Below are 115,343 nucleotides of genomic sequence, written 5' to 3' on the forward strand. Positions count from 1 at the left end.
ATACCAGCAAACGTTACCAAGCGTTGTTATGGGCTAATCGAATCATGTCATCAATGAGTGGCCGTGGCGCTTGTTTGGATAATGCAGTAGTTGAAAGGTTCTTCGGTAGCTTGAAAAATGAATGGCTGTTAAATGTTTATCACTTAACAAGAGAAAGTATGAAAATCGATGTTGAAAAATACGTCAAATACTATAACTCAATTCGATTACATACGACCTTAAATGATATGTCGCCAATTGAGTTTGAAAGTGTAAGTAAAAAGTGTGCGGCCTAGCTTGACCAGATCAAAGATGACAAGCGCTTCGCTATTCAATACAGCTATGGCTTTTAAGGGAGACACTTAAATGAAATCAATTATTCAAATATTACTGGTTGTCAGCCTATCTCTTTTGTCTGCTTTTAGCTCTCATGCAGAAGAGAAAATTTCCGGTGCGGAAGTGATCAACAACAATTGTGCAAGATGCCATAACGCTCGCGCTGTTCATGAATTTTCTATTCCCGAATGGAAAGTCATTATGCCGCATATGCGAGAAAAGGCGCATTTAACAGGTAAAGAAACGCAAGCTGTTCTTGAATTTTTGGAACTCACTAGCCAAAGCGTACCTTTGGCAAAAAAAGTAGCGCCAGAAAAGATGATTGCGCCTGATGGAAAGCAATTGTTTACCCAATTTGGTTGCCAAGGCTGCCATTCATTAAAAGGTGATGGTGGCACTGTTGGCCCAGCGTTAGATGAAACGATTAAAAACAAAGGGGTCGGCTTCTTTATTAAGAAGCTCCAAAATCCTCAGTTTAATAACTCATCTTCTCCTATGCCTAAAATGCCGCTAAACGAGCAACAGATAAAAGCAATAGCTGAGTACATTAAATCATAAGGAAGCGCTTGACCTGTGTCTTAGGCACAGGTCTAAGCTGTAGGTGAGAGTACAAACTTAGGTGAAAAACTAAGGAGTAAATATGAAAGTAACAGAGCTGGCAAAAAGCCTTGGAACGACTGCTGATACGGTGCGCTATTACACGCGATTGGGACTGTTAAAACCTGCTAAGTCAGTGAACGGCTACAAGTCATACTCGAATAAAGAGGTATCGAGACTTAAATTCATTTTAAGTGCCAGAAACCTTGGTTTTGCCGTTGCTGATATCAAGCAAATTCTTAATGAATCTGAAGATGGTAAAAGTGCGTGCCCATTAGTCAGAAGCCTGATCAAAGAGCGGCTTGAAGAAACAGAAAAACAGTTTCAAGCAATGTTGGCACTTCGAGGAAAAATGTCTTCAGCTCTTTCTCAATGGGAAGAAATGGAAGACAAAGCACCGACTGCAAACATGGTTTGTCATCTCATCGAAAACTTTGAACAAATTAAAAAGGCATAGGAGGAAAAATGGTGACTACTAATACAAATATAGAAACCGAATCAGGCTGTTGCTGTCAGGCAAAAGCTCAATCCTCTTCGTGTAAAAGTAAGGAGAATACGTTGGAGAAAGTATCACATAACCAACAGCTCATCATTGAAGGGGCTGGGTGTGCTAGCTGTGTAGGCAAAATTGAAGGGGCGTTAAAGGCAACTCTTGGTGTAGTCAGTGCGGAAATGAATTTTGCTGATAGGACTGTAACAGTTTCTGGGACAGCTAAGACAGAAGATTTGATCAAAGCTGTTGAGTCTGTGGGGTATAACGCGAAGCCAATTGATGATAGCTCGGCAACAGATGCGCTTGACGAGAAAGAGGCGGCGGATTGGGCATATTACAAAAAGCTAATGCGCGATACGTTTATTGCCCTTTCACTCGGCGTTCCTTTGATGATCTACAGCATTGTGGTTGGAGAAATGACGGTTGAAACAAACCTTGAACGCATGTCTTGGCTGGTTGTCGGCATTTTAACTTTTGGTGTTATGTATTTTTCAGGTAAGCATTTTTATGTTGGCGCTTGGAAAAGCTTTAAAAACCACTCCGCTAATATGGACACTCTAATAGCTTTAGGAACAGGTACAGCTTGGGTGTATTCGATGGTTGTCGTGTTTGCACCTGACGCCGTTCCATTGATGGCACGGCATGTTTATTTTGAAGCTACAGCCATGATCATTGGCTTAATTGATTTAGGTCTAGCATTAGAAATAAAAGCCAGAGGTAAAACCTCTGAGGCCATTAAACGTCTTATCGGCTTGCAAGCCAAAACAGCAACCGTGGTTCGTGACAACAAAGAGGTTCAGATAGGTATCGAACAGGTTTTGCTTCATGATGTTGTGAAGGTAAAGCCGGGTGAAAAAATTCCCGTCGATGGTGTAGTATTGGAAGGGCACACCTCTATTGATGAGTCCATGTTGACAGGCGAACCGATGCCTGTTGAAAAAGCCGAAGAAGATGAGGTTGTCGCTGGTACTTTGAACAAATCAGGCATGATTTTATTTAGAGCCACACGCGTTGGTAAAGACACGGCGCTTGCGCAAATCATCAATATGGTGAAACGAGCACAAAATTCAAAACCGCCGATTGGCCGCTTGGCCGATGTTATTTCAGCTTTTTTCGTGCCTGTAGTGATGATCATCTCTGTGTTAAGTGCGCTAGCATGGCTTAACTTTGGACCTGAGCCAGCAATTGCTTTTGCCATCGTATCAGCAACTACCGTACTCATTATTGCCTGCCCATGTGCTTTGGGCTTGGCAACGCCCATGTCTGTCATGGTCGGAGTAGGAAAAGCAGCAGAAGCCGGAGTGCTTATTCGAAACGGTGAAGCACTGCAAACCGCCTCTAAAATCACTGCCATGATTTTAGATAAAACGGGCACTATTACTGAAGGAGCACCTAAGGTAACCGATATTGTCTTAGCAAAAGCCACTGACGAAAAAGACGTGCTACAGCTTGCAGCAAGTTTAGAAAGTGGCTCAGAGCACCCCTTAGCGCAAGCGATTGTTGAAAGTGCATTAGATAAGGATATTGAGTTACTAAAAATTGAAGCGTTTAACGCCATTACGGGTTTTGGTGTAGAAGCAAACTGCAACAATAAAGCCCTGCTTTTCGGAAACGATAAACTAATGAAGTTAAAAGGCATAGACCTCACTGGCTTTGTTGAACAAGCGCAGTCTTTAGCCAAAGAAGCCAAAACACCTATGTACTTTGCTGTAGATGGTGAACTTGCAGCAATCATTGCAGTTGCAGATCCTATTAAATCAGACTCAATCTCTGCTATCAAACGACTTCAGGCTAATGGTATACGCGTCATCATGTTAACGGGTGATAACAAGGAAACCGCTGCCGCTGTTGCCAAAAAAGCGGGTATTAGTGAGTTTCTTGCTGAAGTGCTGCCAGAAGATAAAGCCAACAAGGTGAAAGAGCTACAAGAAGGCGGCGAAATTGTTGGTATGACAGGAGATGGCATCAACGATGCTCCTGCGCTAGCGTTAGCCGATGTTGGCTTCGCCATAGGCACAGGGACTGATGTAGCTATCGAAAGTGCTGACATTACCCTAATGCGTGGTTCACTTCATGGCCTTGCTGATGCCATAGCGGTAAGCAAAGCTACTTTACGAAATATAAAACAAAACTTGTTTGGCGCGTTTGTCTATAACGTAGCCGGGATTCCTTTTGCTGCGGGGATTCTATATCCCTTCTTTGGCATTCTGCTTAGCCCTGTAATTGCAGGAGCTGCAATGGCGTTTTCGTCATTGACTGTAGTGTCAAATGCAAATCGACTTCGCTTTTTTAAAGCCCAAAACTCATAGAAAGTAAGCATTAGGAGAATCACAATGATGATAATTAACTTATTAGGCTTAGTGTTAATCGCGCTGATTACTTGGTGGTTTTGGCTATACAAACCCAATAAAACAATTGTTCAAGATAATGAAGTACTCATTGAAGTGAGGGATGGCGTGTATTCACCATCCTCAATTCAAGTGTCTGCTAGTCAGCCTGTCACTCTGAAGTTTATGCGCAAAGATCAATCACCCTGCGCTGAAACAATGCTTATTCCATCATTAGAGATAAGCGAGCAGCTTAAATTAAATGAAATTACTCAAATTACCTTATTGAACTTATCAGCGGGAGAGCATGAGTTTCATTGTCAGATGCAAATGTATCGCGGTGTTTTAAAGGTTGTTTAGGAGGGGTTATGAACATGAAAAAAGTGACAGCCATTTTTGATGAAATGGTGTTAACACGAGTAGAAGAGGCACTACTTTCACATGGCTATAAAGGCTTTACCATTCATAAAGCAACAGGCAGAGGTGCATATGCTGATACTTACAACAGAAATCACTTATCAGCACATATAGTAATGACCATTTATGTTGCTTTTGATGATGCTGAACATGTTGCTGAAGTTTTGCTCGATGCTGCGCATACCAACATTGAAGGCGAAGGATTAGTTAGCATCTCTCCTGTGGATAATCTCTACTGGATAAATTCTAAGTCTGAAGCTTCAAAGGAAGATTTAAGGTCAATAGGAGGCCAATATGAAAAATGAGCACCCTAAATTTTGGTCAACACCCACGGGTTGGGCTGCATTGGTGCTTATTGCCGCAGCCACCTATTTTTTAATCTTTGAACATGGACAGCATGTACTGCAATTTCTTCCTTATTTGATTTTATTGCTATGCCCGTTGATGCACGTATTTATGCATGGCAGTCATGGCAAACATGGCCACGATCATTCACATGCGCCTGATGAGAAAAAGGAAGAGAGCTTTCAAGAACTAACGGATAAAAATGCTGCCTATCGTGACGGCTACATACAAGGGTTAGAGGAAGGACGTAAGGAATCACATAAAAAGGAGAACAGTGATGAATGAGACATATGATTATGGCTTATGGTCAATGGTGATACTGAACTCAGCAATTTTTATCTTTTTTGCCTTTAGTTTTGTAAAACCAAAAACTTCTACTGATTGGAGAAGCCTTGGAGCGTTCTCCGCCTTTGTAGTCGCCCTATTTACTGAAATGTATGGGTTCCCTTTAACTATCTACTTTTTGTCTGGTTGGTTAACTGAAAACTATCCAGAAGTTAACTTCTTTGCGCATGAAAATGGACATTTATTACATACCTTCTTTGGTTTTGAAGGTGATGCCCATTGGGACCCATTTCATATAGCGAGTATGGTGTTTATTGTTGCAGGTTTCTTTATGTTGTCTTCAGCATGGAATGTATTGCATCACGCGCAAAAACATCATCAATTGGCTACAACTGGATGGTATGCAAGGTGTCGCCACCCACAGTATCTAGCTTTCATTCTAATCATGTTCGGCTTCTTATTGCAGTGGCCGACCATCCCAACACTTGCGATGTTTCCAATCTTAGTCGTTGTTTACGTCAAGCTAGCGAAACGCGAAGAAGCACAAGCGATTACTGAATTTGGCTCTGAGTACCACAAGTATATGGAGTCGACACCAAGTTGGATTCCAAATTTTAATAAGAACATAGAAGGTAAAAATCATGAAAACGTTAGGTAAATCAATTCTATTTGTCAGCTCACTATTGGCGGCCACAAGTTTATTTGCTCAAAACAATGAGCATAAACATGAAGGTGCGAACAATTCTGATATGCATCAAGGCATGGCAATGTCGCATGAAAATATGGAAAAAATGCATAAAAAGATGATGGAAATGAAAAAAGAAGTTTTAGCAATTAAATCTGAACAAGATCCTGAAAAGCAAAAAAGAATGATGCATAAACATAGACGTTCAATGATGAAAATTATGCAGATCATGCATCGAGGTATGGAAGACAAACCTATACATAAACAAATTGCAATGGCTGAACATCATCTGGAAATGATGGAAAACATGATGCCTCAAATGAAAGAAAAGATGACAGAAATGAAAGGCAAAAAACAAAACCACTCGCACTCTCATTAGGAGGTAAATTATGAGCGATTTAGAGCATAGAGTTGGCGTTAGAGAGCAGAATTTAGTTGTTCGCAATTTGAGGCTAAGTAATGTCACAGAAGAAAATTGTGACGAGCTAGTAAAAGAAATTGATCAGCTTTTTGGTATTGATGAAGTTAGCTACAACATCAAAGAAGGTGAAATACATCTCGCATATGATGCGGTGAACATAAACCTTGATGGGGTTGAGGAAGTAATTCGCAAACATGGTGCTGATGTTCATGATGATTGGTGGACACATACTAAAGAAAGCTACTACAAATTTGTTGATCAGAATGTTAAAGACAACGCTGCTCATAAACCGTGGAGTTGTCACAAAGTTCCTCCGGGTGCAAGCCGGAAAAATAAGTAAGCTTACGAAAAGCTTGCTCAGTTAATAAGTAAGATGAGGAGAAAATGATGAAAACATCCAATATGAAAATTCTACTTTTATTTGTATTTGGTATCTTTCTAGCGGGTTGTTCCAATACTGCGTTTTATCACAAAAATATGATGAGGGGTCAAGTGGTTGAGCAGTCTACTGATCGAACTCTGATTTGTATTGGTGCCAAACATGGCGCGGAGGTTGGACAAAAATACAGTGTTATTAGATTCCATGAGGAAATAGCGCCGGGTGAAGGTGATGATCCGTATACCATAGAAAAAGTGGGAACTGTTCAAATTACTAAAATTGTGAATGATCACTTCGCTACGGTAAAACTACTATCAGGTGATATTGCAGCGAAAGATATGGTGGAGCTTGAATAGTAATTAAGTGGTGGCGCAAGCCACCACTGGAGAATAACGATGAAACTTAATGAGAAAGCTTTTGCGTTGGCTTGTGCAGCCGCCTTTGGCATTGTTTGGTTGGTTTGTTCAATGGTGGTAATGATGCTGCCTGATATGATGTCTAGTATGACGGGCAACATGTTGCATACTGACTGGAAAATTCTGGGCTGGCAGATGTCCTTTATAGGAGTATTTATTGGTGGATTTTTTTGGGTGTTATTTGCAGGTGTAACAGGGGGAATTGTAGCAAAGATTTACAATAACCTGAATTCGAAATAGTAGTCACATTTAGATTGGTGGAAATAATTAAATTAACAACAGCGAATCCATTTAATCAATCATTAATTGAATGACGCTAAGCAAGAATGAAAAACTTTTTTCAGTTTGAATTTGAAGTCTAAGGTGTGACTTAAACATACCTTAGTTATTGAATTATAAGGTAAAGTGTATTTTATCTGGCACTCAATTTGCAGTCTTAGTGAGAGACAATTAATTGACGAAGAGTATGTTTATGCTTCATATCGAAAACACTTTAATTAGCCAGCTCCAAAACTCATCTGTTTATAAATCGAGCTTAGAGGAACAAAAAACTAATAATAATGAGTTCTCTAAACTACTTATTAAAGCGATTGACAATGTAAATGAATTGCATCAAAAAGCAGGTAAAGCGACAAAAGAATTCGAGTTAGGGACAACAGACATTAGTTTAGCAGAGGTTATGATTGCAAGATCAAAAGCAGGAGTTGCTACTGAAGCCACTATACAAGTTAGAAATAAAGCAATAGAAGGGTACAAAGAAATTATGAATATGGCTCTATAAACTTTTAGTATGTTAGAGTAAACAACTAGAATTTATGATAGAAAGTCATCGTTTTATTTCGTTCATGTACGAAATTATTAAATGGACTTTCGTTCATGTAATTGTTATGGTGTACGAAAGGTATAGGTTTCGTACATATGAAAGTTGGTTTTGCACGAGTTTCGACTCAAGAACAAGATTTACAAGTTCAACTGTCCAAGTTGGGCGCTCATGGCTGTGAGAAAATATTTCAAGGGAAGCAAAGTGGTGCTTCGATTAAAAATGATGAGAAGTTAAAAGATCTCATAAATTTTATACGAGAAGGCGATGAAGTAATTGTTACTCGCCTTGACCGGCTTGGCCGATCATTAAAGACTATTCTCGAAGCAATTGAAAGTATTCATAAAAAGGGAGCGTGTTTAAATATCATCGACGGCTCTCTCAATACTAAAAATGATAATCCATTCTCGACGGCGATGATCAACCTTTGCGGAGTCTTCGCTCAGCTTGAGCGGGATTTAATAAAAGCCAGAACAGCTGAAGGTCGTGAAGAGGCTAAGGCTAAAGGCAAACATATGGGGAGAATGCCTGCTTTGTCTGATAAACAAGCGAAGGAATTATATAAAGATAAATTAAATGGTGAATCGATTTCTGCATTAGCAAAAAAATATTCTGTTAGCCGCCCTACGGTTCACAGAACTATTAAAAGAATGGAAAAGCAAAATAATAAATAAAGGGAGATGTTATGTGGTCTGACAAAGAATCAAAAATTGATTTCTTAAATTTTAATGAAGCGGCTGAGTCGATTAAAGACCTTATAACAGAAAAGGAATTAATGCCTATTAGCGTCGGTGTCTTTGGTGATTGGGGCGCAGGAAAATCTACTATTCTTGAACTTACCAAAGCATCTTTGGAAACTGATGAACAAGAATATATCCAAGTACATTTTGATGCATGGACTTTCCAAGGGTACGATGATGCTAAAGCTGCGCTATTAGAAACAATCGCATCTACTTTAGTTAAAAAAGCAGCAGACGATAAAAACCTAAGTGCAAAAGCAAAAGAGTTTGCTGGACGAATAGATAAGATCAGACTGATGGGACTACTTATGGATGGTGGTGCAGCATTAGCTGGTATACCAACTATAGGTGGTATACAGAAGATCATGGGACTATTCAGTGGTGGTGACGATGGTGAACTGGATGTTGATGATGTAAAAGGTGCTGTCGATGGCGCTAAGGATGTCGCGAAGAAAAACAAAGGTTTGATCAAAGATAAGAAATCATTCTCACCTCCTAAAGAAATTAAAGAATTCCGAAAAGCATATTCAGATCTGCTAAAGGAGTTTGATAAACCACTTATTGTCTATGTCGATAATTTAGATCGCTGCTCTCCATTTAATGCCATTTCAACACTTGAGGCGATCAGATTATTTCTATTTCTACCAAATACCGCATTTGTTATTGCCGCCGATGAAGACATGATCCGCTTGGCTGTGCCGGAATATCACAAAGGTGCATCTCAACGACATCAAACTGATTATTTAGACAAGCTTATTCAAATTCCTGTGCATGTACCAAGACCCGGCGTTCTGGAGATAAGGGCATATTTAATGATGCTTACTGCTCAAGACCACGGCGTTACCGATGCTCAATTAGAAACGATAAGATGTGCCCTTGAAGAATCATTAAGGCTGTCGTGGAAACAACCACAAATAACCATTGATGAGCTACTTCAAGATCACGCTATCGAAAAGCATTCAGAACTCAGAAGTAAATTTGTAGTTGCTGAGCAGTTAGCTCCACTATTAGCTGAATCTACAAACATTAACGGCAACCCTCGCATAGTTAAGCGATTACTGAACCAAGTGAAGATGAGAAAGAAAACGGCTCACCGTCGAGGTATGCAGCTTGATGAAAAAACCATCACTAAGCTGGTAATTTTTGAGAGGTGCTTAGGCACTCAGGCTACCAATAAGCTTTATGAATTAATTGACAAGGAAAAGGGATTCCCAAAAGTATTGGCGGAACTCGAAAATTCAGAAGTTGAATTTGACGAAATTAAGTTACCTGAAGAGTGGAAGCTAGACCTAGCTTTTATTGATAAATGGTCAAAATTACCTCCAATGTTTACTGAGATGGATTTGACTCCAGCGGCGTATCTGAGTCGAGAAAGCATTCCAATGGGCGCTGTTAATGCGGTAATGTCAGGAGCCGCTCAAAAACTTGTAGAAGACTTAATGAAGCAAAAGGTAAGGGTCAGTGGCGTTAACTCTACTGCGATTACCACAACTCCTAAGGAAGAATACATGTCAGTCATGGATGGTTTGATTGAAAACTTTAAGTTGATTGGTGATTGGACTGAAAGACCTACAGGCATTTATGGAGCAGTGCTACTTGCCAAGCAGGATGATAAATGTTGTTTAAGTCTTCTTACATTCTTAAAAAGCTTGCCCCGACAAAGGTGGCTTAATCCAATTTTAAAAGAACTAGAGGGAACTAAGTAATATGGGTACGTCCGCATCGTCAACAGGACCGAATAACAAGAGTCCGCTAATTCCATCGTGGGCAGAGCAAGGAGACCCCGTCACGATAGAACCTGCATCAGGTACTGATGGGGATGATCAAACAGGCTTTGACAGTGGTCAAGCAGATGATCAGAATGACAATAGTAACGATATTGACAATGACAAGGTTCAACAAGAAATCGGCGGTTCACCAACAGCAACACCGCCTCCAAATAGGTTTGCTAGTGCAAGAAGAGCATTTGGTAAGTACGCTCAAACAGGTGGATCAACTTCGGATCTAAGGCGTTCATTAAAAAGTTACTCTAGAAAAGGCTCTGGTGGAGGTAAGAGTACTAGCCGGAGACTAGCAAGTGGAATAACTGCTGGTTCTGGATTGCTTGGTGTCATGCGTGGAGACACCGTAACGATCAATAATCAAAGCTTGTCATTAGGTGATTTAACTGGTTTATCGACTGACCAAGCGATTGACAAAATTGCTAGTCATTTGGCACCTGATAATGCCGATTCGGATGCTGTAAGAGTAGCGTTAGACTACGCATTAGAAGAAGCACTACCCGATACAGAAGAGTTTGACCCAAACAGTTTTACTGACGAAGTTATTCAAGAAGCAATAGGCTGTTATTTAACAGATCTTATATTTCAAGATGTTGTAGAAGGTATGGGCAGAGCTTGGTTTCATGTTGAGCCTGCAAGCAAGCATCATCAAATGGAAGTTGAATTAAGGGAATTAATAAAAGTGATCACACAAGAGCAGTTAGACAAAGTAACTGGAGGCAACCCCAGCACTATTAGCAAGGAAAATATTATTAAAATTCAAGCCGATGCAATTGCAATGACAGTGGATGAATGGGTGAGCTTTGATGACTAATTTTTATTTTAACCATGACCCAGCTAACTTGCCTGACTTTTCTGATGATTGTCATCCTGTCCAGATGTTTCATACGCATCAAAATGACATCACTAAGCACAGCTTAGTATCAAAGCAATTGCTTCAAACAGTACGTGATCTAGGGTTAAATGTAGACGCTGATGCAATAGATCTGATAACAATTGCAACCGCCGTTACCGCCGCTGATACATTTGAATTGAGGGATAATGCAGAAAATGCATGGGCTAGAAAAATGCATTTACATGTTCCTGTTACCGATGAGGATATGTGGAATTTTGTAGAGCCTGAACTAAGTTCTTTGCTCAACTTTCTAACGGGTGATCAATGGCAGTTTACTTTTGAAAAAACAACTATGCCGATGCCGACTCCTAAAACAAGCGAGCAAGCGAAAGTAAAGGCAAAATCATTAATTGGACTTAACTCTGTTTGCCTTTTTTCTGGTGGTCTTGATAGCGCAGTTGGTGCAATTGATATTTTAAACGAAGAATCGGATTTAAAGCCTCTTCTGGTTAGTCACGCGTATCGTGGAGATGGTGCAAAACAGGAGGAGATAAAGCAGTTATTATCCCCGCCATTCGGCGAATTGTCCTATTCAATGTCTCCTCATATTATTAAGCATTTAGAAGGTAAAACCGACATTAGCATGAGGGGAAGAAGCTTCAACTTCCTAGCTATGGCGGTACTTGGTATATCAGCCTTAAGAAATGCTAATTGCGATAGCAGCATTGAAACTATTGTCGTACCTGAAAATGGCTATATTTCTATAAATCCACCGCTTACAAGACGACGGATAGGTAGCCATAGCACTAGAACTACTCACCCAAACTTTCTGAACAGGCTTGAATCTTTGCTTAGAGATACTGGGTTCCATGTAAAATTTGTAAACCCTTATCAATTTAAAACCAAAGGTGAAATGTTAGCTGAATGCGTTGATCAAGATGCAATTAAAAAAGCAGTTCCCTTGAGCGTATCATGCAGTCATTGGCACAGAGAACATAAACAGTGTGGGCATTGTGTGCCTTGTCTAATTCGAAGAGCGTCAGTTTTTCATGCAGGATTTAAGGAAGATGCGCCATACAAGACAAAGCGGTTGAGAGGGCTTATCAAAGAAAAAGATACGCGAGATGATCTACAAGCGGTTCAAACAGCCATTATTAGGTTGAAACAGACTGATAATTATCGTTCTTGGCTACGAATGTCGGGGCCGATACCTCAAGAATTGGACAAGCGTGAAAAGCTGGAGTCAACGATTAAACGTGGTCTAGCTGAAGTTGAAGCGTTTATTAAAGATGAATTTAAATCATGATGGATCTTCATTGTCATGTTGATTTATATCCCGATCACGAGCTGGTTTTAAATGACATACAGCAAAGTGGATACTACGTATTATCCGTAACAACAGTGCCTTCTGCTTTTGAAGGCACTGTGAATCTAACCAAAGGTATAAACAAATGCAAAACTGCGCTAGGTCTACACCCACAATTAGCGCATTTAAGAAAAAATGAACTTACGTTGTTTGACCAGTTAGTAGGAAGAACTAGATACATAGGTGAAATTGGTCTCGACGGTTCGAAGGGCTTTAAAGATCATTTTGATGATCAATTAGAGGTTTTTACACATATTCTAAAAAAGTGTGAAATGTTCGAGGACAAGATACTTACTATTCATAGTCTAAACGCTACAGGGGAAGTACTCAAACAACTAGGGTTGCACCCAAAAGCTGGTACTTCAATCCTCCACTGGTTCTTAGGTACAAAGAAGCAAGTTCTTGAAGCCGTTGAGCTAGGGTGTTACTTCTCCATTGGTCCTAGTATGATTAACTCTTCCAGAGCTAAAAAAGTAATTTCATGGCTACCGCAGGATAAGGTCCTATTGGAAACTGACGGTCCATTTGCAAGATTCAATGGCAATGTATTATTTCCATCAAATGTAAACTTAGTGATTGATTACTTAGCTATTGAGTGGGAAGTTAATGAAGCGCTGGTGATAGAAACTTTATCTAATAATTTAAAATGCCTAGTTACAAAAAAACAGTGTGACCACATTGAAAATATGGATATTCGCCCCATTTATAATGAATAAAGGAATAAGAATTAAAATAAATGGCTGCAACAATTCAATTTAAAACGGAAAAAAAATCTGGTTGGGTTTCTGGTTACGATCTTGAGAAGCTCCTAGTCGAAGTTAAAGACAAGATTTTCACCAATAAAAAAGCTCTAACTATAGTTATTCAAGCCAGAGCAAATGCACCAATAAACACCTTAATACGCTTGATTAATGTAGCCAACCAGCTTGATCATAAAGGCGTGAAAGTAACATTAGATTTTTCTGGAAAAACTAATAAATTACTTGGCTACTGTGAGACGATGGGTTTTTTTGAATGCCTTTCTGATGGCGTAAAACTTAAATCTCCAAATGGAATCAATAAAGTCAGTAGGATCAAAAAATCTGGCAACTCATATATTTCTATTAATAAAATATCTGGTTCTGTACACGATAAATCGTTACCTAAAAAGTTGGCAGCAAAAATTACTGATAAGATCCCCAATATTACTGAAGAACAGCGTAGCGAACTCTATATTCAGTTTTTTCTCTATTTAGTGAACTAACTAGAAACGTTTGCGAACATAGCCAGACGGAATTAAATGGATTGGCAGCATTACAAATATATAAAAATAGAGCTGAAATTGTGGTTTGTGACAGTGGGATCGGATTACTTGAGTCACTTAAGCCTAGCTTAGCAAGCCATAATGCTGCCTATACAGGGTACTCTGATGTTGAACTTATATTGGAAATGTTGACTAAAGGTATTTCAAGTAAAGAAGGCGATCAAGGTGGTAATGGCCTTTGTACTTGTTTTCATCATGCAAAATTAACGAATTCTGATATGCACATTAGACTATCTGAAACCTACTACCACTTTTTCAAAGTCGCAGACAAACCTAATTTAATCGATTCCCTAATGATTAGTGAGCAGTTACTAGAACTCACAGGCACATTCATTTCTTTTGCTGTACCATTTAACAAATAGTTTGACAAAATGTAGAGTTATCTGCTTCAATATAAAATATGAAACAGAATGAAAATGTTATAAGTCTCGTAAGAATTTTTGAAAAGAATTCTTTGACAGGGATCGGGGACGATGAAGGCAAGCAAGTTTTTAACGAGCTTGTTTTTTTTATCGACAAAAAACCAGAATATAGAATTTTCTATATCTCTATTAAAGATGTTGTATTTGACGCATCTTTTGCTAGAGAAGGTCTTGTTCGTTTGGCAAAGCATTACAGAAAAGAAAAAGGAATTTGTCTTATAGATGCAGAAAAAGAAATGTTAAGACTTAACATTCTTGCTCCCGTCTTGAGTTTAAATCAGCCGATGCCTTTTTATAATGGCGATCATTATGATCATATCAAAATGGACAAAGTCGGCAGTCCTTCAAAAACTAATAAACCTATATTTGATTTCGTTTATAAGAATGGTATTTCAAGTGCAAGTGATGTTGCTGAATACCTTGGTTTTAAAGTGAATAACGCTAGTACAAAACTAAAATCGCTATATGAAGATGGCTTCTTACTTCGTGTAGAAGATAAGTCAGAAACTGGCGGTGTTGAATTCAAATATTACGCAATTAAATAGACCATCAAAAAAAACTTTGATCCTTTTGTTCGAATATGTATAATTAGACCATCAAAATTTATTTTGATGGTCTAGCTTTGTTGTACATTAGATTGAATCATTAGGTTTATGAAAGTCAAAAAAGCTTATCAAGGAAAGGACTGCCTGATCGAGTTACCAGCAAGATCAGGCAAAGATGAACCATACTTGAGAGGCACATCTAAGGAATTTTTTACGTTCCAAGCGCGGCTAAATTTAGTCTATTTCGTAATTAATTTCAACCTTTAGCCTCTCTTTAAAACTTTAAGGAGTTGGCGATGGCCGATAAGAAAAAGAAGATCCGTGTTCCTAAGGGCATGAAGTTGATTTTTCGCAGATATCGTAAGGATCCCAAGTCAAAACAACTATTAGATGCTCGAAAATATGGTTGTAAGGCTTGGCCTCTTTTGGTTCCTGCTGAATAACAGCTAGCTAAAACTAGGGCATTTTGCTTGATGTTTGATGCCCAAATTCTTATTAATTTTTTACGGAGTAGTTTAAATGACTAATTCTAAGCAATCCTCAAAGGCGTTAGCGTCAAAAGCAGCGTCCACATTAAACGACCCATCTGCATCGCAAGTGCAAAAGTCGCTTGCAGCATCTGTATTAAGCCAGTCAAGTTCAAGCAACCAGACTAGTAGTGAGATGGAAACAAAAGCTTCTGAGGTATTAAAAAGTAGCAAATATAGTGATGAGACTAAGTCTTTCGCTGCGTCAGTACTATCTCAATCAAATAAAGCAAGATAGTAAATAATTGCAACTATTACCTGCGCTTTCGAGCGCAGAAGGGGGACGTATGTCTTTTAATAATTCCGCAGCTAAAGCCTTGGGTACATCAAATTGGGAACACAAGTTTAAAGACTGGTCAACAGGTCCGGGAAAAACAGAGCGAGTGCGCTGCGAAAATGCCATTAGTATGATTAAAAGTGCAATAGAATCATCCGAAAAACTTACGAGCAAGTCGATTAATGTTTTTTTGCAGGGATCTTATCGAAATAAAGTAAATGTACAGGCCGATTCGGACGTTGATGTCGGGATTGTTTGCTCGGATGTCTTTTTTGGACATTACCCTAAAGGGTATAACAGAGATTCGTTTGGCTATGTTGCTGCATCTTATAGCTTTGATGACTTCAAAGATGACATAGAAAAGGCATTAGTTGACAAGTTTGGTAGGGCGGCGGTAACACGGGGAAGCAAAGCCTTTGATATCAAAGCTAACACTTATAGAGTTGAAGCAGATGTTGCGCCATTTATGGAACACAGGCGATTTAAAACTAATGGAAGCTATATTACAGGCGTCCAACAATTTTCTGACGATGGTAAAAAAATCATCAATTGGCCTGAACAACATTACGAAAACGGTGTTAGTAAAAATACACTTACTTCAAAAAAGTATAAGCGAACTGTCCGTGTCTTTAAAAAATTAACGAATGAAATGGCCGCAAATGGAATTGAGGATGCTAGAAGCATTCCGGGATTTTTATGTGAGTGTTTGATCTGGAACGTGCCAAATGAATATTTCAATTACACTACTTTTTATGACGTTTTACGCAACGCGATAGTATATCTGTACGCAGAATTGGGAAAAGAGTCATCTGATGAATGGGGTGAAGTTAGTGAGTTAAAATATTTATTTGGTTCCAATCAAAAATGGACAAAACAGCAGGCTCGAAGGCTACTAGTGGCGGCATGGAATTATGTTGGGTACGAATAATGAAAAATATAGTACTCAAAAGCACCATTTACGTTTTAATTGGAGTATCAGCGCTTATCTGGTTTGGTTTTGCTTGGATTAGTGGCCTGAACCTGTCTTTAGCTAAAGATTTTTTTAGCCTTGTACCTAAAGTTGTTAGTGCTGATTTATTGCTTATAGCTATTTTTGTCAAATGGGGGTGGAAGTTTAAAATATTTAGGGGGTGGCTAGTACCATTTCCCGATCTAAACGGTACGTGGGTTGGTTATGTATACTCTAACTGGGTAGACGAAGCTACAGGTAATAAAATAACTCCTATACCTGCAATGCTCACCGTTAAACAGACATTTTTCTCAACATCATATGTTGTTCGAACTTCTGAAATGCAGAGTGACTCTTATGTAGAAGGTTTTTTAATTGACGAACAGCGTCAGCAAAAAGAGCTTACATACAGCTATACGAGTAGACCACGAGCTAGTTTGTCGCATAGGAGTAACCCCCATGATGGCGCATGTGTCTTGTCCATTATTGAAAACCCTAAGCGTAGGCTAAAAGGGCGCTATTGGACTGAGCGACAAACTACTGGTGAGATGATCTTCGATTTTTACAGTGATGATTTACTTGAAGAGTTGCCTGATGATCACCGTGAACATCCGAAAACAGAGCCTGAAAACCAGAGGTAACATGAAAGGACTTTTAAATCATGCGTCAGTGATCATTAGCCTGATTTTAGCGGCATTATATGCGCTTGGGTTGATGTATCATTTAAGTTTTCTCAAAACGTTTGGCATAGAAGAAACGCAATTTCCATTGTCAATTGACAGGATCTTTTATCAGGGCTTTTTTGCCTTTGCTAATTTAACCGCTCCTAATATTAGCTTTGTTTTATTATGCGCTTCTGGCGTACTGATTACGGCATATTTAGCTATTTTGGTTATCGAAATAGCGAAACGCTCCAATTTTGTCGAACCAGCATTTTCAAAGCTAAGAAATGCATTCAATAAAGAACCCAATAAAATTGAACTACATCCTGCATTAGAAGACTTTGCAGAATTTTCAGCAAAAGTGTTTTGGTATGTTTGTGCTGGAGTGTTTTTTTATCTTTCTGTAATACTGGTGCTTATTGCGGCTGAACATGTAGGCAAAGAAAATGCCGAGCAATATATGGAAAAGATCAAGAATAATCAGGTTGCGGTTGATGAACTATTAGTCGAAGTTAATAAAGGAGTGGTTGAAAAATATACTGGCTATTCAATAGCGTGTAACAGCCACCAATGTGCATATTTTGACGGAGTAACATCATCTGTATTTAATCACAATGCTGTTAAATCTCTTCAATCTAAACCTGTTCAGTAATAGAACATTTGTTTACACCAGTAAGGAATACATATAATCGTTATGTCAGTGCCTTTAATTAACACCCAAGATCAACGAGCCATGAAAGCTGCTTTTTCTATGTTGAGCTTTCCTCATAAATATTTTGCTAATCCTGCAAACATTACTAGATTGAAAACAATGTTTGAAGGACATGATCCAGCGGAGCGCCTTATTGAATTGCTTAATGAGTCACAATTAAAGCTGGCAAACCATATGGATTTTTCTTCCAAAGATGCAGAAGGCTATAAAAGGATTAAGAGTGTTATTACTGATCAAACGACGAATTACGTAAATGTCCAATCTGAGCTTCGTGATGACACGTCCACAACGTTAACCTCCGCAGGTATTGACAATCTTATAAGCAATGTAAATATGAATGTTGCCGAACTTATTAATAATCAACAGATTAAATTAAACAATGGTGAGTTAGATTCTGGCGTTGTATCGGAAATTTTAGATACAGCTTGGGTTGTTCAACATTTTGCTTTATTGGCAGCGGGTACATTGAGATTGGAAGCTCAACCAGATGGCTCCCTTATATTTAAACAAATGGAGTCAGGTATACTTACCCCAACGTGGTTTGGCGATTCATTGGAATATCTGTCGTTAAAAGCGGCAACCAATGCTATAGCAAGTTTCGCTGTTGCTACACATCAAAATGAAGAGCTAATGGGTGAGTCAATTCAAGGTCTACATGCCAGAGTACTCTCAATTATTCCTCAGCACTGGCGACTAGGCTTAGGCAGTAGAACGTTGGAACTATTTCATGAAATCGCAGATCTGGTAATTTTCTTGGTAAATGTTGTTCAAAGAAAAGAGATCGATAAATCTGAAAAACCTTTAAGTAAGGGCGAGGTTAAACGAATGATCCGTCAATACCCAGAGAGAAAAGGACTATTGAAAACTTATGAGCTGATCAGGGAATTTCAGAAAAAGAACAAACCAGAAGATAGGCTCTTTGATATTAGAAATGGAGGACTAGTTTTGGGGCCACTGAAATTGGTACGTGGCCTAATCCAACAGATGGAATATTTTGCTTTGAAAAAGCAAGGACCTGATTGGCACTCATTACTTGAAAAAGAGCAAACCCGTTTTTTACTCGATGATTTGATAAAATGTAATCACCTTGATGTTCTCGAATTTGAACTAAAGCCTGATAAATTTGATTCGTCTGACTACCCAGATTTAAGACTAGATGTTGATTTTTTCATTCGAGATAAATCAATCAATATCGTATACGCGGTTCAGCTTAAACATGTTACTACAGATACGGAAGCTGGTTTGAAATCGTGGTTCAAGCTTATCGGGCAGGAAGACAAAAAGCTTAATACGGGAATACTTCAACTTGAAAGGTTAGATGAAGTCGTCAATAACTCCAGCTCAGCAAGGGAGTACCTAATTGAAAATGGCTTAACTAAAGATGAAATTTTAAATCTAAAACCAATTGTCGTTCATAATATTGGTTCCCTTGACTGCATTACACTCCACAACGGAATCTGCCTTTACGATTTATATACTTTTAAGAAGGTACTATCTGGGTGTTGGGGGTCAATTGAGTTTTACCAAAATGGTTATTATGAAAGTTCTTTTTCTAAGAAAAATGTTAACAACAGCGTTGACTTATCTAACCCTCGCAATGTTATTGACGCATATATAGGAGAAGCAAGGTTTACCGAAATAAAGCATTTTGACGGAGCAAAGAATATTACAAGGAGTGTAATGATAAACGGAATAAAAATCAGCGCTGAAGGAATCGGGGTCTAATTAAATATCAAATCCCAGAAAGAACAAAGGAGAGCAAAAAGCTCTCCTAAAGTTACTAATACGACAACAAAGAGTTGAAGGGTTAGCCGCTGCCTAACCTGCCAAATACTCGTTCTTTACGAACCGACCTTCAGCAAGGTGCCTACGCGGGTCTCGTCTGGATTTTAAGAGCGGGGAGACTCAAGCACACTCTGTATCGATCATTATGATGTTAATTGACGAATTCGTCAAGTTCATTTCGTCGATGAACTTATAAGACTAGCGCCATGTATTACAGCATGTGGATACAATGATTCTACTAAGTTATAAGCAGTTTTTAATGTAGTCCCTGTCGCCAGTAGATCATCGACTAGTAGAATACGCTTAGGTTCCAAATTTTCAATTCCTGTATTATTCAGGCATAGTGGAGGGAACTCGCTCCGAAAAGGAACTGGAATACCTTTTAACGAAAAATCCCCCTGAAACCCTTTTTCATTCATTTGCTTTCTTAGCCTATGAGATAACGTTTTATGCTCTTCAACACTTATGTCAGCTCTATCTAGTAAGTTAAATGCTTCTTCAATTGTTAACTTACGTAAAAAATCATAAGAGTGTTGAGCCGTGAATGTTCTTGCCAACCGCTTGCCAATAATGCTGCTAATGTTATAAGCAGATGGCATTGAGATAACCAAATCATAACCATCAGGCTCACTAGCCTGAAAAACACTTACAATAGTCGCGTAGCTAAGCCTAAGTTTTTTAATGCTAGTTATATCTGTTGTAAGGTTATCTTTACCTTTCAAAGCATAAATAATAGGGCAGTTATCACCGGGAATTTTATCTCGATATTTTCTTCGTGATTTACGTGAAGCTAACAGTCTTTTAAATAAGGAATATACAAGTAATCCTTCAATATTTTCTTTGGTGGGATTCCCATGAGGGGTTGTTTTTAACCAATCCTTATTTGAATGCTCAACTTTGACTACGCTTCCTTGTACTACTAGACCCAACTGTTGCCTCTGGAATTGATATTGAAAAGATACAGTCTATATATTTTTTTGGAAATAATAAATCAGTACAAAATAAATATTAATTATCTATTCTGAGCCGCTCGCGGCTAATTATTTCTATTGTATGCTTCTTTATATTGAAAGTTGGAGTTTCACGATAAAACTGTATTGAGATAAAATTTCAATAGAACATTATCTATGGTGAAATAAAGTTACTCATAAGTAACCATTATCGGTTATTTAAACTTGGACTAACTGATCTATCTCTTCAATTTGCTTGCGAACATGCTCTAAAAATATTCTTTTATGCTGAATTTTTGTATATAGTTGCGTAAGTATATTGGCTGGAATACTGTGCTGATCTTCGTTTATCGCTAGTAATAGCGGCCTAATATCAACAATTAGAAGACCTGCTGCTCTAGCACTACGAATAAATCGAAGGCGTTTCAATGCACACAAATCGTAAAGGCCATAACCTGCCTTAGTCTGTTCACTGCAATGCAGTAAATCCTCAATTAAATAATTCCTGACTGTGTGAACTGTAGTTTGAGCAGCTTTTGCTAACTGGGAAATACTCAAAGGGAAATTCAAAAGGTCATCATTGGCATGAATAAACCCATCAAAATCGGGTATTTCATTTAAAAAAGAATCGTGTTCAATGGGAATATTTTCAATTTTCGGCTTGGTCATTATAAATTCCTTTATCGAATTTTGAAGTAGAACACTTAACGCTTTTGATCGTTTATTTAAGCGAATAAGTGTTCTATTAAGCTATGCTACAGCAAAGATTAACCTGCACAACAAGATAGCTCTTTAACATCCTTGCTGAAGGTCTGTGCACAGAGTTTTAATCCTTCAACCATAGTCAAATATGGAAATAGTTGACCCGCCAGATCATCTACCGTCATATTATTATGAATAGCGAGAGCTGCACTTTGGATCAACTCACCACCCTCATGCGCGAGTATCTGTGCGCCAAGAAGTTTACCTGTTGGTTTATCAGCAACTAGCTTGATAAAACCATCGGTTTCAAAATTAGCTAATGCACGTGGTACATTTTCCATGTCTAGCACACGGCTAATCACGTCAAATCCCCCCGTTATTGCTTGCTCTTCTGTTAATCCTACCGTTGCAACCTGTGGATCGGTGAAGATAACCGCTGGCATGGTTGATAAATCAAGTTTAGCGTCACCACCTGTCATATTAATACCAGCGCGACTACCTGCTGCGGCCGCTACATAAACAAATTGTGGCATATTTGAGCAATCACCGGCGGCATAAATGTTCGCTGTTGATGTTTCCATTCTTTCATTAACAATAATGGCTCCATCTTTTTGTGTTTCAATCCCCACTTTTTCCAATCCAAGCTGCTCAGTATTAGCATGACGGCCTGTAGATATAAGCAATTTATCAGCCGTTAATATTCCCTCATTAGTGTCTAATGAGAATGTTTTTCCATCATAGTTGACGTTGCTTGCTTGCGTATTGTTTAACACGCGGATGCCTTCTTTTTCGAAACACTCAGTAAGCTTTTCACCTAATAGAGGATCTTCTGCATACAGTAAGGTATGACGTGCTAACACAGTGACTTGACTACCCAAACGTGCGTATGCCTGAGCAATTTCTAGGGCAATAACCGAAGAGCCTATAACGATTAAACTTGTCGGTAATTCTTCAGCAAATAAGGCTTCAGTTGATGTCCAATACGGAGTGTCGGTTAAGCCATTGATAGGTGGAATAGAAGGTGTAGAGCCAGTCGCAATTAAGATGCGATCAGCAATCAATTCATCTTCGCTACCATCTGTTTTTTTCACCAACAAAGTATTTTCATTTTTAAAACGCGCATAACCTTTTAGCAAGGTTAATGCAGGGTTGTTATCTAAAATGCTTTGATACTTTGCACCTCGTAATTCATCAACACGCGCTGTTTGTTGATGTGCAAGCAAAGAACGACTTATTTGAGGGTGATGATTTTCAAGACCTTCAAAGGGATTATTTCGTTGCTGATGCGCTAATTGTGCAGCACGAATAAGTATTTTTGAAGGTACACAACCGACATTAACACAACAGCCTCCAATAACGTCTGCACCTTCGATAATAGTCACTCTAGCACCACCTTCTGCCGCCTTAATAGCACTGGCAAAAGCACCAGAGCCACTACCTATAATAGCCACATGCAATTGCTTCTGTTGCTCTGTGGAGTTAGACGAACAACAACTTTCTTCGTTAATATCTGACATTTATACTTCCTTAATTATCTATTCTCAATTTAAGCAGGACACGTTTCGTCATCACAACGTTTACTAGCAGGAGAAACCATGTCTAATATGGAAACAGCAACCATTAAACCTAACCCTGTATAGGTTACGTATGTACTCCAATCGTACTCAAACCAAGGATACAACGATAACAACACTAAAATGGGGCCTATTGAGCCAAGTAGACTACGGTGCCACTGGTGGTGGCTAAACCAACCCAATACATTCATAACTAACGCTAATGAAGCAAATAACGGAAACAAAGTATTAATGAATAATCCTTCCCATTGCCCTAAAAACCCCATGCCCAATGCGGCAGCAACATTTGCAATAGCAGGAAAGCACATAGCACAACCCATTGCGGAAATAACAGCGCCCAAAGAGCCAGCTTTATCGCCAATGCGGGTAAGTAATTTCAAAGGGTTAAGCATAATACACCTCTATTTTTTCAATTTGGACGGATAACCCGCATCGGTTGTTGCTTTGATTAAAGCATCAACGTTGGTTTTGGCATCATCATAAGAAACCACTGCTAGTTTGGTTCCATAAGTGACTTCCGCTTTTTCAACTCCATCGACATTTTTTAATGATTTTTTAACTGTGATTGGACAGGTAGCACAATTCATCGTTGGTACGTCAAGCGTAACGGTTTGAATTTCTGCAAATACATTCATGCTTGATAAAGTAAGCAAAGCGGTTAGTAGTAATTTTTTCATTGGTGATTCCTCAGTTTAATGTTTGTAATAGTAAATAGTTTGATAAAAATTAAGCGAATATGAGTATCCAGTAATTGCTCGTGACTAAAGTAATGGCAGTTATCGCGCTAAGCCAAAAGATAACTTTACGTCGCTGTTGTTTGGCTGGAACTGCGCAAGCTGTTCCCGGTTCACACTCTTCGACCGGGCGATAAATTTTCCAGCCTGAATAACTGAACAGTACAACGACAAATAGAATAAATACTGGTCTATAAGGTTCAAATGCGGTTAAATTTCCAATCCATGAGCCGCTAACGCCCAGTAGCAATAACACTAGCGGGCCAACACAGCACACACCCGCGCCTATTGCGGCGATAATGCCTCCTATCACTGGAAGGTTGGATTCTTTCTGATTCATATGATTACCTCGTTAAGTTATGGAATAAGTGTATTTTATGTACCTAGGTACGGAGTCAATGATTATTTGTTAGGCAAATGTAATTAAGTGTTACTTTTGGAAATGTTCATGAGTCCCATGCTCTGTCATTGCACCAGATATTCTGTTGATTCCATGCAAATAGGCGGCAGTTCTAAGTGATGTATTATTTTTTTGAGCTAGGTTAAAAATGTTCACAGCTTCCTTGTCCATGACATTCTGTAGACGATGGTTGATTTCCGATTCTTCCCAGTAGAAACCTGCACGATTTTGTACCCACTCAAAGTAACTTACGGTTACGCCTCCGGCATTGACAAGTACATCGGGTAATACACTAACGCCTCGTTGATTAAGTAACTCATCAGCGGCAGCGTTTATCGGTCCATTGGCTATTTCGAGTATATGCTTTGCTTTTATGTTAGCGGCATTATGCTCAGTAATTTGGTTTTCTAATGCCGCGAGAACTAAAATATCGACATTTAATTCAAGTAGTTGTTCATTAGATATAGTTTCAAATTCAGCTTCTTCGCACACAGTTCCTTCACAATAAAGCATGGCTTTTAATGTTTTTTCTGTTTGTTTGTGATTCATAATCAATTGGGGATCTAAGCTATCATTTGAGATGATTCCGCCTTTAGAGTCGGACAATGCGATAATTTTAAACCCTGCTTGCGTTGCTAGTTTTGCAAAGTGAAAGCCTGCGTTACCAAAACCCTGCACCGCAATAGTTGTCTGTTCAGGTATTAAATTTTTAAACTTAGCCCATTGGAGAAGTACAAATAAGGCACCTCGACCTGTTGCTGCCTCTCTACCTAATGAACCATTCAAATGTATGGGCTTACCTGTGATAACCGCAGGTAATTGCTCTCGCATGATTTGGTTATATTCATCTGCCATCCAGCCCATTATGGTCGCATTGGTATATACATCAGGGGCTGGGATGTCTCGCTTAGGTCCAATAATATCGGCTATCGCTCTGATATATCCGCGTGATAGCCTCTCAAGTTCTAATAGCGACAGCTCCTTAGGATCAACTTCAATACCCCCTTTAGCTCCGCCAAAAGGTAAGCCAACTACCGCGCATTTTATGGTCATCCAAAAGCTGAGCGAAGTGACTTCATCTAAATTTACAGATGGGTGATAGCGAATGCCTCCTTTGGTTGGACCTCGTGTGTCATCGAATTGAACACGATACCCCTTAAATACCCGTAACCTGCCGTCATCCATGCGCACAGGGATACTGACGATCAGTGTTCGCTTAGGAAATTTCATTCTACTGATCACGTCATCAGATAGTGTTATATATTTCATAACCTCAGTAAGACGTGATTGTGCATCTTCAAATAAAGTTGTCATTGGTATCCTCCGCCGTTATTTATTACTAAAGCAACAAACTAAACTGTGATATGCATAGAATGACCTTTGATTTTGCTTTGGTCTTTCGCTTGAAAAATCTTGCCAACACAGCTAGGTAAATAGAGAATAAACTCTGTGGTTAGGTACGGGGTCAATTATTAATTTGGGTATAAATAAATTGATAGAAATATGAGGTACAAAGGGGGCAGGTTAAAACGTTGTTATAGTTTAGGCTGTAATGAATCAATAATTGGGCAGTGAGTATTATCCTTGTTGTTCTTGCACTGACTCAAATGCTCTAAAAGAGCTTTTTCTAATAGCAATAAGTCGTTTTGCTTTTTTTGAACAGCAATTAATTTTTTTTGGGCTAACTCTTGGACTTTATTGCAGGGACTATCATTAAGAGAAAGCAATCCTTCAATTTCATTTAGCGTGAAGCCTAATTCTTGAGAACGCCTTATGAAGCGAATTCTATTGATTGTTTCATCAGGATAATGTCTGTACCCCTGTATAGGTTTTATGGGCTGTTCTATTAAGCCTTTACGTTCATAAAAACGTATTGTTTCAATGTTAATGCCAATTTCTTTCGCTACTTTACTAATTGTTCTAGACATCAATAATCTCACTGTAAATTTAATAAATAACAACCATTATTTTCAAAAATGAATTCGTGTACTTAACAAGAGACTAAGATCATTATTATTGTTTAAATTTTTAACCAAGCCTCCTTCCAAAACCCACTTTGGATTCACCAATTGAAGACCTATAGTAACTTGGTGAGTGATTTCATTTCCTTTCCTTTCCTTCTTCCCATCTTCCATTAAGCTCTGTAACCGCAATTAATTCAGATTCAATACCCCAATCAGGGTAAACTGGAGGAGATAAACGATATTGTCAAGATATATCATATCGACCGCTATCAGGACGGTTATTAATACCAGCTTGATAAAGTGCATCAATATCGAATTCATATCTACCTTTGAAGAATGTATAAACAAATCCTCCTTGGACTGCTGGATCTCGATCATTATCACTAGGAACAACAGCACCAGCTAGTAATGCCAGTCTTGAAGTGCCTAAGAAAAAATCATTTTGTATTACAGTGCGGCGATATAAAGCTGATAGATCACCAACTCGTTCTTCCTCCCTTGGTTTTACTTTGTAGGGTAGGGCAATAAGTAGTGCTTGGTCATTACTGAGGCCATAGGCAACGCTTGTAATAAAATTATCTTTGTCACCACCTGTTAAGTGCTCATATGAAAACCTAATAACATAACCATGTTTATCAATAGGTAACGCGACAAATGATTTCAATCCCATACCATGAGCGGTTTGTACATTGAGTATTGAAATCAGTGTAATAATGGCGATTGATTTAATTCTATTTTTTAGCTTTTTCATTAGAGAGCACCGTTACTTTTATCGGGGTAAACCCAGCATCCAATACTGCTTGTTTAATCATCTCAATAGTTGGTAATTCTGCTTCTGTTTCTATCCTAACTTTCTTCGTCTTCAAACTAACTTGAACTTTTAATACTCCTTCCATTTTATTGAATTTTCTATTCAAATTGTCAACACAGAAGGCACAAGTCATACCGTGTACCTCAACTTCGATTGTCTTGGCCTTGGCTGACAATGAAGTAAATAAAGCTATAATCAACGTGAATAATAAAAATTTTTTCATTTTTTTGCTCCGCTATAGACCAAGTAAGTTACGAATGGGTAATAAAAGGTAACTAGTGAAAAAGCCAATTAACCAGATCAACAAACTTAGCCAAAAGATTCTTTTATTCCATTGTCTCGATTTAATACAAAGCGCAGATAAAGCAGGATCTGATGGGCAATGCTGATTTGGCCGCCAAATAACCCAAGCTAAAACCATCAAAATAAGAGCTGCTATTGTTAATGTCCAGCTCTTGTGTTCTGCAAGAAATAGCAGTGCTGGAATGTTGTAATTTAAGCTAGCAACGACAGCACCAAATCCTAATGTCACAAGCAAAATAGGCAAGGCACAGCAAAGCAAAGTTCCACTAGCAATGAAGAGGGTGATCCATTTCAGGTAACGCTTTTCTAATAACTTACTTATAGACATTTTAATCTCCACAGCTTGAACACGATCCATCCTCCTGAACTGGAGGACATGGAACCGAGCCATAGGAACAAAATACACAACAATCGCCCTTGATAGGCTTTAGTAGCGCTTTACAAAAAGTGCATTCAGAGAACCATTGACAAGAGTTTGTTGGCATTTCAATTAACTCTGTATGCCCGCATTCAGGGCATTTTAGTTGTGACTTTGTAATAATCTCAGCCATATAGATCCTTAGTTTGTTTATGCTAGTATAGAACCTGTAGTAACTATAGGTTCAAGGAGTTTTACATGAATAGTCAAAAATACTCTATTGGGCAACTTGCCAAAGCATCAGGATGTAAGGTCGAAACAGTTCATTATTATGAAAAAATCGGGCTAATGCCTGAGCCTTCAAGAACCGTAGGTGGGCATAGAGTGTACGCCTTGTCACACATTAAGCGGCTAAATTTTATCAGACGAAGCCGTGATCTTGGTTTTAAGATAGAGCAGATCAAAGACTTGCTTAAATTCATCGATGAACCTGATCATTATTGCGGCGAGGTAAAGGCAATGGCAATGCAGCAAGCAAGAGTTGTACAAGAAAAAATAGATGATTTGCAACGTCTTCAGTTAGCATTAAATGAAATGGTGAATCAGTGTAAAGGCAGCAACTATTCAATAGATGACTGTCCTATAGTGGATGCTCTTTTCACAAACAAGTCGTAGCATTCAAAACAAAACTGGTACTCAATAAGATAGCTAATTTCTCTTCATTATATGAGTGCTCATTATCATCATAAATAGGTATTTTGTTACCACTAAATAACTTTAAGCAGACTGAGCTATTTTTGTTTTGGTACTTGAATTAACAGCTTCCAATATTGATAAAGCCTAAATTGAAAAATCGTTCGATTTGACCGTTTGGGTTGATATTGCTAGTGTGTAATATTATAAACGAGGGTCTCTAAGATGCTTACACTAGATGCAAACGAAGCAAAAACTAATTTCGGGCAGATCCTTTTGAAAGTTCAATCGGAACCTATTGAAATTAAGAAGAACGGCAACCCTGTTGCAGTGATTTTGTCTAGTGAAGAATACAGCCGTATTGAAGAATTGAAAATGGAGCTTGTTCGATCACGTTTTGAAAATATTGATGAAATTGATCTTATGGACGGGAATGATTTTATAGATGGGTTAGATTCTGGAAAGTACGATTAATGATTACTCTATTCTTACTTAGAGGTCATGCAAGAAAAGATTTAGAGTCGATTCGCAAGCTTAAGTTTTTGACAACCTAGGTGTGGATCTTAGGAAAACAGAAGAAGAGAAAATGGCGCCTTGGCTAGCCGCCATCACTGACTCACTAGAAGTGTTGCATAAGCAAGACGAGAATATGACAGGCAGCCTTAATTATATTATGGACAAAGCCAACATTCAGTTTAAATCGGTCAACTTTATGCGAGGACGCAGCATACAAAATGCGTTGGTGTTGCTCGATGAGTGTCAAAATCTGACCGCATCACAACTAAAAACCATTATTACTCGTTGTGGTGAAGGCACCAAATTGGTGTGCTCAGGCAACTTAGCGCAAATTGATAGCAATTATTTAACAGCGGTAACTTCTGGGTTAACCTATATAGTTGAGCGCTTTAAAGACTTCCCTGGCAGTAGCACCATTAACTTAAATGGTGTGGTGCGTAGTCGTTTAGCGTCATTTGCTGAAGAGAACTTATAGGCCTTAGTTTTTGGCTATTCACACTCGTCACTTTGCTTTAAAATGCAAGCCTAACATGATGTTTTTATTCTCTTGGTATAAGTAAGGTGACTTAGTGTCGACAAAACAGGCTAAAGAGCAATTATTTCAACGCTACAATAAATCTGTCATGGTGGTCTTTGCCGGCATTATGCTGTTGACCTTTATGATCACGCTTTACAATTATTATTTGGCAAAAGACCAGCACCGCCGTGAACAATTGCAAAAAATGCAAAGCTATACTGCGCAGCTAAACAAGCAGTTGCAACATACTGAGCAAACGTTGACGGCGATACGTGATTTGGCACAATATTATTTACGTTACCCAGCAGAATTAGCAAGCCAACCTTTAGCTTTTCGACAAGAAGGCAAGTATTTCTATCTCGATAAGTCACGACAAAATATCGCCGCTGGCGATCGCATCATCAGTGGTAATATTACCGGTATTGGCCGCATTGATAGCTTTGATCAAGCCCTGAACCATGAACTTATTATGGCTAATGCTCTAACGCCTGCATTTGTCGCGGCGCAGCAGTCAATAAAAGAAGCGAACTGGCTCTATTATAATTCATTGCGGCGTTTTATTAACTTATATCCTTGGTTACCAAGAAGTATTTGGCAATACAGCGAACAAAGTTTAGACAGCAACCTGTTAGAAAAAATTAAGGCGAGTAAGCAGTTAGATGACAAGTTTTGGTCGCCGCCCTACCTAGACTCAGCAGGTAAAGGTTTAAGTACAACCTTAGGCATGGGCGTGTATGTCGACAGAGTACTTAAAGGGGTAATGCAAGTCGATATCAGTACTGAAGGATTAGCCAGCTATTTACCGCAAGTGAGCACGCCAGAGCGAGGCTATATTTTAATTGATCAACAAAGCCAAGTGATATTGCATAAAACCAACGCATCGCCCAGCTTAAGCGCACAAGCATTATTTGCTGATGTGGTGCCGACGCAATTACAGCACCTTCATTATCAACAGCTAGAACAGCAAGAGGCCAGCACTGAAGTAGCTGCTTGGCATTTGCAGCAAACAAGCTTGCCGATTAATGGCTGGTTATTAGTGGAGTATCAAAAAAAATCCAACTTTTATCGCGCCATTAATACACGTTTTTTTACCATTTTTGTCAGTATGTTTTTTGGCTTATTAAGCTTGTTAGTGGTGGTGTACTACGTCACACACCGTACTTTTATTACCCCGTCTAAAAAGTTTATTAGTCATATTGAAAACTGCTCTGCAGGCGACCCAGGCAAAATTAAGCCCTCAGTTGAATGGCAGCACTGGTTTAAAATAGTCGAAGACTTATTTGGCGAAAATCGCAGCTTGATGCAACGCCTGAAAGACCAAAATAATGAGCTAGATTGTCGAGTAAAAGAAAAAACTCAAGCCTTGCTGGATAAAAGTGAGCAACATCAACGAGACTATGCCTTATTGCGTTCAGTGATGGATGCTATACCCGATTATACTTTATTTAACGATCAACAAGGACAACTAATTGGCTGTAATCAGTCTATTGAACAGTTATTACAGCAAAATGAAACGGATATCTTAGGGGCTAAAGTACGCGATATTATTGCACCTGTGTTAGGTAAAGCCATTGCCTATAGTATTGATAATGGCGGGGCTATGACAGAGACTCGACATCAAACTATTAGCAATGACGAGCATAGCCATGAAGTTTATCAAGCGCCATTTTATGGTGAGCATGGCAGTTTGCTCGGCAGTATTGTTTTAATTCGGGACGTAACGCGACAAGTTGAGATCAACCGCGCAATGGAGCGTGCAAAAAACCAAGCTGAGGCCGCGAACCAAATTAAAAGCCAGTTTTTAGCCAATATGAGCCATGAAATACGCACTCCGATTAATGCGATTCAAGGTATGTTTTTACTATTGCAGCAAAGCCCACTCAATAAAGTACAGCAACAATATTTATCTAATGCGGAGGCCGCTGCCGTTACCTTATTATATCTGGTTAATGAATTACTGGATTCTGCGAAAGTAGAGTCGGGCAATATGACCATACATAAAGAGCAGGTGGCACTCGATAGCCTAATCGCACAAGCACTAAACCTGAATATTGCCGCATTAACTGGCAAGGCGCTGGACTTAACAGTAGCTATCGATAGTCAAGTGCCTTTGCACTTGCACACGGATACTATGCGTGTGGTGCAAGTGTTGAGTAATTTACTTAATAATGCCATTAAGTTTACTGAACAGGGCAGTGTAACTTTGCGCGTAACGCTAGCGCCAGCACAGCAAGGCGAGCAAACTGGCAGGGCGATTTTATTTAGGGTAAAAGATACGGGTATTGGTATTGAGCAGTCAAAGCAGTCGGTATTGTTTGAAGCATTTAAACAAGCCGATGAGTCAATGACCCGAGTGTATGGTGGCACAGGGCTAGGTCTATCCATTTGTCAGCATATTGCCGAACTTCTCGGTGGAGAAATTACTGTTACAAGTACGCTTGGCCAAGGCGCAGAGTTTACCTTAGTGCTGCCACTTGCAGAAGGTAACGAACAAGTCAGTGGTGATGATTTAACAAAATATCAAGCACCAATGGCTCATTGCTGTTTCTTTAACTTAGCGGTTGCACTACCGGATAAATTACGCGAAAACTTTGCTGATATTGGCCAACAAGTGACGGCTATAGCTGAAGTTGCGCAACTGTCAGCGCAAGATAACGACAAAGCGGCTATTTTATTTATTGACGGTAGCAGTTATGAACAAGGATTTACGGATAAAGCGTTACAACTTATAGCTCAGAACGTCACCCTGTTAGCTTTATGCCAGCCAGTTGCAGCTCGTGTTTCTGTTGAGCTCTTAGCGCAACTTAATCAACATCAAATAAATTACTTGTTGCTTGAAATGCCGCTTTATCGGCAAGTGATCCCAACCTTTGTCGAAGAGCTAGCGAGCATATCATTAACAGATAAGGTAGCGGTCAATGATGAGCAAGTCGTTAGCTCTAATAATGATGAGAGTTTAAATGGTTTAAGCATTCTATTAGTGGAAGATAACCTAGTTAATCAGTTAGTGGCGGTAAAGTTGTTAGAGTCGATGCAGGCGCAAGTGCTTGTAGCCGAAAACGGCCAAGTGGCGTTAGATATGTTGCCAACTGTTGAAGTCGATGTCATTTTAATGGATATTCAAATGCCAGTTATGGATGGTCTAACTGCAACGCAACGTATCAAAGCACTGCCAGAATATGCCGGTATACCCATAATTGCCATGACAGCACATGCTCGAGAAGAAGACAAGCAACAATGCTTAGCTGCTGGCATGGATTACCATATTGCTAAACCTATCAGCCCCGTGGTGTTAAAAGCCAGCATCTTGCAATTGTCAGCCACTAAAGACTCCTAGTATTAATAAACGCCTCGCTATAGTAGCGGTTATTGCGTATGGCAAACTCTGCCTCTGGTGATACTTCTCCAATGCGCATGGCTGCTGGGCCTGTAGGCTCAGCTAAAACATATACTTGACCTGCAATAGTTACCGTTCGTTCTTGCCCTTGGCTTGGTATGTTAAATGCCATAAGGGCGTGATTATTAATAAATAGCAATTGCATTTTTAGCTGTGGTAAAAGCGCCGCTAAAATAGCGGCCGTTAAGGTAACTTTACTGTCACAATCGCCTTGGTTTTGCCATAGCAGTTGTAAAGGCGGATTAAAGCCTGCCCCGCTAGCGGTCACTCGTGACGCTAATGTGGCGTAGGGGATTGCTTGGACAAAACTTAATACATAGTTGATAACAGTGCGAGCATCTTGATTTGCTAGCTGCGATAAAACTGCGATTTTTACGTTATTAAAGTGACTGATAGAGTCTTGGGCAAAGCGCAAATGATCCGGCTTTATGGCGGTGCTATGATCATAGTTAACAAACTGGTGATAGAAGTTGTCTGCCAAGTATTGCTGCATAAGCTGATGCTGCATGCGCTGGATTTTTTCTTTTGCTTGGCGAATGTTTAGCGCTGATTCGGCTTTGATGGTGATAGTAAATTCAGTGCTAGCAGGGAGAAATTTGAGTTGCACACCATCAAGGGGTTGTTGGCTTAGGGTCTTAGCAAGTTGCAGATTAACGTAGCGTTGTGCACGCTGACTTTTAAAAGCTTTAAAATTACGAAAATCATTAAACACCGCCGTTTTTTGAATTGCAAAACTTAGCGCGTGTTGCTGTTGATCTTGATCTAACCACAAATAATGAAATTGCACCTGATTGTCATTGATGACCTTATTAAATTTAAGCTGTTTTGCCATCAGCAAAGAGGAAAAACAAGACAATAAAATCATCAGTTGAAATAGTTTCATCTGCCTTCCTTACGGTGAACATTCAGTAGCAAGCTTAACCCGCCTAGCATTTATATAGCAATTTATCAGCATAGCGCTTTTCGAATCTGTTCGACACATTTTCGTTCATGCCTTTACTTTTACTGAATTTACGATATATTCAAACAGTTGTTTTAATTAATTGTTTAAATTGTTTGTTTGGAGAGTGTAATGGCTGACTATCAAGTGCCTTTAAAAGATATGAATTTTTTACTTTATGACGTATTTAATGCTGAAAAATTATGGCAGTCATTACCAACATTAGCTGAGCGGGTTGATCGAGAAACCGCCGATGCTATTTTGCAAGAGTGTGCGAAAATTGCAGAACAAGAAATTGCGCCACTATCACGCAACGGTGACGAGGTTGGGGTGAGCTTTAAAGAGGGTAAAGTGAGCACTGCGCCAGGCTATAAAGCAGCCTTTGATACTTATGCTCAAGGGGGCTGGACGTCACTCGGCGGCGAGCCTGCCTACGGCGGCATGGGCATGCCAAAAATGCTGACAGCCTTTCATGAAGAAATGTTATGTTCAGCAGATATTTCATTTTCACTTTACCCTGGGTTAACGGCTGGCGCAGGCTTATCGTTAGCTAAACATGGTAGTGAAGCATTAAAACAACGCTATTTAACGCGTATGTACGCGGGTGATTGGAGCGCCAGTATGTGCTTAACAGAATCACATGCTGGTACCGACTTAGGGATGATCAGAACCAAAGCGCAGCCACAAGCAGATGGTAGCTACTTGGTTACAGGTACAAAAATATTTATCACGGCTGGTGAACACGACCTGACGGAAAATATTATCCACTTAGTGCTTGCAAAGTTACCTGATGCTCCGGCAGGGCCGCGCGGCATTTCGTTATTTTTGGTGCCTAAATTTCATGTCAATGATGACGGCTCGCTTGGCGAACAAAACCAGGTTAGTTGTGGCGCGATAGAGCATAAGATGGGCATTCATGCCTCTGCTACTTGTGTCATGAACTTTGATGGTGCGACGGGTTACTTAGTTGGTGAGCTTAATAAAGGTTTAGCCTGTATGTTCACCATGATGAATTTTGAGCGTATTGGCGTAGGCATTCAAGGCATAGGCGCGGCGGTTCGCTCTTATCAAAATGCCTTAGAATATGCCAAAGAGAGAATTCAAGGGCGAGCATTATCCGGTGCCAAGTCGCCCAATGCCGAAGCCGACTCACTGCTCGTGCATGGCGATGTAAGACGTATGCTATTAAATATGAAGGCCATGAATGAAGGGTCACGCGCTTTATCGACCTATATTGCTATGCAATTAGATATTACCACCTATGGCGAAGGTCAAGCGCAGCAAAAAGCAGAGCAATTGGTGGCCTTGATGACGCCGATTGCGAAAGCATTTTTTACTGATTTAGGCTTTGAAAGCACAGTTGCGGGGCAGCAAGTTTTTGGTGGTCATGGTTATGTGCGTGAGTGGGGGCAAGAGAAATTGGTGCGGGATACGCGAATTTCGCAAATTTATGAAGGAACCAATGGCGTGCAAGCTATGGATTTACTGGCACGAAAAGTCGCGGGTAGTCAAGGCCAGTTAGTGACCGTATTTATTGATGAAGTTCGTGCTTATATTGCGAGTGAACAAACGACTGCGATGCAGGAGTTTATACAGCCCTTAGCACAAGCCGTTACTGCACTTGATGACTTAACACAGGACTTGTTGTCTGCGGCAACAGAATCAAAAGAAGTGCTCGGTTGTGCCGCCAATGATTATCTGCATGTGTTTGGTTATACTGCGATGGCTTATGTTTGGGCAAAAATGGCGTCAGTGTCGTTACTTGCACCCGCCGATAGTGAGTTTCATGCCAGCAAAATACATACAGCACGTTATTTTTATGCACGCTTATTGCCGCGTTGCCAGTCTTTAATTAGCGCCGCAAAAGCGGGACCAGCCACTTTGTTTGATATTGACGATGCGCTTTTTTAGCCGCTGACTAAATTACGTTATTTTACCAGCCAATTCTGAGTAAGAATTGGCTTTTTTCGTGCCAATATTGCGGCTATTAATCACAGACGCTAGCTGGCTGTAACTCAGTTACATACTGTTACGAGCTCAGCAACATAATCGAACTTTTTAGCACTTTATTAGCGATATACTGCGCCGCCCCTGACCCAGTAGCTGTGTTGTGTAATCAATGATAGTAAATGTAACTACGATTAAAAAAGTGATCTCAGTATGAAAACGATACTGTTAGTCGAAGATGACCGCATGGTCTCTCACCTGATCAAGTCATTTTTAGAAAAATCTGAATTTTCCGTCCAACAAGTGTTTCATGGCGAGTTAGTGAAACAAGCCATTACAGAGCATCAACCTGAATTGGTTATTCTTGATCTTGGTTTACCCCAAGTAGATGGCTTACACCTTTGCCAAGAGTTACGCAAAATATACCACCAGCCGATTATTGTATTAACCGCTCGAGAAGCTGATGAAGATCAAATCTTAGCTTTTGAGTTTGGTGCGGATGATTTTATCAGTAAACCAGTCGCACCTAAGGTGTTAAAAGTCCGAATAGAGGCGATGATACGACGCCTGCCTGCACATAAACCCGCTGCGATAACACAATATAATGTTGGTAATTTAGTACTTTACCCCCAAGCGCACAAATGCGAAGTCAATCAACAGGTGATTCGCTTGAGCTCTTTTGAGTTTCGCTTATTGGTGTTGTTGGCCGAGAACTTAGGGCAGGTAATGACACGGGAAGTGATCTACAGTACTTTATTAAACCGACCATACAATGGCTCTGAGCGAACGATTGACGTGCGTATTTCTAAACTACGCGATAAGTTATTAACGCAAGGCTTGTTGGGCGTGAGTATTGATACTATCTGGGGCAAAGGCTATAGCTTAATTCAACTTGAAAAAACAGCTGCAGATAACGCTCAGCAGCCAGTAACTACTGGCACAATTGGCGTTGGGCTTAGTTAGTTAGTCAAGCTTTGCCTGCGCTGAGTTATTTTTAAAATGCATAAGTGGTGGCAATAAGCGCCATATTGCGGCGATTGGCGTTTTCACTTTCGCTACTGCTAAAGCTTAGCTGGCTTACGGTTAAGGCACTGATAACACTCCAGCGTTTGGTAACATCATAGCTACCTACCACAGCTAAATTGGCTGATGTCATTAGCCGATTAGAGTTTGCACTTGCTATGGCTGGCAGAGGCGCGCGCGGTGTATAGGCAAGCGCAATGTTTTGTTGACCTTCAACGCTGGCGGTAAAAGATAGATCAAATCGGCCTGCTCGCAATAAATTGTAGCTACTGCGAATATAGGCTGTACTGCTACTGACATCGCCTAATTGGCCTTTGCTATAGCCAGTTTCCGTGCTTAGACGGCCATATTGATAGAAATCGTTGCTGAGCTCTTGCTTAGGTATTAAACCTAGGGCCAAAAACGGGCGATGATTAGCCGATAAAATATAGCTGTTTTTTAGGCTATACAAGCCAGTGCTAAAGTGTTGGTTAATTTGTTGTTGTAGTGATTTTATATCGGTTACCACAAAAAGCGCGTCAATGCTCGCTAACGTGCTGCTTTGGTTGTTGTTATTGTCGCTACTTGCTTGGTGTGCATTCTGCCGACGGTTGAGTTGATAATTGACTGCTGCCAAGCCCCAGTCGTGGGTTAGGTTTAATGAACCTTTGCCAGTGCTTGGCAAAGCTGTGGTATTTTTTGCCAGATATTGAGCAAGCGTTTCTGCACAAACCAGCCCCTGAAATTGCCCTAAACTTAGCGCAATAAAAATAAATACCTGCTTGAATATATTGCGCGTTATTTGCATGATGCTCGCCTTTTTGTTTGCGCTAACTTAGCCTAAGTAGCTTGGTGCGCAGATGCTAGTTTTGAAATTTCCAATGAACAAGTACAACCTAATGATAAAACTATAGCTAAAGAATAGCCGCAGAGCTGAAAAATTAACAAAAATTTTATCAGTCGCAAAATTTAGATACATTTTGCTGGCAAAACGCTACTATAGCTAAGGTGTTGTTAGCATGAAGAAGCTTGTTTATCGTGCCAAGCGTCAGCTATGCCGCGTACAGAGTGTTGCGGCGTCAGGGCAAATAATAAGTTGCCTGAAATAGGTCTATAAGGGTGTTTTTAGTGCGCATTTTTTCGGTATTACTTTTTATTTTGTTAACGGGCTGTAGCGCTAAGCCTATTGCGAGTTCAGCACAAAAACCCGTGTGTGATTTGCCTTACTCTCCATACCAAGCAACAGTGACCGGCTACTGTCAAGAGCCGATGGCAAACTTGCCCCATAAGCTCAAGGTAATCAATAAACGCATCACCATTAAGCCACTAAATGAAATACCCGCGGTGTTTTGGTTTAATGAACAAATGCAATATTCGCTTATCAAGCAAGCCCAGCCAGCACCGGTTATTTTTATTATTGCCGGTACCGGCGCCAGTTTTGAAAGTGCAAAAATGCAAAGTTTGCAAAAAAGCTTTTATCAACAAGGCATGCATGTTATTTCATTGTCGTCGCCTACCTATGCTAACTATATTGTTAACTCCAGTAATGACAGCTTAATGCCGGGCGACCTTGCGAGCGATGCCATCGACCTTTATCAGGTAATGCAATTAGTGTGGGCGCAGGTGCAAGCGCAAAATAAGGTGCAAGCCTCGTCGTTTGCCATTACCGGTTATAGTTTAGGTGGCGCGCATGCCGCTTTTGTTGCTCATGTTGATGAAAGCTTGCAAGTGTTTAACTTTAACAAGGTGTTACTGATCAACCCACCGGTGAGTTTGTATAATTCGGTGAGCATTTTAGATCAGTACTTTGATTTAAAAAATAACCGACCGGCTGCGGTTGCCATGTTTGAAGAGGTTTTTACCCGCCTAGCGCAAGTTTATGCACGGCAAAAGTCATCTAACTTTAGCCAAGGCTCGATATTTAACCTTTTTAAAGATACCAACTTGTCTGTTGATGAGTTGCGGCTACTAATTGGCGCTACGTTTAGAATGTCGTTATCCGACATGATATTTGCCCTTGATGTGAGCTATAACGCTGGCACTATTACCTATAAAAACCACCAAATAGGTAAATTTGAAAGCTTAACTCACTCAATGCATCGTACGAGTGTCATTACTTTTATCGACTATTTTGAGCACGCCATGTTACCCAGAGCTCAGCGACAAGATGCCAGCGTTAGTAAAGCAGAGCTAATTCAGCGTTACAGCCTACATGCCATTGAAGACTACCTGAAAAGCGCCAATAAAATTAATGTTGTGACCAATGCCGATGATATTATTCTTCAAGCTGGCGAGTTAACCTACCTGCAGCAGGTTTTTGCCGAGCGCGCGAAAATATTTCCCCGTGGTGGTCATTGTGGCAATTTTGATCGGCAAAGCTTTGTCGATTACTTGGCCACTCAATTTGCAAGGCCAAGTAACAAATGATCAAGCTAGCTATCAAGTTCAGCATGGCGCTGGTGATTATGCTTTGGCTTAGTGGTTGCAGCTCGGCGCCAAACTTAGCAGCCAATGCCGTACCGCCGCTAGTCGACGTACCGGCGCCAGATGAACAGTTAGCCATCATCAGTGGCTATGCTGACCCTTGGCAAGGAATGAATCGTCGTATTTACTATTTCAATGCCAAAGCCGACCAATACTTAATTTTGCCTCTTGTTCGCGGTTATCGGCAAGTAACGCCAGATATAGTTGAACAAGGGATCAGCAATTTTTTTAACAACTTAGCGGAAGTGAAGACCTTTTTAAATGCCTTATTGCAATTGAAGCCAGCTATAGCGGCCCAAACCTTAGGTCGCTTTGTGGTGAACTCTACCATAGGCGTAGCAGGCTTAGTGGATGTCGCCACACCCATAGGCATTGTTGAGCAAAATGAAGACTTTGGTCAAACTTTAGGGTTTTGGGGACTAGATTCGGGGCCGTATTTAGTTTTGCCCTTGTTAGGGCCATCATCTTTGCGTGATGCCACAGGGTTTGCATTCGATACTGTTGCATATCAGCAAGCGATCACTGAATTAGGCATCCGCGGCGATGACGCGCGTTACCTGAATGTCTTAGGCGCTGTTGATAGTCGTGCTACTTTGCCATTTCGTTATTATGCGTCTGGCTCCGCTTTTGAATATGAGCGGCTGAGGTTATTGTATTCAAAATATCGTGAAATCCAACTGGCCCGTTAGTCGCTAATGCTAGCGAGTGGTGAGTAAAGCGCGCGATATAAATTCTAGGTTTAGTTCTGTAAACAAATAAGGGTATAATCAGCGCTGATAATTTTTTTTAGGAATGCCTTTGTTAGCTGTAATTCGTATTATATTGATGACGTTAATCATCATCGTCGTCTCTATCTGCTCTTGTCTATTTTGTTTGCTGCGCCCGTTTCATCGCGATAATGTTCATCATACCGCTAAATATATGGGCAAGGTTGCAAAAGTATTAGGCTTAGATGTTGAAGTCAGAATACCAGAAGTATCAAAAGATATTGGTCCTGTGGTTTATATATGCAACCACCAAAATAGCTATGACATATTTACGGTGAGTAATGCGGTACAACCGGGCACCGTCAGTGTTGGCAAAAAAAGTTTAAAATGGATCCCATTTTTTGGCCAAATGTATTGGTTAACTGGCAATATATTAATTGATAGGAAAAACAAGAATAAAGCCATGAATACTATTGCTTTGACGGCAAAAAAAATTCGTGAAAAGAAATTGTCGGTGTGGCTTTTTCCAGAAGGTACACGAAGTTATGGTCGAGGATTATTACCTTTTAAAACCGGCGCTTTTCGCACTGCTGCACAAGCTGAAGTGCCAATTGTCCCTATTTGCGCAAGTTCCACGCATAAAACTATTGATTTGAATCGTTGGAATAACGGCAAAATGATCATCGAGTTTCTAGCACCTGTTGCTTTATCAAGCGCTGATAAAGACAAAATTCGCCAGATAACCAATCAAACCCATGCTGAGATGCAAGCCAAAATAGCCCAACTAAACCAAGAAGTTGGGCACAAGTTACCCAGTGAAGACGATAACAAGTCATCAAAAAAGCAAGCGAGTGAGATAAAATAATGATTGATGAAGAATTGCAGCAATGGCACGAGCATACAGAGCAGTTAATTGCCGCCTTAGTTGAAGATGGTACCAATGAAGAAGTTCATCACACCATAGAACATCATTTTTCCAGTGTTGACTTTGATATCTTAGAAAAGGCTGCCATTAGCGCTTTTAAAATGGGCTATGAAGTAGAAGAGCCCGAAGAAGCTGAGTTAGAAAATGGTGAAAAAATCTTTGCTTTTGACATTATTACCGAGCAAGCACTCGACTTTGACATTATTTTTGATGAAACAAAAAAAATGTTTGAATTAGCAAAACAGTGCAAAGTTGATTATGATGGATGGGGAACTTATTTCGAAGAATAAACCGATGTTGCATAAGAGAGTTGTTATTTATCCTATCAACATCCTAAATCCTAACAATTAAAAGTAGGTTATCCGATGGATTGGTTAAAAACACTATTACAACCTGAAACACTTTCACTATTAATTCCAATAGTAGCTATTATAGGTGCCTTTGCTGTTGCGGCGTTAAAAGCGCATCACCGACACCAAGAACGGATTGAAAAAATTAAAAACGGTTTTAATCCCGACCTATAAACGAAACGCAAAGTGTTAGCACTTTGCGTTTTTTTATCTTTGCTATTATCCATACAACGAGTTAACACTGTGCTTATGCTGACACAGGTGGGCGGCAGCCTCTCGCCTAAAATCACCTTCATCCGCTTTTAAATCTAATTCAGCGCGGCAACGCCGTGGCCAAATAAGTGCAAAATTTGCATAAAAATTTGACAAATTTTGTTCACGAATGGCGCATTTTGCAATATCTATGTCTAAAAAGGCAACATTTACTTGATCTGACTGAGTCATTATAAATGCAGTCAGGAATAAACAAGCGTGAAAATAGAAACTTTAATTTGTTGTAGTCGAAGAATAATAATATTTATCGAGGGGAAGCGGATATGAAAGTGAAAACAAAAAAACAGAATCTCAACTTGCTTGCAAAGAGCATTATTTTAGCCTGTATTGGGGTTCCTGCATTGGCAGTATCCGCAGAAGAAGATGAAATTGAAAAAATCGTTGTAACCTCGACTAAACGAGCAACTTCGATTATGCAAGTGCCTTACAATGTTTCGGCAACTTCAGCAGAAGCGCTAGAAAAAAAAGGTATCGTCGATTTTTCTAAATTAGCCCAGTCGGTACCAGGACTGGCCTATACAGACACAGGTGGCCGTGATTCAGGCATTAATAGCGGTTTAATTATTCGCGGTTTAAACACCAGTAGTTCAGGCTTTACTGATTTAGCAACCGTTGCCGCGCCAACGGTATCTGTGTATGTTGACGAAACACCGTTATTTTATAATGTAATCCTTAAAGATATTGAACGCGTTGAAGTGTTACGAGGCCCGCAAGGTACCTTGTATGGTTCGGGTTCACTGGGTGGAACGCTGCGTTATATCAGTAAAAAACCGAATGTTGATGAAACAGAATTTGAGTTTCATAGTCGTGGCTCACAAACTGACGGCGCAGGTGGTATCAACAGCGATACTCATTTAGTGCTAAACCTACCCTTAAATGATGATATGGCAGTGCGCGCCGTGGGCGGGTACATTAAACGGGCTGGCTTTATTGACGCTAATCGATTATTTGCTTACGACGACAATAACCAACCCATAGCGGCTGATCCCAGCGACCCTAATAGCCCTAACAAAGAATATGCCGTTAAAGACAGTAATGACGAAACCATTAAGCACTTAAAATTAAGTTGGCGTTGGTTTATTAATGACGATGTGAATATTACCGCAAGCCATCAAATACAACGTGATGAATTTGGCGACCGCCAAGTAGCTAACGACCAGCACAGTGACGGCGGTGACTATATTAGCTTACAGCGTATTCGTGAAAACTCTGCTCGCGAGCTGAGTTTGAGTTCACTAGAAGTTGAAGCGGATTTAGGCTTTGCTACCTTAACATCGGCAACCTCACATTTTGAAAGCGAGTCAGACTTAAGCGGTGACCAATCGGCGGAATATTATAATAAAGGCTATTGGGCCGATTATTACTATAATGGCTTTCCACGCGAATCGATTATTGGTCAATATGACAAAGACGTAGAAACCTTCAGTCAAGAAGTTCGCTTATCGTCAAATGGTAATGAAGCGTTCAGTTGGATTGTCGGTGCTTTTTACAGCAAACAAGAATTAGATGTCAGTAACGAAGACTTCCATCGTGGCTTTTACAACTGGCACGATGATAATAATGGCTACTTTGCCGAGCAAGTGCGGTTACTAAATGATCTTGGTGAAAAAAATGACTTATTCTACGCATCATATCAACAAGTTGAAGCGACAGATAAAGCGTTATTTGGTGAATTGTCTTATCAAATAAACGAAAAATGGCAAGTTACGGGGGGCGCACGATTCTTTCGTACCACGTTTGCCAATAGCATAGAAAACCGTTCGCCATTGTTTGGTGCCTGGAACTCAGATGACGGTGTTGACCCACGCGGTGTTTACGGGGGAGATAATAGCTCTGCTATCAGCGATCATATCTTTAAGTTAAACACCTCCTATGACGTTTCCGATGATGTAATGGCATACGTTACCCTTGCCGAAGGCTTTCGCAATGGTGGTAGTAATGGTATTCCAACCTCAGGGCCTTGGGGCGAGCCAGAAGCCTTGGTAGACTATACTAACGATACCGCGTTGAGCCTTGAGATTGGTGCCAAAGGTTATGCCTTAGATAGAAAACTACGCTTTAATGTTGCCGCTTATCGTATTGACTGGGATGATGTTATATTAACCACGTCTTCACCTAATGGTGGCTTTACCATTCTAACCAATGGTAAAACTGCCAGCTCACAGGGCATCGAGCTTGAAGGCCACTTTACCATCACAGATGATTTTAGCGTTACCGCTGGTTATGCTTATACGGACGCCACGTTAACAGCCGATTTTTCTACCGATGGCATTAATGGTATTGATGGCGATAAATTGCCGGGTGTGCCAGAAAACATGATGACCTTAGCGCTGAACTATTTCCAATATATTAATGATATTGAAGTCTCATATCATTTAAACGGCTCGTTTACGGATAAGGTCACGACTGCCTTTTCAACTGATACCGAAAACTTTACCCATGTTGATAGTTACAGCATGTTAAATGCTTCAGTATTCATTAAACTCAATGACAACTTAAGCATTAATATCTTTGCTGATAACATCACGAATGAACGTGCGCCAACTAATACCCGTGGTGGTAAGTTTGCGACGCTTGATCCCACTAAACGCGACCTATACAGCTATGTTGCCCGTCCGTTTACGGTTGGTTTAGGGTTTAAGTATAGCTATTAATTAACCAACCTATCAGGACTAAAGGCGAGTCAATAATACGGCTTTAGCTTGCTATCATCCTGATCCGAGGTTAACAGCGTCAGCGTAAATTGATCAACCGCTATTTAAGATACAAAACTTATCTTGCTTAGTGGTTGGTCATTTTGCGTTATCAGATGGCAAACGTTATGGTTTATCATGAAATAAAGAGTGATCGAAATGACCCGTACCAAGATGACTAGCAAAACCTACAGCGCCGAGCAAATGCTTGGTCAAGCGCAGCAACAGATAAAGCATAAACAATACCCGAGTGCTGAAAAAACTTGTCGAGCATTATTAGGGTGTTATCCAGATCATCAACAAGCTTGGCAGTTGCTTTCGCAAATTCAATTGATGACTAAGCAGCCTCATCAGGCTTTACAATCAATAAATCAGCTATTGCAACTTAACCCTGACGATATTGCGATTAAGTTAAAAAAAGTTAAATGTTTACATGTTTGTGCACAGGTTAAGCAAGCAAAAGAACTTGCATTAGAGCTTTACGCGCTTGCCCCGAAGAATCCTGAGCTGGCAGGGATTCTAGGTGCCTGTTTAAGTAGCTTAAAGCTATATCAACAAGCACGACAACTCTATATAGATATGCTTGCTCGTGGTCATAAAAGTGCTTCACTGTATTACAATATTGCCACGATAGAGCGTTTTCTCGGTAATATTAGCGCCGCTGAAGCAGCCCTTAACAATGCCATTGCGCTAAACCCCAAAGACTACGAAGCTATAGCGCTGCGCTCGGACATTATTACGCAAAAATCAGATCGCAATCATATTGCCCAGTTAGAGCAACTATTGGTCGATGGTATTGCTCAGCCCAGTGATAAGGTTAAAATTAACTATGCCTTGGCAAAAGAATTAGAGGATATTGGTCAGTACCAAGCCTCGTTTCGTTATTTAAAAACCGGCGCAGATACCCGCAGAAAATATATGCAATATGACGCGGAAAGAGAAACCCAAACCATTACACGGGTGATTGACACGTTTGATCAAAGCTGGATAAATAACACAGCTAAAGGTAGCAGTGAGCAAGCACCTATATTTATTATCGGCTTACCGCGTACCGGTACCACCTTAGTCGAGCGCATTCTTGAAAGCCATCAGCAGGTGACTTCAGCCGGCGAGCTCAATAACTTTGCCACCATACTTGTTGAGCAGTGCCAGCAACTTAATAGCCGCCTGCCAGTTAAAAGTCATGATTTAGTTGCACTCAGTCAGCAGCTTAATTTTGATCAACTTGGCCAGGCCTACCTAGAGAGTGTCGCGCAGTTGGTGCCAGAAACTGATATTTTGATTGACAAAATGCCGTTAAACTTTCTTTATGCGGGCTTGATCCACAAAGCGATACCTAAAGCAAAAATAATTCATTTACGTCGCCATCCGATTGATACTTGTTACGCTATTTACAAAAAGCTATTTAAAAACTCTTATGCCTTTTCATATAATCTAACGGAAATAGCCAATTACTACATTGCATACCACCAATTGATGCAACATTGGCACACCATAATGCCCGGCGTTATTTATGATATTGAATACGAGCAACTCGTCCAAGATGCGACTAAACAAACCCAACAATTATTAGCGTTTTGCCAACTACCTTGGCAAGCGCAATGCTTACGCTTTTATGATAATAAATCGGCCTCAACCACTGCCAGTGCTGCACAAGTGCGACAACCCATATACCAACATTCAGTGGCTAAGTGGCGTCATTATGAGCAAGAACTCGCGCCCTTAATTCACACCCTCAAAGCCGCTAACATTAAGCTTTAAACATCAGGGGCTGTTGACCTTGCATATATAAAATATGTACAACTTAAAACCGGTTTAATCGCGGCGCGCGCTTTGAATAATGGTTATGCTCTTTAATAAGCGAGCAACCACGCTTACATTCGTTTTAAATAAACCTAAAGGCAGCACTTGTGTGACGTTTACACAGCGTTTTCACCTGTTCATGTAGCTAGTTAAACGTCATACGCTCTGCTGTGTCTAAATAGCCAACAAGTCGCTGAAAAAGTGATCTTCAAAGGTCAGCAGACCCTAGCTTTAAGAAAAAAGAGCGTATCCAAGATATTCGGATACGCTCTTGTTTAAGTGTTGCTGAGCTTGGCAGTTATGCGTTTGTTGACGAGCTTAACTGTGACTCTTTAAGCGTTGTTGTTTGGTCGGTGGTCGTTTTAATGTCTTGCTCGTTATCTGCCGCGTGTCTATTGGTGACTAGCCAAAAAATCACTAAACTTGCTAGTGCGGTGATGATGGCCATCAGGTAAACATAAATAAAGTTACCATCAAAGATCAAAATCCCTGCCATTGCTGGCCCCACAGCACCACCAATTGATTGAAACGCCGGGATCATGGCGGCATAACGGCCATCTTTATCGGTTTTATTGACGGCTAACAATTGATAGGGCAAACAGAAGTTCCATGCACTGGCGTAGATCAGCGCTGATAGTGCGTACATCCATTTGTTATCACTGACGAGCCAAAGTGCCACTGAGATAAAAAATAGTCCGATACCAAAAATCATCGGCATCAAAATACCAAAGCGCGTGCCGACTTTAATCGCTAAAAATGCACCAATCGAACACAGCACAAGCACAGCGCCTAAAACAATACCGATAAACTCATAATCCATATTTTTCGATACGGCAATGCGCTCTAAAAAGCCCCAAATGCCGGTTTGTCCAATAAAGTAAATGCCGATACCAACTAAAGCAATAATGGACGGCATAGAAAAGCGCGCGGCCACTTTTTTCCGTTTAGAGTTATGTTCGCTGGCATGACTTCTATCGTCAGATTTGGGCATGCTAAACAAGAAAATTAATGATAAAGCAAACAGGCCGGCTATGGTGTACAACAAGCCTGAATAACCATAGTTGGGGGTAATGTGCAGCTGTAAAAAGTAAATGACGGCGCCGGCGACGATAACTTGTAAACCTAACCCTAAACTATAAGCTTTTGATGGATCTTTTAAACCACTGATACAGCACATTACACACGCTTGTGCGGTGCCGCAGGCTAAGCCTGTGATAATCAATAAGCTTAAAAAGCCATTATAATCTACGAATGTAGCGGCATAGAGTGATAACACGGACACGACAGTGGCAACGCCAATCATCAGCTGCCAATTAAGTTTTCTGACCCAGAAGACACTGGATAAGTTAGCTAAGGTTTGACCCACTAAATAAGCGGTACCCAAGAAACCGATTTGTTGCTCGCTGTAGCCTTTTAAATCAGCAGCTGAACCTAAAATAATAAATAACACGTTGTAAATAATATTGTTTACCGTCAAGAAGACACCTATGCTGAGCAAAATTGCCCAAGTATCATTTTGACGCTTTTTCAATGCCTGATCTTGATTTAGCGAATGTTCTAGCATGTATAACACCTGTATTTTATTTTAATTTTTAATGAACATGTCATCGTTATTTGGGTGAATGGCTGATGCCGTTGCCGTTGCCGTTGCCGTTCAAGGACAATGCACCACTTAAACTTGAATTGCTTTTATTTCGATAAACTCTTTTAAGCCTTCTTCGCCCCATTCTCGGCCGTTGCCCGATTGTTTATAGCCACCAAAGGGCGCTCGATAATTAAACTCAGCACCATTGATAAAAACTTGACCCGACTTGATTTTTTTTGCAATGGAAATGGCTTGTGACTCGCTTGCAGCCCATACTGCGGCAGAGAGGCCAAAAATGCTATCATTAGCAATTGCTATGGCTTGTTCAATATCGTCATAGGGGATCATTACCAGCACGGGACCAAAAACTTCTTCTTGGGCAATGCGCATGCTATTACATACATCGGCGAAAATAGTCGCTTTAACATAATAGCCGGAATCTAAGCCGGCCGGCTTTGCTAGGCCACCGGTCACTATACGAGCGCCTTCGTCGATACCTTGCTGGATATAAGCCAAGACATTTTTTTCTTGTTGTGCTGAAACTAATGGCCCGATATCCGTGTCTGCGGCAAGGGGGCTGCCTACAACGAGTGCTTCTGCGGCGTTTTTAGCGATAGATATTGCCGCTTGATAACGGCTGCGTGGTACAAGCATTCGGCTTAAGGCGGTGCAAGTTTGGCCGGTATTGCACATAATGTCATTAACGCCATATCGTACCGCAGCTTCAAGATCTGCGTCCTCAGTAATAATGAGTGGCGATTTGCCACCTAACTCTTGGCAGACACGTTTAACGGACAAGCTAGCCGCTTGCATGACACTAATGCCGACTTGATTGGAGCCGGTAAACGACACTAAATCGACATCAGGGTGACTGCAAAGCGCCTCACCAATTTCGCGACCCGGACCAGTAACAATATTGAGTACACCTGCCGGTAAGCCAATTTCAGCGCATATTTCTGCCAACACAAATGCACTTAAAGGCGCTTCGACACTCGGCTTGACCACCATAGTACAGCCGGCAGCAAGTGCAGGTGCAATTTTGCCGATCAGTTGATGTAATGGATAATTCCAAGGGCAAATTAATGCGCAAACCCCGAGCGCTTCTTTTATTATGGTGGAGTTCCCTACTTGTTCACTATCATCCATTAAGTGCGCGTATTCTATATATGACCTTAAGCCTTGAATGGGACCTCTAACTTGGATGTCTAGCGACAGGTGACGTGGCATACCCATTTCATCCGAAATTAGCTCAGCAAGTTCTTGTTCTCGTTCGGTTAATTTATCGGCTAGTGTTGCTATCCAAGACGCTCGAACACTACCTGTGGTATTGGCCCAGTCTGCAAACGCATTTTTTGCTGCTTGCACCGCAAGGTTAACGTCATCTCGATTACCTGAAACCACATGAGCGATAACTTGCTCCGTAGCCGGATTGATCAGTGCTGAATCTAGGGTACTTGCTGAGCTTACCCAGTCGCCGTTAATAAATAGTTTGTCACAATGAACCATAAATACCTTTCCTCTAGAAATATTATCCTGTCTCACTTGCCGTGCTAATAATAGGCATTTAGCCGATTTGGCTTTGAGGCTTATGGGCAAAAATGTAGTCTATGCACGCTGCAATACGTTGACTGGCTTTTACAAGCTCTGCTTCGTCCACTCCTAAACTAACTCTGATATGCCCCTCTCCAGAGGGACCAAAAGCGACGCCAGGTAGCGTGGCTACATCAAATTTATTTAACAGCAGTTCCGCCATATCTTGGCTCGTCATACCCGTTGCCCTAATGTCGATCATCAAGAACATACCGGCTTCAGGAAGGTGGCAATGAATACCAGTAATGCCTTTTAAGTGTTGATAAAAAACATCACGACGACGTTGATAAGTGAGCCGCATTTGTTCGAGCTCGGGAAGGGCTGTGGTGAGTGCTACTTTGGCGGCATCTTGAATAAAAGCAGGGCTGCCAAAGAGCATACACAGGGTTAAATTACCTAAATGAATCGCCATTTCTTCAGGGCAAACCACCCAACCCAAGCGCCAACCTGTCATGGCATGTGACTTTGACAGGCTATTGATGGTTATTGTGCGTTCCGCCATGCCCGGCAGTGCACAAGGGCTAAAGTGCTCGCTGGCAAAGGTGACCGTTGAGTAGACTTCATCAGAAATTAGCCATAGGTCGTGACGTTGGCAAATGTCTGCCACCGCCTCCATAGTACTGCGGGGAAATACTGCGCCGGTTGGGTTATTTGGGCTATTAATTAAAATAGCACTGGTTTTATCCGTTACTGCTGCAGCAATATCCTCAGGCAAGACCTGGAAATTATTTTCCGGACGCATTGGCACTTTCACAACTTTTGCACCAGTTGCGTTAAAAAGCGCTTCATAGGTGGTATACATAGGCTCAGGAATAATTACTTCCGCGCCGGCTTCCATAATACATTGTGCAGCGCCATACAAAGCACATTGTGCGCCATTCATCACTACCACTTGCTCTTTACTGACCGGTTGGCCCGTTGCTTGCGTGTGAGATTGCGCGATAATCGTTCTTAATTCGGCATCACCGACAACATCGGTATAGTGAGTGGCACCGGTTTGTAAGCCATGAATAGCGGCATCGATAATAGGGCTTGGCGTATCAAAGTCCGGATCACCAACGGCAAGGATCACCACGTCTTCACCGGCTTTTTGTCGGTCCATGGCTCGATATAGTATCTGCCAAGCATCGGCTGAGTCACCGCCAATACGCTCTGTTAAAGCGGAATATTTCATGTTCTAACACCTCGTGATGTACGGTTATGCGCTCAGGTAATTTTGGTTCATTTGGATTAAGGTCACCCCGTTGAAGGCCAAGGCGGTGTGTAAACTCGATTCAAGTGCTGCTAGTGAATCAGGTTTGGCGGTTTGACACCCGAATCCTCGCGCAATGTCGATAAAATCGGGCGTTTTCGGGTTGACGCCTATGGGTTCAATGCCTTGTGCTACCATGTCGTCTCTTATTTGTCCTAAACTGTCATTGTTCCACAGTAAAATAACCAGCGGCGAGCTAAGCTCTTCAGTGGCTGTGGCTAACTCTTGAATGGTATATAAAATGCCACCATCGCCGGCTAACACTAAGCCAGGACGATCTGGAGCGCCAAACTTTGCGCCAATACCGGCAGGTAAAGCATAACCTAATGTGCCATAGCCAGTTGGGTGCAACCATGAACGAGCCTGAGCTGAGTTATATAAATAATTACCGGTATAGGCTATTTGTGTCATATCCGCTGAGATAAAGCCTTGTGTTGGCATCACGTTAGCAATCACTTGCAACACTTGTTGGTGAATATGTTGTAGCGGCTCAGTATCGCTTTGAATTTTTGCTTTTAAGGTGCTTAAGTTATCAGCCATTACGCTGCTGTCGGCCTTTTCTTGTTGGGCAAGGGCTTGATTAAACGCGGCTAACGTGCAGCCAGCATCGGCAATAATGGGTAAATCGGCCAAGTAAAGATCATTCATTTTCTCTGGATCGATATCGACGCGGATCAGTTTGCCAGTTAACGGTAGTTTCTCTCGCCACATGTCGGTTTCAGCTAACTCAGTACCGACTGCTAATACCACATCGGCGTCAGCTAAAAACTGCCAACTGGGTTCAACACAGAGTGTTGAACCCGCATAAAGTGGATGGCTTACCGGTAATAAACCTTTGGCAGCAACCGTGGTAAAAACACCGGCAGCTAGCTGCTCAGCTAAATGTTGCAGTTCACCACCGGCCGCTATTGCGCCGCCACCGGCAATGATCACCGGCTTTTTCGCTTGGCTAAGCATAGTAATTGCTTGTTGTACTGTTGCTTGCTGTGGTGCGGGGCGAGGCGCTAATTGCACTGGCGTACTGAGCCAATGCTCATCAATAGGGGCGTTAATAACATCGAGAGGCAGTTCAATAAAAACTGGGCGCGGACGTTCACTACAGAAAATACTAAACGCTCTAGCGATTAGGGCGGGCACTTCACTTGGGCTATAGGCAGTGGCGCTAAAGGCTGTGATGGGGACAGTGATGGCGCGCTGATCTTTGGTTTCGTGTAACTCACCACGGCCACGACCCATAGAGTTGACTTTATTCACGCTACTGATCACTAACATAGGGATCGAGTCAGCAAAGGCTTGTCCCATTGGCGTGGCAATATTGGTTACCCCTGGGCCGGTGATGGTAAAACAGACACCAGGCTTACCGGTAACACGAGCGTAACCGTCAGCCATAAAGCCAGCACCTTGCTCATGACGGGCTAAGACATGTTGTATCGGGCTACCACTTAAGCCATCATAAAGATCTAGCGTATGTACACCTGGGATACCAAATACGGTATCAACGCCATAGGCTTCAAGTAGTTTTACCAGTGCTTGTCCACAGGTTAATTGCGCTATATTTTTTGTTGTCATGATCTAGCCTCATTCACTCGAGATATTAAGTTGTTATACAGTCGTACAATAAAAAGATAAAAGCATTTTGCTGTACAGGCGTACAATAATAGCTGCTAAAGCACCACCTTTGGTGCATTCAAAATTAGAGTTGCTGCTGCTTTGTCAAATTATTTTATTAGTAAACTGTTTCAGTATAGTAAGCTAGCATGTTACTATACGAGTGTACAATAGCGTACTGATATTTTATTTTGGATTTTTATTTGTTAACATTAAAATCAATAGCTTAGCTATAAATAGGCTTAGGTTTAGGGGCATTTTATGGAAGAATTATATACTCAATCGGCTCGAACAGGGGCACGTTTAAGCCCCGAAGAAAGACGTAGCGCTTTAATAAATGCCACCTTACGTTGCATTATAAAAGAAGGTCATGCGGGTCTATCTGTACGCAAAGTTTGTCAAGAGGCTGGGGTTTCAGCGGGGTTATTAACGCATCACTTTACCGGTAAAGAAGAGCTGATCATTGAAGCATACCGCTTTTTAACCAAAGATATTTATAGCCGTATTAATCAATCGCTAGCACAGGTATCAGAGCCGTCGGCACTGAAAAAATTACGCTTATTTATTGATGTCAGTTTTCGTCGTCCAGTGCTAGATAAAGACTATTTAATGGTGTGGTTAGTGTTTTGGGGGCTCAGTAAGCAAAAGCCGGCTATTGCGGTATTACGCAATGAAGTTAACGATACCGTGATCAGCACACTGGAAAAATTAATGACAGCCACCGTGAGTGAGCTTAGTCTTGAGGCTGTTAATGTACGCCTTGCCGCCACGGGATTATCGGCCTTGATGGACGGGCTATGGTTAGAGTGGTCATTAAATTCAACTAATTTTTCACCAGACGAAGCGGCGAAAATTTGTCAATGCTGGGTGGATGCTTTTGTTGCCAATGCTTTACAGAGGCTAAACTAAATTACTATTACGCTAACGCTATGCAAACTCAGTACTGACGTAGCCATCGCAGCCCAAGCCCCCCACGCCAGCGGCCAATAAAGCTGCTATGACGTGCTGCTGCGTCTGTCGTCGCTTGGTGTTCTCCCTAAAATACGTCTATAAGAGCGATTAAACGACGCGCGTGAGCTATAACCCGAGCGAATGGCTACTTCAGTTATGTTTAACGCTGTTTCTGTCAACAAACGCTGCGCTAACATAATACGCAACCTTGAATAATAACCGGCAATGCTATTACCGAGCACTTTTTTAAAGTCGCGCTCTAGTTGCCGTTGGGAGACAAATGTTTGCTCTGCAATTTCAGCCACAGTGAGGGGTGATTCAATATTACGCTCCATTAACTTTATGGCTCTCGCCAGTCGAGGTGTTTGCTTTTCTATCATCGCCGGTACATGTTCCCGTTGCGGGGTGCTACCTGAGCGTTCGGTATCAAAAATTAATAAGTCGGAAACAGCAATGGCGATTTCTTTACCAAAATCTAGGCTGATAATGGATAACATAAGATCTAACGCTGTGGTTGCACCACCAGAGGTAATACGATTGCGATCAATAACGTAACGATTATTGCAGGCGTCAACTTGGCGAAATTGTTCACTAAAGGTGTCAAGCTCGGCCCAATGTATTGTCGCCCGATAGCCATTTAATAATTTCGCTTTCGCTAAGGCATAGCTACCGGCATCTAAACCGCCGAGCACCTTTACTTGGTTTTTTAAAAGCCGTAATTTATCGATGACAGTATCTGTGCTATGTCGCTGATAATTGTAACTGGCCATGACAATTAATACATCGGGTTTATTTTCGCTGGCTATCATTTGCTCAATACTGCTATTAACGCGCATTTCGAAGCCGCTAGAGCTAGTTACCGGCTCGCCATCCATCGAGATTAATGACCATTTATAGCCAGGGCCATCAATAAAGCTATTGGCAGCGCGTAGGGGTTCAATTGAATTAAATAAGCATAAGTTGCTAAATTCTGGCAATAACAAGTAGCAGTAATGTTTAATGGTCAAAATATCTCTCATCTAAATTATTGCTAAGTCGCAAGATAAAACTTAGCGTATGGTCAGTGGAAAATCGTGCTCTCGCGATAAACTAAAGTCTCAATAATGGTCATTTGTTTAAATCAATGTCGAAAATAGTAGCTATTTTGGCAGAAATAGCAACTTTTAGCATAGGTAGTTTGATTAGTATGGTTTTGTTATTGGGTAATTCTAGTTTTGGTTAGCGCGCATTAGGTAGCAATAACTGGCGGCTAAATGGAAACAAGTTGAGGTGTCATTGCACTGACCTAGTAATAACCGTTACTTTATTAATGCTTAGCTCTGTTGAACCAGGATAAAAATTATGTCATTTGCCCGTTTGCTACAACCACGCCATATTGCCATCATAGGTGGCAGAGAAGCTGAAGAAGTGATTCAGCAATGCATTAAAGCCGGCTACCAAGGTAAGCTTTGGCCAGTACACCCAAAAAAGCAGCAAATTGCTGGCCTAGATGTTTATGCCTCATTACAAGACCTTCCAGCTGCGCCTGACGCGGCATATGTTGCGGTCAATCGAAACTTAACCATTAACATGGTGAAAGAGCTTGCTGCCATGGGGGCTGGTGGCGCGATTTGTTACGCCACGGGCTTTTCAGAATCAGGCCCTGAAGGGGAAGCGCTAGAGGCTGAGTTATTGGCCGCTTCAGCAGAGATGCCGTTACTTGGGCCTAACTGCTACGGACTAATTAACTATGTCGAGCAAGCCATTATCTGGCCTGATCAACATGGTGGAGAAAAGGTTGAAACAGGCGTTGCCATCATTACTCAATCTTCAAACGTTGCCGTTAATTTATCCATGCAACAACGGGGTTTGCCGATAAGTTATTTGGTTTCACTTGGCAATAAAGTGAAGTTTGATTTACATGATGCTATTCGCGAGTTTGCTAAGCGTGACAGTGTCAGTGCCATAGGTTTGTATGTTGAAGGTATTAGCGATCCAAGTGCCTTTGAAAGTGCGGTTCGCTATGCCAGAGAATTAGGTAAGCCGGTAGTGGCAATAAAGTCAGGCCGTTCAGCGGTAGCACAAAAAATCACTTTGTCACATACGGCATCATTAGCAGGCTCAGACGAACTTATTAGCGCACTATTTGCGCGTAATGGTGTTGGGCGTGTTAACTCATTAGATGCTTTAATAGAAGCGTTAAAAGTATTGCATATTCACGGACCTTTGCAGGGCTACAAGCTTGGCTCAATGAGTCCATCAGGAGGTGACGGTGCTTTAGTTGCGGATGCGGTTGAAGATACGCGTTTTGAGCTCAGTGCCTTAACCGAGCACCATCAACAAACCGTTAAAAATACCGTGCATGACTTAGTAACGGTTTCAAACCCTTTAGATTACCAGCTGTTTGATTGGTTAGATACTGAGCGCTTAACCGCCACTTATGCAGCATTTATCGAGCGAGAGTTTGATATATCGCTTTGTGTTTTTGATTATCCGCGACCCGACCGTTGCGATGATGGCAATTGGCAGCCAGCACAACAAGCGATCATAAATGCGGTTGCAAGCACAGACGCTAAAGTTGCGGTGTTAGCCACCATGCCGGAATGTTTGCCAGAACATACCGCCAAAACACTTATGGCACATTCGATTGTCCCCTTATCTGGATTAATTGCAGGGGTAGAGGGTTTACAAGCGGCTGCAGATATCGGCGTTGCTTGGCAATCGCCATTGCCAGCCGCACTCTTTACGCCACCCAAAAATGCTGAAGATAAAACCCTGACTTTAATCGATGAGGCGCAAGCAAAGCAGCGATTAGCCGAACATGGTGTTGTGGTACCTAACAGTGTCATTGTTGCAACGCCAAATGAGGTAGCGAGCGCAGTAACCAGTTTAAAATTTCCATTGGTGGTTAAAGCATTAGGTGTTGCTCATAAGACTGAGCTTGGCGCAGTAAAATTAAACTTGCGCACCTTAGAAGATGTTAGTGAAGCTGTTGCTGGCATGGCGGAATTATCAAGCCGATTTTTGATAGAAGAAATGATCAGTGATGTGGTTGCTGAAATTATTGTTGGCGTGGTGAAGGATGAACAGTTTGGTCCTTATTTAGTGCTAGGTGCCGGCGGGATTTTAGTCGAGTTGATGCGTGATAGTCGCTCGTTATTGCTACCGGTAAGTCGTGCTGAAGTTAACCAAGCCTTAAAGAGCTTACGCAGTGCCATTTTATTTCATGGCTTTCGGGGGCGTGCTGAAGCTGACCTAGATGCGGCTGTTGATGCAATATTGGCCATTGCAGACTTTGCACAACAGCATGGCGATACCATTGAAGAATTAGATATCAACCCGCTGATGTTAAGAGCAACAGGTCAAGGGGCGATAGCGGCAGATGCGTTATTGCGTATCAGAGTTTAACGCAACACCCAGGTTACTATGAGTGATCACCGAAAAGGTTTTTAAAGCTTTCTACAGGAGAAGCGAAATGTCAGAATTTTTACATGTTAGTACCAAAGGCCAAGTGCTAGAAATTATCTTAGATAAGCCCAAGGGCAATGCCATAGATGCCAAACTCAGCCGTGAAATGGGTCAGGTCTTTGCGCAATTTCGTGATGATCCTAAATTACGAGTGGCGATTTTAACGGGCGCTGGTGAAAAGTTTTTTTGTGGTGGTTGGGATTTAAATGCCATTGCCGATGGCGAAGAATACACCGGCGACTTTGGCGAAGGTGGCTTTGGTGGTTTTCCCGAAATGGACAGTCTACTTAAGCCGGTTATTTGTGCTGTTAACGGTTATGCCTTAGGGGCTGGCTTTGAAATGTTGCTCAATGCAGATTTTGTCGTGGCCAGTGACAATGCGCAGTTTTGGCTACCTGAAGCGCAAGTGGGGGTCGCACCAGATATCGCCTCGTTTGTTTTACCTAAAATTATGCCGCGAGTAAAGGCGATGGAAATTTTATTAACAGGCAAACGCTTATCTGCTAACGATGCCGCCGATCTTGGCTTAGTCAATACTGTGGTGCCTCAAGCAGAGTTACTTGCGCATGCGCATAGCTTGGCCGACAAAATTATGCAATCGGCGCCCCTGTCTGTTGCCGCGATTAAAGAAGTGGTGAGAGAAACAGAAAAACTATCGTTTGCCGAAAGCTATCAGGCACTTAGAGCGGGTAAATGGCCAGAGTTTGAAAAAATGCTCGCCAGTAGTGATGCCACTGAAGGTGCCATTGCTCATCAAGAGCGCCGAGCACCTAAATGGCGTGGTTGTTAAGTCGAACATTGAGTGCTTCATCGCCGCGGCACGACACGACTAGGTCTCGTGGCATTATTTAATCAAGAATAAATTAATAGGTAGAGGCTGTATTATTATGGACTTTCAACTAACAGAAGAGCATAACATGCTAATTGAAGCGGTCAGTAGCTTCGTAGAAAAAGAATTATTGCCATATGAAGCGGAAGTTGAAAAGCTTCGTGAGGTACCTAAAGAGTTAGCCGCGCAGATCAGAGATAAAGCAATTTCTGCCGGTTTCTATGCCTTTAACATGCCAGAAAGTGTTGGTGGTCCCGGCTTAGATTATGTATCGCAAGCAATCATAGAGCGTGAACTGTCAAAAGTGGGTTGGGCCTTACATGTCTATGTGGCAAGACCCAGTAAAATACTGATGGCTTGTCAAGGTGAGCAAATAGAAGAATATTTATTACCTTGTGTGCGCGGTGAAAAAGTTGACTGTTTTGCCTTAACCGAACCTGACGCTGGCTCAGATGCAGCCAGTATTAGAACACGAGCGGTGAGAGACGGCGATGATTTTATTCTCACTGGCTCGAAGCACTTTATTAGTCATGCGGGCGATGCTGACTTTGCCATTGTTTTTGCCGTGACAGATGTGGTTGAGGTAAGAGGGCGTCCGCGTAACCAAGTGACCGCATTTTTAGTGGATACCAACACGCCAGGTCTAGCGATTCGCCGCGGTCCAACATGTGTTAGTAACTTAGGCTATCAGCAATACGAGATGTTTTTTGATGATTGTCGAGTGCCGGCGTCAAAAATACTCGGCGAAGAGGGGAAAGGCTGGGATGTGGCCAGCGATTGGCTAAATGCTGGTCGGGTAATGGTGGCAGCGAACTGTGTTGGACAAGCGCAACGTGCTATGGACCTGTCGATTAATTGGGCCGCTGAACGCAAACAATTTGGTGAAGCAATAGGGAAAAAACAAGGGGTGTCATTTAAGCTCGCGGATATGGCAACCAATATTCGCGCCGCCGATCTCTTAACCCTATATACCGCACAAAAAATGGACCTTGATACCATGACTGACGGCGATGCCGGCATGGCGAAATTATTTGCCAGTGAAACACTCGGCAAGGTTACTGACGAAGCCGTACAAATTTTTGGTGGCATGGGCTTGATGGATGAATCCCCCCTAGAGCGCTTATGGCGTAATGCCCGTATTGAACGTATTTGGGAAGGCACCTCTGAAATCCAACGTCATATTATTTCACGCGAATTGCTCAGAGCAGTAGAAAGTTAATTATCGCCACTGAGGGCGATGGTTAAGGTAAGTTTAGATTTGGTGAGTCAATGTCAGTGCTAAAAACACCTTTGGCTGAGCAACATCCCGAATTTTTGGAGTAGAAAAGATGAAAACAGCAATTACTGAAATGTTAAATATAGAGCACCCTGTAATTCAAGGGGGTATGCAGCGGGTATCCACCGCCGAATTGGTTGCTGCCGTGGCTAACGCAGGCGCGATGGGCTTCTTAAGTGCACTAACGCAACCAACACCAGCACTATTAGCGGAAGAAATTGCCCGTACTCGCACCATGACGGACAAGGCGTTTGGGGTCAACCTTACTATTTTGCCAACCCTTACACCGCCGCCATATGAAGAGTATGCACAGGTGATCATTGATGCGGGGATTAAAGTGGTTGAAACCGCAGGTCGCAGCCCAGCGCCCTTTATGCCCATGTTCAATGCGGCTGGCGTAAAAGTTATTCATAAATGTACCTCGATACGCCATGCAAAAAAAGCGCAATCGGTTGGTTGTGCTGCGGTCACTATTGACGGTTTTGAGGCTGCCGGTCACCCAGGTGAAGACGATATTCCTTCGCTAATTTTAGTACCAAGAGCCGTTGACGAGTTAGATATTCCGGTCATTGCCTGTGGTGGCTTTAGCGATGGCCGTGGTTTAGCGGCAGCGCTTGCGTTAGGGGCTGAAGCGGTAAGTATGGGCACCCGCTTTTTATGTACTCAAGAAGCACAAGTACATCAAAACTTGAAAGACAAATTAGTGGCGGCTAGTGAGCTAGATACCCAGCTTATTTTTAGGAAATTTAAAAACACCGCTCGCGTATTTAAAAACTCTGTGTCGTTGGAAGTGGCGGCAATTGAGCAGCGCGAGGGCAGCGAGTTTAGTGATGTCGCGCCGCTTGTTTCTGGGCAACGAGGCGGTGAATTATTAAAAACCGGCGATATGGAACACGGTATTTGGTGGGCTGGCATGTCGTCAGGCTTAGTGTATGACGTACCTAGCATCGAAGATTTGGTTAAACGTATAGTTACAGATGCAGAGACTATTATTAAACAGCGTTTGTCGGCAATCGTTTCATAACGCACTTTGGCGCAAGGGTTATCAATGAAAGTCATTGTGGCGGTGAAACGTGTGATCGACTTTAACTCAAAAGTTCGTGTTAAAGCCGATCACAGCGACGTCGATTTAAGCCATGTAAAAATGGCGTTAAATCCATTTTGCGAAATCGCTATCGAAGCAGCCATTCGATTAAAAGAAGCAGGCAAGGCAGCACAAGTCATTGTTATTTCTGTTGGCAGCTCGGCTTGTCAAGAACAACTGAGAACGGCGTTAGCGCTAGGAGCCGATCGAGCGATCCATATTGACGCGGAAGATAAACTTGAACCGTTAAACATTGCCAAACTATTAGCGCAAGTGGTTGAGCATGAGCAAGCTCAGCTAGTGATCTTAGGTAAGCAGTCCATTGATGGTGATAACAATCAAACGGGGCAAATGCTAGCAGCACTTTTGGGGTGTGGGCAGGCAACTTTTGCCAGTGCATTACAAGTTAACGGCACTAACATACAAGTAACTCGTGAGGTGGATGCAGGCTTACAAACGTTAAATTTAACCTTACCAGCGGTTGTTACAGCCGACTTGCGCTTGCATGAACCCCGCTACGCTTCACTACCTAATATCATGAAAGCGAAGCGTAAAGTCATTGATGTTACAACGCCTGAGGCTTTAGCGGTGAAGCTTAAGCAACATAGTCAGCAAGTGGCGGTTATGCCAGCCAATGAGCGCAGTTCTGGTGTGCTATTAGACAGTGTTGCGGCGTTAATTGAAAAGCTGAAAAACGAAGCTAAGGTTCTTTAATGGCGATACTTATTCTAGCCGAACATGATAATAATCAACTCAATGCCGCCACTTTGCATGCGGTGCAAGCCGCGTCGCAGTTGGGCAGTGAACTTCATCTGGCGGTAATTGGCTCTCAGTGTCAAAGTGTGGTGGCACAAGCGGCGAAAATTAATAACATTAAAAAAGTAGTTGTGGTTGATGCGAGCTGTTATCAGTATCAGTTAGCAGAAAATGTTGCAAATACCTTAGCCGAAATTGCCGCAGGCTATCGTCAGTATAATACCCATTATAGTCATGTATTTGCTGCGGCGAGTAGTACTACAAAAAATATTATGCCACGGGTTGCAGCATTACTAGATGTAGGTCAAATATCTGAAATTATCGCAGTGCAATCAGCGGATACATTTTTGCGTCCAATCTATGCTGGCAATGCTATTGCGAGTGTTCGCTCGCTAGACACCATTAAAGTGATCACAGTGCGCAGCAGCGCATTTGATGCCGCCGCTATCACTGGAGGCAATGCGGAAATTGCAGCACTTGATATTATTTACGACCTGCAGCTATCGCGATTTGAGAGTGAAACGTTAACGGTTTCAAGTCGTGCAGACTTAAGTAGCGCGAAAGTGGTGATTGCTGGTGGTCGAGGCTTAGGCGATGGCAAAAACTTTAACTTGCTTGAAAAAGTTGCGGATAAACTTAACGCAGCTATTGGCGCGTCAAGAGCCGCGGTTGATGCTGGGTTTGTGGCGAATGATATGCAAGTTGGGCAAACCGGTAAAGTTGTTGCGCCAGACTTATATATTGCGGTGGGTATTTCTGGCGCGATTCAGCATTTAGCGGGTATGAAAGACTCAAAAATAATTGTCGCTATAAATAAAGATCACGAAGCGCCGATATTTTCAGTGGCCGATTATGGCTTAGTGGCCGACTTATTTGAGGTGTTGCCTGAGTTAGCACAAGCATTATAAATGATAGTGTCAGTAAATTGCGGACAACAAAAAAGCGAACTAGGGTTCGCTTTTTGCTAGTTAACTAACAAAGTGAATATTATTTTTTCACCATAAGCTAAGTTTTTGAGTCAAGTTGTGCTTGGCTATAACTGGGTTTAACATGTTGTTCACCAAGGTCATCCGCCAACTCTTTAGGCATGTAGTTCTCATCATGTTTTGCTAATACTTCACTTGCTTCAATGGTATTGCCATTAACTAAGATACCATTGGCAACTATGCCTTGGCCTTCACGAAATAAGTCAGGCAAAATACCGTCGTAGCTCACAGTGACGGTTGGATCTGACTCAGAAAAAGCAATCGGCATGGTCATATCTGCCAGTTTAAAGCTGACTTTCAAGCTTTCGCTGTCGCGGTGTACACTACCTGGCACCACTAAGCCACCAATGCGTAAACGTTGGCCGTCAATAGCTTTTAAGCCTGTGCCCTCTTTACCATGGTATATTTCAGACGGTTTATAGAATAAATCGATATTTTGACTTAAGGCATATAAAACAAGTCCTGCAACAACACCTAAGCCAATAATTATGGTACTGACTATGGTTAAGCGCTTTTTACGACGGGGGTTCATATTGTTACCTCTTAATGTTCACGATTGGGGTTGTCATGTGCGTGCGCGTTTTGCTGCTCAGCCGCTTGACGTAATTTTGCTTCGCGCTTTTGACGCTGCGCGATTTGTTGTTTGGCTTTTTTATGGCCGGCAATACTGGAAGTCACTAATAACGCTAAGGCGGCGAAACTAACGCCGTAGGATAACCAAACATAAAAGCCATAACCGCCCATGTCTAAAAAGGCGCTGACGCTATCAAATTGCATGTTTATTCTCCTCATTGGCCACCAGAGTGCGTACCCAAGGGCGCATGCTGTTTCGGGTTAATACCTCGCTGCGAAAACGCAAACAGATTAATGCCGTGACGAAAAATGAAAAGCCAATAAAACAGACTAAAAATGGCCAAAACATATCGGCAGACATTGATGGCTGTCCTAGTTTTCCAACCGTCGCACCTTGGTGAAGTGTGTTCCACCATTCTACTGAGTATTTAATAATAGGTAAGTTAATTACCCCAACAAGTGCTAAAATGCCCGCTGCTTTGCCCGCCAAACTTTTATCTTCAAAGGCGTTATGCAGGGCAATAACCCCTAAGTATAAAAATAATAAGATCAACTCAGAGGTGAGTCTTGCGTCCCAAATCCACCAAGTACCCCACATAGGCTTACCCCACGCGGCGCCAGTGACTAAAGCAATAAAGGTAAACGTAGCACCAATTGGTGCCATGGCTGCGGCTGAGGCATCGGCTAACTTTAATTGCCACACTAAGCTCGACAGCGCCGCAATGGCCATGCCTAAATAAATGCCCATAGATAACATCGCCGCCGGCACATGCAGATAAAAAATCCTAAAAGTGTCACCTTGTTGGTAATCTGCTGGGGCAAATAGCAAGGCCCAAACCATGCCAACGGATAAAAATATAAACGCTAAGCGCGTGCACCATGGTAGTAATTTGCCAGCAAAATGATAACTCACTTCAGGGTTTGCATAAGGGTGTAGCCATTTCCACATCATATTAATTCGTACTCACTTTCAATGCTGCACTAACAGCAAATGGGGCTAAGGTTAACGAGGCAAAAAATATTGCGGCGATTATAGCAAGTTGACCATTATAAGGTAAGTTCATTGCCGCGCTATCAATTGCACTGGTTGCAAATATTAGCACTGGAATATAGAGCGGCAACACTAATAAGCTAAGTAGCACGCCGCCTTTTTTTATCCCTACGGTTAATGCCACGCCTATCGCGCCTAACAAGCTTAATATCGGCGTGCCAAGTAATAAGGTAAACATTAATGCGCCATAACTGCTTTCATGTAAATGCAGTAATACCGCTAACAAAGGCGCAATCAGTATCAGAGGTAAACCGGTTAATAACCAATGGGCAACAATTTTTGCCAACACTAAAATAAATATTGGTTGGGGACTTAATAGCATCTGCTCAAGCGAACCATCTAGGTGGTCAGATTTAAACAGGCGATCTAAAGACAATAAGGTTGCAAGGAGCGCGGCAACCCAAATAATGCCAGGAGCAATGCGTGATAAAGTGCTGCTTTCAGGGCCTATGCCTAATGGAAACAAAGTCACTACTATGATAAAAAATAGCAGAGGGTTGATAATATCATCGCGATGACGAAACGCGATCATTAAGTCACGTTTGACAATTAAGCTAAAGGCAGCACGATAAGAAACTGGTGTCATAAATAAGGGCCTAATAAAAGCGATACGCTAACGTGACTTTTTTCATGCGCTCTGGTGGTATAGTCAGGTCTTGGTGGGTTGTTAATATTACGCAGCCGCCATTATCAGCATGTTGTAAAAATAATTGCTCTAACTTTTCCACCCCTAGCTTATCAATAGCGGTAAATGGCTCGTCTAAGATCCATATTTTTGCCCGACTTTGCCATAAACGTGCTAGGGCAATGCGGCGATGTTGGCCAGCGCTTAAGTGTGAGGCTAGTGCATCTTCAAAGCCTAGTAAGCTGACCTCAGCTAAGGTGCGCTCTGCGTTTTTGTTGTTGATACCATGTAAATTCAGATTAAACTCAAGGTTTTCTAGTGCAGTCATTTCACCTTTAACGCCAGGTAAATGCCCTAAATACAGAAGATTTTCATGAAAGTTTTCCCGCTGCTGGCTTATGTTTTCAGTTTGAAAATAAACGGCTCCCTCGTATGGCTGCGAAAGCCCAGCTAAGATGCGTAATAAACTGGTTTTACCTGAGCCGTTTGGTCCTTCAATTTGCACTATGTCGCCGGCTGAAATCGAAATGTTAAGTTGTTCAAATAACATGCGCTCTTCACGAATGCAGGTTAGATTCACCGCACTTAATAAACAAGTGTCGGTTTGGTTAGCGTCTTGAGTTGTTGAGTTTAGGTTTAACACACGGCTTCACTTAACAGTTAGGTATAGGTCGATATCGCGCAAATAATAACGTACTTATAATGCGCAAGTTTTGACTTATGTCACTATATTTTAACTTTCATCACAGTAAACTGGCGCTATGATACTATATCGAGCTGCAAAGACCAGTAACTTACCTTGGCTTGCTAAATTTATTCATTGCGCACAGCTTGCGCTGGCATGTTTAACCTCGTTTGACGCGAAATAAAAAGCATCAAGCTCTGATGTAGCGCAATTCCTTTACTCTGGCAATTAGGATAATATGGCGGCCAAACTCGCCGCAAAGGAAAGAATATGAAGCATTTATCTGTGTTGGTACTATTAGTGTTGGTGTTTAGTGTTATACCGGCACAGGCGTCATCGCCAAAGCAGGCCACAAACCCGTGTTTAGCGTTTATGCAGCACAGCGAGAAAAAACTCCATGCTAGCGAAATGTTAGATTTATGTCAGTTAACCGCAGGCAAGCCAATATTAATTGTTAATACCGCCAGTCACTGTGGTTTTACCCCGCAATTTACTGCCCTTGAAGCAATACATAAAGAGTATCAAGCACAAGGTTTAGTGGTGATAGGTTTCCCGTCTGATGACTTTTTTCAAGAAGAGGATGATGAAAAAGATACCGCCAATATTTGTTTCGTCAATTATGGGGTTACCTTTACCATGCTAGCACCGGTTCACGTTTGGGGGAGTAATGCGCATCCTATTTTTAAATATTTAGCCGAGCGAAGCACAGCACCTAAGTGGAATTTTTACAAATATTTGATCAGTGCGAACGGTAAAAGCGTACAACATTTTAATAGTCGAGTAAGCCCAGATTCTGCAGCGTTTATCGATGCCATTAACGACATTTTATAGAGAGTATTTATGTCAAGATACGAAGGTCAAAGTAAAGAGATTCATAATTTCAGCAAAAAAACGGCGGTGTTGTTGACCAACTTAGGTACGCCAGACAGTCCAACCGCTGGAGCATTAAGGCGTTATTTACGCGAGTTTTTGTCTGACCCTCGGGTGGTAGAAATTCCACGCTTAATTTGGTGGTTCATTTTACATGGTATTATTTTACGCGTGCGTCCAAAAAAATCTGCCAAGTTATATGAAAGCATATGGACTGAACAAGGCTCACCCTTGTTAGTGATCAGCCAACAGCAAAAAGCCAAAGTGGCCAAGCTACTGTCAGAAAAATATGGTGATACGGTCGTGGTTGATGTGGCGATGCGCTATGGCAAGCCGTCAATTAGCAACGCCTTAGCAAACTTTCAGGCGCAAGGCGTGGATAATATTATCGTACTGCCTTTGTATCCCCAGTACGCTGGCCCTACCACGGGTTCAACCTTTGACGCTGTGTTTAATAAAATCAAAACTTGGCGCTGGATCCCAAGCGTACACTTTCTCAGTAGCTATCATGATCAAGCTTTATACATCAAAGCATTAGCGGCGAGTATTAAGCGCCATATTGAAAATCATGGTAAGCCAGACAAGTTGGTGTTGTCGTATCACGGCATGCCAAAGCGTTTTCTAGAGCAGGGCGATCCCTATTATTGCTTTTGCCATAAAACGACGCGTTTAGTGGTTGAAGCTTTGGGTTTTGCAGAAGATGATTATGTCATGACCTTTCAATCGCGCTTTGGTAAAGCAGAATGGCTCAAGCCGTATACAGATGAAACCTTAGCTGAGTTAGCAAAGGCGGGTGATAAGCATGTGGCGATTATTAGCCCAGCATTTAGCGCCGACTGTTTAGAAACCTTAGAAGAGTTGGTGCATGAAAACCGCGACATATTTATCAATGCCGGCGGCGAAAAATACCATTATATTGCCGCACTTAATGATGATGATTTACATATTGCGGCTTTGCTTGAGTCGATTGAGCCGCATATCAATCAGAGTGAATAAATTTAGCTATTGATAGCAAAGCTATTCATTGCGTTAATAAACACTAGCGATAAATTAGACACAAAAAAACGAAACCCTAGGTTTCGTTTTTTGGTTTTATCGTTAGACTGAGCTAAAGATTAAGAAGCAACTACGTTCTCTGCTTCTGGGCCTTTTTGGCCTTGTTTTACACTGAAAGTCACGGTTTGACCGTCAGCTAAGGTGCGGAAACCGTCACCAGAGATTGCACTGAAGTGAACAAACACGTCAGGGCCATTTTCTTGTTCGATGAAACCGAATCCTTTTGATTCGTTAAAAAATTTTACTTTACCAGTTACTGTATCAGACATACCAACATTTCTCGCAGGTCAAAAATTAAAATTTAGCCAACATGGCCATATACGGAGTAAATGCCCTCTACCCAAAAGTACAGACAGAGAAAGGTTTCCAGTAACACATATTAAAGCGCCTAGGCTGATCACAAGCTTTTTAGACTCGTTGATCTCTCCTTCTCCCGAAACGCAAAAACTCAACGCCGGATCATATTAACACAATAAAAAATAGGAATCTCTATAAAATACAAAGATTATTGGAGTTTTTTGCCGATAAAAAAAGCCAGCTAAATAACTGGCTTTTATAGGTTTTTTGCAATTTACAGCTTAAAGCAGTGCAATTTCTTCTCGCTGGTCAACCATTTTGGCTAAGCGAGATTCTGCATCGGCTAATTTGGCCTTTTCTTTATCAATGACAGCAGCTGGCGCTTTACTGACAAAGTTTTCATTACTCAACTTACCACGCACCCGATCCGTTTCTTTGCTCAGTTTATCAATCGCTTTTGCTAAACGGTTTAATTCAGCGTCTTTATCAATTAAGCCAGCCATCGGAATTAATACCGACAACTCGCCGATCACAGCGGTAGCCGATGCTGGCGCTTTTTCATCAATAGCTAAAACATCAATACTGGCTAATTTTGCTAAGGCGCTGATAAATTGTTGGTTTTCATTAAGACGACGTTGATCATTGGCATCAACATTTTTTAACAATACCGGTAATGGCTTGCTTGGCGCGATATCCATTTCACCGCGAATATTGCGAATGGCAATAATAAACTGCTTCACCCACTCTAAGTCGTCAATGGCGGTTTGATCGTACTGGCTAGCATCAAACTGCGGGAACGCTTGTACCATAATGCTATCACCGGTTTTTTCAAACTCACTCAACGGCACCACACGTTGCCAAATGGTTTCGGTAATATAGGGCATAATTGGGTGCATTAGGCGTAATAAGTTTTCTAATACATTTACTAAGGTATGGCGCGTGCCGCGTTGTTGTGCCTCAGTACCTTTAAATAATACTGGCTTAGTTAGCTCTAAGTACCAGTCACAAAATTGATGCCAAGTAAATTCATACAGCGCTTGTGAGGCAAGGTCAAAGCGAAAGCTGTCAAAGGCTTGATGCACGGTTTTAACCGTTTGTTGAAACTGCCCTAATATCCAGCGATCGGCCAATGACAGCTCAAGTTCAGCAGTTGCTGATGTGCGACCACAATCATGTTGCTCAGTGTTCATTAACACATAACGACTGGCATTCCATAACTTATTACAAAAGTTACGGTAGCCTTCAAGGCGTTTCATGTCCCAGCTAATATCACGACCGGTTGAGGCAACTGAGGTTAAGGTAAAGCGCAATGCATCAGTACCGTGTGCTTCTATTCCGTCAGGGTATTCTTTCTTGGTTAGCTTGGTAATTTTCTTCGCCAATTGTGGCTGCATCATATTACCGGTACGCTTGGCTAATAAGTCATCTAAACTAATGCCGTCAATCATATCCAGTGGGTCAACCACATTGCCTTTTGACTTACTCATTTTATCACCGTTTTCATCACGGATCAGACCGGTAACATACACTTTTTTAAACGGCACTTGCGCTTGGCCTTGTTCATCTTTGATAAAGTGCATGGTCATCATGATCATGCGCGCCACCCAGAAGAAAATAATATCAAAGCCAGTAACCAAAACGTCGGTTGAGTGGAATTTCTTTAAATCTGCTACGTTGTTAGGCCAGCCTAAAGTGGAAAAGGTCCATAGTGCTGATGAAAACCAAGTATCTAATACGTCATTGTCTTGGCTTAGGTTGACCTCAGCGGCTAGCTTGTGTTTTGCACGCACTTCAGCTTCGCTGCGACCCACATACACTTTACCTGCTTCGTCATACCAAGCAGGAATACGATGCCCCCACCACAACTGACGTGAAATACACCAGTCTTGAATATCACGCATCCAAGCAAAGTACATGTTTTCGTACTGCTTAGGGACAAACTCGATATCACCATTTTCAACCGCAGCAACAGCTGGCGCGGCTAAGGGCGCGGTACGCACATACCATTGGTCGGTAAGTAATGGCTCAATAATAACACCCGAGCGATCACCGTATGGTGCCACTAAATCATGCTCTTTCACCTCGACTAATAAGCCAAGCTCATCAAAGGCCGCGACAATTGCTTTACGGGCAACAAACCGGTCCATACCGGCAAATTCAGCTGGTAACTTAGGGCAGTAAGCATCAGATTTTTCACCGTTATTGCTATACACTTCGGCTTGCGCGAGTAAAGCGGCATTTTTATCTAATATATTGATTAATGGTAAGTTGTGGCGTTTACCCACTTCGTTATCATTAAAGTCATGAGCTGGGGTAATTTTCACACAGCCGGTGCCTTTTTCCATATCGGCATGTTCATCACCCACTATCGGAATTAAGCGATCCACTAGCGGTAGCAACACCTGTTGCCCGATCAAGTCTTTATAGCGAGCATCGTTTGGATTGACCGCAACACCAGTATCACCTAATACGGTTTCAGGGCGGGTGGTGGCAACCACTAAATAGTCTTTACCATCGGCGGTTTTTGCGCCATTAGCCAGCGGGTAACGCAAGTGCCACATGTGACCTTTTTTGTCTTTATTTTCCACTTCTAAGTCGGAGATAGCAGTATGAAACTTAGGGTCCCAGTTGACTAAGCGCTTACCGCGATAGATGAGATCATCTTCAAACAAGCGCACAAACACTTCTTGTACCGCTTCAGACATACCTTCGTCCATGGTAAAGCGCTCACGAGACCAATCGATGGAGTTGCCTAAACGGCGCATTTGCTGGCCAATAGTACCGCCAGACTCTTCTTTCCATTGCCAAATTTTGTCGATAAACCCTTCTCGGCCATAGTCGTGACGTGTTTTCTCTTCTTCTGCGGCAATTTTGCGCTCAACCACCATTTGCGTGGCAATACCTGCATGGTCACAGCCGGTTTGCCATAAGGTGCTTTTACCTTGCATACGTTGGTAACGAATTAAGGTATCCATAATGGTTTGCTGAAACGCATGCCCCATGTGCAAGCTGCCCGTGACATTCGGTGGTGGAATGGCAATGCAGTAACCGTCGTCTGCACTGCTTGGGCTAAAGTAACCTTGTTCTTCCCAGCTTTTATACAGGGCTTGTTCAATGTCGGCGGGGGTAAATGTTTTTTCCATCAGATTTTCCGTCAGAAGATATTTAACTTGGTGTATTGATAGTTTGTGCTGAGGTGGCAACTTGGTGCGCAACAGTAAAACCCCATTGACGACACGTACGAAAGCGATTACGCGCTTGCTCTTTTAGGGTTTCATCACGAGGAACAAAATCTATCAAATGTGAAAATTGGCCAGCAAAATTGGGTACATTACTGGTTAGGTTGATCAATACAGCGCGCCGGTTAGTGGGCGCTTGCCAGCTTATTTCAACCGCGGCACCTTGTTTTGGGCCTTCGCCTATTAAATTGTGCGGCACAAAACTGTCAGCTTCAAATGCCCAGAGCATTTCATCAATTTCATGGGCAGTTTGCTGATCTTGGGTATAGATAAATACCCGCTGATTTTGCCGATAAAAATGTGCCGCTTGCAAACAAGCATAATGCAGGTGTAACTGTTGTTCAGCTACACCTGGCACGGCACTTTGCGGTTCGATACTGTAAAACATGGCTTGGGTTTGCATAAGTTATCCGCTGTAAGCTCAGTATCTGCTATTCGCCTTGCTCAGCACCCGAGCGATTAAGCAAAAATTGCGTTAACATGCTCACCGGACGACCTGTTGAGCCTTTGTTTTTGCCGCCGCGCCATGCGGTGCCAGCAATATCTAAGTGTGCCCAATGATATTTTTTGGTGAATTTAGACAAGAAACATGCTGCGGTAATGGTGCCCGCTTCTTTGCCGCCTAGGTTGGTAAAGTCAGCAAATGGGCTTTCAAGTTGCTCTTGGTAGTCATCCCATAGTGGTAAGCGCCAAGCACGATCGCCACTTTGCTCCGAGGCATTGAGTAATTCGTGGGCAAGCGGGTTATGGTTACTCATTAAGCCCGTGGCATGGGCGCCTAACGCCACCACACACGCACCAGTTAAGGTGGCAACGTCAATCACCAGCTCTGGTTCAAATCGCTCAACATAGGTCAGGGCGTCACACAGCACTAACCGGCCTTCGGCATCAGTATTGAGCACTTCCACGGTTTGGCCTGACATAGTGGTTAAAATGTCGCCTGGGCGATAGGCATTGCTGCTGGGCATGTTTTCACAGCCGGCTAATACCCCAATAACATTAATCGGTAATTGTAACTCAGCTAAGGCATGCATTGCCCCTAAGACACCGGCTGCGCCGCCCATGTCATATTTCATTTCATCCATACCAGCGCCGGGCTTTAAGGAAATACCACCACTGTCAAAGGTTAACCCTTTACCTACTAGAACCAAAGGCTTGCTATCGTCAGCAGCGCCATTATATTTAATGATACTCATTAATGATTCGTTCGCTGAGCCGCGACCAACCGCTAAATAAGAGCCCATACCAAGCTCGGCCATTTCTTGCTCGTCAACGACTTGCGTGCTGATATTGCTATAGTCGTTTTCCAAAATACGCGCTTGCTCTGCTAAATACGCCGGGTTACAAATGTTTGGCGGCATATTGGCGACATTTTTACAGGTGCTGATACCTTCGGCAATGGCGAGGCCATGACTGATTGCACGCTCGCCTATTGGCAGTTCGCGGCGCGTGGGGACATTAAACACAATTTTACGCAATGGGCGGCGTGGCTCTTCTTTGCGGGTTTTAAGGCTGTTAAAGCTGTATAAACAGTCTTGCGTGGCTTCGATCGCTTGACGAACTTTCCAGTAAGTGTCGCGGCCTTTAACGTGCAACTCAGATAAAAAGCATACTGCTTCCATAGAACCAGTTTCATTTAAAGTATTAATAGTTTTACTGATAATTTGACGATATTGGCGCTCGTCTAATTCACGTTCTTTTCCGCAACCAACTAATAAAACGCGCTCACTTAAGATATTTGGCACATGGTGTAATAACAACATTTGCCCCGACTTACCTTCAAGGTCGCCACGGCGCAATAAATTGCTAATATAGCCTTCACTGATCTCATCGAGTTGCTCAGCGATAGCCGATAAACGTCGTGGTTCAAAAACGCCGACAACAATACATGCGCTACGTTGTTTTTCTGGGCTGCCACTTTTTACACTGAACTCCATGATGTCTCCTAATTTGACTAAAATCAGCATATTTTATGGTAAATATACTAATTAACTTGCTAAAAACAGTAAATAATCGCTAAGCTAGCTTTTAAATACATTCAGCTAAAGGCTATAATTATAGACGCATTGCAGCGAATTTCCTGATTAGCTGATATTTAATTAATGCTTAAAATGACAAGTTTACTGAAAAAAAGCCTGTATGTCAGGAAAAACTAAGTTTTTATAGGATCACTTTGTGATTATATTTCGTTATTTACTGAAAGAAGTAGCTAAAACGCAATTAGCGGTATTTCTTGTCATCATGACAATTTTTATCAGCAATAAATTTGTTCGTGTGCTTGATGATGCCTCAGAAGGCGGAATTCCAGGTCATTTAGTGATGACTTTTATCGGTTTAAAAATACCCGATCTTGCCGGTATGATCTTACCCTTGAGCTTTTTTCTCGGAGTATTGTTGGCCTATGGCCGCATTTATGCTGAAAACGAAATGACGGTTTTGCATGCCTGTGGAGTAAGTGAATGGTACGTGGTGCGGGTGACGTTAATTTTGGGCGTGGTTACCGCTATTATTACCGGCATGTTCACCCTGTATTTATCACCAATGGCAGCAGAGTATGAATACCAAGTCAAAGATCAACTGGCGGCCGACTCTGGCTTAAGTTCGTTAATTGCGGGGCGCTTTCAAACCACAGGCAATAAAAAAGCCGTGGTGTTTATTCATGAAAAAAATCGTGACGACAATACCTTTGAAAAAGTGTTTGTTGCGCAATTACCCGATCAAAACATACCTGAGGCCAGTATTATCGACTCTAGCCTAGTGTATGCTGCCACAGGTCAAGTGGTGGAAGAAGAGACAGGTTCGCAGCGTTTAATATTATCGGCCGGCACCCGTTACCAAAATGATATCCATAATCAAGAATTTCGTCAGGTGGCGTTCGATAAGTACTATATTCAAATTCAAGACCAAAAAGTGGCGCATAAACGTCGCAAACTTAGCGCCATTCCTACCCATGAGTTGTATCAAGATCACAGCCCTGAAACCAGTGCCGAAAGCCAGTGGCGTATCGCCTTTCCCTTAGCATGTATTATCATGACCCTAGTGGCAGTGCCGTTAAGTGTGGTAAACCCGCGTCAAGGTAAATTTGGCAAAATGCTGCCGGCTTTGCTGTTATTTTTAAGTTACTTTTTATTGTTAACCGCAATTCGCTCAGGCATAGAAAAAGGCTCAGTACCTCAAAGTGTCGGCTTATGGCCGGTACACTTGATTGTGCTGATCCTGGGCGCTAGTTTATTGGTAAAAGGCCGAAAAAGTGGTCGCAAACTGAAAGCAAAAATCGTAAAAAACAAGGTGGCTGGCTAAATGCGTATTCTTGACTTGTATATTGGTCGAGTGATCGCCTCGACCACCTTTTTGACCTTAGCCGTCTTTGTTAGCTTAAGCGGTATCATCAAGTTTGTTGAGCAAATGAAGTCGGTTGGTAAAGGTGACTATGATTTAGCGCATGCCGCGCTTTATGTGCTATATGCTATTCCGCAAGATGTGTCGTTATTTTTTCCGATGTCGGCGTTAATTGGTGGCTTAATTGGCATGGGCGCTATGGCCAGCAGCAGTGAGTTAGTTGTAATGCAGGCTGCAGGCTTATCACGACTTGATATTATTAAGTCGGTGATGAAGTCTGCGCTATTGCTTATTTTGGTGAGTATGGCCGTGGGTGAGTGGTTAGCACCGCAAGGTGAAGCGGCAGCACGGCAAGTGCGCGCACAGGCTATTTCAGGCGGCAGCTTGATTTCGTCAACCGCAGGTACCTGGGCAAAAGATGGCGATTACTTTGTCCATATTGGTGAGGTGCGAGATCAAGGCACCTTGAAAAACGTGCAAATTTACCGTTTTAATGAGCAACTTAAGCTCTCTAGTTGGGTATCTGCGCAAAGCGCTGTGTATCAAAAAGAGTCTTGGCAATTACGCGATGTGGTTGAAACCGTGATCACCGCGCAAGAAATTATTAAGACCAGTCAACCGATTATGTCATGGAGCTCAACGTTAACCCCCGACAAATTAGGCGTGGTAACGGTAAAACCTGAGTCGTTATCGTTGCGTGGGTTAAATGATTATTTAGATTACCTTGACGCCAACAAGCAAGATCCGAGTCGTTATTTGTTGGCCTTTTGGCGCAAAATAGCGCAACCCATCACCTTAGCGGTGATGTTATTGGTGGCACTGTCTTTTATTTTTGGGCCGTTACGCTCAGTGTCAATGGGCGCAAGAATTATGATGGGTGTGGCAACCGGTATTTTATTCTTTATTGTCAACGAAGTCCTTGGCTCGCTGAGTTTGGTTTATCAGCTGCCAGCCATGTTTGGCGCTTTTATGCCCAGCATTATTTTTACCATGATCGCGGTTTATTTCTTGAAAAAACGCGCCGCCTAAGCATCTGTAATGTGAGGCGGAACAAAGGTTATTAAGTGCGCGGTAAACATCATAAACGGGACTTTAAAGTCGACCGCGATTCGCCGCTAAGGTTAATAATACGACTTCGGTGTTGGTTAGCCTATCTTGTAGGCTTAACATGTTTTTTCTATCGACTAAGACAGTTAAATTGCCTAACCCCAACAACGTGGGCAGTAAGCGTTTAAGACCCGTGCTTTTGCTAATTAAGCTACCATCGTGGTTTTGTACTCGTAAACGCCACGCCTTCATGCCTAAGGTTTGACCGCTTTTTGCCCAAAACCAGACAAAGAAAAACCCAACCCAACTGAGCTTCCACAGCTCATTAGGCCACAGCAGCCAGGGGGTATGAGTAATGGTATCACTTAAATGCTGATAGCCCTGTAAATCAAACACCCGCCAATGCACTAATAATGAAATGATTAAAAATGAAATCGCGCCCGCGGTCATGTAGACGGCAATCGCCAGTAAAGCATCATAAATCCACGAGGCAAAACGACGCCTAAAACCGGCACGTGGAAAACTAGATTGAGAAATAAACGACATAAGCTGACCCGAAAAAATTTTGCCTTAGTTTAACAAAAGCAAAACTAAAGTATAAGCTTAATGTCTTAAGCCAACTTAGACAAAACGATAATAGTAAGCGCACAATAATTCAGCGCATGGCAACGAAAGCCGCTATCGCTGCTTATTAATTAAGCGATAAGTTTAGTTGTTGCTTTTGTTAACTGCGACGTTTTATCAGCGTTAGCCTGTTGCTGCACAAATAAGCAGCACTCAAACCAGAATTAAAGAAAAACTATTGCCAATAGGCGTTTTTCTCGTATAATGCCTGCCATCCTAGACAGTGTTTAGCATGATTAACTGCTCAATTAGTTTAATCAGCTATTGATCTTGTTTGGATAAATGAGTATGTAAAGAAGCAGCTTTTAATAGATAAAATCTACTTCTTTGCATACTAACATGTGTGCTACAGCCCTTTGCCGGAGTGGTGGAATTGGTAGACACGACGGATTCAAAATCCGTTGCCTTCGGGCGTGACGGTTCAAGTCCGTCTTCCGGTACCATTATATGAAAGCCCTGTCCTTAATCGGATGGGGCTTTTTTATGACGTTTTTTCCGTCAAATAATCACGCTTTAGTGATAGGTATTGCACGAAATGCGCAGCTGCTGAGTATAGTATCTAACAGAGCTTAGTTGGCTAGTCGCTGCGGCATTGGCTCGATAGCACTAGACTTTTCATTACTCTATCGTGGTATTGTTTAACGAGTAATTCCACACTTTATAAAAGTAAAAAGCATAACCTAAACCTAAGGTGATTAAAGAGATTATAATCCAGAGGATGACATGACCAATATTGCCAAACATATCGGTGTGACAGGTCATTTTTCTTGGGTTGCCATTTTCATCAATTAACTGTGAGCGGTTAATAATAAACTTAGAAAATGAATAAGGAAAAAAGAACGCGCCAATACCAAAAGTTATCAATATTATAATAAACCAAAGTATTAAATGGCCGAGTATATCTATAGTGCCTACGTCTGCCTGAATTTTCATAGTGACTCCTTGCTATGAGCGTGATTGATTCAATAACTGTTGCGTGCATTATGCACTTGTTTGTTTAATAATAGAGATAACCATCATGTCATGATCACTCAAAAATTCAATAAGGCTTTGTTAATTAAGCTGCTTTGCACGTCATTTTCGTCTTTGTTGCTCACTGATTGACTTTCGTTTAAGGGTTTTCAGTGCTGGTGTTACCTTTAAATAAATTAAAGCTGCGCAGCAGTAATGGCGTTAAACTTAATACGCCAGTAAGTATTGCCATCAGCGACTCTATCGCTTCGCTGGCCGAATAAGCTAAGACAGCTATTGCTACTAACACTAAGGTAAATAATGGAATGCGCACATATTGCCAGTTACTTTCCATGGCCGCCTGTAACCAAGATGCCACCACAGTATCGCTTTCTGCCGATAAAACAAAACGTTTAAAGCTTTGGTTAATTAAATGCCAACCATTATCTTGATAGATATAACCACGGCGTATTAGGTGCTCCAGCGGCTCTATATTACTGGGATTGGGGGCATAACCATTGGCGAGTTGAATTAACAATAATCGCTCTGCCTTGGTGCAGAGCTCCCAACGATAACGGTAACTTGCACCCGAATTGGCATTGAAAAATTCAATAATTTGCTCTGAGCTCCAATAGCGGTTAATTGATTGCGCTAATAGTGCGTCTTGCTGTGTTACTGGCACTAAATTGCCTTGTTGATCGTAAAGCTGGCCATCACGCAGTGAATACTCAGTGTTTTTAGTTGCCATGTGATAGTCGTAAAAGTCTTGTTGTAAGCGCTGGCATTCAGGCCATGAGTTGGCTTCGTGCGCTAACACTTGCGCACTACTAGCATTGCTTGGGCAAGCGCTACGCGCTATTGGCGTCCAGTCATAAAACTTGACAAAGCGCTTCATTAATCGCGCCCAGCGTACGGTTTCATCACTGTTGGCATAGTCGCTCGTGGCGAGTGTGTTGGGGTAGGCTGCTTGTTTTGTTAGCCGGTATAATGGGGTTATATCGGCAAGCAATATAATGTTGACATTGCCAAGCGCTACTAAATACTCAAGTATCTCTAGCGCTTTTATACGCTGCTGGGCATTTAAAGCCACCATTTCTAAACGTTTTATAATCACAGTTTTAGCTTGGCTGTTGTTATTAACGTTTAATATGTTTTTTACTATGTATTCAATGTTTTGATTACAATCAGTGAGTTGGCTAACCGCAATCGCGCGATCGCTAGTTAACGCCAAATTGTTGACCTGTTGATGGTAGGGATTTTTTTCTTCGCTTGAAAAATAGTTAAACAATTGCCGTGTGGGCCTGATTATTTGCACAAAACGGCCGTGATGGTGCTGAGGGTCGGTGATGGCTAAATGTTTGAATAGCAACTTCACTTTTTCTGCGGTGCTTTGTTTATTGCTGTCGTTGAGACGGAAGTTAGCCGGCACATTAGTGCCAATTAAGCGTTTACTGAGCCAATGTCGAATTAACCAATATAAGCAGGCCATCGCCAATACTACGGAAAGTACCGTGCTCGCCAAGTTCTGCCATAAAGCATTGAGTAGTATGCGGTTATGCTTGCGGGAGAAATGAAAGCGCCATTCAAAATCATTTTCTTCTAACGCACTTAACAGCCAGGTTTGCTGCGCAAAGGGAAAGTTAAGGGGAATAAGGTGCCAAACAATATCAAAAACATTGTTATTTACTGTCTGCGTATTGGCTTTAACTAAATTGCCAAACCAAAACGTAGTGCCGAGTAAATCTTGCTCGTCACTATTACAAGTAATGGCGCGTGTGGGCGTTGCGGCTGTTGCTTGGGCGCCTAAATAACAAGGCAGGGTATTAGGGTTTAAGTGAAAAACACTGTCTTTGTCTAACACTAGCTCATAGTAGTTTTTATGCGTTGCCGTGAGTTGGGCTTGTGATTTATGCAAATGCATGGCTTGTAGCACGGCATATTTTTCTAGGTAATAGCCGGCCGAGGCCATTGACAGTAAAACCGCCGGCGTTGCAAAGGCATAGATGATCAACGCCAATACATAGCCGTTATAGGCTCGATTGCCGGTATTGGTATAGTGATTTAGCGACTTATCTTGATGATGACTATTGGGCTTGGTGGCGATAATTTGTTGATATAATAAAAAAATTACCGTGGCGCTGAAGCTTAGCATTATGGCCAAAACAAGTAATGACGGCAATTGTGGCGCGAACTTTTCTAGCAAAATATACAGGCTTAATTGTAAGAGGCTTGCAAGTATTAAAGCAATGGCAAAGCTTTGGTAGCGCGGTTGAATTTTATCGTTAAACCAGCACAGTTGTTGCAAAAAGCGCTTGTTGGTTAATAGCGTAATCAGCACATAAAGCGTAACAACAAGCAACATAAAACAACTGATGGCGGTAAAAACCGTGAGCATGTTTAACGTGCGCAGCTGTGACTTGTCGTAAAATACTGCCAGTGTCCAGGGGACATTTTTTGCCAATCGACCCGCCCTAAAATGATGGGTTTTGCCGCGGTATGAGCTGGTAAATGAGCTTTCTTCTGGCGTTAAATTGGCGTTCTCTACCAGCTTCAATAGCTTGGTGTTGTTGTCGGTTTCGATATAAATATTTTCTAGCAGACTGCGCTCATCATCACTATGAAAAAGTACCTCGCCAGTGGCGTTGTCAAACACTAAAAAGCCAAATCCACTGGGCAGCAAAGGCGCAAAAAAGCTTTGTACTCGGGTGCCAAAGGTTAAAATTGCTTTGTTACTTGCAATCGTTTTTTCAAAGAGCGGGATAGATAATTGCGTGGTTTTGCGGCTGTCTCGCACGTTGAAAATCCGCTGCATATACAGCTGTTGTTGACACGCTTGTAGCTTTATTTGTGCACTGCTATCGATAAACGTCATGGGCCAAGCATCGCAACGAATGGCGCGTTTAAAGTAGTCACGTTTGTTTAAGTCGATTTCTTTTTTGCGGTAAAGTTGCTTAGACGACCACAAAGCACTGCCATTAAATTTGCCACTTTCTGGCAAGATAAATAAATTTTCTAGAAAGTATGGCTGCTGTTGCTCGCTCAGCGATTTGTCACTAAAGAGTGCGTTGCTAACCGTGGCATTGTTGAGCTGAGCTATATTGCGATAGGCATACTGAGTTAAGGCGCTAACCTCATGTTTAAAATTGTGTCGAATAGCTTGGTGAATAGCTTTACTTTGTTGCGATACTTCGTGCTTTAAGTGTTGGTAAAAGGCATAGTCAAAAATCGCAATGGCGAGCATGGCCGCTAGTGCGCCTAAGCCGATAAACGCCCAATGTCGGTCAGCAAGCGAGAATGACTGCTGAACGGCTATCAAACGAATTTTTAGTAGCGGAATCAAAGCCATTAAAATAATTAGGCATAAAATACTGATCATTACTGCGGTATTAGAGATGCGTAATTTTTTACTCACCAAGGCAGATTTAGCAATAAAGCCCATTAAATACAGGGTGTCTAAATGCTGGTTGTTATCAAGATCAAAAACCTTGCCTTGATAGGGCGAAATAAACACCCGATAGTCTTGTCCTGAAATACTGACATCAATAAAGCCAGAATAGCCGGGTAGAATTTCACCATGGCGGGTGAGTTTAGACTCGCGCTGCTCGCTGCTTTCTCCTTGTGAATCAATGGACTTTTCTATGATTTGTTGGCTGTCAACTTGTTGCCCTGAGGTTTGAAAAAAGTTCGCTTCGGCGTTTTGTTGGCGCGCCAGTTTTTTCAAAATTTGCTTGGTTAAATCAAAGCCTAAGCCGTTTTGAAACGAGCCTAATTGACTATTATCTTTCCGCACTAGGCGCTTACCTTGTTGGTCGACAAGTAAAAGCAATGGGAAACGACTAATATTATTCCCCAGTAAGTCAACTAAGGGCACCGCTGTTAACGATTGTTGCTGTTGTTTTTGTTGGTTTTTATAAAAGTAAGCAACTTGGCGCTGTTGCTCCGCCGATAAAAACAAATTGAATTGATTTGGCCAAAGCTGCTTGGCCTGCGCAAAGTTGTCAATATTGGTGGTAAGAATTTGCGCATTTTTTAAGTAAGTTGACGATTGTAAGAGCTTTTCAAGGGTTTGCGGCTTAGTTAGCTCGGCGAGCTTGGTAAAATTTTTAGCACAAACATCAAGCGCCTTACTCGGTGCACCATTAATACAGTCGACCATTTGATTAAAAACCCGCTTTAGGTTTTCGTAAAAAACTTTGAAATCTTTGGACTCTTCAAATACCGCTTTATCCGTAAAAGATAGCTGCTTTTGATAGCCCTCAAGCTGGCGCAATAAGTCGTGCTTATGTTGAGTTAACGCTTGCTGTTTTTCTTCGATAGAGACCCGAAAACCAGTTAATTTACGGCTAATATCCTCACTTAAATAGCTAAGCGCTTGATCGTTCGCAACCGCTTTTTTTATTCTGGCTTGGGCTAACTGGTCATGCGCGGCTTGGGCTTGGGCAATGGTAATGCTGTGCTGTTTAAGGGCGGTTAGGTTCTCGCGCACTTTCGCTTGTGTCGTCGTAAGTTTTAGCTGGTTGACCAGGTAGCGCAAAGCTTCCTGCTTGAGTTGATTTATTTGTTGGCTGTAGGCGATATCTTGCCGTAGTCGATTACGGTCACTTTGCCAGGACGCGGTATTTTTATTGTTACCATAAGTTTGCTGTTTTTTGAGCATGTCAGCGGGCATACTTTGTTGTTGCCTTGGCACTTGATGGTCACTTGCTAGCGAGCTAGTAAAGCTTTCACAAGCCCGTGGTGATTGCCAAATCAGCGCATTGTCACAAGCGAGTTTGCTCGCCAGTTCGGGCTCTTGACTAAGTTGCGTAACGCTTTTTTTTAACAAAGTACTGATGCGCGTTAGGTTGGCTTGCTCTGTTTTTAAGCTTTTTGTTAAGAGCTCGGCTTTAGCCATCATCGCTTGATGCTTGCTCGTGATGCGAGCAGTCAGTTCATTGATATCGACGTTTTGGTAAGCCTTAAACTCTAAATACTGCGCGAACAAATCATCAAACCATTGGCAAAACTCTTCGTCGATGTCACATTGCTCGCCTATGTAATCAATATCCTGTTCGTCATAGTTATCAATAAAGCTCACTAAGCTTTCAATGTAATCTTCATGTTGGTATTTACGCTCGCGCAATTGCTGTTGCTGCAACGCTATTTCTGCAGCCTTTTCGGTAAGCGCTGTTGCCAGTTGTGCTAAACCTTCGCTGTCAGGTAAGGTTATTGTCGCAGTGCTGCTGGTATTTTGGTTTCGAGCATTGTTGTCGCGCTCTTGCTCTAAGTCGGCAATAGCCTGTGCTAGCTTGTTTAATTCGGCCTGTGTTTTTCCATGTTCAGCGGCAAATTCTTCTAAAGCCGGCTTGATAAAACGATTAACTTTCTCGGCAATGCTTTGGTTATAGTTGTTGATTAACACAGTCACGGCATCTTCTTTTGCTACGGTAGCTAACTGGTTTAAACCATCGGTTAATGCCCGGCTAACTTCATTTAACTCACGAAAATGTAATTGGTTTTGATATGACTCATTTTCGTTAATTTGCACATAGTAGAAAAAGCCACTGGCCGTTAATGCCAATAACACACTAATAATGACCACAATTAATCCGGTAAAACGTTTCGAAGCTAACCGCATGGAGCGTATCCCTGTGCTGGATGTTACAAAGCTAAAGGTAGACCAGAGTTGCCACTAAAGCCAAAGCTTGCGGGCTCTAGCTTCGGGAAATTTTTGCCATTGTTGCTGAGGTTAAGGGCATAAAATCAGCGCTATTTCGCCAATTTGACAACAGTTTAACTACCGGTGGTTCATTTGTGTTGTCGAAAAAATAGACTAAAGTTTAGGTGTTACAACGTAAAGAGGGCTTATTGCACATGGATGATAAGCAAACACCAATGGCGGATGAACATGACGCTGCTTGGCAATTAAATCGCTTAGCACGTTGTTATCTCGCCAGTAAATCACCTTGGTATATCCGCAGGTTCGCCACACCGATTGCCGCGCTATTTTGTTCTTTGGCGCTGTTGCTCACAGTGACGTTTATTTACTTAATTGCCAGTTATAGCGGGCAAGCAGCGCCGTGTGGGCACAATGGTTGTGAGCCTGAGCTAAGTATCTTTCAACAAGGTATTGCCGTTGATCGCCAAAGCTTAAATATTAGCTTGCTAGAATATGAGCTACAGAAGGTGATTCCGGTTGAAGAAATTCAACGCACACGCGCCAATTTAACAACCAAGTTCTCAGCCTTAAAAAAGTCGTTATTACAAGGACGGGTGGTGGCTGCCAAGGCTAGCCATCAAGTATTAACGCAGCGTTTGGGCAAAACCTTTTTACCAGAAGTCGCCGCTGCCATGAAACTCATTGTTGACAGTAATAGCCTAGATACCGCGCAGCAAATTTACCCAGCCGACACATTTTACCCCAGCTTAGCACAGGCAATAGCGCAGCAAACTGTACCGCCTTTAAGCGCTAAAAGCTTTGCTAATCAAACCTCTGGCGTAGAGGCTTGGCACACTATGTTGGCGCTAGTTAAATTACAATATCAGGCGGAACAACATTATTTGGCGCAAGTTGAAAGCTATATTAATTCGATGGAGGCTTATATGTCGTTTGAATGGCTAAATCGCTTGCCTTGGATTGTGCAATTAATATTTTGGACTTGGTTTGGGGTGTTGATCAACAACATCGTTTGGTTGATTCGCTTAACCAAACAGCGCAAAGAAGCGCATGACTTAGCCTATAGCGCGCCAGTTTACTTAATGCTGTTTCCGCGTTTAGCGATCGCGCCGTTTATTAGTGTTATTTTTCTGGCCATGATCTCTTCTGGCATTGCCAGTTTTGATATTAGTAACCTGAATAACTTGCCGGCATTTTTGGTGGCGGCGTTTTTTCTTGGTTTTATGTCAGAGTCAATCACCTTACGAATACGACAGTTTTTTAATAAGTTATTGGACTCGATTAAAGCGAAAAAGCAGCGCAAGTTAACCATGGCAGCATTAACTCCTGCAGCAAGTTATACACCGTTAGCTAACACCTCGATAAGCCATTTGGAAACCAATATGCATGCGTTGGTTAACACTGAATTGACCGTGAGCAATATTCGCAACCAAGTAATTAAAAAAGCGCGTTTAGACAGCGCGCAATAACGGAGCTAAGACGATGAAAAAAAGTATGCAAGCGCCGCTATTATCATTGTTGCTGGTTTTGTTGTTAAGTGCGTGTGTCGCCAATAATGAAATGAGCCAAGTGATCACTCAGCTCAACGCTAGTAATAAACAAGCGGCGCAAGTGCTAGTGCAATTAAGTGCTAAAGATAAAGCCATAACCACCTTGCTTAATCGCCGCTTAAATGAAAACAAAATCTTGATGACAGCGCAAGTACAGCAACATTATTTTCACGCCTTGGCAAGGTTAAGGGCAAGTGTCATTGTGGTGTATGGCGACATTAATCGCCAGTTTGCCAAAGCGAAACAAGGCTGTCTTACGCAAATAGCGGCGCAAGTACAGCATTTAACCACCTTAGTTAGCGCCGCTGAGCAAGATGCTAAAACCTGGCTTGCAGAAAGCAAAAAGTTCCCCAATGATAAAACTCTTGCCTTACAAGCCGCGCAAGCGGCCGCCCAATATTTTGCCGAATTAAATGACACTAATAGCATCAGTGATGAGCATAGTACGAAATGTGTAGCGCAACTAGAAAGCGCAAAAACCCAAGCGCTAGCAAAAATAACGCAAGTACAAGATAGCCAAGAAGCTAAGTTAACGGCATTAGCTGACAGCAAAATGCAAGCGATAACGACCATGCCAGTGTTAAGCGTAAGTCATAGCCAAGCGCACTTTGCTGCCTTATCGGCATGGTTACATGAAAACGAATTAGCCTATAGTAATACCATGATGTATTTGCATACCAACAATATATTGTCAGAAAAAGGCGTACTGGCAAGTGCGCTACAAGGGCTAGGTCAGGGGGCTATCACACAAGTGCTTGGTAAAGATGTGGCGATACCCAGTAGCCGTGAAATTGGCGAGCTAGGGGAAGGTTTACTGAGCAGTATCACACAAGAAAGCAAGCAAGCATTTGCCGCCAGCCTACAAGCGGCACAACAGGCCGTAAACCAAACTAAAGAGCAACTGTTTGTTGGCGCTGAGCAACTGGTACAGCAATCGGTTATGTCAGTACTTAAAGCCATCGCGCAATAGCAGCGTGCGATGACCATAAACAAGGATAACAGCCATGAAAGCGAATGAAGAACTGTTTAATGCCTATGTCAGTGAAGAGTTTAAAAAGTCAGCCCAGACAACCAAGCAAGCACTCGAGCAGAAGATTAATCTTTATATTGAAGAGTTTCGCAGCCATCTCACTGAGTTAGTAAAAGAAGTTGAAAACACAGATCACAGCGAGCAATTTCAACAACACACAGCGCAAATCATTAAACAAGGGCAAGCAGCCAGCCAACAAGTGGACAATATTAATGAGATTATTGCTGAGCTTGAAATTAAAGCGCCAGCACTGGCCGAACAAGTAAATAAACTTAAACAAGCCAATAAGCAATTAAAAACAGAGCTTGATGGCATACATCAGCAAGCGACGGGGTTTGGCGCATCGGTGGGTAAGTTTATCGCCGGCAGTGTTAAGCAAATCGTGACAACAGGCTTACCGATATTTTGAGCTCAATATGCACAAGTTACTCAAGCTGAGCCGCAAGCCGTTTAAGTGAGCAAAGGCGAGCCAATACTTGGCTGGCTTTTATGGAAGGAGAATCTTTATGTACCCAGAATATATTGTTGTGCACACCGCCGCCTTTAACGGAAAAGATTGTGATCGCGACATGATAGATGCTTGGCATAAAGCTAGAAATTGGTCCGGCATTGGCTATCATTTTGTGATTGTAAACGATCAGCATAGCAGCAAAGCCGATGGCAGTGTCGAAAGTGGACGGCCCACTAATAAAGCAGGTGCCCATGCGTTGGGCTTAAACAGTCGTTCATTAGGTATTTGTTGTATTGGTCATGGCGATATCAATGACTTTACCCCAGCACAATATCAGAGCCTATATCGCTTAATACGGCGTTTAATGACCGAGTTCGCCATACCGGTTGAAAAAGTTATTGGTCATCGCGAGTTAAATCAACTGGCAGAGCGCGGCGTTATTTCAAGTCGTTATCGCACCAGCAAATCATGCCCAGGCAGTAAAGTCGATATGGATTTCATTCGCGAGCAGTTACCAGCAACAGCAGCGTTAAGTGATGCCAATGAGCAGCCTAGCCCAGAGCTGCGTGAGGCAATAAAGCAGGCGGTTGCAGTGTTACAGCAACATCGCAGCCATTACCCCAATGCGCAAGATGAGCTAGACGAGTTTATTCACCACCCGGAAGTTATTAGCCTTAGCCAATAGCCAAGGATCGTAAGTGCTTAAACTAGTTGTGCTTGCCACTTTTTTGCCACCTCAAGTGGCTGCGCCGCTTTGGTGATAGCAGATACTAGCGCAATGCTGTTGACCCCTGTTTGCCATACCTGTTGAAGACGTTGCTCGGTGTTAATACCACCAATTGCCACAACGGGCACAGATTCTGCCAGTGCTAGCAGTTGTTTTAGGTTGGCTAATCCTTGAATTTGCCCAGTCATATCTTTAGTTTTTGTTGCAAATATGGCTCCAATTGCAAGGTAAGACGGTTGTAGTTGCTTAGCTAATAACAATTCGTAGCAGCCATGACTACTGATGCCCAAGCGTAATCCGGCACGCGCTATGGCCATTAAGTTTGCATTAGCAAGATCTTCTTGGCCAAGATGAACCCCATAGCCGCCATATTTCATGGCGAGTTGCCAGTGATCATTAATAAATAGCCGACACTGATAAGAACGCGCTAAGGCTATGGCTTGTGCTATGGTGTTGGCTAACGCTTGCCCTTGCTTGTCTTTAATACGCAGCTGAATGATCTTTATATTTAGTGGCAGTAAGCGTTTTAGCCAAGCCAAAGAGTCTACAACAGGATAAAGTCCAAGTTTTTCACTGGGCTTAAGCCCTAAACAAGGAAACGGCGGTAACTTTTTATGGCGCGCAATTAAAGGGCTAAATACGCTTGGAAAGTCGCTTGGCTGCGTAGGCCAAGGGCCTTGCTCAAAAGCGCGATAGTCGTTAGTGCCACACTCAGTTTCATGGCTGAGTGCTAAGCCTTGGTGAATAAAAGCTTTGCTTAGGGTAAAGGCATCACGCAATAAATAGCCGTGGGCTAAAAAGCTTGCTAGCGCCGTGGCAAAACTACAGCCACCGCCATGACTGGCATTTGTGGCAATTTTATCGGCGCGTAACGTATACACTTGCCGCTGGCTACTAGTTAACGACTGTAAGCAGGTATCGCTACAATCAACAACCTGGTTTGCCGCTTGCTGCTGATGACCACCTTTTATGATCACCGCTTTCACGCCTAAACTGAGTATGCGGTTTGCCAAAGTAAGCACGTCAGCGGTTGTCGGGCTGTTGACCATCGCGGATAATTGTGTTGCTTCGATAAGGTTAGGCGTAATAACATCAATAAGCGGCAATAACGGCTGTAGCTCAGTGGAGATTAATTTTGACAGTCGGCCACCGACACTGGCTTGTAGCACGGGGTCGTAAACCACAATGACCGAGCTAAATTGCTGTTTAATGTTGCCCAGCCATGCCACCAGCCACGTTAATTGTTGCTGATTAGCAATTAAACCAATTTTTATTACGGCTGGCGGTTTATCAAGAGTCAGTGCCTTTGCTTGTGCGGCTAAAATGTCCACATCTACGGCATTGATCGCTAATAGTTGATGTGAGTTTTGCACTGTATTGGCGGTAATGAGGTGACAAACTTCGACCTTGAGATTATGACCCGTTTTGATATCGGCAGCGATGCCAGCACCACCTGAGCAATCTGCGCCAGATATCGTCCAAATAATGGCTTTATTTTTTACAACAGTGCCAGTAGCGGCAATATGGCTTGTCATGATTTATGCTCTTCTTGGTGCCAAAACGGGCTATCTAAGGTTGGCGTGCTTGCTTGCGCGGTTTGACGCTCTGTCATAGTACCGGCAAGATAAGCAGATTCACCGGCAGCGATGGCTTTGGCAAAGGCTTTAGCCATTAACACTGGATTATCCGCCAAGGCTATGGCGCTATTTAGCAACACAGCATCAAACCCCATTTCCATGGCAATACAGGCATCGGAAGGCTTGCCAATGCCGGCATCAAGTATCAGGGTTGCATGAGGCAAACGTTGGCGAATACAGGCTAGGTTATAGCGGTTCATTAAGCCTTTGCCGGTGCCAATAGGCGACGCCCAAGGCATGATCACTTCGCAGCCTAGCTGATAGAGCCGTTGGCAAACCACTAAGTCGTCAGTGCAATAGGGTAATACTTTAAAGCCCTCGTCAAGCAATTGTTCTGTGGCAGTTAACAGTGCGACAGGATCGGGTTGTAGGTTGTAGTCATCGCCGATGACTTCAAGCTTTATCCAGTCAGTTTGAAACAATTCTCTGCTCATTTTGGCTAAGCTTATGGCTTCGCTAGCCGATTTACAGCCAGCGGTATTGGGCAGCAAAAAGCCTTGGTTTTCGCTGACACTTTCTTGAATATAACGCCAAATTTTATCGCCTGAGCGCGCAAGTGGATTTTGCCGCTTCAATGATAAAGTAACGACTTGTGCGCCACTGGCAATAATGGCTTGCTGCATTATTTCAGGTGACGGGTACAAGGCTGAGCCTATTAGCAAGCGACTTGATAATGTTTGACCATAAATATGCAATGGCACGGCTTAACCTCCCACTATCGGAAACAGTAAGTCGATGCGATCATGGTTACTTACCTGTGTTGCGTGGTAGTGGTCGCGACCGACAAACTCACCATTTAGTGCTAAGGCAAAGCTTTGTGTTTGCTCGTTATCGGCTAAAACAATGGCTAAGACTTGCTGGATACTCATCTTGGTTGAGGTTTTGGGTAATGTTGTGGTTTCACCATTTATATAAATTTTCATAAGTTTCTCAATGTTATTAACGCCGGTGTGTTAAGTGCAAAGCTGGTTAAGTAACGGGTAACCAATTAGCGTATTGATATTCATGCCATGGCTTTTGTTGTTGCATTAGCAAGTTGTCAACATGGGCAAGCACTTGTGAGAGCACAATAGGGGCAATTAAAAAGCCGTGTCGATACAAACCATTCACCTGTAGCAATGCGCCACGGGTGATAACCTTCGGCTGATTATCCGCAAAAGCTGGCCTAAGTTGGCTCAGGTGTTGGCGAATATGGGCTTCGGCAAAACCGGGGTGCACGCTGTAAGCGGCGCTGAGGAGCTCCATCGCCGAGCGCACTGTCATCGGCGCTGTGTCGTCACTTTCAATTTCAGTGGCCCCCACCACATAATGACTTTTGCCTTTGGGGGCAATATACAGTTGGTAGCGTGGGTGCATTAATCTGATGGGTCTTGAAATATTCACTGTTGGCGCAAACAGTTGAAACAACTCACCGCGTACGGCGCGTAAACCACTCAATGGCGCATTATTTTTGTCGGCCAATGTGGCTGTTGCTTTCGCGCCAATGCCCCGACAATCTATGGCTAAGTCAAAAGATTGCCATTGTTGACCATGACCTTGCCCTTTACTTTGCACCTGAATATCACAACCGCTTTGCAAGCGAGTGGTTTTGATCGCAGTTACTTTGGTTTCACTTAGCCACTTAACGGCTTCGAGTTTTAGTTGTTGTTGCAACGCCGTCAGCAATTTACGGTTACCAATTTGCCCTTCATCTGGCAAGTACAATGCTTGGGCAAAACGCTGTGCTAGTTCGGGCTCGAGTGTTGCTAGCTGCGCTCTATTTATCTGCTGTTGCTGATGTTGTGGGTAATGCTTGGCTAAATAGCGACTGAGCCGATGATAATCGTTAATATCTTGCGCATGGCTGACGACTATGGCGCCGGTTTGTTGAAAAAAGCTATAGCTTGTTAAGGTATTAAGCAATTTTGGCCACAGTGGCAGCGCGGCAAAACCCATCGCTACTATATTGGCAGGGCTGTGCATCGCCTCACCTAATGGCGTCAGCAAGCCTGCAGCCGCATAGGCAGCACTTTGTTGACCATTTTTTTGGTCTTTATCAAATAGCGTAACCTGATAGCCTTGTCGATTTAACGACAAGGCCAGCAAACGACCGATCAGACCAGCGCCAATAATTGCAATAGTTGGCATGATCCCGATTAATCCTTGGTTGTGCTATATGCTGTATGGCTTGCTTGATAAAGCTCGCTCCCGTTAGCTTTAAACTCAGCGGCTTTTTCTGCCATGCCTTGAACTGAAATGCTCAGGGTTTCATCAACTAGCTTAATATCAATACTGTGCTCGTTATCTGCTTGTTGGCTTAAGTCAGAGGCGTAATCGCGCACTTGTTGAGATATTTTCATCGAGCAAAACTTAGGGCCACACATAGAGCAAAAATGCGCAACTTTGCCAGACTCTTGCGGCAGGGTTTCATCGTGATACGCGCGCGCTGTGTCAGGATCTAAACCGATATTAAATTGATCGTACCAACGAAACTCAAACCGCGCTTTTGACATTGCATTATCACGAATTTGTGCACCTGGGTGTCCTTTGGCTAAATCACCCGCATGAGCGGCAATTTTATAGGTGATCAAACCGGCTTTAACATCGTCTTTATTGGGTAAGCCCAGATGCTCTTTCGGGGTTACATAGCAAAGCATGGCACAGCCATACCAACCAATATTCGCCGCGCCTATGCCTGAGGTAATGTGATCATAGCTGGGGGCAATATCTGTGGTTAATGGCCCTAAGGTATAAAAAGGTGCTTCACCGCAATGCTTGAGTTGCTCGGTCATGTTTTTTTCAATCATATGCAGCGGAACATGACCTGGGCCCTCAATCATGGTTTGCACATCATGCTGCCAGGCAATCTGGGTTAATTCACCCAAAGTGCGCAATTCGGCAAACTGCGCTTCATCATTGGCATCGGCTATTGAGCCAGGACGTAAACCATCGCCCAGTGAAAATGACACATCATACGCTTTTAAAATTTCACAAATGTCTTCAAAATGGCTATATAAAAAGTTTTCTTTATGATGGGCTAAACACCACTTTGCCATGATAGAGCCACCGCGTGAAACTATGCCTGTAACCCGTTTTGCGGTCATAGGGACATAGCGCAGTAACACACCAGCATGAATGGTAAAATAGTCTACCCCTTGTTCTGCCTGCTCAATAAGGGTATCGCGAAATATTTCCCAGCTTAGATCTTCTGCAATGCCGTTGACTTTTTCTAAGGCCTGATAAATAGGAACTGTGCCAATGGGCACTGGCGAGTTGCGAATAATCCACTCGCGGGTTTCATGTATGTAACGGCCAGTTGAAAGGTCCATCACGGTATCGGCGCCCCATTTGGTTGCCCAAACCAGTTTTTCGACTTCTTCTTCAATGGACGAGGTTAACGCTGAATTACCGATATTAGCGTTTACTTTGATCAAAAAATTGCGACCAATGATCATCGGCTCAAGCTCAGGGTGATTTATATTTGCAGGAATAATAGCTCGTCCCCGCGCGACTTCATCGCGAACAAATTCGGCGGTAATTTGCTCAGGAATATTAGCACCCAATGCTTGGCCTTGATGTTGTTGCAATAACACCTCGTTTTTAACCTCTTGACGTTTTAGGTTCTCACGAATGGCGATATATTCCATTTCAGGGGTGATAATGCCTTGGCGAGCATAGTGCATTTGGCTGACGTTTTTGCCGGCTTTTGCTTTGCGTATCTTAGGCAAGTGTTCAAAGCGAATATGGTCTAGGCCTTCATCTGCTAAGCGTTGCTGGCTATAGTGTGAAGAGCTACGCGCTAAACACTCAACATCGGCGCGGGCATCAATCCAGCCTTCACGCAAGCGAGGTAAGCCTTTGTGCACATCAATGTTAACCTTTTGATCAGTGTAAAAACCCGAGGTGTCGTAAACACATAATGGCGGATTTTTTTCATATTGTGGCTGGTTTTTATCGCCACCAATTAAGGTGTCAGACAGGGTTATTTCTCGCATACCAACTTGGATATCGTGAATCTTTCCCGCGAGGTAAATTTTTTTTGAATTTGGAAATGATAGCTCAGCCGTGCGTTGTAAAAAGTCGCTGGCTTGTTTTCGACGTTCACGTCTTGAAATGGAACTCATGTTCTCTCACCTGTGTTTTATAAAATAAAAATTAGGCGGAGCTTTTTGGGGTAGTAACGAGGAGCGCTGACAATAGCACCATAGCAATTATGGCCATTACCAGTACTCACTTGTTCCCTTCGCAGATGTTAATCTAATCAGGTTCTACGGATCCCGCTTTCGCGATCTCAGCCCTTTGGCACTCCGACAAGTCTATAGGTTTAACGCTAGTTAAACGCGAGATGATTCTAGCTTGATAACTGTTTGTTAGGCAATAGTTTTTTTATTTAGCCGCGCACGGAGTCAATAATAGGTAATCAGGGCGTTAAACTAGCTCACCGCCAAAAAGGTCATTAGCACCGGTTATCACACTCGAAAATTTCGCGCTTTGGCGTTGGCCGTTAATCTTTAAAGGCTTGTTTGGTTATGCTGTTATCCCCGTGTATTTTCAGTGGTGCTTTTAGGTTATTTTTTGTCGCAACCGGCGTTATTATGGCGCTTCTTCACTTAAACCAACAATTTGTGGAGTGCGGTTATTTACTATGCAAGCTCGAATAAATTGCTACAAAAACTATTGACCCCTATCACTGTGCTTGAGACTAATTCTGCGGGGTAAATTGATGAGTTTGATGCCATGGTTGCACTTGTTGCCTGTGTGGTAGCCATATGCTTTTGGCGCAAAGGTGTGGCTGAATTTACCGTCCAAAAAAGATAAAAAATGACATATTTGAGTACTTGTTTTGGCAAAATTTGTCGTAAGATAGTCAGCCAACGCAATTTAGATAATGATAATAGGGAATGAATTTATGGCTGAATCGACCAGTGAAAACAGTACAGAGCAGGTAGTGAAGACGTTAGATCCAGCAAGCTTATTAAAGGATGAAATTGATCAAGTAAATCGAATCTATAATATTATTGTCGAGTTTTTCACCAACTATAGTTTTCAATTAATTGGCGCTTTTATCATTTTTATTATTGGTTATATTTTTGCCGGTAAAATTGCCAACTTTGTATTAAAACTGTGTGAGCGTCATAAGCTTGATGTAACCTTAAGTCGCTTTTTAGCCAACACCAGTAAAATGCTGATTGTAGTGATGATCACTATCATTGCCTTAGGCAAGCTGGGTATCAGTGTGACGCCGTTTATTGCGGCCATTGGTGCAATTTCCTTGGGAGCGGGTTTAGCGTTGCAAGGTTTGTTATCAAACTATGCGGCAGGTTTTAATATCATTATTATTCGACCCTTTGTGGTTGGCGATACCATTACCGTGCAAGGGGTAACAGGCTTAGTCAAAGAAGTTTTATTGGCTTATACCATATTAACGGATGAAGACAATGTTGAAATTACCATACCCAATAAACATATCGTCGGTGAAGTGCTACATAATTCTAGACATGACTCTTTGCTAGAGCTCAGTGTTGGTATTGATTATAGTGAAAACCCGTTAGCGGTAGTTGAAATGCTAGAAGATGCCATCGCTAAGTTAGATATTGTCAGTAAAGCCCGTGAGCCGCAAATTGGTATTGAAGCATTTGCTGATAGTGCGATTAATATCGGTATTCGACTGTGGACTCCGACTGAAAATCTGTATACCTCGAAATATAAAGCCTATAAAGCGATTTATTTAACCTTAGAAAATGCCAATATTAAAATTCCGTTTCCGCAACGCGATGTGCATCTTATTAAAGATTCGGCGTAAGCAGTAATTATGGTGCAGTTACTGTTATGGCGTTAAATACTCAGCGACTAGATCGGTTTTTAGCAAAAGCTTGCCAAGTTAATCGCAAGCAGGTGCGCTTGATGTTGGCGCAAAACAGAGTGCAGGTAGACGGCATTGTTGCACAAGATGCCGATACCATCATCGATACCTTCAGTAAGATCATGCTGGACGGGCAAGTACTGCAAGCGAACGCGGCTTATTATATTATGCTAAATAAGCCGGTTGGCGTGGTTAGCGCAACGCGTGACAGCCAACATAAAACCGTACTTGACTTACTTGATTATCCGTTTAAAAATCAACTGCATATTGTTGGTCGGCTGGATCTTAATAGTTCAGGATTAGTGCTATTGACCAATGATAGTCGCTGGTCAGAGCGCTTAACCTTGCCTGAGCAAAAAGTTGCAAAACGTTACTTAGTAACCTTAGAGAATAAGTTGCACCAAGCGTATATCTCAGCGTTTGCTAACGGCATGTATTTTGCCTTTGAAGACCTCACCACTAAGCCGGCAAAACTGACCATAGTGACTGACTATCAAGCAGAAGTTGAGTTGATAGAAGGGCGTTATCATCAAATAAAACGTATGTTTGGTCGGTTTCGAAACCAAGTTATTGGCTTGCATCGTTTTGCTATTGGTCATTTACCACTTGATAGCGCGCTAGCGCTCGGGCAAAGTAGACAGCTAAGTGCGGCAGAAGTGACGGCGATTTTCGGTCATAAAAAACGCACAGTGATTGATTAACAGGTATCACCTCAATAGGAACAAAAATGACTAAAATTATCATACTACTGCTCGTTATCGGACTAGTGGTTAGCTACTTTGTGCGCAATAATGCTAATCGCGAAGCGGCAAAAGTTAACGCTATTAAAGCCAGTGAGTTTTTGCACGCCAATAAACAAGTTGAGGGTGTTGTTGAAACCGATTCAGGCCTACAGTATCAAGTGTTAACGCCTGGCCAAGGTGATATTCATCCCAGTACTAACTCAAAAGTTACTGTGCACTATCATGGCACCTTGGTCGATGGCACAGTGTTTGACAGTTCAGTAGCCCGCAACGAGCCTATTAGTTTTGCCCTAAAGCAGGTGATTAAGGGCTGGACTGAGGGGCTACAGTTAATGGTGGTGGGTGAGAAAACTCGGCTATTTATCCCCGCTAGTTTGGCGTATGGTAATAGTCGTGCTGGTAAAATCCCGCCCGGATCGTTATTAATTTTTGATGTTGAACTGCTGGCGATTGAATAGTGTCGCGACTCATTAGCAACTTACTATAAAACGTAAGTGCTTACTCTTCTCTAAATGCCTCTGCTGAAAGGTGGTGGCGATTTAATAATTTGTAAAACTCGGTGCGATTGCGTTGGGCAATTTTAGCCGCTTGCGAGACGTTACCGGCGGTTATTTTTAGTAATTTGGCTAGGTAGTCACGCTCAAACTTGTCTCTGGCTTGTGCAAATGAGGGCAAGATAGTGGCTTTATCGCGCAGTGCGCTTTTTACTAACATTTCGCTAATTAAGGGCTCTGTGGATAAGGCCACGGTTTGCTCAACAACATTTTGTAATTGTCGAATATTGCCGGGCCAATCAGCACTGATCAAAATTTCCATTGCTTCTTGTGAAAAGCCAGAAATATTGATGTGTGATTGCTTGGCCGATTGATTTAAAAAGTGCTGTGCCAGCAATGGAATGTCTTCTCTGCGCTCTGACAAAGGTGGCAGTACTAACTCCACCACATTGAGACGATAATATAGATCTTCTCGAAAAGTTTTGTCGATAATGGCTTGCTGCAAGTTTTTGTGCGTGGCGGAGATGATCCTAACATCGACTTTAATCGATTGTGTACTGCCAACGGGGCGTATTTCACGTTCTTGTAATGCGCGCAATAGTTTGACCTGAAAACTCATGGGCATATCGCCAATTTCATCTAAAAAGAGCGTGCCGCCATCGGTGGCTTGGAATAAGCCGCTATGGTTTTTTTCTGCCCCAGTAAACGCGCCTTTCGTGTGACCAAAGAGCTCAGACTCAAGTAGTTGCTCAGGAATTGCTGCGCAATTAATCGCGGTAAACTTTTCGTTATGGCGCGGACTGGCTAAATGTATCGCTTTGGCAAGTAGCTCTTTGCCGGTACCACTTTGGCTATGAATGAGTAGGCTAAAGTCACTTTTTGCTACTTGTTTACTTTGCTGTAACAGCGACTCCATTATGGTGCTGCGGCTAATAATTTTTTCCCGCCACTGATTGTCTGCTTGATCATGCTTTAATTCTGCTGGCTGTAATCGAATTGCTTGCTCGACGATTGCAAGCAACTCTTTGCTTTCAAAAGGTTTGGTCAGAAAACTAAAAACCCCTTGTTTAGTGGCATTTATGGCGTCGGGAATGGTGCCATGGGCGGTCATAATGATGACAGGAATATGCGGGTGTTTAGCCCGAATTTGTTCAAATAACGCCATGCCATCCATGCCTTCCATTTTAAGGTCGCTGATCACTAATTGCGGATGAAAACTCTCTAAACGACCCAGCGCCATTTTGGCATTTTTTGCTGATTCGACTTGATAACCGGCGGCAGATAGGCGAATACCGAGTAAGCGCAATAGGCTAGGGTCGTCATCAACGATGAGAATTTTACTGTCAGTTAACGTCGGGCTTGGTGTTATTTTGCTCATGGTTTATCTCGCAAGTTATCTCTCGGTATTTATCGCGGCTTAGGGTATGCGTTTATCAATTGCTTGTTCGATATTTTGCAGTTGTTTAATGATTTGTTGTAATAAAGTTACTTGTTCGATGAGTTGCTGCTGCTGATTGAGCGCGGCTTGTTGTTGTTTTTGTTGTTCTGCCAGCAAACGGTTTCGCATTAATATGCGCTGGTTAAGCTGATCGCGTAGCAAACTGAAAAACGCTTGATCACTTGGACTAATGTCCGCAAAGGCACCATTATCACTTGAGTTTTGTAAGTTATTTAACCAAGTTTTTGCACTAAAGCTATTATACACGGGTGACCTAGGTAAGCTGTAAAGCAAAAGTAATTTGAGTTGGCCTTGGTAATATAGGGCGGTATTGGGCGCTTTATCAAGTGCTATAGCCGCCTGTTGTTTTGCGACTTCATCGGCAAGCTGTTGGCTACTAAGTTGTTGCAAGGTAAGGTAATACTCGCCGTAACTTGGTTTACTTTCACTGGGCAAGGTGAGTTGACAACCAGACAAAAACAGCAACGCTGTTGTCAGTAATAGCCATCTTGCATGCAGTAAATAAATCATCAGGTTTGTCCCTCAAGTTGATACGCGCGTGGCAAGGTAATTTTAACAGTGGTGCCTTGTTGATGATTCTTCGCCGAGAGTATTTCAATTTCACCATTAAGACGTAATAAAAGCTCTTTTACTATGGTTAAGCCTAAGCCACTGCCTTTGATTGGGCTTTGCTCAGGTGGCGGGCCTTGATAAAAGGCATCAAATATCTTCTCTTGATTATCCGGCGCAATGCCCATGCCTTGATCGCTAATAAACAGCATGACTTGTTCATTTACTAAGCGTGATGTTACCGTGATTATGCCTTCATTGGGTGAGTACTTTATGGCGTTTGATAAAATATTATCAATAACCACCGCCACTTGCTTATGGTTGCTGACCACAGCAACCGGTTCTAGCGTATTGTTGATGGTAAGCTTTTTACGTTTAATATCTAGTTTTCTATCGGTGAGTACTTGCTGAAATAGTTGCTTGATTTCGATGGCGGCAGAATCTTGTAAGCTTGTTGAATCGAGGACAATGTTAAAATCAAGCAAATCTTCAATGTGTTTTTGCAAACGATAAACACTGCTTTTGATAATCTGAGATATTTCGTGTTGCTCTGCATTTAGCTCACCAACACTGTTATCGTATAATAGCTCTGTGCCTTCACGAATAGCGGCCAGAGGCGTTTTTAGTTCATGTGATATATGGCGAATAAAGCTCGACTTTTGCAGTTCAAGTGCTTGTAAGCGCATACGCATACTTTCTAGCGCATGGGCTATTTCTTGAATTTCCGGAGAGCCACTTACTTTGATCTCATTGGCAAAGTCACCTTGGTGCAATCGAAAAATGCTACCGGTTAATACTTTCAGTGGGCTAGTGATCAATACGATAAAAATACCGGCAATTAATAAGCTAATAGGGATGATGATCAAGCTTTGCATCATAATATCACGCAGGCCTTGTGCGGCTTGTCGAATGTTACTGATGTGCAGGCTGTTGAGCTCATTACTGCGCTGAGTTATTTGTTCGTAAATGGTACTTAAGGCATGAAATTTTAATTGCAATGGCTTAAGGATTTGACTGTCAGTGACGGGTTTTGCCGCTGCCGTTGGCATTATGTTATCGACTAAGTCAGCAACGGTTTCACTATAGTGCGTCACCAATTGCTGCAATTTTGCATCTTGGCTTGTGGCTGTTAATTGTGCTGTTAATTGAACGATGTGTTGGCTTTGTTGTTGATAACTTTGTGCAAGTGCAGGGTCTCGCAGCACTAAATATTGAGCGGCGCTACGCTCCATTCGCAATTGATGGCTTTTCAGTAATTGTTGTAAATCGAATATTTTAGCGATATCTGTAATGGCGCCGGCGCTGCTATTTGCTAGGGCATTGACTTGTGAGGCACCAAAGATTAGCGCGATAACCAAAGGAAATGCCACTAAACCAAAACCTAATAAGGTCAAGGATTTTATGGATAGGTTTTTTATTGAAAAGTTATGGTTTTGTGGGGCAATTACTGTCGCCATTAGCTTTCTCACAGGGTGACTCGTCGCTCGTATGTCCGCTCAAGGTGGTCACTAGTGTTAGCCAAAAACCGCAAAAAAACAATACTGTCTCAAATATGAGACAAGCGTTCTTATTGTGCTGTATTTATGTAAGGCATTGTTTTTATGTTAATTATTTATCTTGCTAACGTTCATGCTGTCGATAATAAATAAACCACCTCAGATGTTGTTGCTAATTGGCGACAGTTTAGTGAGTTGATTTCGGTTTTTATTTTTATTAATTGTTTTAAATCAGTGCCTTACAGGTTTGGTATGGTATGTGCTATTTGTCAGGTGTAGATGGCACTTGCCCATCGGCATATTTTTTATGTGCTATTAATTTATTAGAAGGATTCAACGATGAACAACTTAAGCCTAACAAAATTATCGATTACCGTCATTGCCCTATCATTCGCTTCTAACTTGGTATTTGCAGATAATGATATTAATAAAGCGCTTGTAACTGCACCAGTTTCTTCTTTCTCACAGTTATTAACTGACTACAATAGTGATGATAACCAAACGTTGAGCGTTAGCGAATTAGCCGCCAATGAAGAGTTAAGCAAGTTATTTGCAAAGATTGATGTGGATGGCGATAAAGAAATTAGCGCCCAAGAATATAGTCAATACCTTGCAAGCTTAAAAATGTCTTTGTAGTCAGAAGCAAAGTTTTGCGTTGATAGCGCTCTTTTTGTCGACTGTACGCCATATTTCCCAGCCATCAGTCGACTTTTTTTCTTGATGTTAAAAGGGGTCCCATGAATAAAACGTCCTTTCCTGAAGCTTTGTCTCGTTGTGTGAAAATAGATCAATGGATTTTTGAGGTTAAATCAGTGCGCGCCATTCGCGTCAATGAATTTGGTCAACCTTATTCGGCTACGGCGAATATCACACTTAACGGCGACAGTGCTTATATTGATGGCTTGTTAACCAAGGAAGGTGAGGATTTTAATCGGGAAGATTACCAAGCATTTGTAAAACTAACCCAGCAATTAGAGCTAAAAAGCTTTAATTTTGACCGATTTAAAAAACAGCGTCGCGTATCTCATACCGTAAAAGTCGCCCCGATTGAACCTTTAGCCCCTGAGCTTAAGCTGGTAAAAGCCTAAGTTAATTTAGCGCCGCGGTTGTAATGCCTAAGCTGCTCTGCTCAAGTCATGCGTGAGTAGAGCAACTTCTGATCAGGTCCGATGATGATTAAGACCTTAAATTACCCTGTGTAAAGTGTCTCACTTGGTATAGTTTGGCGTCTTGGCGCTACAACGGGTTTATCATTGATGCTAAAACCTTTACTAGCAAGAGTGGGCTGTTTCGCTATAAGATACTGCGTTATTGTGATAAAAGGTATTGAGCATGAAGTCAGTTCAGGTGGGTGATAACACCATTTTCCCGTCCAAAATAATATGTGTTGGTCGAAATTACGTTGATCATATTAAAGAACTTGGTAATGAAGTTGCTGAAGATATGGTGTTGTTTATGAAGCCTAATGCCGCAATTAGCCAACAGTTGCAGTCTTGCCACCAAGAACCCCTGCACTATGAAGCAGAGCTATGCTTTATGGTGCAACAAGGCGGGTTTCATTATGTCGCTGTCGGCTTGGATCTGACGAAACGAGGTTTACAGTCAAAATTGAAAGCGAAAGGCCTACCTTGGGAGCGCGCAAAGGCCTTTACTGGCTCTGCGCTTTTTAGTGACTTTGTACCGCTGGCAAATTACCAACAACCACTCGCATTAAGTTTGAATATTAATGGCGAATGCCGTCAGTCAGGCTCTGTCGATATGATGTTATATTCACCCACTAAGATATTGGCGGAAATACAGTCATTTACCGAGTTAAATGATGGTGATATTGTCATGACAGGCACGCCGGCAGGAGTGGGAGAGGTTGTTGCGGGTGATATTTTTCAAGCGCATGTTCTATCGGCTGATACTGTGATAGTCAGTCAACAGTGGCAAGCGATTTAAGGTTGAGGTATTGACGTTTGCGTTATTTATTTTCGCTCTCTTGTGCGATAATGCCCGCAAATCAATAGTCTAATTTATTCAATATGAAGCGCGTTATTCTGTATAGCTCTAATAATTGTTCTCATTGTCAGACCGCTAAGCGGTACCTAGAAGCGCAAAAAATTCCATTTCGTTTATGTAATGTTAAAACCCCTGCCGGGCAAAAAGAATTTGCTAAGTTGCGAGCACGAGCGGTACCGGTTTTGAAAATAGGCGAGCATATACTTCATGGCTTTAATGTGAAAAGTTTTAATCGACTTTATGGTGATTAGCGATTGATTGCTCACGCCACTTTTACTTACCCAAGTTACCGAGAAGTTAAGTGTGGCAAATTTTGATATGTATGATTTTTAGTCGTTTATTTGCGTCTTTTGTGCTAGCGTTATTATTAAAGACTTTCTAAAACTCAACACGGACGCCTTATGACGAAAGCTTTGCAAGCTTGTTATGCAACTTTATTCATACTCTTGTTAAATTTCCCTGTCGCAGCTGTTGCGAAAGGTGCGGTTAATTTCAGTGATATGGAGCACGAAATTAACTTGCAACCTTGGCGGACTTATCAAAAATTACTGGGTTTACAATCAACAGCAGAGTCGTACGATGAGCTGACTTATTTATGGTGGTTAGTACGCAAAGCCCAAGCTGAAAACCTGATTTATTTTTACGATGAGTTTAACCAAACCGTTAAACAAGCCAATAGCCTAATTAACGGTAATACGCCGCCAGAAATTCAAACACGTTTGTTATTTTTTCAAGGCCTTATTGAGCGGCGTAATGGTCAATTTAGTGATGCGATCGTAACCTTTACAGAGGCGCTAAAATTAGCGAACAACGCCAAGTTAAGTAGTTTATATATTTTTGCTAAGCAAGAGTTAGCTTACACGCAAACCTTGACCGAAGTCTATACGAGTTCTTTGCTTGATATGCAAGCAGCTTACATTGAAGCCTTTGCCTTACAAGACCAGTATTTAATTGCCACCATTAATGAAACCTATGGTGCGATTTATGGTTACTTAGACGACTTTGAACAGTCCATAGCGTATTATCAACGGGCCCTAGATGGCTATCAAAACCTGCAGTATCCAGCCCATATTGCAGAAGCACTCTACGGCTTAGCGTCGACTTATCGGTACTGGAAAAAGTACGATATCGCGATTAAATACTTTAAAAAATACCAGCAACAAATCGGTTACACTCCTAACTCTAATATTAGCTTTTTTTCTGCCTACGGGCTTGGTATGACCTTGGCCGAGAAAGGTGACTGCGAGCAAGCGTTATCTGTGATCAAGCAAGCATTAGCATTAAAAGGCGTTAAAGATTACAACGCAGAACTCTATAAACGTCAAGCAAGCTGCCTTATTAGCTTTAGTCAGTTAGCGGCTGCTGAGCAAGCACTTGCGTCGGCGGACGCTATTTTTGCCGAAATGCCAGAATTACGCGGTACCACATGGCAAATTGAACTATTAAAAATTAAAGCAGAATTAGCGCATGCTCATGGACAACATGAAAGCGCCTATGAATTGCTCAAGCAGTATAATGAGCAATATATACAGCTTTTGATCAAAAACTCTACGCAACGGTTGCTTGAAGTTAGGGCTAACCAAGAGGGTGAGCGCAAAACCGTTTCCGAAGATTTACAAAGAAAAAGCGAAAAAATTGCTCAGCTACAGCAAGAAAGAATGCAAACGATAAATGCGCAACATGCTAACTTTAATGTCTTTGTCGCCGTTATTGCCTTAATTGTGCTGCTAGTGATAGTAGCCCAATATCGTAGCAATCGAAAAATGCAGCTGCTAACGATAAAGGATCCGTTATCGGGTTTGTATAATCGCCGTTATATTTTTGATTATTTAAACGATGCCGTTGCCCATGGCAATGCAGATAAAATGCAATTATCCATTATCTTAATTGATATTGATGACTTTAAGAAAATAAACGATAGACATGGCCATCCTGTTGGTGATGAGGTGATCCGAAAAGTTGCAGACGTAGGTCGCGAGGTGTTTCGACAAGAGGATATTTTTGGACGCATTGGTGGCGAAGAATTTTTATGTGTTTTACCGCGAACTGAGATCGGCGCCGCAGAACAAATTGCCGAGCGCTTTTTAACACTGATTAATCAGTCGACACTGGTTAAATGGGCTCATGAGCCGATCACGGTGAGCATAGGCATTGCGGCGCTATCTAGCCAGTGTCACGATATTAATCAATTATACATTAATGCTGATCAGGCCTTGTACCAAGCGAAAGGCTTAGGTAAAAATCAAATCAATGTCTTTAATAGTCCAGCATAGTAGCGCTTAACTTTGCTTAACTAGTGCTGGTCAATGCCGTGATGAGTGACTAAGGTAACAAATAGCTTTTATCAACTATGAAAAGTTTAAATAAGCAAGCGGTAACTATCATCACTGGGTTAGAGGATCACCTACAGCAGCGGGGTTTCAAAGCACTGATCCACTTTGAATTAGAAGGCTGTTATCAAAAGCCCAACCAGATAAAAGTTGATTATCAAGCAATCAATGACACCTTGCGTCAACTTAACATTGCCGGTGAAGTAGTTGCCGAATATTGGAGTAATCAGTGGGAATATGTGTCGCTTTTTCAGGGCCAGTCACCATTACAAGAAGCTTATAATCTTAGCCGCGCCATGCAAGTATTACCAAAATTGTTTGCTAAACAAGGGGTGACAAAAACCTTAATAAAGCCAGTGGTGTGGGCTGGTGATACTGGCCGCTTAGCCACAGGCTGTCGCAATATCTTCAGCCTAGATACCGCTGCCGTACATATTCCTAACGCGGTGCAAATTAATGTGAGTGTTCAAGACTTAACTGGCAAAAGCTTAATGATTGCAGCGGGCTTTGCTGAACATTTACAAGAAAACTTATTACAAACCAGTCGGGTCTCGAGTTTAATTTACTTACCAGAAGAAGAAGCGTTTGAACGATTAGCGTTAAAGTTTAAATATGGCTTAGTCGCTGAGCTGTGCTCACCGATTGATATTTCAGGCGGACATCAAGGCAGCATAGCGTTATATCGGGATATTGGTAAACACAATCAAAAAATGGGTGAAACGCCATTGCTCTATGATACCAAAGATAATGTCATTGCTAGTGCTGAGAATTGGCATAAAACGGCACGTATTGAGCATAGATTAGGCGCGTCAAGTGTTGCTTATAACCCCTATTTAAATGTAATTTATACCTTGTTAAATGTGATTGATACACTCGATGGTACTATCGTGGCTGAGCAAGAGCAGAGCAATAGCTACGGCCAATTGCCTAATTCGCTCTATGACCAAGCCAGTGCGCTTGGCGCTATTAGCCTTTTTGCGCAAAGCGATTGGTTTGAGCGCACGATAGACAGGGTGTTGCCACAGTCTCACTTGCCAAGCGATGAAATTGCTACACACTTAACGCTAGGGCAACAGATAAAACAAAGCTATTTACAGCAATTTCAACAGCCGCTGGTAACTATATGATTAAGCAACTCGAGACACCAAGCCTCACCGGCAACTCCATAAAAGATAAGCGCCATGAATTAATCGCTTACTTTAAAAATACCTGGTCGACCTATGAGTCCGTATTCGCTTTGCTCAGTAACGATGAGGCATATTTTTTACGTCCTGAGCCATTACGCCACCCACTGATTTTCTATTATGGCCATACCGCTAGTTTTTATATCAATAAATTAATTTTAGGCAAATATATTCACCAAAGAGTCAACCGGGAGTTAGAGGCAATTTGCGCGGTTGGGGTTGATGAAATGAGCTGGGATGATCTCAATAGTGAGCATTATGACTGGCCCAGTGTCGAAACGGTGCGATCGTATCGAGCGCAGGTCTACAAGTTGCTCATCAACTTAATTGAGACTATGGAGTTAAGTTTACCTATCGAGCAAGATTCATTAGCTTGGGTAATATTAATGGGTTGTGAGCACGAGCGCATTCACTTAGAAACTTCATCTGTGTTGATGCGTATGTTGCCACTTGATTGCATCAATACACAACAGGCATGGCAAACCTGCTCAGCAAGCTCTGGTGCTCCGGTCAATGAATTAATTACCGTTGCGGCACAAGCGGTCACCTTAGGGAAAGCAGATACTGATACCACTTTTGGTTGGGATAATGAATATGGTCAACAAACGATAAAGCTTGAAGCATTTAGCGCGGCAAAATACTTAGTGTCTAACCAAGAATTCTTAGCGTTTGTTGAAGGGGGCGGTTATCAAAAGCCTGAGTATTGGTGCCCAGAAGGTCAAGCCTGGCTGCAATATACGCAAGCGACTATGCCGCGATTTTGGCGTTTGCAACAAGGGCAATATTACCAACGCAATTTAGTTAACGAAATTGCGTTACCTTTAGATTGGCCAGTGGAAGTAAACTACCTTGAAGCCAATGCCTTTTGCCAATGGCGTCAACAAGATACCCAGGGTTATATCAGCTTACCCACAGAGGCGCAGTGGTATAGTTTGCGCAATACGTTAACCACTGCGCAGCAAGGTCAACAGCTTAGTGCAAACATCAACTTGCAACAATATGCGTCGTCATGTCCGATAAACCAACACCGTCATGGTGATTTTTTTGATATTGTTGGTAATGTTTGGCAATGGACATCGACGGCGATTGACGGGTTTCCCGGCTTTCGTGTTCACCCTTTATACGATGACTTTTCAACGCCCACCTTTGACGGCAAACATAATTTAATTAAGGGCGGATCATGGATTTCAACAGGTAATGAAACTTTGGCCTCGTCGCGATATGCGTTTCGGCGTCACTTCTTTCAACATGCTGGCTTTCGCTATGTGGTCAATACGCAGCCAAGCAAGTCACAAGTGCCGATTAACCGCTTTGAAACCAGCGTTGATATTTGCCAACAACTCGACTGCTATTTTGGCCCGCCACTGCTCAATTATCAGAATTATGGTCAACAAATTGCCGAGCAAGTGTTACAAGTGCTGGCAAAAGAAAAAACAGCGCAACAGCGAATGCTAAACTTAGCTTGTAGTGTCGGTCGAGTCGCGTTTGAGTTAAGCCCTTACTTTCAACATATTGATGCGGTCGATTTCTCAGCGCGTACCATTCAGCATGGCGTACAATTACAATCCGGATTACCTGTGCGTTATACGCAAACCATAGAAGGGGAGATCTGCCAATACCAAGAAGTTAGCTTGGCCAGCACCGTTAAGCAGGCAGATGCTGCGCGTATTGCTTTTAGTCAAGGTGATGGTGGCAACCTGAAAGCACAATTGCAGCATTATGATGTTATTTTACTTCAGCATGCTTTAGAGCAAAGTTATGATCCAAAAGCGTTATTGTGTCATGCGATCAGCCGGCTAAACCCGGGCGGGATATTGTTTGTTTTATCAGATTATCACTACCAATTGTCGACAACAGCGCAAGATAAATGGCTAGGTGGCGTGAAAGTCAATGGTGAAAACTTAAGTGGCTTTGATGCCTTAACGGAACAATTAGCAACAAACTTTGATTTGCTCAGCGAGCAAGAACTCACTAGAGTGCTTGCAAGCTCAAGCCGAAACTTTAGTTTGTCGCACTGTCACTTAACGGCGTGGCGGGCGAAATAGCAATATCAGGCAATAGTGTTACGCACTGGCTTACTCAAACGGGATAGGCAAGCTTGCCTGAACATGACATTAAGTAAGCGAAAAACAGTGAAAATAAACACCGGATTTTGCGTCAAGTTACAGCTTGCTAGTAAAAACGAAACTATCAACCAAGGTGGATTAATATACTGAACGAGATATTAATGCCAACTATTGCTTTAAAGGGCAAGGTCTATCACCATTTCGCGCAATTCGTCTTTAGAGATCGAGTTATCGTGGTTTTTATCAAAACGGTTGAAAATAGTTTCGCACATGCGAATGCCTTTTTCTTGTAGCAAGCAGTCAATCAATTCGACAAACTCACTGCGATTAATTACGCCGTCTTTATCTTCATCAAAAATTTCAAAAAGTTCATCAACCCACTGATTTAGTTCCATCAGTCATCCTCTTTTTGTGGATAATATCTAATACAGACTTTATCGCTATTTACATCATATGTGAATGATTAATTCTGTTATTTATGATTATGGTGCATTTTTGCTCCGACCGCTCAGTTTGTGCGCGCCAGCCTAATAATAAAGACCAAATGCCTACTCACATAAGCCGCTTTTTTGTTGCATGTGCAAGCTAACTAGAGGCTGGCTTGACCCGCAATAGCAGCCAAAGTAGCAATTAAACGACTTTAATTATTTCACAGGTGCAATATCGTGCAGTATTTTTGAAAAAAAATGCGGCAAAATTGTCAATACCACGACAAATAGCTTTAGAATAGCCGAGCACTGTTTTAAAAGGAGAATTTGATGATCAAAAATTGGCACAGGTTATGTCGCGCAGGGAGACTTAGCGTGGGTTTAGTTATTGCAACTATGGGCTTTAGTCAAGCGTGTATCGCTCAGAGTAGCGACTCACAACAGCTGAGCTTGCAAAGCTGTCATGTTAAGGGCGTTCGCCAGCAAGTACAATGTGGCACCTTAATGGTACCTGAAGATTATACACAACCAAATGGCGAGCGCATTAGCATTAACTTTGTCATTCTACCCGCCATAGACAGTAGCAAAAAGCAGTTACCGCTGATGTTTTTAGCCGGTGGCCCTGGACAAGCAGCAACTGAGTTAGCCAGTCATATTTATAGTGGCTTTAATGAAGTTAGAAAAACCCGTGATTTAATACTGATTGATCAACGAGGTACGGGGCAATCTGCGCCATTACAGTGTCAAGAGCCACTGACGCTCGATCCTTATACCAGTGTACCAGAAGACTTCACCTTGAGTGACGTTAAGCAATGCTTGTTACAACTTCGCGGTGATTTAAGCCAGTTCAATTCAGAAAATGCCATTCGAGATTTTGACGCTGTGCGGGCAGCGCTAGATCATCAGCAGGTGCATATTTATGGCGGCTCGTATGGTACGCGAGCTGGCTTGGTGTATATGCGTATGTTTCCTGAGTCAATAAAAAGCGTGGTGTTAGACAGTGTTGGGCCTATCGAAGTCCCCATAGGCTTGTTTGGTCAAAGTGCGGCACAGTCATTTGAGCGACTACTGGCTCATTGTCAAAATGACCAACTTTGTGCAAAACAATACCCAAACTTGGCGCAAGAATTTGTCGCGCTAAAGGCAAAACTTAAGCGCGCGCCAGTGACTGTTGAAATTGCCCACCCAAGGTTAGGCACTAATACGGCTTTTACTATTAGTCATGATAAGTTTCTTTCAACCCTACAAATGCAGCTGTACTCGATGCCAACGCGCAGTTTAGTGCCGCTACTTATCCACCAAGCTTACTTAGGTGATTATAAACCGTTGGCGGGGCTAATAGCGCAAAGTGAAGGCGATATGGGCATATATATTGGTTTGCATTTTAACATTGTTTGTAATGAAGACCTGCCTAAAATTTCAGAGCGCATGAAAGCGGCCGATGCTGACAATAGTTTTGCTCAGGGCATGAGTTTAGCCATGGTGGCAAAAGCGTGCTCAGTGTGGCCTAGCTATCAACCAAGTGAGAATTTTTATCAAAGCGTAAATGTTGAGATACCTACCTTGATATTATCGGGTGCGTTAGATCCGGTCACGCCGCCGAGTAATGGTGAGCAGGCACATGCGCACCTAGTCAATAGCCATCATATTATTGCCAAAAACAATGCCCACATTGTTGCCTCAACGGCTTGTGGTATCAATATTATTAATGAATTTTTAACGACACAAAAACCAACCGAGCTTGATGAGTCCTGCCTAGATGACGTGCCAGCCGAGTCGTTTATGTTGGGGTTAAATGGTGGTGTTGCGATTGCGACAAGTCAAACTAAGCCTGCACAAGCAAGGAAATAAATTATGATAGAAGTTAACAATTTACATAAAAGTTTTGTCAGTAAAAAAAATACCGTGCGCGCATTAGACGGCTTATCCTTTACCGCCAAAGATGGTGAAATTACCGGCATTTTAGGGCCCAATGGCGCCGGAAAAACCACCTGCTTGCGTACCTTGTATGGGTTATTGCGTGCCGATCAGGGCGAGGCGCGTATCGATGGCATCAAAGTAACTCAAGAGCCAATAAAAGCGAGAAAACGCTTAGGTATTTTTCCAGATAAGTTTGGCCTCTACGAACGTCTGACTGCCTACGAGCAAATTGACTATTTTGCCAGCATTCATGGCATGAAAGGCATTGAAAAACAGACCGCAATCGAGCAAATTCTCACCGATTTAGATATGCATGCCTTGGCGCATCGAAAAACCGTCGGTTTTTCACAAGGGCAACGCATGAAGGTAACCTTAGCTCAAGCACTTGTGCACCAACCGAAAAACTTCGTGCTTGATGAGCCAACCCGAGGCTTAGATGTGATGAGTACCCGCATCTTACGCGCACATTTGGCAAAATTTAAAGCCAAAGGACACTGCATTTTATTTTCCTCTCATGTTATGCAAGAAGTGGCTGCACTTTGTGATCGCGTTATTATAGTAGCCAACGGCAAAATGGCTGCCCAAGGCACGCCGCAAGAGCTATGCGAGTTAGCCGGCGAAACGCATTTAGAAGAAGCCTTTGTCAAGTTAATTGGCTCAGATGAAGGAGTAGCGGCATGATGCAATTAAAAGCCTTAATGGTAAAAGAGTTTAAAGAAGCGTTTCGCGATAAGCGGGCATTAATGGTCGCCATGAGCATGGCGTTATTAATGCCAGTGATGATTATGGTGATGTTAAAGGTGGCGATTAAGGAGGCAGTAGATAATCCGCCTGTCTATGTAAAGTACAGCGGTGCGCAATATGCGCCGAAATTGATCGCCGCATTAGAAAATAAAAATATTCTCTCTTTTGCACAGGTGCCAGCCGATGAAAAGCGCAATTGGAATGAGCGCAATATTGAATTAACCATTCCAGAACACTTTGCCGAAGATATGGCCGCGGGTAAACCGATAGAGCTTATTTTGCGTGCCGACTTTAACGAGAAGTCACTTAGCACACCTATTCGTCGCATTAAAACTTTGATTAATGAGTATTCACTGAGCATTGGTTATAAACGCCTGTTAGTGCGTGGTATCGATATCAAGTTATTACAGCCGATTAAACTGCTAGAACAAGATACGGCATTGCCGAGCAGCAATGCGATGATGATCTCATTGATCTTAGGGGTTTATTTAATGATGGCCGCCTTTATGTCGGGGTTGCCAGTTGCGATTGACTCCAGTGCCGGTGAGCGCGAGCGAAATGTCTTAGAAATGCTGTTATGCCAGCCTGTTAGTACCTTAAAAATCGTGCTTGCTAAGCTAAGTTGTGCCAGTGCCATTGCCATTATCTCTATTATCTTGATGCTAGTGTTAACCTCGCTGGCAATGAATTTTGTTGATTTAACGAAAATAGGGGCCACTTTTAGCATTGACGCATCAACATTTGCCATTTTATTGCTGCTTTTGGTGCCAATTTGCTTACTGGCCGCGGCATTACAATTGCTTTTTGCTTTTCAAGCGAAAAGTTTTAAAGAAGCGCAATCTACCGTTACCATGTTGATTATGGTGCCAAGCTTTATTCCCTTCGCCTTAATGATGATGGACGATAAACCCGCGTGGGTCAATTGGCTACCCATTTCGGGCCAGTCTTTATTAATGGAAGACGTTTTTAAAGGCTTAGCCGTTGATTGGAGTGCGCTGTTTTTTACTAGCGCGGCGACAATTGCGCTTACCGTGCTGTTAGTTTGGGTATTAGCGAAACGCTTGACCTCAGAAAAAGTGGTGATGTCACTGAGTTAAGCGCTGCCAAAGCAAATAGCGATTGATCTGTCTTAAATATAATTGCAGCGCCGGTGCTGAGCGTATAGGTGCTGCTTATATACTCATAAATCAATTCGGCAGTTTATGACTTTTACCTGACATAAACTAGCGTCTACTTAGCCCATGCTTGCTAATAACTTAGTGTTGTTAAAGCATTAATCAGCTCCTGAGGAAACCTTTAGCGGCATTCATCAAGTTCAGTGTTAGTACATTAATTATGTTATTGGCACGATTGACGGTGAACATTATTAAATGGTGGTAGAATTATAAGCGGACTTTTTATTGTTTTATTGAATTAAATTTATATTGACGGTAGGTTTGTTGTTTATTATTTGTTGTTTTTGTATTTTTAACTGAGTATATTAATTACTAAAAGGCACTAAAGTTAGCGTGCATAGTCTACCATGCTGACATTAATGCATATTGGATTGCAAAATGAGCTAAAACAGCACGGTTTTATCGTGTACAAGTTTTACAAGATCAGGCAAAATATGCCGCAATTAATTTTTGCATTTACGCTAACCCCAGTACTGCTATCGCAGACTATTTGAGGATAAAAGATGTTTACACGTGATATGAATATTGCTGATTTTGACCCAGAACTTTATCAAGCAATGAGCAAAGAAGTTGTTCGCCAAGAAGAACACATTGAACTCATCGCTTCAGAAAACTACTGTAGCCCACGTGTACTCGAAGCTCAAGGCTCACAGTTAACCAATAAATATGCTGAAGGTTACCCAGGCAAGCGTTATTACGGCGGTTGTGAGTATGTTGATGTTGCAGAGCAATTGGCCATCGACCGCGCTAAAGAATTATTTGGTGCCACATACGCCAACGTGCAGCCTCATGCTGGTTCACAAGCGAACGCGGCGGTTTTTCAAGCTTTAGTTACCCCAGGTGGTAAAGTTCTCGGTATGAGCTTAGCGCACGGTGGTCACTTAACTCATGGCTCTCATGTTAACTTTTCCGGTAAGTCATACGAAGCCATTCAATACGGTTTACATCCTGAAACCGGTGATATCGACTACGCTGAATTAGAACGTTTGGCCATAGAGCATAAGCCAGAGATGATCATCGGTGGTTTCTCAGCGTTTTCTGGCATAGTTGATTGGGCGCGTATGCGTGAAATTGCGGATAAAGTCGGTGCTTACTTTTTTGTTGATATGGCGCACGTTGCTGGTTTGGTTGCAGCAGGTTTATATCCGAACCCTGTCCCTCATGCCCATGTGGTGACTACCACTACACACAAAACTTTAGCGGGTCCACGTGGCGGTTTAATTGTTTCAGGTTGTGATGATGAAGCGATTTACAAAAAACTAAATAGCGCGGTATTCCCAGGTGGTCAAGGTGGCCCACTAATGCATATTATTGCGGCAAAAGCGGTTGCTTTTAAAGAAGCCTTAGCACCCGAATTTAAAGCCTATCAACAAAATGTATTAGCTAATGCCAAAGCCATGGTGGCGGTATTACAAGAGCGTGGTTATAAAGTTGTGTCAAATGGCACCGAAAACCACCTATTACTGTTGGATTTAATCGATAAAGACATTACAGGTAAAGATGCCGACGCTGCCTTAGGTCGTGCGCATATTACGGTGAATAAAAACTCGGTTCCTAATGACCCACGTTCACCGTTTGTGACCTCAGGCCTACGCTTAGGTACGCCAGCGATTACTCGTCGTGGCTTTGGTGTTGAAGAAACCAAAACCATCACGCATTGGATCTGTGACATCTTAGATGATATTGAGAACGAGGCAGTAATTGCCAAGGTACAAGCAGGCGTTAGTGAGCTGTGTGCACGTTTTCCTGTTTACAAATAGAGATTAATCTCGACAACTAGCCGTACTGCATAATTGCAGTTACTGGGTATAAAATGGCCACTTTAGTGGCCATTTTTTGTTTTCAACTTCGCTGGTGCAATATTAATGCGAAGATTTTTCGCTTAATGACCTGTTTTCCATTAAAATACTGCCATTATTGTTCAAGACTTGTTAACCACGGAACTTATCTATGTACTGCCCTTTTTGTTCAGCTAACGATACCAAAGTGATCGACTCGCGTTTAGTATCCGACGGCCACCAAGTGCGACGCCGGCGTGAGTGTCTAGCTTGTCATGAGCGCTATACCACCTTTGAAACCGCGGAACTTGTTATGCCGCGTATTATTAAGCGCGATGGCTCACGCGAACCTTTTAACGAAGAAAAAATGCGCAGTGGTTTATTACGCGCACTGGAGAAGCGACCGGTAAGTACCGAAGAGATCGAGTTGTCGATTAATAAACTGAAATCACAATTGCGGGCCACGGGCGAGCGGGAAGTGGGCAGTGAAATGTTAGGTACCTTAATTATGCAGCAGCTAAAAGGTTTAGATAAAGTCGCCTATATTCGTTTTGCTTCAGTTTATCGTTCGTTCGAAGATATTAAAGAGTTTGGTGAAGAAATTGCCCGCTTAGGCGATGATGATTAAATCATGCTTATCAGAACCAAGGCTAAGGGGCGATAATGGCTAACTTTTCATTACAAGATCATCAATTTATGCAGCGCGCTATTGAGTTAGCTAGACGCGGCCACTATACCACCTCGCCAAACCCTCGCGTGGGTTGTGTGATTGTGCGCGATAACAAGATCGTTGGTGAAGGGTTTCATCAAAAAGCGGGACAAGGGCACGCTGAAGTGCACGCACTTGCTCAAGCGGGTAGCAAAGCCAAAGGCGCAACAGCCTATGTGACCCTAGAGCCATGTAGTCACTTTGGCTTAACGCCACCTTGCGCAAAAGCACTGATTAATGCACAAGTTAGCCATGTGGTTGCCGCCATGGTAGACCCCAATCCGAAAGTGTCGGGTCGTGGCTTAAAGCTTTTACAAGCCGCTGGCATCAGCACAGCTTTTGGTTTGCTTGAGCAAGACGCTAGAGCGCTAAATATCGGCTTTATTCAGTTAATGACTCAGCAACGACCTTATGTGCGTTGTAAACTCGCTGCCAGCCTCGATGGTAAAACTGCAATGGCTAGTGGTGAAAGCCAATGGATCACATCAGCGGAAGCTCGCTGTGATGTGCAGCGCCTTAGAGCGCAAAGTTGCGCAGTGATCTGTGGTGCTGACTCTGTAATAATTGATGAAGCGAAAATGAATGTGCGTTGGCAGGCTTTAGGACCATTAAAAGAGCAATACCCAGAAACTGATATTCGGCAACCGGTGCGCGTTATTATTGATGGCAAAAACCGCATCACACCTGACTTAGCCATTTTTCAAACGCCGGGTAAAATACTGTTAATTCGCACTCACATTGAAAACAGTCAGCGCTGGCCGCAATTTGTAGAACAAGTCGAAATTGAAAAAGCTAAAAATAGTGACCATATCGATCTGAAATTATTGTTAGAATACTTAGCCCAACAAGGTTTAAACGATGTGCTTATTGAGTCTGGCGCGCAACTCGCTGGTGCCTTTATTGGTCAAGACTTAGTGGATGAGTTAATTCTTTATCAAGCGCCAAAGTTGATGGGGGCAGCAGCAAAAAGTTTAGTGAATATGCCCGCCATAACGCAGTTATCAGCGGCAAAAAACCTTGAAATTACCGATATGCGTATGGTGGGAAAAGACATTAGAATAACGGCTCAGTGTAGCCGTTAAACTCAATCGCTGAAAGGGTAAGCCCTGTTCAGTATAGTTAATTCAGATGACGAGAAATAAAATGTTTACTGGGATCATAGAAGCCGTAGGACGGTTGAGAGCGATTAATAGCTCTGCAGGTGGTGCGCGGGTCACTATTGATACCGCATCATTAGATTTGTCTGACGTGAAATTAGGTGACTCTATTGCCACCAATGGTATTTGCTTAACTGTGGTGACATTGGGTCATGACAGTTTTAGCGCCGATGTCTCTAGCGAGACCTTAGCCCGTACTGGTTTAGGACATTATCAAATAGGTGATAGCGTTAATCTTGAAAAGGCGATGCTGCCAAGTACGCGCTTTGGTGGTCATATGGTATCAGGGCATGTGGATGCGGTTAGTGCCATCACGCGCATTGAACATCAAGGTAACAGCATAGATTACTGGCTGAATATGCCAACAGAGCTGGCACCATATATAGCGGAAAAAGGCTCTATTACCATTGACGGTACGAGTTTGACGGTAAACAGTTTAAGCGCAGATCAGTTTCGCTTAACCATAGTGCCGCATACCACAGAGCAAACTATCATTAAAAATTATCAAGTGGGCACGAAAGTGAATTTAGAAGTTGATTTAATTGCTCGCTACATTGAAAGATTACTTACCAAGCAAAGTCCAGATGCGTCAGTAGAGTCTGGGGTAACGCAAGCGCTTTTAGCGCGTAATGGTTTTATTAAATAAAGGGGTTGTCATGAATTTACACACGCCACAAGAGATTATCGACGATATCGCTCAAGGCAAAATGGTCATCTTAATGGATGATGAAGATCGTGAAAATGAAGGCGACTTCATTATGGCGGCAGAAAAAGTTACGCCAGAAGCGATTAACTTTATGGCAACGCATGGCCGTGGCCTGATTTGTATGCCGATGACAGCGCAGCGTTGTCAGCGTTTGAAATTGCCACTGATGGTAGATAAAAATGACGCTCAGTTTACCACTAATTTTACCGTTTCTATTGAAGCAGCCGAAGGCGTGACCACAGGTATTTCCGCGGCTGATCGCGCGACAACTGTATTGGCCGCGGTGGCAAAAGATGCGGATCACAATTCAATTGTGCAACCGGGCCATATTTTTCCATTAATTGCTAAAGATGGTGGTGTATTAAACCGTGCAGGTCACACAGAAGCGGGCGTTGACTTAGCACGTTTAGCGGGCTTAGAAGCGGCGGCAGTGATCGTTGAGATATTAAATGCTGACGGCACTATGGCGCGTCGACCTGATCTTGAAATTATTGCCAAAAAGCATGGTATTAAAATGGGCACGATTGCGGACTTAATTGAATACCGTAATGCCAATGAAACCACCATTGAGCGTATATCTCAATGTAAATTACCTACAGAATTTGGTGACTTTGAGTTAACCGTATTTAAAGATACCATCGACGGCCAAGCCCACTTTGCCTTAACCAAGGGTGAGATTAAGCCTGAGCAACCCACGTTAGTGCGTGTGCATTTAGAAAACACCTTTAGAGACTTACTATTTAGCCAGCGTGAAAGCGTTGCTAAGTGGCCTATTGCTGGCGCATTAGAAAAAATTGGTAAAGAAGGTGGCGTGTTGGTGCTGTTAGGAAAACACGAATCGCCAGAAGAGTTGATTGCACAAGTACAAAAGTACGCCAAACTTGATGCAGGTGAATCCGTAAAAGAAGTTAAGCGCCACATAGGTTCGCGCAACGTTGGCGTTGGCTCGCAAATTCTCGCTAATTTAGGTGTTAGCAAAATGCGGCTATTAAGCTCACAAACCAAATATCACTCGCTGTCAGGCTTTGGTTTAGAGGTTGTGGAGTATATTGCCGAATAAAGGCCGTTGCGACTCATAGCCTTTGGTAGCTTAAGAAGGAACACCAGTGTAGGTGACAAAAAAACGCATTGTATCTTACAATGCGTTTTTTAATTAAAACTTATCGCCAGTACCATAGCGTAGTGGCTACTAAGAGGCGTTTAGGCGATAAAGCTTTTAACTTTATCGATAATACCTTGGCTGTCTAAACCTAGCTCTTGGTGTATTTCTGCTTGTGTGCCATGTTTAATAAAGCTATCAGGCAGGCCAATATTAAGAATGCGCTTGCTGATGCCTTGGCTTAAAATATATTCATTCACGGCAGAGCCTGCACCACCGGCAATGGCATTATCTTCGACCGTTATAATATAATCGTGATCAGCAGCTAAAGATTGGATCATGGCTTGATCTAACGGTTTAACAAAACGCATATCCACTAAGGTAGCATTTAGTGCGTCAGCAGCTATTTTCGCTTCCGCTAAGGTGGTACCGAAGTTAAGTAATGCGATTTTGCTGTCGGTGCTGGGGTTGTTAGCTCGGGTGCGAACCATATTAGCTTTTGCCACTTCAATGGTTTCATCAATGCTAGGGAGCTCAGCGCCATTGCCACAACCGCGAGGATAACGCACGGCAGCTGGGCTATTTAATTGATAACCGGTATTGAGCATTAATTGGCATTCGCGCTCATCTGAAGGGGTCATGATGGTGATGTTAGGAATGCAGCGCATAAAGCTTAAATCAAAGGCCCCTTGATGAGTTGGACCATCTGCACCCACGATACCTGCTCTGTCAATGGCAAATAAAACCGGTAAGTCTTGTATTGCTACGTCATGAATAAATTGGTCATAGCCGCGTTGTAAAAAGCTTGAGTAAATTGCCACAACCGGTTTACGTCCGCCAATGGCTAAACCCGCGGCAAAGGTTACTGCATGCTGTTCGGCAATGGCAACATCAAAATATTGCTCGGGAAAACGTTGACTAAATTGCACCATGCCTGAGCCTTCACGCATGGCAGGGGTAATTGCGGCCAGTTGACTGTCTTGCTCTGCGACTTTACATAACCAATCACCAAATATAGCGGAATAGGTTGGTAAACTTGGGGCGCTTTTCGGTAAACAGGTTTCAGTGTGGTCAAATTTAGGCACGGCATGGTACTTAATAGGGTCTTGCTCAGCTTGTTGGTAGCCCTTACCTTTTTTGGTGGCAATATGCAGTAATTGTGGACCTTTGAGGTTACGCATGTTGGCAATAGTGTTGACTAAACCATTCACGTCATGACCATCGATGGGGCCAATATAGTT

The 115,343-nt window shown here is 42.3% G+C and carries 114 protein-coding genes, 1 tRNA gene, 1 pseudogene and 1 riboswitch (1 of these 117 running past the window's edge); of the genes and pseudogenes, 74 read left to right on the forward strand and 42 right to left on the reverse strand.

Annotation, left to right across the window (positions count from 1 at the left end):
• The 27 genes from B6K83_RS00005 to B6K83_RS00130 form a co-directional block, all read left to right on the forward strand.
• Positions 1-275 (forward strand): IS3 family transposase (locus tag B6K83_RS00005; RefSeq protein ID WP_143327778.1); only part of this gene is annotated, 275 nt, incomplete at its 5' end.
• Positions 276-345: 70 nt separating this feature from the next.
• The gene (locus B6K83_RS00010; RefSeq protein ID WP_085281992.1) at positions 346-873 is read left to right on the forward strand and encodes a c-type cytochrome; all 528 of its coding nucleotides are present in this window, start codon (positions 346-348) and stop codon (positions 871-873) included.
• An 82-nt stretch (positions 874-955) separates the two neighbouring features.
• Entirely contained in the window at positions 956-1,369 is a 414-nt protein-coding gene (locus tag B6K83_RS00015) for a MerR family transcriptional regulator (RefSeq protein ID WP_085281994.1), read from the forward strand.
• Between the two features lie 101 nt (positions 1,370-1,470).
• Positions 1,471-3,714: a heavy metal translocating P-type ATPase gene (locus B6K83_RS00020; protein ID WP_085281996.1), complete on the forward strand. Its 2,244-nt coding sequence runs from the start codon at positions 1,471-1,473 to the stop codon at positions 3,712-3,714.
• A 24-nt stretch (positions 3,715-3,738) separates the two neighbouring features.
• A complete protein-coding gene (locus tag B6K83_RS00025) occupies positions 3,739-4,092 on the forward strand; it encodes a cupredoxin domain-containing protein (RefSeq protein ID WP_085281998.1) in 354 nt (117 codons plus the stop codon).
• 8 nt (positions 4,093-4,100) lie between these two features.
• Positions 4,101-4,454 (forward strand): P-II family nitrogen regulator, encoded by a 354-nt coding sequence (locus tag B6K83_RS00030; protein WP_085282000.1) that lies wholly within the window; start codon positions 4,101-4,103, stop codon positions 4,452-4,454.
• Positions 4,444-4,779 carry a DUF2933 domain-containing protein gene (locus B6K83_RS00035; protein ID WP_063529849.1) on the forward strand — a complete coding sequence of 112 codons (336 nt, stop codon included), beginning with the start codon at positions 4,444-4,446 and terminating at the stop codon, positions 4,777-4,779. The genes B6K83_RS00030 and B6K83_RS00035 overlap by 11 nt, the downstream gene beginning before the upstream one ends.
• Positions 4,772-5,437 carry a methyltransferase family protein gene (locus B6K83_RS00040; protein ID WP_085282002.1) on the forward strand — a complete coding sequence of 222 codons (666 nt, stop codon included), beginning with the start codon at positions 4,772-4,774 and terminating at the stop codon, positions 5,435-5,437. The genes B6K83_RS00035 and B6K83_RS00040 overlap by 8 nt, the downstream gene beginning before the upstream one ends.
• Positions 5,421-5,843: a hypothetical protein gene (locus B6K83_RS00045; RefSeq protein WP_085282004.1), complete on the forward strand. Its 423-nt coding sequence runs from the start codon at positions 5,421-5,423 to the stop codon at positions 5,841-5,843. Before B6K83_RS00040 ends, B6K83_RS00045 begins: the two co-directional genes overlap by 17 nt.
• Positions 5,844-5,853: 10 nt before the next feature.
• On the forward strand, positions 5,854-6,225 hold the full coding sequence (locus tag B6K83_RS00050; RefSeq protein WP_085282006.1) for a hypothetical protein: 372 nt from the start codon (positions 5,854-5,856) through the stop codon (positions 6,223-6,225).
• 44 nt (positions 6,226-6,269) lie between these two features.
• A complete protein-coding gene (locus B6K83_RS00055) occupies positions 6,270-6,620 on the forward strand; it encodes a hypothetical protein (RefSeq protein ID WP_233143760.1) in 351 nt (116 codons plus the stop codon).
• Between the two features lie 39 nt (positions 6,621-6,659).
• Complete coding sequence (locus B6K83_RS00060; RefSeq protein ID WP_085282010.1) at positions 6,660-6,920, forward strand: DUF5676 family membrane protein; 261 nt, start codon at positions 6,660-6,662, stop codon at positions 6,918-6,920.
• Positions 6,921-7,152: 232 nt separating this feature from the next.
• Positions 7,153-7,461 carry a flagellar hook-basal body complex protein FliE gene (fliE, locus tag B6K83_RS00065; protein ID WP_158088296.1) on the forward strand — a complete coding sequence of 103 codons (309 nt, stop codon included), beginning with the start codon at positions 7,153-7,155 and terminating at the stop codon, positions 7,459-7,461.
• Between the two features lie 137 nt (positions 7,462-7,598).
• Positions 7,599-8,174, forward strand: coding sequence for a recombinase family protein (locus tag B6K83_RS00070; protein WP_085282014.1), 576 nt, complete (start codon positions 7,599-7,601; stop codon positions 8,172-8,174).
• Between the two features lie 11 nt (positions 8,175-8,185).
• The gene (locus B6K83_RS00075; RefSeq protein WP_085282016.1) at positions 8,186-9,946 is read left to right on the forward strand and encodes a KAP family P-loop NTPase fold protein; all 1,761 of its coding nucleotides are present in this window, start codon (positions 8,186-8,188) and stop codon (positions 9,944-9,946) included.
• A gap of 1 nt (position 9,947) precedes the next feature.
• On the forward strand, positions 9,948-10,835 hold the full coding sequence (locus B6K83_RS00080; RefSeq protein WP_085282018.1) for a hypothetical protein: 888 nt from the start codon (positions 9,948-9,950) through the stop codon (positions 10,833-10,835).
• Entirely contained in the window at positions 10,828-12,162 is a 1,335-nt protein-coding gene (gene qatC / locus B6K83_RS00085; protein WP_085282020.1) for a Qat anti-phage system QueC-like protein QatC, read from the forward strand. Before B6K83_RS00080 ends, qatC begins: the two co-directional genes overlap by 8 nt.
• Positions 12,159-12,938 carry a Qat anti-phage system TatD family nuclease QatD gene (qatD, locus tag B6K83_RS00090; RefSeq protein WP_085282022.1) on the forward strand — a complete coding sequence of 260 codons (780 nt, stop codon included), beginning with the start codon at positions 12,159-12,161 and terminating at the stop codon, positions 12,936-12,938. The genes qatC and qatD overlap by 4 nt, the downstream gene beginning before the upstream one ends.
• Before the next feature lie 20 nt (positions 12,939-12,958).
• Positions 12,959-13,465 (forward strand): hypothetical protein, encoded by a 507-nt coding sequence (locus B6K83_RS00095; protein ID WP_085282024.1) that lies wholly within the window; start codon positions 12,959-12,961, stop codon positions 13,463-13,465.
• A 41-nt stretch (positions 13,466-13,506) separates the two neighbouring features.
• Positions 13,507-13,887, forward strand: coding sequence for a hypothetical protein (locus B6K83_RS00100; RefSeq protein WP_085282026.1), 381 nt, complete (start codon positions 13,507-13,509; stop codon positions 13,885-13,887).
• Positions 13,888-13,925: 38 nt separating this feature from the next.
• Entirely contained in the window at positions 13,926-14,492 is a 567-nt protein-coding gene (locus B6K83_RS00105) for a hypothetical protein (protein WP_085282028.1), read from the forward strand.
• 296 nt (positions 14,493-14,788) lie between these two features.
• Positions 14,789-14,935, forward strand: coding sequence for a hypothetical protein (locus B6K83_RS18390; RefSeq protein WP_175474806.1), 147 nt, complete (start codon positions 14,789-14,791; stop codon positions 14,933-14,935).
• Between the two features lie 76 nt (positions 14,936-15,011).
• Positions 15,012-15,257 carry a hypothetical protein gene (locus B6K83_RS00110; RefSeq protein WP_085282030.1) on the forward strand — a complete coding sequence of 82 codons (246 nt, stop codon included), beginning with the start codon at positions 15,012-15,014 and terminating at the stop codon, positions 15,255-15,257.
• A 49-nt stretch (positions 15,258-15,306) separates the two neighbouring features.
• Positions 15,307-16,224: a nucleotidyltransferase domain-containing protein gene (locus tag B6K83_RS00115; protein ID WP_085282032.1), complete on the forward strand. Its 918-nt coding sequence runs from the start codon at positions 15,307-15,309 to the stop codon at positions 16,222-16,224.
• Entirely contained in the window at positions 16,224-16,886 is a 663-nt protein-coding gene (locus B6K83_RS00120) for a Cap15 family cyclic dinucleotide receptor domain-containing protein (RefSeq protein ID WP_085282034.1), read from the forward strand. Before B6K83_RS00115 ends, B6K83_RS00120 begins: the two co-directional genes overlap by 1 nt.
• 1 nt (position 16,887) lies before the next feature.
• A complete protein-coding gene (locus tag B6K83_RS00125) occupies positions 16,888-17,559 on the forward strand; it encodes a hypothetical protein (RefSeq protein ID WP_085282036.1) in 672 nt (223 codons plus the stop codon).
• 42 nt (positions 17,560-17,601) lie between these two features.
• Positions 17,602-19,344, forward strand: a complete 1,743-nt coding sequence (locus B6K83_RS00130; RefSeq protein ID WP_085282038.1) for a hypothetical protein — start codon at positions 17,602-17,604, stop codon at positions 19,342-19,344.
• 233 nt (positions 19,345-19,577) lie between these two features.
• On the opposite strand, the gene B6K83_RS00135 is transcribed toward B6K83_RS00130, so the two are convergent.
• The 12 genes from B6K83_RS00135 to B6K83_RS18500 all read right to left on the reverse strand — a co-directional run bounded on the left by B6K83_RS00135 (position 19,578) and on the right by B6K83_RS18500 (position 27,393).
• Positions 19,578-20,333, reverse strand: a complete 756-nt coding sequence (locus B6K83_RS00135; RefSeq protein ID WP_085282040.1) for a phosphoribosyltransferase — start codon at positions 20,331-20,333, stop codon at positions 19,578-19,580.
• Between the two features lie 240 nt (positions 20,334-20,573).
• On the reverse strand, positions 20,574-21,023 hold the full coding sequence (locus B6K83_RS00140; protein WP_085282042.1) for a MerR family transcriptional regulator: 450 nt from the start codon (positions 21,021-21,023) through the stop codon (positions 20,574-20,576).
• Between the two features lie 98 nt (positions 21,024-21,121).
• Entirely contained in the window at positions 21,122-22,573 is a 1,452-nt protein-coding gene (gene merA / locus B6K83_RS00145) for a mercury(II) reductase (protein ID WP_085282043.1), read from the reverse strand.
• A 29-nt stretch (positions 22,574-22,602) separates the two neighbouring features.
• Complete coding sequence (gene merC / locus B6K83_RS00150) at positions 22,603-23,022, reverse strand: organomercurial transporter MerC (protein WP_085282045.1); 420 nt, start codon at positions 23,020-23,022, stop codon at positions 22,603-22,605.
• 9 nt (positions 23,023-23,031) lie between these two features.
• Positions 23,032-23,307 (reverse strand): mercury resistance system periplasmic binding protein MerP, encoded by a 276-nt coding sequence (merP, locus tag B6K83_RS00155; RefSeq protein WP_085282047.1) that lies wholly within the window; start codon positions 23,305-23,307, stop codon positions 23,032-23,034.
• Between the two features lie 49 nt (positions 23,308-23,356).
• Positions 23,357-23,704 carry a mercuric transporter MerT family protein gene (locus tag B6K83_RS00160; protein ID WP_085282049.1) on the reverse strand — a complete coding sequence of 116 codons (348 nt, stop codon included), beginning with the start codon at positions 23,702-23,704 and terminating at the stop codon, positions 23,357-23,359.
• A 90-nt stretch (positions 23,705-23,794) separates the two neighbouring features.
• Positions 23,795-25,033 carry a Glu/Leu/Phe/Val family dehydrogenase gene (locus tag B6K83_RS00165; RefSeq protein ID WP_233143761.1) on the reverse strand — a complete coding sequence of 413 codons (1,239 nt, stop codon included), beginning with the start codon at positions 25,031-25,033 and terminating at the stop codon, positions 23,795-23,797.
• A 266-nt stretch (positions 25,034-25,299) separates the two neighbouring features.
• The gene (merR, locus tag B6K83_RS00170; protein ID WP_085282053.1) at positions 25,300-25,692 is read right to left on the reverse strand and encodes an Hg(II)-responsive transcriptional regulator; all 393 of its coding nucleotides are present in this window, start codon (positions 25,690-25,692) and stop codon (positions 25,300-25,302) included.
• A gap of 280 nt (positions 25,693-25,972) precedes the next feature.
• Complete coding sequence (locus B6K83_RS00175; RefSeq protein ID WP_085282054.1) at positions 25,973-26,479, reverse strand: hypothetical protein; 507 nt, start codon at positions 26,477-26,479, stop codon at positions 25,973-25,975.
• Complete coding sequence (locus B6K83_RS00180; RefSeq protein WP_085282056.1) at positions 26,460-26,762, reverse strand: heavy-metal-associated domain-containing protein; 303 nt, start codon at positions 26,760-26,762, stop codon at positions 26,460-26,462. Before B6K83_RS00180 ends, B6K83_RS00175 begins: the two co-directional genes overlap by 20 nt.
• A gap of 12 nt (positions 26,763-26,774) precedes the next feature.
• Positions 26,775-27,170: a hypothetical protein gene (locus B6K83_RS00185; RefSeq protein ID WP_085282058.1), complete on the reverse strand. Its 396-nt coding sequence runs from the start codon at positions 27,168-27,170 to the stop codon at positions 26,775-26,777.
• A gap of 1 nt (position 27,171) precedes the next feature.
• Positions 27,172-27,393, reverse strand: a complete 222-nt coding sequence (locus tag B6K83_RS18500; RefSeq protein ID WP_085282059.1) for a GDCCVxC domain-containing (seleno)protein — start codon at positions 27,391-27,393, stop codon at positions 27,172-27,174.
• 65 nt (positions 27,394-27,458) lie between these two features.
• Here B6K83_RS18500 and B6K83_RS00195 point away from each other — a divergent pair, with 65 nt between their 5' ends.
• From B6K83_RS00195 to B6K83_RS00210, 4 genes and pseudogenes are all read left to right on the forward strand, one after another.
• On the forward strand, positions 27,459-27,875 hold the full coding sequence (locus tag B6K83_RS00195; protein WP_085282062.1) for a MerR family transcriptional regulator: 417 nt from the start codon (positions 27,459-27,461) through the stop codon (positions 27,873-27,875).
• Between the two features lie 243 nt (positions 27,876-28,118).
• The gene (locus B6K83_RS00200; protein WP_085282064.1) at positions 28,119-28,367 is read left to right on the forward strand and encodes a type II toxin-antitoxin system Phd/YefM family antitoxin; all 249 of its coding nucleotides are present in this window, start codon (positions 28,119-28,121) and stop codon (positions 28,365-28,367) included.
• 97 nt (positions 28,368-28,464) lie between these two features.
• Positions 28,465-28,884 (forward strand): annotated as a pseudogene (locus tag B6K83_RS00205) (PhoH family protein); the annotation flags it as partial.
• A gap of 94 nt (positions 28,885-28,978) precedes the next feature.
• On the forward strand, positions 28,979-32,263 hold the full coding sequence (locus B6K83_RS00210; RefSeq protein WP_085282066.1) for an ATP-binding protein: 3,285 nt from the start codon (positions 28,979-28,981) through the stop codon (positions 32,261-32,263).
• Here B6K83_RS00210 and B6K83_RS00215 read toward each other — a convergent pair.
• Complete coding sequence (locus B6K83_RS00215) at positions 32,250-33,206, reverse strand: hypothetical protein (RefSeq protein ID WP_085282068.1); 957 nt, start codon at positions 33,204-33,206, stop codon at positions 32,250-32,252. The two genes, B6K83_RS00210 and B6K83_RS00215, sit on opposite strands and share 14 nt — an antisense overlap.
• 189 nt (positions 33,207-33,395) lie before the next feature.
• On the opposite strand from B6K83_RS00215, the gene B6K83_RS00220 reads away from it, so the two are divergent.
• On the forward strand, positions 33,396-35,174 hold the full coding sequence (locus tag B6K83_RS00220; RefSeq protein ID WP_085282070.1) for an acyl-CoA dehydrogenase C-terminal domain-containing protein: 1,779 nt from the start codon (positions 33,396-33,398) through the stop codon (positions 35,172-35,174).
• Positions 35,175-35,423: 249 nt separating this feature from the next.
• Positions 35,424-36,173, forward strand: a complete 750-nt coding sequence (locus B6K83_RS00225) for a response regulator transcription factor (protein ID WP_085282072.1) — start codon at positions 35,424-35,426, stop codon at positions 36,171-36,173.
• Positions 36,174-36,204: 31 nt separating this feature from the next.
• Here B6K83_RS00225 and B6K83_RS00230 read toward each other — a convergent pair whose 3' ends face one another.
• Positions 36,205-37,020 carry a hypothetical protein gene (locus B6K83_RS00230; protein WP_085282074.1) on the reverse strand — a complete coding sequence of 272 codons (816 nt, stop codon included), beginning with the start codon at positions 37,018-37,020 and terminating at the stop codon, positions 36,205-36,207.
• Positions 37,021-37,340: 320 nt separating this feature from the next.
• Here B6K83_RS00230 and B6K83_RS00235 point away from each other — a divergent pair, with 320 nt between their 5' ends.
• The 5 genes from B6K83_RS00235 to B6K83_RS18255 all read left to right on the forward strand — a co-directional run bounded on the left by B6K83_RS00235 (position 37,341) and on the right by B6K83_RS18255 (position 40,852).
• Positions 37,341-38,639, forward strand: a complete 1,299-nt coding sequence (locus tag B6K83_RS00235; protein WP_139175487.1) for an alpha/beta hydrolase — start codon at positions 37,341-37,343, stop codon at positions 38,637-38,639.
• Complete coding sequence (locus tag B6K83_RS00240; RefSeq protein ID WP_085282078.1) at positions 38,636-39,385, forward strand: MlaA family lipoprotein; 750 nt, start codon at positions 38,636-38,638, stop codon at positions 39,383-39,385. The genes B6K83_RS00235 and B6K83_RS00240 overlap by 4 nt, the downstream gene beginning before the upstream one ends.
• A gap of 103 nt (positions 39,386-39,488) precedes the next feature.
• Complete coding sequence (locus B6K83_RS00245; RefSeq protein ID WP_332888828.1) at positions 39,489-40,268, forward strand: 1-acylglycerol-3-phosphate O-acyltransferase; 780 nt, start codon at positions 39,489-39,491, stop codon at positions 40,266-40,268.
• Positions 40,268-40,618 carry a ribonuclease E inhibitor RraB gene (gene rraB, locus B6K83_RS00250; protein WP_085282080.1) on the forward strand — a complete coding sequence of 117 codons (351 nt, stop codon included), beginning with the start codon at positions 40,268-40,270 and terminating at the stop codon, positions 40,616-40,618. Before B6K83_RS00245 ends, rraB begins: the two co-directional genes overlap by 1 nt.
• 75 nt (positions 40,619-40,693) lie before the next feature.
• The gene (locus B6K83_RS18255) at positions 40,694-40,852 is read left to right on the forward strand and encodes a hypothetical protein (protein WP_158088297.1); all 159 of its coding nucleotides are present in this window, start codon (positions 40,694-40,696) and stop codon (positions 40,850-40,852) included.
• 45 nt (positions 40,853-40,897) lie between these two features.
• Here B6K83_RS18255 and B6K83_RS00255 read toward each other — a convergent pair whose 3' ends face one another.
• Entirely contained in the window at positions 40,898-41,122 is a 225-nt protein-coding gene (locus B6K83_RS00255) for a hypothetical protein (RefSeq protein WP_085282082.1), read from the reverse strand.
• 92 nt (positions 41,123-41,214) lie between these two features.
• Here B6K83_RS00255 and B6K83_RS00260 point away from each other — a divergent pair, with 92 nt between their 5' ends.
• Both B6K83_RS00260 and B6K83_RS00265 read left to right on the forward strand, forming a co-directional pair.
• Complete coding sequence (locus B6K83_RS00260; RefSeq protein ID WP_085282084.1) at positions 41,215-43,605, forward strand: TonB-dependent receptor; 2,391 nt, start codon at positions 41,215-41,217, stop codon at positions 43,603-43,605.
• Between the two features lie 198 nt (positions 43,606-43,803).
• Positions 43,804-45,405, forward strand: a complete 1,602-nt coding sequence (locus B6K83_RS00265) for a tetratricopeptide repeat-containing sulfotransferase family protein (RefSeq protein ID WP_085282086.1) — start codon at positions 43,804-43,806, stop codon at positions 45,403-45,405.
• Positions 45,406-45,745: 340 nt separating this feature from the next.
• Here B6K83_RS00265 and B6K83_RS00270 read toward each other — a convergent pair whose 3' ends face one another.
• The 4 genes from B6K83_RS00270 to B6K83_RS00285 form a co-directional block, all read right to left on the reverse strand.
• Positions 45,746-47,011 carry an MFS transporter gene (locus tag B6K83_RS00270; protein ID WP_085282088.1) on the reverse strand — a complete coding sequence of 422 codons (1,266 nt, stop codon included), beginning with the start codon at positions 47,009-47,011 and terminating at the stop codon, positions 45,746-45,748.
• A 108-nt stretch (positions 47,012-47,119) separates the two neighbouring features.
• Entirely contained in the window at positions 47,120-48,538 is a 1,419-nt protein-coding gene (locus tag B6K83_RS00275) for an aldehyde dehydrogenase family protein (RefSeq protein ID WP_085282090.1), read from the reverse strand.
• Positions 48,539-48,596: 58 nt separating this feature from the next.
• Positions 48,597-49,796, reverse strand: coding sequence for a pyridoxal phosphate-dependent aminotransferase (locus B6K83_RS00280; RefSeq protein WP_085282092.1), 1,200 nt, complete (start codon positions 49,794-49,796; stop codon positions 48,597-48,599).
• 24 nt (positions 49,797-49,820) lie between these two features.
• A complete protein-coding gene (locus tag B6K83_RS00285; protein ID WP_085282095.1) occupies positions 49,821-51,443 on the reverse strand; it encodes a 5-guanidino-2-oxopentanoate decarboxylase in 1,623 nt (540 codons plus the stop codon).
• A 300-nt stretch (positions 51,444-51,743) separates the two neighbouring features.
• Between B6K83_RS00285 and B6K83_RS00290 the strand changes: the two genes are divergently transcribed.
• Positions 51,744-52,391 (forward strand): TetR/AcrR family transcriptional regulator, encoded by a 648-nt coding sequence (locus B6K83_RS00290; RefSeq protein ID WP_085282097.1) that lies wholly within the window; start codon positions 51,744-51,746, stop codon positions 52,389-52,391.
• A gap of 86 nt (positions 52,392-52,477) precedes the next feature.
• Here the strand turns inward: B6K83_RS00290 and B6K83_RS00295 are convergent, their stop codons facing one another.
• On the reverse strand, positions 52,478-53,452 hold the full coding sequence (locus B6K83_RS00295) for a GlxA family transcriptional regulator (protein WP_085282099.1): 975 nt from the start codon (positions 53,450-53,452) through the stop codon (positions 52,478-52,480).
• A gap of 322 nt (positions 53,453-53,774) precedes the next feature.
• Here B6K83_RS00295 and B6K83_RS00300 point away from each other — a divergent pair, with 322 nt between their 5' ends.
• The 6 genes from B6K83_RS00300 (at position 53,775) to B6K83_RS00325 (ending at position 60,733) form a co-directional block, all read left to right on the forward strand.
• Entirely contained in the window at positions 53,775-55,820 is a 2,046-nt protein-coding gene (locus tag B6K83_RS00300; RefSeq protein ID WP_085282101.1) for an acetate--CoA ligase family protein, read from the forward strand.
• Positions 55,821-55,887: 67 nt separating this feature from the next.
• Positions 55,888-56,670 (forward strand): enoyl-CoA hydratase-related protein, encoded by a 783-nt coding sequence (locus B6K83_RS00305; RefSeq protein ID WP_085282103.1) that lies wholly within the window; start codon positions 55,888-55,890, stop codon positions 56,668-56,670.
• Between the two features lie 97 nt (positions 56,671-56,767).
• Positions 56,768-57,928 carry an acyl-CoA dehydrogenase family protein gene (locus tag B6K83_RS00310; RefSeq protein ID WP_085282105.1) on the forward strand — a complete coding sequence of 387 codons (1,161 nt, stop codon included), beginning with the start codon at positions 56,768-56,770 and terminating at the stop codon, positions 57,926-57,928.
• Positions 57,929-58,037: 109 nt separating this feature from the next.
• Positions 58,038-59,009 carry an NAD(P)H-dependent flavin oxidoreductase gene (locus tag B6K83_RS00315; RefSeq protein ID WP_085282107.1) on the forward strand — a complete coding sequence of 324 codons (972 nt, stop codon included), beginning with the start codon at positions 58,038-58,040 and terminating at the stop codon, positions 59,007-59,009.
• A gap of 24 nt (positions 59,010-59,033) precedes the next feature.
• Positions 59,034-59,783: an electron transfer flavoprotein subunit beta/FixA family protein gene (locus B6K83_RS00320; RefSeq protein WP_085282109.1), complete on the forward strand. Its 750-nt coding sequence runs from the start codon at positions 59,034-59,036 to the stop codon at positions 59,781-59,783.
• Positions 59,783-60,733, forward strand: a complete 951-nt coding sequence (locus B6K83_RS00325; protein WP_085282111.1) for an electron transfer flavoprotein subunit alpha/FixB family protein — start codon at positions 59,783-59,785, stop codon at positions 60,731-60,733. Before B6K83_RS00320 ends, B6K83_RS00325 begins: the two co-directional genes overlap by 1 nt.
• 97 nt (positions 60,734-60,830) lie before the next feature.
• On the opposite strand, the gene ccmE is transcribed toward B6K83_RS00325, so the two are convergent.
• Genes ccmE through ccmA form a run of 5 tightly spaced genes read right to left on the reverse strand, consistent with a single transcriptional unit; the run spans position 60,831 to position 63,703 of the window.
• Positions 60,831-61,343, reverse strand: a complete 513-nt coding sequence (gene ccmE / locus B6K83_RS00330) for a cytochrome c maturation protein CcmE (RefSeq protein ID WP_085282113.1) — start codon at positions 61,341-61,343, stop codon at positions 60,831-60,833.
• Between the two features lie 11 nt (positions 61,344-61,354).
• A complete protein-coding gene (gene ccmD / locus B6K83_RS00335) occupies positions 61,355-61,588 on the reverse strand; it encodes a heme exporter protein CcmD (RefSeq protein WP_085282115.1) in 234 nt (77 codons plus the stop codon).
• Positions 61,578-62,333, reverse strand: coding sequence for a heme ABC transporter permease (locus B6K83_RS00340; protein ID WP_085283247.1), 756 nt, complete (start codon positions 62,331-62,333; stop codon positions 61,578-61,580). The genes ccmD and B6K83_RS00340 overlap by 11 nt, the downstream gene beginning before the upstream one ends.
• 4 nt (positions 62,334-62,337) lie before the next feature.
• A complete protein-coding gene (ccmB, locus tag B6K83_RS00345; RefSeq protein WP_085282117.1) occupies positions 62,338-63,021 on the reverse strand; it encodes a heme exporter protein CcmB in 684 nt (227 codons plus the stop codon).
• Positions 63,022-63,031: 10 nt separating this feature from the next.
• Positions 63,032-63,703 carry a cytochrome c biogenesis heme-transporting ATPase CcmA gene (gene ccmA, locus B6K83_RS00350; RefSeq protein WP_233143762.1) on the reverse strand — a complete coding sequence of 224 codons (672 nt, stop codon included), beginning with the start codon at positions 63,701-63,703 and terminating at the stop codon, positions 63,032-63,034.
• Between the two features lie 312 nt (positions 63,704-64,015).
• Between ccmA and B6K83_RS00355 the strand changes: the two genes are divergently transcribed.
• Positions 64,016-64,576 (forward strand): glutathione peroxidase, encoded by a 561-nt coding sequence (locus B6K83_RS00355; protein ID WP_085282119.1) that lies wholly within the window; start codon positions 64,016-64,018, stop codon positions 64,574-64,576.
• Positions 64,577-64,585: 9 nt separating this feature from the next.
• Positions 64,586-65,611, forward strand: coding sequence for a ferrochelatase (hemH, locus tag B6K83_RS00360; RefSeq protein ID WP_085282121.1), 1,026 nt, complete (start codon positions 64,586-64,588; stop codon positions 65,609-65,611).
• A gap of 119 nt (positions 65,612-65,730) precedes the next feature.
• On the opposite strand, the gene B6K83_RS00365 is transcribed toward hemH, so the two are convergent.
• From B6K83_RS00365 to pepA, 4 genes are all read right to left on the reverse strand, one after another.
• Positions 65,731-65,940: a cold-shock protein gene (locus tag B6K83_RS00365; protein ID WP_085282123.1), complete on the reverse strand. Its 210-nt coding sequence runs from the start codon at positions 65,938-65,940 to the stop codon at positions 65,731-65,733.
• Between the two features lie 309 nt (positions 65,941-66,249).
• The gene (locus B6K83_RS00370) at positions 66,250-69,111 is read right to left on the reverse strand and encodes a valine--tRNA ligase (RefSeq protein ID WP_085282124.1); all 2,862 of its coding nucleotides are present in this window, start codon (positions 69,109-69,111) and stop codon (positions 66,250-66,252) included.
• A 22-nt stretch (positions 69,112-69,133) separates the two neighbouring features.
• Positions 69,134-69,610 (reverse strand): DNA polymerase III subunit chi, encoded by a 477-nt coding sequence (locus B6K83_RS00375; protein ID WP_085282126.1) that lies wholly within the window; start codon positions 69,608-69,610, stop codon positions 69,134-69,136.
• Between the two features lie 28 nt (positions 69,611-69,638).
• Entirely contained in the window at positions 69,639-71,144 is a 1,506-nt protein-coding gene (pepA, locus tag B6K83_RS00380; RefSeq protein ID WP_085282127.1) for a leucyl aminopeptidase, read from the reverse strand.
• 238 nt (positions 71,145-71,382) lie between these two features.
• Between pepA and lptF the strand changes: the two genes are divergently transcribed.
• A complete protein-coding gene (lptF, locus tag B6K83_RS00385; RefSeq protein WP_085282128.1) occupies positions 71,383-72,507 on the forward strand; it encodes an LPS export ABC transporter permease LptF in 1,125 nt (374 codons plus the stop codon).
• The gene (gene lptG, locus B6K83_RS00390) at positions 72,508-73,575 is read left to right on the forward strand and encodes an LPS export ABC transporter permease LptG (protein ID WP_085282129.1); all 1,068 of its coding nucleotides are present in this window, start codon (positions 72,508-72,510) and stop codon (positions 73,573-73,575) included. It abuts the gene before it with no gap.
• Between the two features lie 63 nt (positions 73,576-73,638).
• Here the strand turns inward: lptG and B6K83_RS00395 are convergent, their stop codons facing one another.
• On the reverse strand, positions 73,639-74,139 hold the full coding sequence (locus B6K83_RS00395) for an RDD family protein (RefSeq protein ID WP_085282131.1): 501 nt from the start codon (positions 74,137-74,139) through the stop codon (positions 73,639-73,641).
• A 436-nt stretch (positions 74,140-74,575) separates the two neighbouring features.
• Here B6K83_RS00395 and B6K83_RS00400 point away from each other — a divergent pair.
• Positions 74,576-74,660 (forward strand) — tRNA-Leu (locus tag B6K83_RS00400).
• 175 nt (positions 74,661-74,835) lie between these two features.
• On the opposite strand, the gene B6K83_RS00405 is transcribed toward B6K83_RS00400, so the two are convergent.
• Positions 74,836-75,150 (reverse strand): DUF6693 family protein, encoded by a 315-nt coding sequence (locus tag B6K83_RS00405; RefSeq protein WP_085282133.1) that lies wholly within the window; start codon positions 75,148-75,150, stop codon positions 74,836-74,838.
• Between the two features lie 178 nt (positions 75,151-75,328).
• Positions 75,329-80,785 (reverse strand): hypothetical protein, encoded by a 5,457-nt coding sequence (locus tag B6K83_RS00410; RefSeq protein WP_085282135.1) that lies wholly within the window; start codon positions 80,783-80,785, stop codon positions 75,329-75,331.
• 236 nt (positions 80,786-81,021) lie between these two features.
• Here B6K83_RS00410 and B6K83_RS00415 point away from each other — a divergent pair, with 236 nt between their 5' ends.
• The 4 genes from B6K83_RS00415 (at position 81,022) to B6K83_RS00430 (ending at position 84,540) form a co-directional block, all read left to right on the forward strand.
• Positions 81,022-82,293 (forward strand): hypothetical protein, encoded by a 1,272-nt coding sequence (locus B6K83_RS00415; RefSeq protein ID WP_085282137.1) that lies wholly within the window; start codon positions 81,022-81,024, stop codon positions 82,291-82,293.
• 13 nt (positions 82,294-82,306) lie between these two features.
• Positions 82,307-83,344 (forward strand): hypothetical protein, encoded by a 1,038-nt coding sequence (locus tag B6K83_RS00420; protein WP_085282139.1) that lies wholly within the window; start codon positions 82,307-82,309, stop codon positions 83,342-83,344.
• 34 nt (positions 83,345-83,378) lie between these two features.
• On the forward strand, positions 83,379-83,813 hold the full coding sequence (locus B6K83_RS00425) for a restriction endonuclease subunit S domain-containing protein (protein ID WP_085282141.1): 435 nt from the start codon (positions 83,379-83,381) through the stop codon (positions 83,811-83,813).
• 97 nt (positions 83,814-83,910) lie between these two features.
• Positions 83,911-84,540 carry an N-acetylmuramoyl-L-alanine amidase gene (locus B6K83_RS00430; RefSeq protein ID WP_085282143.1) on the forward strand — a complete coding sequence of 210 codons (630 nt, stop codon included), beginning with the start codon at positions 83,911-83,913 and terminating at the stop codon, positions 84,538-84,540.
• 17 nt (positions 84,541-84,557) lie between these two features.
• On the opposite strand, the gene thiE is transcribed toward B6K83_RS00430, so the two are convergent.
• The 5 genes from thiE to thiC are packed head-to-tail and all read right to left on the reverse strand — an operon-like array spanning position 84,558 to position 90,322.
• On the reverse strand, positions 84,558-86,117 hold the full coding sequence (gene thiE, locus B6K83_RS00435) for a thiamine phosphate synthase (protein ID WP_085282145.1): 1,560 nt from the start codon (positions 86,115-86,117) through the stop codon (positions 84,558-84,560).
• Positions 86,114-86,920, reverse strand: a complete 807-nt coding sequence (locus tag B6K83_RS00440; protein WP_085282147.1) for a thiazole synthase — start codon at positions 86,918-86,920, stop codon at positions 86,114-86,116. The genes thiE and B6K83_RS00440 overlap by 4 nt, the downstream gene beginning before the upstream one ends.
• A gap of 3 nt (positions 86,921-86,923) precedes the next feature.
• Positions 86,924-87,142, reverse strand: coding sequence for a sulfur carrier protein ThiS (gene thiS / locus B6K83_RS00445; RefSeq protein ID WP_085282149.1), 219 nt, complete (start codon positions 87,140-87,142; stop codon positions 86,924-86,926).
• Positions 87,143-87,188: 46 nt separating this feature from the next.
• On the reverse strand, positions 87,189-88,346 hold the full coding sequence (locus B6K83_RS00450; RefSeq protein WP_085282151.1) for an FAD-dependent oxidoreductase: 1,158 nt from the start codon (positions 88,344-88,346) through the stop codon (positions 87,189-87,191).
• Positions 88,347-88,354: 8 nt separating this feature from the next.
• A complete protein-coding gene (gene thiC, locus B6K83_RS00455; RefSeq protein ID WP_085282153.1) occupies positions 88,355-90,322 on the reverse strand; it encodes a phosphomethylpyrimidine synthase ThiC in 1,968 nt (655 codons plus the stop codon).
• Between the two features lie 97 nt (positions 90,323-90,419).
• Positions 90,420-90,518, reverse strand: a riboswitch (TPP riboswitch).
• A gap of 589 nt (positions 90,519-91,107) precedes the next feature.
• On the opposite strand from thiC, the gene B6K83_RS00465 reads away from it, so the two are divergent.
• From B6K83_RS00465 to B6K83_RS00475, 3 genes are read left to right on the forward strand one after another with little or no spacing between them, the layout of a single operon-like run.
• Positions 91,108-92,001, forward strand: coding sequence for a mechanosensitive ion channel family protein (locus tag B6K83_RS00465; RefSeq protein ID WP_085282157.1), 894 nt, complete (start codon positions 91,108-91,110; stop codon positions 91,999-92,001).
• Positions 92,002-92,027: 26 nt separating this feature from the next.
• Complete coding sequence (locus B6K83_RS00470; RefSeq protein WP_085282159.1) at positions 92,028-92,762, forward strand: pseudouridine synthase; 735 nt, start codon at positions 92,028-92,030, stop codon at positions 92,760-92,762.
• Positions 92,763-92,788: 26 nt separating this feature from the next.
• Positions 92,789-93,262 carry an FKBP-type peptidyl-prolyl cis-trans isomerase gene (locus tag B6K83_RS00475; protein WP_085282161.1) on the forward strand — a complete coding sequence of 158 codons (474 nt, stop codon included), beginning with the start codon at positions 92,789-92,791 and terminating at the stop codon, positions 93,260-93,262.
• A 40-nt stretch (positions 93,263-93,302) separates the two neighbouring features.
• Here the strand turns inward: B6K83_RS00475 and B6K83_RS00480 are convergent, their stop codons facing one another.
• The 3 genes from B6K83_RS00480 to B6K83_RS00490 are packed head-to-tail and all read right to left on the reverse strand — an operon-like array spanning position 93,303 to position 96,763.
• Positions 93,303-94,676 carry a sigma 54-interacting transcriptional regulator gene (locus B6K83_RS00480; RefSeq protein WP_085282163.1) on the reverse strand — a complete coding sequence of 458 codons (1,374 nt, stop codon included), beginning with the start codon at positions 94,674-94,676 and terminating at the stop codon, positions 93,303-93,305.
• 39 nt (positions 94,677-94,715) lie between these two features.
• Positions 94,716-95,267 (reverse strand): hypothetical protein, encoded by a 552-nt coding sequence (locus B6K83_RS00485; protein ID WP_085282165.1) that lies wholly within the window; start codon positions 95,265-95,267, stop codon positions 94,716-94,718.
• Positions 95,267-96,763 (reverse strand): HAMP domain-containing sensor histidine kinase, encoded by a 1,497-nt coding sequence (locus B6K83_RS00490; protein ID WP_085282167.1) that lies wholly within the window; start codon positions 96,761-96,763, stop codon positions 95,267-95,269. The genes B6K83_RS00485 and B6K83_RS00490 overlap by 1 nt, the downstream gene beginning before the upstream one ends.
• A gap of 378 nt (positions 96,764-97,141) precedes the next feature.
• On the opposite strand from B6K83_RS00490, the gene B6K83_RS00495 reads away from it, so the two are divergent.
• The 7 genes from B6K83_RS00495 to ovoA all read left to right on the forward strand — a co-directional run bounded on the left by B6K83_RS00495 (position 97,142) and on the right by ovoA (position 104,365).
• Positions 97,142-97,438, forward strand: coding sequence for an EF-hand domain-containing protein (locus tag B6K83_RS00495; protein WP_085282168.1), 297 nt, complete (start codon positions 97,142-97,144; stop codon positions 97,436-97,438).
• Positions 97,439-97,539: 101 nt separating this feature from the next.
• On the forward strand, positions 97,540-97,890 hold the full coding sequence (locus B6K83_RS00500) for a hypothetical protein (protein WP_085282171.1): 351 nt from the start codon (positions 97,540-97,542) through the stop codon (positions 97,888-97,890).
• A gap of 244 nt (positions 97,891-98,134) precedes the next feature.
• On the forward strand, positions 98,135-98,746 hold the full coding sequence (locus B6K83_RS00505) for a fumarylacetoacetate hydrolase family protein (protein ID WP_085282173.1): 612 nt from the start codon (positions 98,135-98,137) through the stop codon (positions 98,744-98,746).
• 83 nt (positions 98,747-98,829) lie between these two features.
• Positions 98,830-99,057 (forward strand): glutaredoxin family protein, encoded by a 228-nt coding sequence (locus B6K83_RS00510; RefSeq protein ID WP_085282175.1) that lies wholly within the window; start codon positions 98,830-98,832, stop codon positions 99,055-99,057.
• A gap of 150 nt (positions 99,058-99,207) precedes the next feature.
• Positions 99,208-101,079 carry a tetratricopeptide repeat-containing diguanylate cyclase gene (locus tag B6K83_RS00515; RefSeq protein ID WP_085282176.1) on the forward strand — a complete coding sequence of 624 codons (1,872 nt, stop codon included), beginning with the start codon at positions 99,208-99,210 and terminating at the stop codon, positions 101,077-101,079.
• Between the two features lie 77 nt (positions 101,080-101,156).
• Positions 101,157-102,263 (forward strand): hypothetical protein, encoded by a 1,107-nt coding sequence (locus B6K83_RS00520; RefSeq protein WP_085282178.1) that lies wholly within the window; start codon positions 101,157-101,159, stop codon positions 102,261-102,263.
• Positions 102,260-104,365, forward strand: coding sequence for a 5-histidylcysteine sulfoxide synthase (gene ovoA, locus B6K83_RS00525; protein WP_085282180.1), 2,106 nt, complete (start codon positions 102,260-102,262; stop codon positions 104,363-104,365). The genes B6K83_RS00520 and ovoA overlap by 4 nt, the downstream gene beginning before the upstream one ends.
• 197 nt (positions 104,366-104,562) lie before the next feature.
• Here the strand turns inward: ovoA and B6K83_RS00530 are convergent, their stop codons facing one another.
• On the reverse strand, positions 104,563-104,781 hold the full coding sequence (locus B6K83_RS00530) for an EF-hand domain-containing protein (protein ID WP_085282182.1): 219 nt from the start codon (positions 104,779-104,781) through the stop codon (positions 104,563-104,565).
• Between the two features lie 363 nt (positions 104,782-105,144).
• Between B6K83_RS00530 and B6K83_RS00535 the strand changes: the two genes are divergently transcribed.
• The 8 genes from B6K83_RS00535 (at position 105,145) to ribBA (ending at position 114,063) form a co-directional block, all read left to right on the forward strand.
• Positions 105,145-106,665 carry an alpha/beta fold hydrolase gene (locus B6K83_RS00535; protein ID WP_233143763.1) on the forward strand — a complete coding sequence of 507 codons (1,521 nt, stop codon included), beginning with the start codon at positions 105,145-105,147 and terminating at the stop codon, positions 106,663-106,665.
• Positions 106,666-106,668: 3 nt separating this feature from the next.
• The gene (locus tag B6K83_RS00540; RefSeq protein ID WP_085282184.1) at positions 106,669-107,415 is read left to right on the forward strand and encodes an ABC transporter ATP-binding protein; all 747 of its coding nucleotides are present in this window, start codon (positions 106,669-106,671) and stop codon (positions 107,413-107,415) included.
• Positions 107,412-108,575, forward strand: coding sequence for an ABC transporter permease (locus tag B6K83_RS00545; RefSeq protein ID WP_085282186.1), 1,164 nt, complete (start codon positions 107,412-107,414; stop codon positions 108,573-108,575). The genes B6K83_RS00540 and B6K83_RS00545 overlap by 4 nt, the downstream gene beginning before the upstream one ends.
• A gap of 581 nt (positions 108,576-109,156) precedes the next feature.
• Positions 109,157-110,413, forward strand: a complete 1,257-nt coding sequence (glyA, locus tag B6K83_RS00550) for a serine hydroxymethyltransferase (RefSeq protein WP_085282187.1) — start codon at positions 109,157-109,159, stop codon at positions 110,411-110,413.
• A gap of 190 nt (positions 110,414-110,603) precedes the next feature.
• Positions 110,604-111,059, forward strand: a complete 456-nt coding sequence (nrdR, locus tag B6K83_RS00555; protein WP_085282189.1) for a transcriptional regulator NrdR — start codon at positions 110,604-110,606, stop codon at positions 111,057-111,059.
• Positions 111,060-111,094: 35 nt separating this feature from the next.
• On the forward strand, positions 111,095-112,222 hold the full coding sequence (ribD, locus tag B6K83_RS00560) for a bifunctional diaminohydroxyphosphoribosylaminopyrimidine deaminase/5-amino-6-(5-phosphoribosylamino)uracil reductase RibD (protein ID WP_085282191.1): 1,128 nt from the start codon (positions 111,095-111,097) through the stop codon (positions 112,220-112,222).
• Between the two features lie 61 nt (positions 112,223-112,283).
• A complete protein-coding gene (locus tag B6K83_RS00565; RefSeq protein WP_085283253.1) occupies positions 112,284-112,943 on the forward strand; it encodes a riboflavin synthase in 660 nt (219 codons plus the stop codon).
• 10 nt (positions 112,944-112,953) lie between these two features.
• Entirely contained in the window at positions 112,954-114,063 is a 1,110-nt protein-coding gene (gene ribBA, locus B6K83_RS00570; RefSeq protein ID WP_085283255.1) for a bifunctional 3,4-dihydroxy-2-butanone-4-phosphate synthase/GTP cyclohydrolase II, read from the forward strand.
• 140 nt (positions 114,064-114,203) lie between these two features.
• On the opposite strand, the gene dxs is transcribed toward ribBA, so the two are convergent.
• Positions 114,204-115,343, reverse strand: partial view of a 1-deoxy-D-xylulose-5-phosphate synthase gene (dxs, locus tag B6K83_RS00575; RefSeq protein WP_085282194.1) — the 3' portion only. It continues 744 nt past the right edge of the window; 1,140 of the gene's 1,884 nt are visible here — the last part of the coding sequence; its start codon lies beyond the right edge, outside the window — the gene reads right to left on this strand; it ends in the stop codon at positions 114,204-114,206.

This window comes from Colwellia chukchiensis (assembly GCF_002104455.1).
GTDB classification, from domain to species: Bacteria; Pseudomonadota; Gammaproteobacteria; order Enterobacterales; family Alteromonadaceae; genus Cognaticolwellia; species Cognaticolwellia chukchiensis.

Excerpts from the sequence above, each read along its gene's own strand:
- B6K83_RS00010 (WP_085281992.1), top strand. The coding sequence starts at position 346 with ATGAAATCAATTATTCAAATATTACTGGTTGTCAGCCTATCTCTTTTG.
- B6K83_RS00015 (WP_085281994.1), top strand. The coding sequence starts at position 956 with ATGAAAGTAACAGAGCTGGCAAAAAGCCTTGGAACGACTGCTGATACG.
- B6K83_RS00025 (WP_085281998.1), top strand. The coding sequence starts at position 3,739 with ATGATGATAATTAACTTATTAGGCTTAGTGTTAATCGCGCTGATTACT.
- B6K83_RS00030 (WP_085282000.1), top strand. The coding sequence starts at position 4,101 with ATGAACATGAAAAAAGTGACAGCCATTTTTGATGAAATGGTGTTAACA.
- B6K83_RS00035 (WP_063529849.1), top strand. The coding sequence starts at position 4,444 with ATGAAAAATGAGCACCCTAAATTTTGGTCAACACCCACGGGTTGGGCT.
- B6K83_RS00040 (WP_085282002.1), top strand. The coding sequence starts at position 4,772 with ATGAATGAGACATATGATTATGGCTTATGGTCAATGGTGATACTGAAC.
- B6K83_RS00045 (WP_085282004.1), top strand. The coding sequence starts at position 5,421 with ATGAAAACGTTAGGTAAATCAATTCTATTTGTCAGCTCACTATTGGCG.
- B6K83_RS00050 (WP_085282006.1), top strand. The coding sequence starts at position 5,854 with ATGAGCGATTTAGAGCATAGAGTTGGCGTTAGAGAGCAGAATTTAGTT.
- B6K83_RS00055 (WP_233143760.1), top strand. The coding sequence starts at position 6,270 with ATGATGAAAACATCCAATATGAAAATTCTACTTTTATTTGTATTTGGT.
- B6K83_RS00060 (WP_085282010.1), top strand. The coding sequence starts at position 6,660 with ATGAAACTTAATGAGAAAGCTTTTGCGTTGGCTTGTGCAGCCGCCTTT.
- fliE (WP_158088296.1), top strand. The coding sequence starts at position 7,153 with ATGCTTCATATCGAAAACACTTTAATTAGCCAGCTCCAAAACTCATCT.
- B6K83_RS00070 (WP_085282014.1), top strand. The coding sequence starts at position 7,599 with ATGAAAGTTGGTTTTGCACGAGTTTCGACTCAAGAACAAGATTTACAA.
- B6K83_RS00075 (WP_085282016.1), top strand. The coding sequence starts at position 8,186 with ATGTGGTCTGACAAAGAATCAAAAATTGATTTCTTAAATTTTAATGAA.
- B6K83_RS00080 (WP_085282018.1), top strand. The coding sequence starts at position 9,948 with ATGGGTACGTCCGCATCGTCAACAGGACCGAATAACAAGAGTCCGCTA.
- qatC (WP_085282020.1), top strand. The coding sequence starts at position 10,828 with ATGACTAATTTTTATTTTAACCATGACCCAGCTAACTTGCCTGACTTT.
- qatD (WP_085282022.1), top strand. The coding sequence starts at position 12,159 with ATGATGGATCTTCATTGTCATGTTGATTTATATCCCGATCACGAGCTG.
- B6K83_RS00095 (WP_085282024.1), top strand. The coding sequence starts at position 12,959 with ATGGCTGCAACAATTCAATTTAAAACGGAAAAAAAATCTGGTTGGGTT.
- B6K83_RS00105 (WP_085282028.1), top strand. The coding sequence starts at position 13,926 with ATGAAACAGAATGAAAATGTTATAAGTCTCGTAAGAATTTTTGAAAAG.
- B6K83_RS18390 (WP_175474806.1), top strand. The coding sequence starts at position 14,789 with ATGGCCGATAAGAAAAAGAAGATCCGTGTTCCTAAGGGCATGAAGTTG.
- B6K83_RS00110 (WP_085282030.1), top strand. The coding sequence starts at position 15,012 with ATGACTAATTCTAAGCAATCCTCAAAGGCGTTAGCGTCAAAAGCAGCG.
- B6K83_RS00115 (WP_085282032.1), top strand. The coding sequence starts at position 15,307 with ATGTCTTTTAATAATTCCGCAGCTAAAGCCTTGGGTACATCAAATTGG.
- B6K83_RS00120 (WP_085282034.1), top strand. The coding sequence starts at position 16,224 with ATGAAAAATATAGTACTCAAAAGCACCATTTACGTTTTAATTGGAGTA.
- B6K83_RS00125 (WP_085282036.1), top strand. The coding sequence starts at position 16,888 with ATGAAAGGACTTTTAAATCATGCGTCAGTGATCATTAGCCTGATTTTA.
- B6K83_RS00130 (WP_085282038.1), top strand. The coding sequence starts at position 17,602 with ATGTCAGTGCCTTTAATTAACACCCAAGATCAACGAGCCATGAAAGCT.
- B6K83_RS00140 (WP_085282042.1), bottom strand. The coding sequence starts at position 21,023 with ATGACCAAGCCGAAAATTGAAAATATTCCCATTGAACACGATTCTTTT.
- merA (WP_085282043.1), bottom strand. The coding sequence starts at position 22,573 with ATGTCAGATATTAACGAAGAAAGTTGTTGTTCGTCTAACTCCACAGAG.
- merC (WP_085282045.1), bottom strand. The coding sequence starts at position 23,022 with ATGCTTAACCCTTTGAAATTACTTACCCGCATTGGCGATAAAGCTGGC.
- merP (WP_085282047.1), bottom strand. The coding sequence starts at position 23,307 with ATGAAAAAATTACTACTAACCGCTTTGCTTACTTTATCAAGCATGAAT.
- B6K83_RS00160 (WP_085282049.1), bottom strand. The coding sequence starts at position 23,704 with ATGAATCAGAAAGAATCCAACCTTCCAGTGATAGGAGGCATTATCGCC.
- B6K83_RS00165 (WP_233143761.1), bottom strand. The coding sequence starts at position 25,033 with ATGAAATATATAACACTATCTGATGACGTGATCAGTAGAATGAAATTT.
- merR (WP_085282053.1), bottom strand. The coding sequence starts at position 25,692 with ATGTCTAGAACAATTAGTAAAGTAGCGAAAGAAATTGGCATTAACATT.
- B6K83_RS00175 (WP_085282054.1), bottom strand. The coding sequence starts at position 26,479 with ATGAAAAAGCTAAAAAATAGAATTAAATCAATCGCCATTATTACACTG.
- B6K83_RS00180 (WP_085282056.1), bottom strand. The coding sequence starts at position 26,762 with ATGAAAAAATTTTTATTATTCACGTTGATTATAGCTTTATTTACTTCA.
- B6K83_RS00185 (WP_085282058.1), bottom strand. The coding sequence starts at position 27,170 with ATGTCTATAAGTAAGTTATTAGAAAAGCGTTACCTGAAATGGATCACC.
- B6K83_RS18500 (WP_085282059.1), bottom strand. The coding sequence starts at position 27,393 with ATGGCTGAGATTATTACAAAGTCACAACTAAAATGCCCTGAATGCGGG.
- B6K83_RS00195 (WP_085282062.1), top strand. The coding sequence starts at position 27,459 with ATGAATAGTCAAAAATACTCTATTGGGCAACTTGCCAAAGCATCAGGA.
- B6K83_RS00200 (WP_085282064.1), top strand. The coding sequence starts at position 28,119 with ATGCTTACACTAGATGCAAACGAAGCAAAAACTAATTTCGGGCAGATC.
- B6K83_RS00215 (WP_085282068.1), bottom strand. The coding sequence starts at position 33,206 with ATGAAACTATTTCAACTGATGATTTTATTGTCTTGTTTTTCCTCTTTG.
- B6K83_RS00220 (WP_085282070.1), top strand. The coding sequence starts at position 33,396 with ATGGCTGACTATCAAGTGCCTTTAAAAGATATGAATTTTTTACTTTAT.
- B6K83_RS00225 (WP_085282072.1), top strand. The coding sequence starts at position 35,424 with ATGAAAACGATACTGTTAGTCGAAGATGACCGCATGGTCTCTCACCTG.
- B6K83_RS00230 (WP_085282074.1), bottom strand. The coding sequence starts at position 37,020 with ATGCAAATAACGCGCAATATATTCAAGCAGGTATTTATTTTTATTGCG.
- B6K83_RS00240 (WP_085282078.1), top strand. The coding sequence starts at position 38,636 with ATGATCAAGCTAGCTATCAAGTTCAGCATGGCGCTGGTGATTATGCTT.
- B6K83_RS00245 (WP_332888828.1), top strand. The coding sequence starts at position 39,489 with ATGCCTTTGTTAGCTGTAATTCGTATTATATTGATGACGTTAATCATC.
- rraB (WP_085282080.1), top strand. The coding sequence starts at position 40,268 with ATGATTGATGAAGAATTGCAGCAATGGCACGAGCATACAGAGCAGTTA.
- B6K83_RS18255 (WP_158088297.1), top strand. The coding sequence starts at position 40,694 with ATGGATTGGTTAAAAACACTATTACAACCTGAAACACTTTCACTATTA.
- B6K83_RS00255 (WP_085282082.1), bottom strand. The coding sequence starts at position 41,122 with ATGACTCAGTCAGATCAAGTAAATGTTGCCTTTTTAGACATAGATATT.
- B6K83_RS00260 (WP_085282084.1), top strand. The coding sequence starts at position 41,215 with ATGAAAGTGAAAACAAAAAAACAGAATCTCAACTTGCTTGCAAAGAGC.
- B6K83_RS00265 (WP_085282086.1), top strand. The coding sequence starts at position 43,804 with ATGACCCGTACCAAGATGACTAGCAAAACCTACAGCGCCGAGCAAATG.
- B6K83_RS00270 (WP_085282088.1), bottom strand. The coding sequence starts at position 47,011 with ATGCTAGAACATTCGCTAAATCAAGATCAGGCATTGAAAAAGCGTCAA.
- B6K83_RS00275 (WP_085282090.1), bottom strand. The coding sequence starts at position 48,538 with ATGGTTCATTGTGACAAACTATTTATTAACGGCGACTGGGTAAGCTCA.
- B6K83_RS00280 (WP_085282092.1), bottom strand. The coding sequence starts at position 49,796 with ATGAAATATTCCGCTTTAACAGAGCGTATTGGCGGTGACTCAGCCGAT.
- B6K83_RS00285 (WP_085282095.1), bottom strand. The coding sequence starts at position 51,443 with ATGACAACAAAAAATATAGCGCAATTAACCTGTGGACAAGCACTGGTA.
- B6K83_RS00290 (WP_085282097.1), top strand. The coding sequence starts at position 51,744 with ATGGAAGAATTATATACTCAATCGGCTCGAACAGGGGCACGTTTAAGC.
- B6K83_RS00295 (WP_085282099.1), bottom strand. The coding sequence starts at position 53,452 with ATGAGAGATATTTTGACCATTAAACATTACTGCTACTTGTTATTGCCA.
- B6K83_RS00300 (WP_085282101.1), top strand. The coding sequence starts at position 53,775 with ATGTCATTTGCCCGTTTGCTACAACCACGCCATATTGCCATCATAGGT.
- B6K83_RS00305 (WP_085282103.1), top strand. The coding sequence starts at position 55,888 with ATGTCAGAATTTTTACATGTTAGTACCAAAGGCCAAGTGCTAGAAATT.
- B6K83_RS00310 (WP_085282105.1), top strand. The coding sequence starts at position 56,768 with ATGGACTTTCAACTAACAGAAGAGCATAACATGCTAATTGAAGCGGTC.
- B6K83_RS00315 (WP_085282107.1), top strand. The coding sequence starts at position 58,038 with ATGAAAACAGCAATTACTGAAATGTTAAATATAGAGCACCCTGTAATT.
- B6K83_RS00320 (WP_085282109.1), top strand. The coding sequence starts at position 59,034 with ATGAAAGTCATTGTGGCGGTGAAACGTGTGATCGACTTTAACTCAAAA.
- B6K83_RS00325 (WP_085282111.1), top strand. The coding sequence starts at position 59,783 with ATGGCGATACTTATTCTAGCCGAACATGATAATAATCAACTCAATGCC.
- ccmE (WP_085282113.1), bottom strand. The coding sequence starts at position 61,343 with ATGAACCCCCGTCGTAAAAAGCGCTTAACCATAGTCAGTACCATAATT.
- ccmD (WP_085282115.1), bottom strand. The coding sequence starts at position 61,588 with ATGCAATTTGATAGCGTCAGCGCCTTTTTAGACATGGGCGGTTATGGC.
- B6K83_RS00340 (WP_085283247.1), bottom strand. The coding sequence starts at position 62,333 with ATGTGGAAATGGCTACACCCTTATGCAAACCCTGAAGTGAGTTATCAT.
- ccmB (WP_085282117.1), bottom strand. The coding sequence starts at position 63,021 with ATGACACCAGTTTCTTATCGTGCTGCCTTTAGCTTAATTGTCAAACGT.
- B6K83_RS00355 (WP_085282119.1), top strand. The coding sequence starts at position 64,016 with ATGAAGCATTTATCTGTGTTGGTACTATTAGTGTTGGTGTTTAGTGTT.
- hemH (WP_085282121.1), top strand. The coding sequence starts at position 64,586 with ATGTCAAGATACGAAGGTCAAAGTAAAGAGATTCATAATTTCAGCAAA.
- B6K83_RS00365 (WP_085282123.1), bottom strand. The coding sequence starts at position 65,940 with ATGTCTGATACAGTAACTGGTAAAGTAAAATTTTTTAACGAATCAAAA.
- B6K83_RS00370 (WP_085282124.1), bottom strand. The coding sequence starts at position 69,111 with ATGGAAAAAACATTTACCCCCGCCGACATTGAACAAGCCCTGTATAAA.
- B6K83_RS00375 (WP_085282126.1), bottom strand. The coding sequence starts at position 69,610 with ATGCAAACCCAAGCCATGTTTTACAGTATCGAACCGCAAAGTGCCGTG.
- pepA (WP_085282127.1), bottom strand. The coding sequence starts at position 71,144 with ATGGAGTTCAGTGTAAAAAGTGGCAGCCCAGAAAAACAACGTAGCGCA.
- lptG (WP_085282129.1), top strand. The coding sequence starts at position 72,508 with ATGCGTATTCTTGACTTGTATATTGGTCGAGTGATCGCCTCGACCACC.
- B6K83_RS00395 (WP_085282131.1), bottom strand. The coding sequence starts at position 74,139 with ATGTCGTTTATTTCTCAATCTAGTTTTCCACGTGCCGGTTTTAGGCGT.
- B6K83_RS00405 (WP_085282133.1), bottom strand. The coding sequence starts at position 75,150 with ATGAAAATTCAGGCAGACGTAGGCACTATAGATATACTCGGCCATTTA.
- B6K83_RS00410 (WP_085282135.1), bottom strand. The coding sequence starts at position 80,785 with ATGCGGTTAGCTTCGAAACGTTTTACCGGATTAATTGTGGTCATTATT.
- B6K83_RS00415 (WP_085282137.1), top strand. The coding sequence starts at position 81,022 with ATGGATGATAAGCAAACACCAATGGCGGATGAACATGACGCTGCTTGG.
- B6K83_RS00420 (WP_085282139.1), top strand. The coding sequence starts at position 82,307 with ATGAAAAAAAGTATGCAAGCGCCGCTATTATCATTGTTGCTGGTTTTG.
- B6K83_RS00425 (WP_085282141.1), top strand. The coding sequence starts at position 83,379 with ATGAAAGCGAATGAAGAACTGTTTAATGCCTATGTCAGTGAAGAGTTT.
- B6K83_RS00430 (WP_085282143.1), top strand. The coding sequence starts at position 83,911 with ATGTACCCAGAATATATTGTTGTGCACACCGCCGCCTTTAACGGAAAA.
- thiE (WP_085282145.1), bottom strand. The coding sequence starts at position 86,117 with ATGACAAGCCATATTGCCGCTACTGGCACTGTTGTAAAAAATAAAGCC.
- thiS (WP_085282149.1), bottom strand. The coding sequence starts at position 87,142 with ATGAAAATTTATATAAATGGTGAAACCACAACATTACCCAAAACCTCA.
- B6K83_RS00450 (WP_085282151.1), bottom strand. The coding sequence starts at position 88,346 with ATGCCAACTATTGCAATTATTGGCGCTGGTCTGATCGGTCGTTTGCTG.
- thiC (WP_085282153.1), bottom strand. The coding sequence starts at position 90,322 with ATGAGTTCCATTTCAAGACGTGAACGTCGAAAACAAGCCAGCGACTTT.
- B6K83_RS00465 (WP_085282157.1), top strand. The coding sequence starts at position 91,108 with ATGGCTGAATCGACCAGTGAAAACAGTACAGAGCAGGTAGTGAAGACG.
- B6K83_RS00470 (WP_085282159.1), top strand. The coding sequence starts at position 92,028 with ATGGCGTTAAATACTCAGCGACTAGATCGGTTTTTAGCAAAAGCTTGC.
- B6K83_RS00475 (WP_085282161.1), top strand. The coding sequence starts at position 92,789 with ATGACTAAAATTATCATACTACTGCTCGTTATCGGACTAGTGGTTAGC.
- B6K83_RS00480 (WP_085282163.1), bottom strand. The coding sequence starts at position 94,676 with ATGAGCAAAATAACACCAAGCCCGACGTTAACTGACAGTAAAATTCTC.
- B6K83_RS00485 (WP_085282165.1), bottom strand. The coding sequence starts at position 95,267 with ATGATTTATTTACTGCATGCAAGATGGCTATTACTGACAACAGCGTTG.
- B6K83_RS00490 (WP_085282167.1), bottom strand. The coding sequence starts at position 96,763 with ATGGCGACAGTAATTGCCCCACAAAACCATAACTTTTCAATAAAAAAC.
- B6K83_RS00495 (WP_085282168.1), top strand. The coding sequence starts at position 97,142 with ATGAACAACTTAAGCCTAACAAAATTATCGATTACCGTCATTGCCCTA.
- B6K83_RS00500 (WP_085282171.1), top strand. The coding sequence starts at position 97,540 with ATGAATAAAACGTCCTTTCCTGAAGCTTTGTCTCGTTGTGTGAAAATA.
- B6K83_RS00505 (WP_085282173.1), top strand. The coding sequence starts at position 98,135 with ATGAAGTCAGTTCAGGTGGGTGATAACACCATTTTCCCGTCCAAAATA.
- B6K83_RS00510 (WP_085282175.1), top strand. The coding sequence starts at position 98,830 with ATGAAGCGCGTTATTCTGTATAGCTCTAATAATTGTTCTCATTGTCAG.
- B6K83_RS00515 (WP_085282176.1), top strand. The coding sequence starts at position 99,208 with ATGACGAAAGCTTTGCAAGCTTGTTATGCAACTTTATTCATACTCTTG.
- B6K83_RS00520 (WP_085282178.1), top strand. The coding sequence starts at position 101,157 with ATGAAAAGTTTAAATAAGCAAGCGGTAACTATCATCACTGGGTTAGAG.
- ovoA (WP_085282180.1), top strand. The coding sequence starts at position 102,260 with ATGATTAAGCAACTCGAGACACCAAGCCTCACCGGCAACTCCATAAAA.
- B6K83_RS00530 (WP_085282182.1), bottom strand. The coding sequence starts at position 104,781 with ATGGAACTAAATCAGTGGGTTGATGAACTTTTTGAAATTTTTGATGAA.
- B6K83_RS00535 (WP_233143763.1), top strand. The coding sequence starts at position 105,145 with ATGATCAAAAATTGGCACAGGTTATGTCGCGCAGGGAGACTTAGCGTG.
- B6K83_RS00540 (WP_085282184.1), top strand. The coding sequence starts at position 106,669 with ATGATAGAAGTTAACAATTTACATAAAAGTTTTGTCAGTAAAAAAAAT.
- B6K83_RS00545 (WP_085282186.1), top strand. The coding sequence starts at position 107,412 with ATGATGCAATTAAAAGCCTTAATGGTAAAAGAGTTTAAAGAAGCGTTT.
- glyA (WP_085282187.1), top strand. The coding sequence starts at position 109,157 with ATGTTTACACGTGATATGAATATTGCTGATTTTGACCCAGAACTTTAT.
- nrdR (WP_085282189.1), top strand. The coding sequence starts at position 110,604 with ATGTACTGCCCTTTTTGTTCAGCTAACGATACCAAAGTGATCGACTCG.
- ribD (WP_085282191.1), top strand. The coding sequence starts at position 111,095 with ATGGCTAACTTTTCATTACAAGATCATCAATTTATGCAGCGCGCTATT.
- B6K83_RS00565 (WP_085283253.1), top strand. The coding sequence starts at position 112,284 with ATGTTTACTGGGATCATAGAAGCCGTAGGACGGTTGAGAGCGATTAAT.
- ribBA (WP_085283255.1), top strand. The coding sequence starts at position 112,954 with ATGAATTTACACACGCCACAAGAGATTATCGACGATATCGCTCAAGGC.